This window comes from Streptococcus parasanguinis (assembly GCF_009717775.1).
Lineage (GTDB): Bacteria > Bacillota > Bacilli > Lactobacillales > Streptococcaceae > Streptococcus > Streptococcus parasanguinis_AG.
The window spans coordinates 230,686-344,072 of record NZ_WMZF01000001.1 but is presented as its reverse complement, the minus strand read 5'-3'; the positions used below and the strand labels follow the sequence as shown (position 1 = coordinate 344,072).

Genomic DNA, 113,387 nt, shown 5'->3' with positions numbered 1-113,387 from the left:
CCTCTTGGTAATCTCTCGAGCGCTTCATCATATCTTGAAACTGAGCTTGAATAGTCGCACGATACTGCTCATCCGTCACGAGAGAGCCGACTTTCTCAAGCACTTCTCTCTCCCTTCCTTGATCGAGCACTGGCAAGCCCTGCTGCTCCTTATATTCTACAATCTGACCGACACAGACCATCCGTCTTTCCAGCAAGGCTACAAGCTCTTGATCGATCTGGTCAATGTCCTTACGAATCTGATCTAAATCCATGTGTCTCCTCTTTATTTTGGATATAAATCGAGGCTGTAATCCATCGATCTAGCCTCTTTGTCATTAATTTGCTTTTGCTACAAGTTCTTCTGCAAAGGCTTCTAATTTTTCAATGTCTTCGTCTTCTGCAGACAAATCAACTTTGACACACTCAGAACCTTTTTCAGCACCAGTCGCAGCGAAGCAACGGTCGAAATCATCAACTGCTTTACAGAATTCATCGTAGAAGGTATCACCTGATCCTACAACACCGTAAAGTTTGCCTTTGAGATCAAGGCCAGCCAAATCTTCGTAGAAATCTTGGATCTCATCTGGAAGCTCTCCATCACCGTATGTATAAGTCGCTACCACTGCGATATCTGCTTCAAGAAAGTCCTCCGCATCCACAGTTGTACACTCATCCACATCTACTTCGACACCAAGATCACGGAATTTGTCCGCTACGATATCAGCGATTTCTTCAGTATTTCCAGTCATACTAGCAAAAACAATCTTCGCTACAGTCATAATTTCCTCCCAAAAGCTATTTCCCGTATTATACCACTTTTTCAAGCATTTTGCACGAAACCTTTCCCGATAAGGTGAAAGAAGGGATACGTTTCAAGAATTTGGACCGATTCAACCTAATCGCCCTCATTTTCCATTTGAATTTCTTTAATCGTTCAATTATTATCCGTTTTTCTTCTCCAACTCGTACTCCTCTTCAATATCTTTAATACGCTGGATTTCTTCATCTAGTTTTTTATTAAATTCAGATTCAGTCTTATATGGATATGAAAAACGGCTCCAGGTATACCACTTCACCCCATCTTTCCCTTTAAAATACCATTCAAGTTTGATCGGTAAATAATCTTGATTATAGGTGATCCGAACTTTGGAAAATTGGTCAGTTTTATCTAAAACTCTAGCCTCAAATGCAGGTGTCTTTTCCTCTTTTACTAGTGATTTAGTGATTAGTGATTTCGGATCTCGCTCAATGATATAGTTTGATTTCTCGATCTCATCTTTTGAAACCTTTAAATTCAGAATTGCGGAAGTAATATTTCGATATAAGTCTCTATGGTACCTATCGGATGGTTTTTCGTCCAAATAACTGCCATATTTTTTCCCATTTTTTACTACTACTTGAGTTATACTATAAGAATTATTGCTCCTCAAATCATAGCCATTCTCAAAATTAAATCGATAAGAATTTTCATATTCCGCACTATCCACAACAATAAACCGCTGTTGTTCTAATATCGATTTTGAATTATCTTGAATCTTGCCTCTGCGGAATGCTATGAAAACACCAGCAACAACTACTAGAGACAAAGCAACTAGAAAGACTTTCGAACTGAATCGTCTCTTTTTAATTTCTTTCATCATATTCATCCATTCTACCAAAATATTGAACTAATGTAAAACCGCTTCCATAGCTCCTAATTAGTGATAAATGCTTGCTGGATGGGCCTTTCTTATGTTAAAATTGACAGAGAAAATGAGGTAATGTATGAACGTAATGAATGAAATTCTTGAAAAGATTCAAGCTTATGACACGATTATTATCCACCGTCATCAAAATCCAGATCCGGATGCGATTGGTAGCCAGGTGGGCTTGCGGGATCTCCTGCGTGCGCACTTCCCTCAAAAGCGGGTCTTGGCAACTGGCTATGATGAACCGACCTTGACTTGGCTTGCTGAAATGGATGATGTTAAGGATGAAGATTTTGAGGGAGCTTTGGTGATTGTTTGTGATACGGCCAATACTCCCCGCATCGATGACAAGCGCTATACGTCTGGTGATTTCCTAATCAAGATCGACCACCATCCAAATGACGATGCATATGGCGATCTGCTCTGGGTTGATACAGACTCAAGCTCTACCAGTGAGCTGATTGCACTTTTTGCTAAGGAATTGGATCTCGAACTCCCGGTTAGTGCTGCGCGTCTCCTCTATGCAGGGATTGTCGGCGATACGGGTCGCTTCCTTTATCCTGCCACTTCGACTCGGACCTTTGAGATCGCTGCAACTCTTCGAAGCATTCCCTTTGATTTTACTGCCCTTGCTCGTCAGATGGATACGATCAATCTCAAGACGGCTAAGCTTCAAGGCTACGTCTATGACCATCTAGAGATCGATGAATATGGCGCTGCGCGTGTGACCTTGACACAAGAGCTCTTGAAAAAATTCGATCTACGTGATTCCGAGACTGCTGCCATTGTTGGGGCTCCTGGACGCATCGATACCGTGTCTGTTTGGGCTATTTTTGTCGAGCAGGTCGACGGTCACTTCCGTGTCCGGATGCGTAGCAAACGAAAAGTGATCAACGAAATTGCCAAACGACATAATGGTGGTGGCCATCCACTAGCTAGTGGAGCTAACTCCTACTCCCTCGAAGAAAATGACCAAATTTACCGAGAGCTACAAGAAGTGGCACGCACAAACGAAGGCTGAGAACGGTTTCTCAGCCTTTTTATCTTGGTCATGGGGTTTTCATTTGATATTTCTTATGGTAAAATAAAGCTAATAAATTTTAAGGAGACTTATTATGGAAAAAAATCGTTTGTTTATCATTATCTCTGCTGCGGTAGCGATTCTTAGCTCTTTCTTGCCATGGGCAAGCCTTAATGCTGGTGCCTTTGGTTCATACAGCTGGAATGGCCTTCGCGGAGATGGATGGTTCGTTATTATCTTCGCAGTCGTTGCGATTGTCCTTGCTTGCTTGAACGATGTGAAATCTTCACTACCAAAAGGTTTTGCAATTGGTGTTATCGTATCAGGGGCTCTCTCAACTATCGTAACATTGATCGATCTATTTGGTGTAAACAAATATGCTGTTGACTTCAATGGTTATGGCGTTTCAATTGGCTTTGGTTTGATCCTTGCTTTAATCGCATCAATCGCTATTGTTGTAACTGGTCTCTTGGCGATGTCAGGTGGTAAAATCACTAAAGGAACCTTCGAAGAACTTGCTGAATCTGGTAAAGGATTTGCCCAATCTGTTGGACGCGTGACAACTTCTACTGTAAAAACTGCTGTAAATGAAATCAAAAAAGAATCACACGAACACACTGAAGGAAAAGTTGATCAACCAGTAGAAGCACCAAAAGATCCTAATCAATCTGAACAATAATAAGATTAGAATCACCTTGGCTTAGCCAGGGTGATTTTTTTGATCATTAATTTAAATAAAATTAGTGAAAATACTTGTCAAGATCCTGGAAATTTGGTAAACTAGCTTAGTAACAATCTATGGCTCGGAAAGAGACCATGGCAGAAAGGAAATATTGCAAAATGAAAAAAGATATCCATCCAGAATATCGCCCTGTTGTCTTCATGGACACTACTACTGGTTACAAGTTCCTCAGCGGTTCAACTAAGTACTCTAGCGAAACAGTTGAATTCGAAGGTGAAACTTACCCATTGATCCGTGTTGAAATTTCATCAGACTCACACCCATTCTACACTGGACGTCAAAAGTTCACTCAAGCAGATGGACGTGTGGATCGTTTCAACAAAAAATACGGTCTCAAATAAGAACCAACACAGAACCACTTCCCTTTCGGGAGTGGTTTTTTTTGAGTTCTTCCCCTCATGTGTTACAATAGAAAAATGCAATACAAAACAGAAACATTGGGGACTTATCTCGATTTAAAACCCTACCACCATTATACCTCCATTCCTCTTATTCGTTTTGAGAGGGATTTATCAGATACGTTCATTCTCTGCTTTAAAAGGGAGATGCAGATCCATGTGATTGATCTAGAGCAGGATTCTGGTCAGAGTCTTTTTTTCACATGCCAGTCTCATAGAGCGTCAGGAGCTCTTTGATGGCATTGCTGCGGTTCCTCTAGAATCTCTGAGTACTCTCTATATTTTGGCTTTTCCTCGAGATCTTTACGAATTTTCTGCAGAAGCACGGTTAAAGAATATTGTTGCTCTCTATCAGGCGCACGAAGAAGTCCTCCATTTTTTAAAAAAAACACGAAATATTGGAGACCAAGTGACAGCTTATGAACTAGAGTAGAAAGCTACAGCCAAAAACATGGTAGACCTTGACCTGTTTCGTTATACGAGTCGTTCTGAGGTGGAAGACCCAAGTTCTTTAGCAGTTGTCTCCAGTAAAGACTATGACTTCATTCCAGATTTTCATCCCTTCTTATCTAGTAAGCGAGGCGGCAAGGTCTTAAGCATCCCAGCTGACTATCTGGACCCTAAAACTGGGCAAAGGGCTAGCCTTGAAATCATGGGCTGGTACTTGCGAGATCAACAGCTAAAACTTCGATGGAAACCTAAACACACGCGCAACAGACGCTGGCGTTCTTCGCAACTCTCTATCGACATTGTCAGCAAGCACTACTTCTTTCAGGGGGAAATTTACAAAGGGGCCAGTGCTCCTGTCTTTCTAGATCAGTTGGAATTTAAGGTCCCACAAGGATACCAATCTGACCTAGAAAAAGCCTACCAAGAGTTTCTAAGTATGGTAGAGGAACGAAAACGCAAAGCCCTTCTTCGAAAGGTGGCACTTGGAAAGTAAAAAGGCTACGGGTCCCCTAGCCTTTTTCTGCTATTCTTCATTTTCTCTGATTTTCTTGATGATGCTTCCCATTTGAACGCCACCATCTTTATAGTTTCTATAATAACGGCCAGCTCCATCTCCAACATAGCTGATCGGTGAGAAAGTATCACTCTTGAAGGTACCATCTTCGTCAATCAAGTCTTCTTCTACTTCACGACGTGTTACACGAGCAATAATATTGGTCAATGCTCCACATTCTACAAATTCAACAACTTGGCATTCAATGGAAACTGGACAAGCCGTTACCATTGGAGCGTCTACAGTTTCCCCAATTGTATAGTCTAGACCTGTAAGAGCAAACTTGTCCTTGCGGCTATTGAAACCAGCAATTTCAACTTCTGTTAAGAGCTCCTCTGTAGGGATATTCACGGTGAACGATCCGTGTTTTTTAATTTCTGTGACGGCATTCCCTTTGGTTCTCATAGCGACCACCATCATACTACCGAGAGTATAGGCTGAACTAGAGGTAGAAATATTATAGCCATGCGCATCATCCTTGTATCCTAAGAAAAATACAGGAAATCCAAAATATAATTTACGTGTTTCAAATGTTTGTTTCACACTTTTCTCCTTTTTATTGCTTCTTGTTCCGGAACATCAGTTAGCTTCCGCTACGTCCTGAATTTCACGGGTAAATTGGCCATTTTCTAAGATCAGGATGCGATCACAAATGGCCTGGCACAATTGCTCATCGTGGGCGATGAAGATAAAGGTATTCTGATACTTACCATGAATCTTATAAAGCAATTGTAAAATCTGAACCTGGTTTTTGGGATCCAAACCACTAAGAGATTCATCAAAAATAATGATATCTGGGTTTAGGAGCAAGGTTCTGGCAATGCAAACTCTTTGTAACTGGCCACCACTTAATTCTCTTGCTCTTTTTTCTAGTACTTCTAATGGTAGACCTACCTCTTTTAAAACAGTGTCGACCTGGTCCATCGGAAAATCTTTGGGAAGAGCTTCTAGTAAGATTTCTCTCACAGTAAATCGTGGATTGACTGCGTGAAAGGAATCTTGGAAAACGACCAAGATGCGGACGCCGTCCTCTTTGATGGAATAGGTCTTGCCATCTAAGAGAACTTGTCCTTGACTTGGCTTTTCAATTCCTAAGATAACACGTGCCAGGGTGGACTTGCCACTCCCACTTTCTCCCATAATTCCAACAATTTCACCTTTTTTGATGGATAGATTGCAATGGTCTAATACAGTTTTACCTTGATAGTTGACCGTAATATCTTTACATTCCAGCATTATTTCTGATCACCTGCTTCAAATCTTGTTCTAAGAATAATTCCTTGGTATAACTTTCTTTTGGAGCTGTCAATAGATCCTCGGTTTTTCCAAATTCAACGACTTTTCCCTTCTCCAAGACCAACATATTGCCCCCGAGTTCCCTCGCCAAATAATAGTCATGGGTAACGGTAATAACCGTCTTATGCTGAGCCAGTAAGTCTTTGATCAAGCTTAGGATCATCTCACGGTTCACACGATCGACCGCTGAGGTTGGTTCGTCCAGTATAATCGTTTCTGGATCTAGACATAAGATAATGCTTAACATAATCCGTTGGAGCATGCCTCCACTTAGTTCAAAGGAGTATTGCTGGAGAACCGATTCTGGATTTGCGATCCGAACCTTTTCTAGAACCTCAAGAGCTTTCTTGCGGCATTCACTTTTGGAAAAAGTTGAGTAACTTTTTATGGTCTCATAGAAATGCGTCCAAATCGTTTGAAAGGGATTAAACATGGACATAGGATTTTGAACCAAATAGGCGATCTTCTGCCCTCTAAAGGCGTTCCATTCTTTGTCTGAGAAAGAATCTAGATGGAGATCCCCATAATGAATCGATCCGGTCTGTTTCATGTTCCGAGGGATAATCCCTATTAAAGCCTTGGTCAGTAGCGTTTTTCCAGATCCACTTTCTCCCACCACTAGCAGGGATTGGCCTAAGGGATGGATGAAAGAAACTCGATCCAGACGAACCTCCTCCTGATCGACAAGAGAAAGATCTTTAATGATGAATGATTCCATTCTTCTCTCCTTTCTCTTCGATATATTCACCAAATAGGTTAAAGGAAATGACGGTTAAAAAGATAGCTAAGCCTGGTGCAATCATCATCCAAGGTGCCACTCGGAAGTAGGCCCGCGCATCATGCAACATTAAGCCCCACTCCGAAACATTTGGTTGGACTCCAATTCCTAAGAAAGAAAAACCAGAAATCATCAGAATGATATTCCCGATGTTCATCAGAAGAATCACCAGTACGGGTTTGTAGATAAAGGGCAAAATATGGCTTTTGAGGATATGAAACGACCCCATACCCATGATCTGGGAACTAATGACATAGGGCTCTTGTTTGGTAGAAATGACCAAATTTGTCACAATCCTTGCATAGTAGATCCATTCGATAATGACAATGGCAATGATCATATTGCTCATTCCTTGTCCCAAGATTCCAACGGTAGCTAGGGAGAGAAGAAAACTTGGAAAGGCCATCAAGACATTGGTCAGCCAAAGAAAGGCACCTTCTATTTTTCCTTGATACCAACCTACAACCAAACCTACGATAAAGCCGGTCACTACTTCTAAGACACTAATTGCGACAGCTAAGAATAAGGAATAGCGTGCACCATATAAGAGTCTCGAAAAAACATCTCTTCCCAATTGGTCTGTCCCTAAAAGATGTTGGGAACTTGGACTTAGGAGTTTATTAGAAACATCTACATACTGGGGATCATAAGGTGCTATAAAGGAGGCAAACAAAGCAAGGAAAACTAAGAGACCTAATATGAAAATGGAAAACATAACACTTTTTTTCATGATCTATTACCTCTCTTCCTTACTCGTGGGTCAATCCAGTTATTAACAGCTTGCGTCATGCCATTGTTTAATAAGAATAACAGGCCAAATAACATCATACATCCCTGAATTAAGGGAGTATCAATCGATCGAATAGCCTCAACAAACAAACTGCCTAATCCATTCCAAGAAAATACTTCCTCAACAATCAAGGAACCGGTCATTAAATAAACAAATGTCAGACTTAATCCAGTCGCAATAGCTGGTAAGGCATTTCTAAGAATATGGTTGGGTAATAGATAACGAAGTTTAACCCCTCTCATACGCGCATTTTCAACGTGTGGACTTTCTAACTGGCTAGATACAGCCTTGCGCACCAAGGCAATATATTGACCAATCAGTGAAAAGCTTAAGGTGATACTCGGTAAGACGATGCTGAGAGGTTCATTTTTCCCTGATACAGGTAACCAGCCTAATTTCACAGAAAAAATAAAAATCAACATGTAACCGAGCCAAAAGGCAGGCATGGATACCGAGCTAAAGCCAATGAAACGCATGCATTTGTCAAAGAAGGAATTGGTCTTCAAGCCACTGATAACCCCAATGGGAATAGAAACGACAATGATAAGAATAAAGGAAGTCAGTCCTAAATAAAAAGTGGATAGAAAACGACTAGTAATTAAGCTGACAACTGATTCCTTTAGTAAATATGACGTTCCAAAATCCAAGTGAAGGACCTTTACAAACCATGAGAGATATTGTTCGATCCAGGATTTATCCAATCCTAAATAGGTCCTAGCATTTTCAAGAGCTGCTGGTGTGATCGGCATATGCTGGATACGAAGATAATTCTCTGCTGGATCATGCGATGTAAATTTTGTGAGTATAAAGGTGATAATAGAGATAACAAGTAAACCACTTATAAAACTAATAATCTTTTTAACAATAGCTTTCATATCATATAAAACTTAGATTCTAAAACAATGTGATCCGCTTTAAAAGATACACATTCATCCTTTAAAGCGGAGTTCCATATCAAAATAAAAGGATTGTCACTTTGATAGAGGTCACATTGTCTACTTCATTCAAGACCTTGTCCTTATTTGTTCACTTTTTCAATATAGCGAAGTGGAAGAGCATTTTCTTCCGGAGCAAAACGAACGTTTTTCAACTCCCCTGTACGATAAACGGAGATCACTGATTGATAAGTCAATGGGATGTATACTGCTTCCTCATGAAGCAAGGTCAAGGCTTTCTTATAACCTGCATCCACTTTTTCTTCGTCAGCTTCTGTTAAGGTTTGTTTGATGGTTTCATCCAATTCTTTCTTGATTGGAAGTGCTTCAAGGGAAACATTTTCAGGATGACCATGTGCAGACTCGGCAGTCAATGCTGTCATCCATGCGTGAGGATCCCATGGGGCTCCCCAAGAGAAAGTGAGCATCATATCAAAGTTTCCTGTTTTCGCATTGGCCCAATAATCGTCTTCTTCCATGGCTGTCAATTTGACTTCGACACCAATTTTCTTCAATTCTCCTTGGAAATACTCTGCAAGATCTTTATCCGTTGCTTTTGTAGAGATGTAAGGCAAATTCAATTCCATCTTCTTACCATCCTTGGTACGGATTCCATCAGATCCCTTCTTCCAACCAGCAACATCCAACATTTTTTCTGCTTCTTTATCATCAAATTTATATGGTGTTAAGCCAGCATCTGAGTGAGGTGTCGATTTAGAGAAGATGGTATCGGCAGGAGTTTCTGCCCCCATGAACAATTTCTCTGCGATTTCTTTTTTGTTAATGGCGTGATTAATAGCTTTACGAACATTCTTATCTTTAAAGACATCTTGTTTAGCATTCAAGAGCAACAAACGAGTAGACATTGGTTGTGAAACATCCGTTGTATATTTCTTATCCTTTTTATACTGAGCGAAGGTATTTAAACCAATGACACCATTTCCATACAACAAATCTACTTTACCAGATTCAAATTCTAAAGCCCGTGTTTGAGGGTCCGGAATAATCTTGATGGTAACTTCTTTTAGTTTTGGTTTTTCCCCCCAGTAGTTTTCGTTACGCGCAAAGGTGATGTATTCGTTAGATTTCTTTTCTTTAACCACCCATTGACCGGTACCGATAGATGATTTGATTTTATTCTTAGTTGTATCATCACCATCTGGGAAGCTGGCATCTGCTAAGAAACGAATTGGACGAATCATAGAAAGATCGTAAAGAGTGGCACTGTATGGTTCTTTGAGGGTAATTTCAAAAGTGTGATCATCGACAACTTTGTAACTATCCAAAACATTGGTAAAGTTAAACCATTCATGGTTTCCTTTGTTTTCTTTTGAGAAGATCGTATCGAAATTCCGCTTCACATTAGCCGCATTAAAATCAGATCCATCTGAGAATTTGGCTTTTCTCAAGTTGAAGGTATAGGTTTTCCCATCTTCACTAACCTTCCAACTCTCTGCTAAGGCAGGCTCAATTTTCCCATTGTCTCCGTAACGGACGAGCCCTTCATAAACTAAATCTTGAATAATAAATTGATCTGGATTATATACGTGGGGATTGACATCTCCAAAGTCTTCTCCCCAGGCTAGGGTAATCTTATCTTTTTCAGCACTGTTATCTGAAGACTTACCGTTTTGCTGGCAGGCAGCTAAACACAAAACTGCTAAACTAGTAACAGCTAATTTCCAAAATTTTTTCATTATAAAAACCTCATGATTGATAATTTTGATTTACGCTAGTTTGTAATGCTTCTCCAAATTTTGTAAACAATAAAATGATCACAATTAAAAAGATGCAAGGAAAGGCAACAATCCAGGGAGCTTCCTGAATATAGATACGACCATCGTTCATCATGGCTCCCCACTCTGGAGACGGAGCTTGCGCACCTAGTCCAACAAAGCTGAGGCCAGCAATCTCCATGATGATCGTCGAAACATTAAAAGTCATGGTAGTGATAATTTGTGGAAATAAACTAGGAACATAGTAATTTTTGATGGTGTTCCAAAAGTTATTTCCGTACATTTTTGCTGACTGAACATAGAATTCATTTTTTAAACGCAAGGTCAGCGACCGCGTGATGTAGGCAAATTTGGTCCAAGCTGTTAAGCCAATGGCTATGATCGTTTGTTGCAAGCCCACACCTAAAAGGCTCACAATAGCAATTACTAAAACAATGGACGGCAAGGATTGAAAAACAGTCATGACCAAGAAAACAGCCCGATCGAACTTTCTCCCTATCAAAGCACTGGCCATTCCAATAAAGGAACCAACTAGTGTGACAAAGAGAAGAATCCCAACTGCAGGTACAATAGTTTGTACGCCACCACTTAGGGTTCGAGCGAATACTGACCGGCCCACGGCATCTGTACCAAACCATTCCTCACTATTAGGCGCTTGCAGAGCATTTCCTAAATGAACCTTGGTGATGTTATCTCCAAAAAATAAGGGAGAGAGACAAGAAATCATTAGGACCAAGAGAATACAGCCCGCGAAGAGATAGAGGTTTCGCTTTCTAACTTTTTCCATAGCTTACCCCCCATATCTTTTAGGGCTGGCCTGTCTTTTTAAAAAAAGGGATTGGTTTTGTTGCGAAAGACGAGCCTTAGGGTTTAGCAAAGTAATCAAGGCCTGGGTGGTGAAATTGACGATCACCACTCCAAGTGTAATCACTAACACAGCACCTTGTACCAGAGGATAATCCCGATTGACGACAACCGCAATCAGCATTTTTCCGATTCCTGGCCAAGAGAATAAATACTCTATAATAGCAACACCTCCTAACAGAGAACCAAGTGACAAACTCACCAAGGTCAATATAAACGGAAGCGTATTATACAAGACATCCTTCAAAAGAATGCGACCTTCTGATATGCCACGTCCTCTTGCCCCTTCTACTGCTGGCGACTGGAGCTCATCTATGATAGCTGTTCTTAATTGAGGAATATAGCGTGTAGACATGGTTAGCGCTATGGTACAAATCGGTAGAATTAAGCCAAATTCATTTGCGGTTGATTGAATAGGAAACCAGCGAAGCTTAACCGAAAAGACAAGCATCAATAGAATTCCAATGACAAAACTTGGAATGGCATTTAAAAATGCGCAAACACTCATTAGGAATTGATCCAGTCGAATACCGATGTGATAGGCTGAAAAAATCGAGAGAGGAAGTGAGATGGCAAGAGTCACCAGCAAAATATGAAGCGCGAGATAGAGTGTATTTGGGAAATAAAAGGCCAATTGATCCCAAACTGGACCTCCTGAACGATAGCTGATCCCAAAATTTCCGTGGAGAATATTTCCTAACCACCTTAGATATTGAAGAATAAAACTATCATGTAAGCCCATTTCAGCTCGTTTTAGCTCCAGTAGCTCTTTAGTATAGGGAACTCCTTGTGCATTCAGAATACTCTCTGCAGGATCCCCTTTCGCTAGATAGACGAGCAAAAAGGAAAGAAAACTGACACAGAGCACAATCAATATCATTTGAAACAGTAATTTAATGAAATATCTTGTCATGGCTCCCTTCCTTCTTCCTGATAAGGTTTCATCAACAGTTTGGTGTAGTCCGACTGAGGATTTCGCAAAACGTCTGACATCACCCCATTCTCTTGAATTTTTCCATCTTTTAGTACCATGATTTCATCACAAAATTGGCTGACCAGCGCAATATCGTGTGAAATAAAGAGAAAAGATGTTTGGGAGCTATTCTGAATCTCTTCTAAGAGTTCCATCACTCCCTCTTGGACGGTCACGTCTAAGGCACTGGTGATCTCATCACAAATTAATAAGTCAGGTTGGACCAAGAGAGCCCTGGCAATGGCCATCCGTTGACATTCTCCACCACTTAATTGGTGGGGAAATTGCTGGGCCAGGACAGGATCCAAGCCAACCCTTTCCAGGAGTTGGTGAATCTTCTCTTCCATCTCCTTCTTAGTCTTACAAATCTTAAAATTCTGGCAAACCTCTTCTAAACTTGCTTGTAAGGTCCTTTTGGGATGAAAGGCTTCTTGAGGCTGTTGAGAGATGTACTGGACCTTTTTGTAAAACTCAAGGTCAGTAAAACTTGTCAGCGATTGCCCCAGAAACTGAATCCTTCCCTCTTGCACATCCAGGAGTCGACTCAGAATTTTGGCAATGGTACTTTTACCCGAACCAGATTCTCCGACCAAACCAAGCCGATGACCCTTATTTAGAGTAAAGGACACATCAAAAACACCAGCCTGATGATGAAGTGGATCTTGATAATGATGAGTGAGATCTTTACATTCGAGTAAATAGGTCATTTGGTGGCTCCTGCTACAATTTTAATTTTGGAATAGCCCTTAATAGTTTTTGGGTGTAGGAATGTTGCGGATTTTGGAAAATGTGATCGCGACTGCCTTCTTCCACAATTTTTCCTTCCTTCATAACCAGGACTCTATCCGCTAATTCCTTAGCCACACTCATATCATGGGTGACAAATAAAAGGGTTAAGTGATCTGTTAGGCGCAACTTTTTCAGAGTTTCAATTAAAGATTCCTTAGAGAGTACATCTAGGGCACTGGTTGGTTCATCTGCCAAGAGAAATTTTGGATGACTCGCTAAGGCTAAAGCAATCGCTACTCGTTGCATCATTCCCCCACTGAGCTCAAGAGGATATTTTGATGGGATTTGTAGTTGATCTAAGCCAACCATCTGGAGACAATCTTCCAATGATCTCATCTCATCTACTCGTGATTGATGACTCTTGACGAGATCCTCGTAATGGTGCTTAATTTTACGGTTGTTGTTAAAGGCTAGACTAGACTGCTGGGAAATCCAGGCCACTTCCGTCCCCACAAAGGAATAAGAAACTCGTTTCTTTTGTGGGTTAATAGGCTGATCCCTATAAGAAATACTTCCTTCGGTAAAGACTAAGTCATTCAAGGGAAGCCCTAAAAGTAATTTTAAAATCGTTGTTTTGCCACTTCCACTTTCTCCGACGATTCCGACTGCTTCACCTGCCGAAACGGTTAGAGAAAGTTGATCTAAAATAACCTTTGACGGGGAAGTAACCGTAACATTCGTCAATTGCAACATGGTTTTAATCCTTCGATAATTTGTTGGTTACATGATAATAATCAGTTGGATGTGATTCTAAATGAGAAATGGATTTATTCATCACGATGGCAACTTTATAAAATCCAATGATCGTGTATCCATGATCCTTATCCATGAGAGCTTGAATATCTTTACTTAATTGGACCCGTTTTTTATGATCGGTTTCAGTCGCTAACGCTTCAATTTTCTTATCTGCTTCCGCGTTGCTATAATGACCAATATTTCCTACTCCATCTGTTTTGACAGCTGAGTTAAAGTAAGCATATGGATCGCCAATCGGAGCAGCCACTACGGCATATGGTGTGAAGGCATAATTTTTCTCCGTTGCGACGGCGTTTACTTCAACCTTACGAATCTTCGCTTCAATACCAACCTCTTTTAATTGTTGTTGAGAAGCTTCAATTGCTAACGGCATTTCTGGTAAACGAGTAAAGGAGAGCAATTCAATCGTGACTTTCTTCCCATCTTTTTCACGGTAGCCATCCCCATTAGTATCTTTATAGCCCGCTTCATCTAACAATTTCTTTGCTTTTTCTACATTGAACTCATGAACACTTTTGTCCAAAGCAAAATCAGAGCTAGAAGGGAGAGGTCCTGTGGCTGGAACAGCAGCTCCTTTAAAGAGGGATTCTGTATAAGTTTTCTTGTCGACCAAAGTATCCAAAGCTTGACGGAACTGATCATCAGCTATATAAGGATCTTCAAAGTTGTAGACATAGCTTAAGTAACGGCCACCTTCTTTTTCAGAAATTTTATAATGCCTGTCTTTTTTAAAGCTTGCTAAATTAGCATATGGGAGCCCATAAACAGCATCAACTTCTTTGGATTGTAGGGCAGCAGAAATCGCTGTTGGATCAGAGAAATATTTAATCTTGACCTGTGCAACCTTGGCTTTACCACCCCAATAATTTGAATAGGCCTCTAATGTAGCGCCTGTTTCTGGCGTATAGGTCTTGATTAAAAATGGTCCTGTTCCTACTGGAGCTTTATCTGATGCAGATTTTCCATCCACATCTACAATGACTGAGTATGGTTCAGCCAATAGATTTTTCATAATAGGCTGTTCTGATTTTGTTTTGATAGTTACGGTTTGACCTTTAGAATGGATACTCTCTATTCCAAGATCAGCAGCCGCACGCTTACTCTTTTCAATCAATCGTTTCAAAGAGGATTCAACCTTCGCACCCGTCATTTTTTCTCCATTTTGGAAAGTAACATCATTGCGAAGGGTAATTTTCCACTCCAATTGTGAGGTTTGTTCCATTTTTTCAGCTAGCCATGGTTCTGGTTCTAATTGATCATTCATTTTGAATAAAGTTTCTCCCACCCCATAACGAATGGTGAACCAACCATTATACTCGTCTGCCGGATCGATATTGATTGGAAATTGGGTATAACCAATCGTCACCGTTTGAGCATTCTTAGCTTCTTCTGGTGATGATGGTTGATTAGTTTTTGCACAACCTAAAAGGGCTAGACTTAATAAAGTAGCACCAAAAATTGATTTCCATTTTTTCATTTGTGTTTATATCCTGTTAATATATTTTAATTTTCAAAAAAGTAAACAGAAGTAATTTATTATACTACATTCTATACTAGGTTTTTATCTTAATCTGCTTTTGTTTGAAAGTCTTCTTTGATCAGCGTTTCTTCCCAAGAACCATTGTCATCTAGTAATAAAACAGTTCCTTGAGGGATATCAACCGACCAAAAATCAGCATCTTCATCCACTAAATATTGATAAATCAGACGTAAAACACCTAGATGCCCAACAATCGCAATTTCTGCATCCGCTGATTCACGAATCTCTTTGACGACTGAATGGACTCGATCTTTAAACTTTTGAAAAGGTTCTGCCTTAGATGGAGTAACATCAAAAGGGCTTTCCAGCCATTCCTCCCAAACTAAGGGAAAGGCTGCTTGTATTTCATTAGCTGTCCTACCCTCCCATAAGCCAAAATCTCTTTCATTCAAGGCTTTATAAGCTGTGGGAATCTGATCTGGAAAAATGATGGCAGCTGTTTCTTGGGTTCTTTTAAGCTGACTAGTATAGATCCGAGAAATGGCTCTTCCTTTCATCAGCTGATGAATCCTACTGGCTTGCTCTTTTCCTGTCTCATTGATAGAGACATCCGCTTTGCCATAGAAAAAACGTTTTTTATTAAAATCAGTTTCTCCATGGCGAATCAGGTACCACTTTCTTACTGTCATATAATCATTCCTATCAAAAACATTATCTGAGCTACTTCTACAGACGCACCTAAGGTATCTCCTGTCTCGCCATCAATCTTTTGATAAACGAACCAGCGAAAGGCAAGAGTCCCTAGAATGACCAAACTATAAGCAAGGAGCCCTTTTAACCAAAAACCTCCAATAAGGACAGCCAGTGGGACAATCTGAGCTAAAAGGATCGAACTAGTTTTTGTTCCAGAAAAGAAATTTCCAGAGCCACCTGATTCGCGTGCATAGCGCATCTTGTAAAGCTGCATGGTCAAACCAACCTTCCCAATCATCGATAAAGAAGCTACAATAAGCCACTTAGGTTGAGGAAGATAAGGTCCCATCGCGATCATAAGGCCGTAATAGAAAATCAAAGCCAAGACACCATTGCTTCCAATACGACTGTCTTTCATAATTTCCAACATTCGGTCCTTAGAACGTGAAGAGAACAATCCGTCTGCTGTATCAGCAAGGCCATCCAAATGAAAGCCTCCAGTGAGAAGCACATCAAAGAACAAGGTCAAAATCCAAGCAATGTTCTCAGGAAGCACCAAAGAAGTTAAAACAAAAAATAAGGAGGAAATGAGACCTAGTAGGAGACCAAAAAGCGTTAAAATTGGAACTCCTTTTCGAACATAGGAGAGATCAACCGCTTTGGGAATCACAATCCTACTAAAAAATTGTGTATAGATAATGAGTGCTGAAATCATTTTAACTGCTGTGCTAGCCCACAAATAACTAAGTAGACTTCACTTGCCTCCTTTGCAATTAATTGATTGACCCTACCTTGAAGATCTCTAAAGTATCGTCCAAGACGAGTGTCTGGAACGATGCCAAGACCCACTTCATTAGTGACAATCCAAAAAGTAGCTTCGCGCCCCTTCATGGCAGAAAGTATCTGAGACCACTCGGCTTCGATGGCTTCCAAAATACGAGCTTGTTCTGCTTTACTTAAAAACTGCTCGTCCGATAAGAAACCTTTCTCCGGATACCACTCGTTGACAAGATCAAATAGTCGATTGGTGGTTAACATGGTGGCACAATCTAATAAGTAGTCGCTATGGTTGTCTTGATCAATCCAGCTAGCTAAGTCTCGGTATTGCTCGAGCGTATCCCAGCTTTTTGGTCGTCTTTGTTGATGGAGCTTGACCCGTTCCTGCCACTCTGGATCTTCTTTCATGACGAGGCCTGTTGCAATGTAACAAACTCCCTCTTTCTGCAAGAGTGTTGATTCAGCAAAGGTGGATTTACCACTACGAGCACCACCCGTTACTAAAACAATCTTCCCCATATTTTTCCTCTCATTACAACTGGCTAAATGCTTTGTCAAAAGCAGCTAAAGTACGATCTAGATCTTCGTAAGAATGAGCACTCGATAAGAAGTTGCTTTCATACTGTGATGGGGCAATGTAAACCCCTTCTTGCAAAAGTAAACCATGTGCCTTAGCAAAAAGCTGATGATCTGCTTTTTTGGAATCCTCAAAATTCAGTACGGGTTTTTCTGAGAAGAAAAATCCAAACATGGTTCCAACAGAAACCACTTGAAGAGCTACCCCATGTTTTTCTGCTAAATTGCGGATACCCTGACAGAGATAAGCAGTCTTTTCGACCGTTTGATCAAAAACTTCCTTTGTCAATAGGTGTAAGTTTTCATAACCAGCTGCCATGGCGATCGGATTCCCTGATAAGGTTCCAGCTTGATAAATATCTCCTAAAGGAGCAATTTGGTTCATGTATTGTGCCTTACCACCAAAAGCGGCCACTGGGAAACCACCTCCGATGACTTTCCCCAGACAGATCAAATCAGGGTCAACTTTATACAAGCCTACTGCCCCTTGATAATGTGCACGAAAACCAGTCATGACTTCATCAATAATGAAGAGAGAACCAGCTTCTGTTGTTAGACGGCGAATCTCCTCGATGAATTCTTTATGTCCTGGAATCAAGCCCATGTTTCCTGCAATGGCTTCTACAATGACACAAGCGATTTCATGACCATGCTCTTCAAAACAAGTTCGCAATGTATCTAAATCATTATAAGGAAGGGCAATCGTCTCACGCGCCACCTCAGGTATGACACCCGCTGAATCTGCGATTCCAAAGCTTGCTACACCTGAGCCAGCTTGAACCAAGAAAGAATCACTATGACCATGGTAGCAACCAATAAATTTTACTACTTTTGATCGTTTAGTAATCCCACGTGCTAAACGAATTGCACTCATAGTTGCCTCTGTCCCAGAATTGACCATTCGAATTCTTTCTACAAAGGGTAGACGTTCTTTAATAAGTTTTCCTAGTTTGATTTCACGTGGGCTAGGTGCACCGTAACTGGTTCCTTCCCATAGAGCATCTTGTACTTTTTCAAGAACATCTTTAGGAGCATGTCCTAAAATCATTGGTCCCCACGAAAGAACATAGTCTATAAATTCATTGCCGTCTACATCATATAAATAAGGTCCCTGAGCATGGTCAATGAAGATTGGATTGCCACCAACTGCTTTAAAAGCTCGTACTGGGCTATTAACACCACCTGGAAAAATAGACTCTGCTTCTTTGAAGTAATCATTTGATTGTGTTCGTTTCATGTTTCATCCTAGCCTTTCAAATATCCTGCTACATCTTTTGCAAAATAGGTAATAATCAAATCCGCTCCTGCTCGCTTCATCCCTATGAGGCTTTCCATAACCACTGCACGCTCGTCAATCCAACCCTGAGCAGAAGCAGCTTTAATCATACTGTATTCACCACTAACATTATATGCTACTAGTGGGAGAGCGCTTTGATTTCGTAAATCTCTTAAGACATCTAAAAAGGCAAGAGCTGGTTTGACCATTAAGAAATCTGCTCCTTCTTCTTCATCGCTTTGAGCTTCCCGAAGAGCTTCTAAACGGTTTGCTGGATCCATTTGGTATGTCTTTCTGTCACCAAAGGCAGGAGCACTTTCGCCGGCATCACGAAATGGTCCATAAAAACTAGAGGCAAATTTAACCGAATAAGACATAATCGGTACCATACCAAAGCCAGACTTGTCTAAGCCTTCTCGAATCACTGCAACGAATCCATCCATTGCATTAGATGGTGCAATAATGTCTGCACCTGCTTCCGCTTGACTAATGGCTACTTGGACTAAACGTTCCAAAGAAAGGTCGTTCACCACTGTTTCACCATCTAGAATTCCACAATGTCCATGACTTGTAAATTCGCATAGACAGGTATCTGCTATGAGAATTAAATCTGGATAGTGTTGCTTGATCAAGCGAAGGGCTTTTTGAACAATTCCATCCGGATTAGAAGCTTCTGAACCAACTTCATCTTTAAGAGCTGGAATTCCAAAGATTATAAAAGATTTAATCCCGAGTTGTACACAGGATTCGACTTCTTCCAGAAGATCTGCTAAGGAAAATTGATAGACTCCTGGCATGGAAGCCACTTCTTCTTTTTGCTCTAGATTCTCCTTTACAAAGAGGGGTTGAATAAAGTCATTGACACTGAGAGTCGTTTCTCTTACTAAATCTCTCATTAGAGAATTCTTTCTTAATCTACGATGTCTTTTAAAATTCATTTTATTGCATCTCCTTTATGATCAGCTCAACCAATTTCACCATTGATGGACTTGAAGGAATATAGTTTACGGAAACACCACAATCTAAAACAGCTTTTGCTGTAGTCTCTCCAATAACACCAATTTGGTGATGTTTTGGCAAAGAAAGCCCTTCTTGATAAAAAACATCCCAGGCTGATGGACTAGCAAAGGTCCATACACATGGTTCTTTTAAGGATAGAAGCTCTCTTATTTTAGCGATTCCCTCTTGATTGGCAACAGTTTGATAGAGGGGCCAAGCATAAACATCATGCCCCAATTCTTGTAACATTTTTGGATAAATTGGATTAGCAAGATCACTGTGAGGGAACAAGATAGATTGATGCTCCCCATATTGACTACCCCACTCCTTGATAAAATCAATTCCATACTGGCTAGTCGACTCAAAGGTAACATCAATATGATGTTCTTTTAATAACTTACTTGTTTGACTTCCAATAGAAGCAATTTTAAAATCAGGTTTTAAATAGGGAAGAAATAATTGGACTGTATTGGCACTAGTGAAAAAGACCCAATCAGCTTTTTTCAGTTTCTCATTTAAAATTGGTGGAACAGGATTACCTTGCGTGCAAATCAGTGGCGCATGTAACCAGCCAACTTGTTTTTGTTCCAGTAAAGTTTGTAATTCGACAGAGGGTTTTTGTTCTCTTGTAAAAATAATTAAGCTTCCCACCATTTGTCTGTTAAGGCCCCTTTATCTATTAATTGCTCCAGAGCACGTTTGGGAAGATCGCTACCATCCTTAGACGTAAGAGCTACATAAAGGCAACGATCTTTGGCATCCGCTAACATAGTCTCTAAGCGATAGTGACCATCGATATATTGAGCATGAGCTCCTACTGGGAAGGTACAATCCGCATTCATCAAGCTTAAGAAACTTCTTTCCAATTGGATGCAGTTTTCTACTTCTTTATCATGGATAGAAGCCAATATTTCCAGGACTTCCTCATCATCTTCACGACATTCAACGGCTAATGCCCCTTGCGAAACTGCAGGAATGAATTCGTTTGGATCTAGAAATTCTATATTCAAAGATGGAGATTGGTCCAAATAACCAATCCGTTTCAAGCCAGCAACGGCTAGCACGATAGCATCGCATTCGCATTCTTGTAATTTCCGAATTCTAGAATCAATATTGCCACGTAAGGGTTTAAATTGAAGATCGCTTCTTAAACTTTGTAGTTGCACCTGGCGACGAATACTACTGGTCCCTACAACGGCTCCTTGAGGAAGAGTGGTCAAGGTCATCCCTTCTTCTCTAAAAATCAGACAGTCTCTGACATCTTCTCTCTCCGGTATGGCTCCAATGGTACAGCCATCCACAAGAATAGAAGGAACATCTTTTAAACTATGGATCGCTATATCAATGTCTTTATTCAAGAGAGCCTGTTCAATTTCCTTTACAAAAACGCCTTTTCCCCCAATGGTTTGAAGAGATACATGTACTAAACGATCTCCCTGAGTTTTATAAGGGACCAATTCAAAGTCAACCTCAGGATGGCATTCTTTTAAACGTTGTACCACCATTTTGGTTTGGGTCATGGCCAACTGGCTTTTTCTTGTTCCAACTTTAATGCTTCTCATGGTTTACTCCCTTTCCACTATGAAGATCGAAGATTTTTGCAATCAAGGCAATATCATATTCTGAATTTTCTCCAACAGACATTTCTTTTAATTGCAACAAAGGCTCCTTTAAGATCTGATTGATGATGCTCTTCATATGCTTGGAAATTTGTTTCTTTTCCCGTTCGGTGAGATCTGGAAGTTTGCGTAATAAACTTTCCATTGCCGATTGCTGAGCCTGGATAGCTTTTTCTCGAATTTCTTGAATCAAAGGGATTATGCCTAATTGCTGCTTCCACTCTTCAAAGCTCACTAGTTCACTGGAGATCTCTACTTCGATATTCTTTGCAATTTCATTTCTTTCTTCAAAGAAAGCTTGCAATTCACTGGTGATATTTTCAATATTGTGAATGGTAATAGACGAATTGGGATGACAAGTTCGTGGCAAACATAAGTCAAAAACGATAGCTCCTGCTTTTACCATATCAGGATAGAGGATATAGCCTTCTGACTTAATGGCTGTGAAAATAATATCCGCATCCTTTATAGCATCATCTAAATCATCCCAAGAATAAGCCTGAATACGATCTTCTGTTAAATAAGGATTGGCCTTTGATAGAGTACGGTTGACCAAGCGGATAGACTGAAAGGGACGTTGTAGAACATACTTGGTCACCAATTGGCCAATTTCCCCTAAGCCAATGATAGCGATCTTTGTGTTTTCATAATCAAGGTCTTCCCTATCCAACATTTGTAAAGAAGTCAACCCAATAGACATGGGACGGGCATTAATCCGATAGACATCATGCATTCTTTTTGCAAAGGTCACTGCTTGCCGAAAAGCTTGGTTCAGAACAATCCCAGTAGTTCCAGTTTCTTGCGCAGTCAAAAAAGCCTGCTTTAATTGCCCAAGAACTTGGGTTTCACCAACTATCTTGGAATCTAAACCAATAGATACCCGGAATAAATGTTCTAAGGCCTCATTGCCCTCTTTAAACGTAAGATAAGGCTCCAATTCTTCAATATCTATCTGAAACCAATCCGCTAGAAAGTGCTTGGAATAATACCAACCAGTATGTAACTGATCAACAACTAAGTACAACTCTGTCCGGTTACAGGTTGAAAGGATGACATCCTCCAGAATACTTTTTTCTGCTTTTAATTTTTTGAGCGCAGAAATTTTTTCCTCATCAGAAAAATGTACTCGCTCTAAAACTGATAAGGGTGCTACACGATGTGTGACACCAACATATAATAAATACATTCTATCCGCCTCGTTCTTATAATTGATCTAAAAGTTGTTCTATCTTTTTTCTAACTTCTTTTGAGCGCGATGGAGATAAACCATTGGTAGAAATCATGACGGATAATTCATTATTTGATGCAATTGCAACATTATAAAAGTCGGAATTTTTCTTATCCCCTGTATTATTCACGAACTGACTAGGGTGAGCCTCTTCCATCACTTTTTTATTGATATCCTGGTTATCAGTGCAGGCAAAAACTAGTTTAGCTCCCTCCAAATCACCTGTTTGATAGCTTCTTTGAACCCATTCAACCTGTGATTTAGGAATTTCTTCATTGAGTTCAGGACTAATGACTGTAACCTTCGCTCCTTCAGACAACAAGGTCTTAATTTTACGAGCTGCCACTTTTCCTCCACCAATCACCACTACTGGTTTATTTTGGATATTCATCATGACAGGATACATGGCTATTTCTCCTCTTTTCTTTCTCTAAAAATCTTAGCGCTTCGTTTATAGACTGTATCTTTGACATCTAAACGGTGGTTGACCAAACGGGCCGCCACAAAAAAGTAATCTGACAAGCGATTAATATAAATCAGTCCAACCTCGTTAACTGTTTCATCTGCTTCAATCACAGCGACCATTCTTCTCTCTAAGCGCCGTGTCATAGTACGAGCTACATGAAAGAGACTCGCAATTCGATGTCCACCAGGAATAATGAAACGATCAATTTTTTCAGGAATGTGCATATAAGCATCCATTTTTTCTTCTAGGAAGGTAATATCGGATTCTTTTTGCTTATATGGTCTTAATTCTCTAGGAGTGGCAAGGTCGCTTCCACAATCGAACAAGTGTTGTTGAATCTCTTCACATTCCTCTCTGATATCATCCAACTCCTTGTATTCCTTCATTTCAGATACTAGGTAGCCAACTTGAGAGCACAATTCATCCATGGTCCCGTATGCTTCCACACGAATATGTGTTTTGGACACACGATCACCGCCATATAGACGGGTAAACCCTTTATCCCCATACTTTGTGTAAATTCTCATTAAAGCTCTTCTCCGTTCATAATCTGGTAAATCTTCTTCATATCGACAGAATCACGAATGACTGCTGCGAGTTTATCATATTGTAGATCTTTAAATTCTTTCAGATCCATGACTTGATCCGTTACGGGTTCCAAGCCTTTTTCAATTCGAATTTGGTTCAAATAATCGCGAGTCCATTGAGAGTTATCAAAGACTCCATGGAGATAGGTCCCTTGAATTCGTTTGTCTGGTGAAACAGCTCCATCATATCTGCTTGTTTCCTCACCATTTTGAAGAATAATACGAGAAAATGGTGTCAAGCTATCTGATATCTCTGTTTCCCCCATATGGATTTCGTAACCTTCCAGAATTTGACCTTCGTGTTCTGCCTGGACCTGGGTTGTCCGTTTTGTTCCCTGCATCTGCGTTGCGATATCCAGAAGCCCTAGCCCTTCAATTTCATCCAATTCAGACTCGACATGATTAGGATCAGAAATCGTCTTGCCTAATAACTGGAACCCTCCACAAATGCCAAAAATGCGAATACCTCGATCAGCACACTGCTGAATTTTCTCGACAATCCCTGCATTTTGTAAGACTTGCATATCTTCAATCGTATTCTTACTTCCAGGCAAAATCAGGAGATCAGGATTCCCAATCTCATCACCTGGCATGACATAACGGACCGAAACGTCCGGTTGAATTTCCAAACTATGAAAATCGGTGAAGTTAGAGATCCGTTTCAAGGTAATAATAGCCACATCAAGATCTTTTTCCTGATTAAAGGTACGTCCCTTATTACCTAAAGCTACACTATCTTCGCTATCAATGTCAATGTCTGCATATGGGACAACTCCCAATACCGGTACTTGAGTGAGCTCTTCAATCATATCAATACCTGATTGAAGCAGGGCTACATCCCCCCTAAATTTGTTGATCAAAACCCCTTTGATGCGCTTACGATCTTCTTCTGGCATTAGTTCAATTGTCCCATAAATAGAGGCAAAAACTCCTCCTTTGTCAATATCCGCTACTAAAATGACAGGCGCATCGACCAAACGCGCCATTCCCATGTTGACGATATCCCGTTCGTTTAAGTTGATTTCTGCTGGACTACCCGCACCTTCTAGGATAATGGCATCGTATTCCTGGTCTAATTCTTGGTAAACTTCTTTGATTTTAGGCAGTAACTCCTGCTTAAATTCATGATAATCCACCGCATCCATATCTTTAAGGACTTTGCCCATAAAAACAACTTGGGATTTACGATCCGAAGTTGGTTTCAGTAGGACAGGATTCATGCGAACATCTGGATCGATCCCTGCGGCTTCTGCTTGCACGACCTGAGCTCTCCCCATCTCAAATCCTTTTTTGGTGATAAAAGAATTTAAAGCCATATTTTGGGATTTAAAGGGAACAACCGTGTAACCATCTTGTTTTAAAATACGACACAAACCTGCGGCAATTAAACTTTTACCTGCATCGGAAGCCGTCCCCTGAATCATTAACGATTTTGCCATAAATATCCTTCTTTCAACTGATCGAATAGAATCTCTTCATTTTCAACTAAAGGCGTTTGGATGGCCTGATGGAGTTTGACAATCCATGGGACCGAAAGACCAGCATCTAGTAGAATCTCTTCTTGTTGAAATACTTCGTATTTTGTCCCTTGGGTCATGATTTTTCCTTTTTTGATCAGGTAGGCATAGTCACAACAGTCATACATGAGATCCATGTCATGGCTTGTCACAATAATGCTCGTCCCATTGGAGACTAGTTTTTTCATAATCATCGCCATTTGATCTCGTCCTTTCGGATCAAGACCAGCTGTCGGCTCATCTAAGAGCAAAAAGCGCGGTTTGAGGGCCAACATTCCCGCAATAGCAACTTTCTTCTTTTGACCATAACTTAAGTATTGTACCGGACGGTCCTGCAACTCTTTGATATCCATTAACTCAATAGCTTCTTGCACTCGTTTATCGCATTCCTCTTTCGAATACCCTAAATTCTCCAAAGCCATTCCGATATCATCTTTTGCAATGGTATAAAATAGTTGTTGTTCCGGATTTTGAAACACCATATTGACTTCTTGTCGATAAGCAAATAAATCTTTCTTTTTGTCTTGAATGAGCTGCTGATCCAAATAAACACTCCCTTCTTGGGGTTTAAGCAGTTTGGTCATCACCTTCATCAACGTAGATTTCCCTGAACCATTGGTACCAATGATCCCGGTAATTTTACCTTCCATGAACTCCATATTCACATGGTCTAAGGCTTTTAAATCATCAAACAAAACCGTAATATTCTCTAATTTCAACATATTTTTATTCCTCCTCATCGAGTTCTTTAGCTTGCGCAAATTTCAAAGTTAAGACATCATTTAAGCGCTGGTTATCCGCTAATAATTTAACAAACAAGGTATTGGCTAATCTTCCCCAGCCAAGATAAGATTTTTTCTTATTAACAAATGAAAATTTCAAATCTAAGGTATCTCGAATGGTTAAAAATTCGATTAATACTAAAAAGATAAAACGATACATCAGTACGATTAATTCCATTAGGATATCCGGCAAATGAAGTCTTTTACAGAGTTTCATCATTTGGTTAAAAGGAATGGTTAAAGCCATAAAATAGGTTGAAATTAAAGAACAATAAATTCTCATAACAATTGGTCCAACTTGTTTGGCAGAAGAATGAAAAACTCCTAAATAGCCATGACTTCCAACTGGTATCGCCATTAAAAATTGATGACTATTTTCACCGTAACTAATAACAAAAGTAGCCATACTTAATAAAATGAAAATAGAAGGATAACGAAACCAACTCAAGTATTTTAAAACTGGAAGTTTAGCAATATAACAAGTTAAGGGAATCATAATAACAATTAACAGTATTTGTAAGGGAAGAAAACCAGAAAATGAAATTACCATTAATATAATAAATAGAATGAATTTATTTAATTCTGGAACATCAGTCCATCGATTATTATAAGCGTAGCGATCAATTACAAACATAGTTTCCTCCCATACAAATGCTAAATGAAATATTTATTTATCTTGATGCTTCTTCCCTCTTTGGTAGCCGATGACATAGAAGATGATCCCTGCACCGATGCTACCTTGTAGGGTAAAGAGTAAGCTCTCTACTTCTGATCCTGGTGGTTCAAACAATGGTGAAAACCAAGGTTTATAGTCCTTTTGAATAGTCGAAATAGCATTTTCTGCGGCATCATCCGTACCACTATATTCTACTCCTTTAGGAGCAAATAAGAAAGCACCGACAATAATCACAACAATAGCTGCTAACAACAAAAGATTCTTATGCTTTTTCATAGGAATAGACCCTCTCTTTCACTAGCATTTTCTGAAATCAAGTTATAGAAGATTACTGTAAGTAGTCCTTCTACAATCGCAATTGGAATTTGTGTAATGAGAAAGACTCCCAAGAACTTAAAGGTTGACCCTACAAATCCAGTGGTTGGATCTGGGAAAACCAAGCCAAGTTGAAGGGAAGTTGTTGCATAAGTTGCCAAGTCGGCAATCATCGCACACAAGAAGAGTGAAACTGGTTTAGATAGTTTCAAAGAACGGCTGAATTTGTAAACTGCAAATCCGACAAAAGGACCAACTACAGCCATTGAGAAGGCATTAGCCCCAAGTGTTGTCAAACCACCGTGGGCTAAAAGAAGAGCTTGGAACAACAAACAAATGGTTCCTAACACACTAATAACAGATGGCCCAAACATAGCAGTTCCCAAACCTACACCAGTTGGGTGAGAGCTTGATCCTGTTACAGAAGGAATTTTCAATGAAGATAAGATAAAGATGAAGGCACCTGACAAGGCCAACATAGTTTTTGAATTTGGATCTTTCGAAACAATCTTCTTAATCTTGATCAAACCGAAGATGAAGAATGGTAAAAATAGTAAGAACCAAACGATACACCATACCAATGGGAGATAGCCTTCCATAATGTGCATGGCTGAAACAGGTTGAGGTCTAAAGATGAATAGCAATACTAATAAAGCAATTGCTAGCATTTTTTTACTTTTTTTCATAATTGCACTCCTTTTTTATTATCCTAATGGATGTTTCTTAACCAATAGGGTTGTAAAATAAAATCTAGAACAGTAATAGAGAAATAGAGGAGGAAAACCAGACATCATATATTAAATAGGATTTCCTCCTACACCAGCTTTATTTATCTTGATGCTTCTTCCCTCTCTGGTAGCCGATGACATAGAAGATAATCCCTGCACCGATACTACCTTGTAGGGTAAAGAGTAAGCTCTCTACTTCTGATCCTGGTGGTTCAAACAATGGTGAAAACCAAGGTTTATAGTCCTTTTGAATAGTCGAAATAGCATTTTCTGCGGCATCATCCGTACCACTATATTCTACTCCTTTAGGAGCAAATAAGAAAGCACCGACAATAATCACAACAATAGCTGCTAACAACAAAAGATTCTTATGCTTTTTCATAGGAATAGACCCTCTCTTTCACTAGCATTTTCTGAAATCAAGTTATAGAAGATTACTGTAAGTAGTCCTTCTACAATCGCAATTGGAATTTGCGTAATGAGAAAGACTCCCAAGAATTTAAAGGTTGACCCTACAAATCCAGTGGTTGGATCTGGGAAAACCAAGCCAAGTTGAAGGGAAGTTGTTGCATAAGTTGCCAAGTCGGCAATCATCGCACACAAGAAGAGTGAAACTGGTTTAGATAGTTTCAAAGAACGGCTGAATTTGTAAACTGCAAATCCGACAAAAGGACCAACTACAGCCATTGAGAAGGCATTAGCCCCAAGTGTTGTCAAACCACCGTGGGCTAAAAGAAGAGCTTGGAACAACAAACAAATGGTTCCTAAGACACTAATAACAGATGGCCCAAACATAGCAGTTCCCAAACCTACACCAGTTGGGTGAGAGCTAGATCCAGTTACGGAAGGGATTTTCAATGAAGATAAGATAAAGATGAAGGCACCTGACAAGGCCAACATAGTTTTTGAATTTGGATCTTTTGAAACAATCTTCTTAATCTTGATCAAACCGAAGATGAAGAATGGTAAAAATAGTAAGAACCAAACGATACACCATACCAATGGGAGATAGCCTTCCATAATGTGCATAGCAGAAACAGGTTGAGGTCTAAAGATGAATAGCAATACTAATAAAGCAATTGCTAGCATTTTTTTACTTTTTTTCATAATTGCACTCCTTTTTCTTTACCCTAATGGATGTTTCTTAACCAATAGGGTTGTAAAATAATCTAATTTGTCATCAACAGTTAATTCTGATACTCCGTACAGAATCTTTTGCTTCTCAGTAGAAGCATGACTCACTAAAAATGTTTTTTCAATCAAGTTGTGTTTTTCCAATAAAGGAAGAACGACATCCAAGTGTCTAGCTACCTTCATAATGACGACAGTATCATGAATCGCCAAAGCTTGGTCAATCTTATCAGCATCTGCTGTAGCTGGTACCACTGCAAAGGACTCCTCATCCATGGTTAAAGGTTGGCCTAAGACAGAAGCCATACTACCAAATGAGGTAATTCCAGGAATTGTTTGGGTATCGATGCTATCTCCAATTAATCTCAAAAGGTAACTATAGGTACTATAGACCATCGGATCCCCTAAAGTGATAAAGCCAACATTCTTCCCAGCTTTTACATCTTCTACAATTTCAGCAGCAATTTGTTCCCATTGAGGTTCTTTCTTTTCTAATGAACGAACCATTGGAAAGTGGCGTTGTTTAATCTCTAGATGATCACTGACATAGGGACTCGCAATCGTCAATGCCACACTCTTGGAACCGCGTTTGGCTTCAGGAGTGTACAAAATATCCAATGTTTGCAGAATATTTTTGGCTTTAACGGTTACGAGTTCACTGTCTCCTGGACCAATACCAATACCGTAAAATGTTGCCATTTTAGACCTCCTATTGAATAATTTTTTCTAAGTGTTGAACATAGAGTTCTTGAACACTTGGGTATTCCCCAAGTCCAATCAAGTGTGTCTCTACTTGATAGCCTTTTTCTGTGAAAAAGTGTTTCCATGAACCTTCTTCATCCGAACACAAATCATTTGTTGCATGATCTCCTGCAACCAACATAAATGGAGCAAGATGTACTTTTTTAACGCCTTTAGCTTCCAGCCTTTTTTCAAGGTCCTCTACTGGTGGATAAGATTCCACACACCCGATATAAACAGGTGTTTTCATCAGCATGTGGTCTAATGCAGCATAAGCCGTAAAGGCATAGTGCTGACTACCATGTCCCATAAGGATGGTTGCTTCGTCTGCATCATTATTATTGTATTCTTTTACAAGGATATTTGCAACATTTTCATAATCTTTTTCACTAAAAAGAAGAGGTTTCCCAATTTTTAAAATGTCAAACTCATGTTTCAATTGGTTGGCTTGATGAAGGACTTTTTCATACTCACTTCCTAGAATAACATGAAGCGGTTGAATGTATACTTCCTTTACACCATCCTTTTTCAATTGTTCCAAAAGTTGATTAACTGTTGGAACTGTGATTCCTTCATTTTCCTTAATTCTCTTAATGACAACATTCGAAGTGAAGGCACGATGCACTTGAAAATCAGGGAATCGTTTTTGAATAGCCTCTTCACAGGCTTGAATGGTTTTCTTACGTGTTTCAGGATAGGTCGTCCCGAAACTAACAACTATAATCGCTTTACTCATTTTCACTTTCCCTTCTAAAAAAAGTTTGGCAAGCTTTACAAACAGATTTTAAGGTCTTCTCTTCTGATTCAATCAAGTGATGATAGCCTGCTTTTTCCAAGACAGATCTGGTATTGTCTCCCATAATGATAATAGGTTTCTCTCTCCAATTCTCTTGAGATTTTTCGGCCATCAAAACAAAGTGGTAGGCCGCAGCAGAATTTGGTAAACAAACAAGCTGAATATCCTCTGAATGATAGGCAAACGATTCACTTTCAAAATCTACTGAATGAGTTGAGTAGATCGGGAAGTCAAAAACTTCTACTACTGCTTTTTCCTTAATATCTGAAGTGAGGACGATCCAGTTTCCTTCTTGATCAGCCATTCGTTTCACAAAATATTCTTCTGCAAAATCGTTGATCTGATCATACAAACGAATACCTGATTCTTTGATGGCCTTAATCGTGTGATGACCACTAGCGACAATCTTTAAATGACTGAGACTACGAATATCTAACTCTTTATCTTGCAAATAAGCAACAAAGAATTTCCAAGAGCTAGGATCAGTGATCAATACCCCATCAATGCTAGAGAGTTCAGGTAGTGACAATTCTTTTGCAAGCAATTTACTTGGAGACTGAAAAGCGTAAACTGTCGCCCCAGCATCCTTCAACAGTTTTGGAAGTTTAGCATTTGGCGTTTCTTGAACTAAAACTGTTCGGCCGAACAAAGGAAGTTTTTCATAGTAGTTTAATTCTTCGCGGAAAGCAACGACGTCACCAATAACAATTAAACTCGGCGCTTTCATTTGATGTTGTTCAACCAGCCCAACAATGGTTTCTAACTTACCATCGATAGAACGTTGTTGGGGGTGGGTGGCCCATTCAATAATAGCGACAGGAGTATCCTTATCATAGCCACGTACCATCAATTCTTCACAGATAGTCTGTAAGTTTTTCATTCCCATTAGAAAGACTAGGGTACCCTTTAGATGGGAAATAGCGTCCCAGTTTAGTGCTTCACTGGCATCTTGTAAATGCCCAGTGAAGACATGAAAGCTAGTTGCGATATTTCTAAAAGTCATGGGAATGCCGGCATAAGCAAGGCCAGCAATCGCAGAGGTGATTCCAGGAACTACTTCAAATGGAACTCCTTCCTGGATGAGAGTTTGTGCTTCTTCTCCTCCCCTACCAAAGATATAGGGGTCGCCACTTTTTAGGCGAACAACTTTTTTCCCTGCTTTGGCTTTTTCAACTAGGACTTCCTCAATTTCTTCTTGTGAGACACAGGGTTGATTAGGAATCTTACCAACATAGATCTTTTCACAATTTGCATTTGTGTAAGTTAGAAGCATGGGATTCACTAAACGATCATAGATCAGAACATCTGCCTCCTCTAGTCTGCGAGCTCCTTTTACAGAAATTAATTCCTCATCACCTGGACCTGCACCAACTAGACTAACAAAGCCACTCATTCTGCCACCTCTTTCTTCAAATAGGCTTCCAATTCTTCAATAGTTGAAACCACTTTAGGATAATGAACGATTGGCCGTGAAATAATCACACAATCCATTCCTAGTTCTTGGCAACCTTCAATCTTTTCTCGAATACCACCAATATTTCCACTTTCTTTAGAAACAAATACTTCTGCTTTCGAGCGTGCTAATAATTCTTTATTGCATTCTTTAGAGAAAGGAGCTTTGATGGCATCAATTTGATCCGGAACAAGTCCTAACTCTTCACAGCCCTTAAGGACTTCTGAAGTCGGAAGAACTCGGACTACAATGCGAGAGTCAGGTAAACCATGTACGAATAAGGGCAAAGTTTTACTTCCTGTCCCTAAATAGACAGTTTTGTACTGCTTCTCTTTCATGTATTCAATGGCTTCTTCTGTCGAATGAACAACCGTTGCTCCAGATAAATCATTTGTAGCTTGTCTCTCGAAGCGTACATAAGGGATGCCAGCCAGATTTGCTGCTTTTATTGCTTCCTGAGAAACAATGTCAGCAAAAGGATGGGAAGCATCAATAATTTCGTCAACTTCATTTTTTTTGATGAAATCAACCATATCTTGAGCAGTCATTCTCCCTTGGACTACATCTTGTCCAAATTTAGATGCTAAATGACGTCCATAATCCGAAACAACAGAGGTCGTGACAGGAATATTCTTTTGTGAAAGAAATTCAAGGACTTCCGTACTTTCAGCAGTTCCACCGAAAAGCAGTTTCATCATAGTGTATATCCTCGAGGTGTGATCATGCGTCCATTTTTCACATAAGTTTCTTTGTTTCCGACAATGACAATCGTTGTCATATCTACAAGAGTTTCATCTAAGTCTTCAATCGTCGTCAAAATAATTTCTTCGTCCTTACGTCCAATATCTTTTCCGATTCCGACAATCGTATCTTTGGCTTTGTATTCAGACATAATTTCGAGTGCTCTTGACAAGTGCTCTGGACGACCTTTACTTCTTGGGTTGTAGAGACAAACTACAAAGTCCCCTTGTGCTGCTGCATGAAGACGTTTTTCAATCATTTCCCAAGGCGTCATCAAGTCACTTAGTGAAATATGGCAGAAATCATTCATCAAAGGTGCACCCATCACTGCAGCGGCTCCCAAGCTTGCTGTAATTCCAGGTACAACTTTTACTTCAAGAGTATCGTTTTCTTCTAACAATTCAAGAATCAAACCAGCCATTCCGTACACACCTGCGTCACCACTAGAAACAACACCGACATTTTTTCCAGTTTCATGAGCAAGGTCGATGGCTTTTTGACAACGTTCAATCTCATGACGCATACCAGTCGCAACCATTTCTTTATCTTTTACAAGATCTTTGATCAAACGCATGTAGGTAGAATAACCAACAATAATTTCACAATCTTTAATAGCTTCCAATGCTTCTTGAGACATCAATTCTTCTTTACCAGGGCCAAGTCCAATAACGTATAACATATTTATTTCTCCTTAAAATTAATATTTAATAATTGTTACCTAATTTACCAAGTGCAAATGTTGCACCGTTTTGTGCGAACCGTTGGGTCAGCACATTTCCTTTACTTGCAAGGTCCGCACTAGCAAGTGCGACACTTCCTACACCTACAGTCTTCTTCACAAATTCCGATTGAGGATACTTATCAGCTACTACTTGAAGTTCTTCCTTAGAATAAGTGACAAACGGACAATCTAGGTCTTGAGCTAATGCTAGTATAGCTTGTTCATTTTTTTTGACATCAATACTAGCTATCTTAGCGATTTCTGAACTGGAGATTCCCTCTTGTTCACAAAACGCTCGGAATGATTCCATAAAAGTTGAAGGTGGAAGATCCTTCTTTGCCCCAACTCCTAAGACATAGGGTTTTGGATGAATCAGGGCTACCACTTCTTCGTCAACCTCAACTGCTTGAGAGGTCAACCAAATAAATGGGCTCTTATTAGCAAGTACTTCCTGTATCTGACTTTCCTCAATAACTGTTAGCCCTCTCAGGTCAGAAACCCAAGGCCTTTCTTGATAAAAATAGACACAGTCCTTATTGGCTAAATAAGAATTAAATACTTTCACTAAGTGGCGCAATTCTTCCCGCCACCCATTTACTTCTTTGGCAATATTATCCAAGGCTACAACATTTTGTGTATCTGTCGCAGTCGTGATCACTGGATTTGAATCTAATAATTCAGCGATTTTAAGTGTAACTTGATTGGCCCCACCTAAGTGACCACTCAATAAACTAATCACATGATTGGCTTTCTCATCCATAACGATCACAGCAGGATCGGTTGTTTTGTCTTTAATAACAGGGGCAATGCCTCTGACAACGGCACCGATCGCCATAATACAGATTAAAACATCAACTTCTTGGAAAACTTTCCTGAGCCCTTCAATGACACGTCCTTCAATCGGTACCGTTCGAGAGTCAGCGATTTTCACAGTGGTATAGACTGGACAATCAATCCCTAGTTTTTCCTTGAGCACTAGTCCTAATTCTTTTGCATTGTTAGTAACCGCCACAATGGCGTAACGAGGGGAATCATTTAGCATGCGAACTCAATCCTTTACGGAATTCATGGTGGAAATCTTTGTGATAGAGCTTAGAGTAGTAAAACTCTTCACCCAAGAAATCTCCAACTAAAATCAAGGCAGTTTTTCTAATTTTAGCTTCCTTGACCTTCTCAGCAATGGTTTCCAATGTCCCAAAGACCTTGCGTTCATCTGGCCAAGTTGCCTTATAGATTACTGCGACAGGTGTTTCTATTGGATAACCACCCTCAACCAATTCAGCAACCACTTTTTCAATGCCTTGTACAGATAAGAAAATGGCCATAGAGGTTCTGTGCTGAGCATAGCTTCGGAGGGATTCTCGTTCAGGAACTGGGGTCCGTCCGGCCATGCGAGTGATAATCACACTTTGAGAGACTTCAGGGACCGTATATTCTGTTCCAATACTTGAAGCTGCACCTAAGAAAGAGCTCACTCCAGGAATACAGTCAAATTCAATGCCTCTCTTCTTCATCTCTTCTGTTTGCTCACGAATAGAACCGTAGATAGAGAAATCCCCTGTCTGCAAACGGACGACGTCTTTTCCAGCTTTAACAGCTTCTTCCATCACATCAATAATTTCCATCAAATGCATAGAAGCACTGTCATGAATCTCCGCACCTTCTTTACAGTATTGAAGGAGATCTGGATTTACAAGAGAACCTGCGTAGATAACTACATCTGCTTGGGATAATTTGCGGTAACCTTTTAGAGTAATGAGATCCACATCACCAGGTCCTGCACCGACAAAATGTACAATTGACATATATTTAATTCCTTTCTGGTTTTACAGCTGAGACAATGATCGTTGGGTTTTGCTGTTTAAAATAGTGGCCTTTGCCCAAAGCAGACCATCTACTAGCTTGAATAGATACAACATCTAAGTCTTGCCATTCCAATTTTTCAGCAAGTTGAATAGCTTCCATAGCATTTTCCAAGAGGATAAAGTTTAGAACAAATCGTCCTCCAGGAACTAACAGATGTTCACACCACTCAAATATTTCAGCCATGTTGCCACCGGTTCCACCGACAAATATAGCATCAAATTGTCCTTCTAGCTCAACAGGAGCTTTGCCTTTTATTAGAGTAATATTCTGACATCCAAAGTAATCAATATTTTCCTGTGTCAGTGCAACTGCTTCTTCATTTTGCTCAATTGCAACGACTTCCAAATTTGGAAAGGAAACAGCTGCTTGAATGGTTACACTACCCGTACCAGAGCCAACATCCAACATTCTCTTAGCTTTATGCAAGTCTAATTTATCAATACTGATAGCCCTGACTTCTTCTTTAGTCATTGGGACCTTTGCTCTAATAAATGCCGAATCCTTCATTTAGTATCACCACCACATTCATTTCATATTGTCGATCGATAACTTGATATTCTGCTAAAATTTCAATTTTTTCATCTTCATAGCTAAGATTTTCACCTATGACTAAGACTTTTTTCAAGCCCCGTTTTTTAATTTCTTGAGCAATTTCATATGGACCAATTTTTTTATCGGTTACCATAAATACTTTTGGTAAAGAAAGGATGAAATCAAAATTAGGAATCTTCGCATGACTACTCGTCAAGTAGGCTTCATTCATTGGCAAAGAAACCTTGCTTGCCAAATACTGAAAAGACGAAATACCTGGCTGAATGACCACGCGCCCCTTAAATTTTTCAGATAACCATTTTCCTAAACCATAAACCAAGGGATCACCTGAAGCCAGATAAAGAATAGTTGAGTCTTCTGGATAAGACTCTATTAATTGAGCCAACCCCGCAAGTTTCTTTGGAGGTACAACTCCTTTTTCTTGATAGGCAGCTGGAAGAATTTCTAAATGTCGCTCGCTTCCAAGAATATAGTCTGCCTTTTCATATATCTCTTCACTTCCCAAAAGTCCATAGGAAGGGGCTCCAGGCCCTATTCCAATTACATAGATCACATCCATTCCTCCGCTATTTCTTCCAATGTTTGTGTTGATGCTAGATACCCAGCTTCTGTCCCAAAAGTCACTACATCGATGCTGACTTCCGGCTTCCGATTTCGCAGCAAACGTTCCGAACGGAATTTCATCTTGTCCACCAGCACTTGATAAACTTCTTCGTAGTGATACTCCTCAATCAAAGTACCTGCTGCATCTGTTGTAATGCACTGATCAACTTTTTCAAGAAGTTCGACTGGAGCCCCCAGCAATGCTAGATTGGCCATGATGATTTCCATCCGTGCATCTGAGTCTTTACTATGGGTCGAAAAGATCCCACCAGCCACCTTGACAAATTTACCCATATGTCCAACCATAAGGACACGAGTAAATCCGATCCGCTGAACCTCTTTTAGGACATGACCAACAAAGTTACTCATATTCACAATCCGATGAGGTGGAATCCCAAGCACATTGGTCGCAAAGTCTTCGCCATAATTTCCAGGAGCTAAAACTACTGATCGATACCCTTGATTGTATAACATGGTTAATTCAATCGTAATAGAAGCTTTCCAACTCTCTTCCGACATAGGATTAACAATTCCTGTCGTCCCCAAAATAGAGATGCCTCCTACAATTCCTAAACGAGAATTATAGGTCAACTTGGCTGTTTCTTCTCCACCCGGTACCGAAATAATAATCTTCGCTCCGCAATTTGGACCAAGTAATTGTCGGGCTGTTTTTTCAATCATGGCCCGAGGAGTTGGATTGATCGCTGCCATTCCAACATCACATTTCAGTCCTTTTTGTGTAACTCGACCAACACCTTCTCCTCCATCAATCTCAATATCATTTGAATCCGGTAAGAGTGTCACTGTCGAATAAATCAGGAGTCCGTGCGTCGCATCTGCATCATCCCCGCCATCCTTTTCGACAGCAGCACTAGCAGTCAGTTCACCAAAAGAAGGATCTTTGATATCCATTGTTACTTCGACTCCATTCGCCGTAGAAACTGTAACTTTTTCTTCGATATCTTGATTCAATATCATGCTAATCGCTGCAGCTGTAGCAGCTGTCGCACAAGTTCCAGTAGTGAACCCTTTTCTTAGTTTTTTTCCATTGACATATGCGTAATCATCCATATAGTTCCATTTCCTTCACTACTTAATTATTTGGGACTACGAAGCGTTGGTAATCATACATTTCTTGTTTGTACTGGTACAGGATGGCATTGACCACTGCTGCTGCAATCGTACTTCCTCCCTTACTTCCCAATGCAACAATAGAAGGAATTGGGCTCTCATGCAGTTTCTGTTTTGATTCTGCCGCACCGACAAAGCCAACCGGAACACCAATAACAGCATCAGGGACTAGTGTTCCTTCTTCTACCATATCCAAGACTTTAAAGATAGAAGTTGGAGCGTTTCCAAATACAAACAATTTAGGACCCAATTCATTGGCTGCATGTTCTACTGCTGCCATAGAACGAGTGATCCCTTTTGCCTTAGCTTCTTCAAAGATTGCTGGTTCATTTACCAAACATCTGTAGGCCACCCCTAGTTCATCCAAGATTCTTTTATTAAATCCACCTAGAACCATGGTCGTATCGGTGAAAATAGTTCCTTTATTTTTGATAACATCTAGAATATGGTCGATGGCATCATTTGAAAATTTGATATTGTAGAGGTAATCGAAATCTGCACTCGCAAAAACAACTCGTTTCCAAACCGCTTCATGAAATGGATTATCAAAAACAATATCTGGGTGCTCCTGATCAATGATTTCTTGAATCTTTTTAAAGCTGGCTTCTTCAATTTGATTTGATACTTTTATATAACTCATAAATAACTTATCCTTTTTTATCATTTAAAGCTGTAGAATAACGAACATAGTCATCGGTCACAATCGTTTGCATTTGATAGATAATCGCATTAATAATCGCTACGACAAGGGTGCTTCCCCCCTTACGCCCTTCATTTACCATAACAGGCAAATCGGTTGCTAATAATGCTTCCTTAGATTCTAGGACATTGATAAACCCAACGGGAACACCGATAATCGCATCTACATCTACTTTTTTCTCTTTGATCAAATCAAGGAGATGGAACAAAGCAGTAGGAGCACCACCAAAAGCAAATACTTTAGGCCCTTCTATCTCTGTTGCTTTTTCAACAGCAGCCATAGCTCGAGTGATATTTTTTTCCTTAGCAAGTTGGATGACATCTTCATCATTAATCAAGCAACGGTAAGAAACGCCCATTTGGTCCAACACTCGTTTATTGATCCCATTTAAAGAAATGCTTGAATCAACTATGATGGTTCCTTTATCCTGAATCACATCAACAATACGTTCATTAACATGATTGATAAATTTCATGGTATAGAGATAGTCAAAATCACCCGTGGTATGAATTGCACGTTTAATAATGGCTTCTTCCATATCTTCATGAAATTCATAGCCAGGATGATCCCGGTCAATGACAGATTGAATGATCTGAAAACTTTTTTCCTCAATTGAGGAAGGGTTTTTGATATAGGACATACATACTCCTCTTTTAATAAATTACTAGAATAAAATAAATGATCGACAAAACGAAAACTGAAATCGTCGTTGTCATATAAAGCATAGAAATGGAGGATAAAATATCATCTGCTTCTACACTTCTTGTAGGATCACCAATAGTAGGTTTTGTAATCAACTCACCATGATAGACATGGGCTCCACCTAATTGGATCCCTAAGGCACCTGCCACGACCGACTCAGGGAAAGCACTATTTGGACTCGCATGTTGGTAGCGATCTCTCCAGCCAATTTTTATGGCATTTCTGAAATCCAATTGCAGGACTCTGGTACTTGCCATCATAAACAACCAAGTTAAACGGGCAGGAATGAGATTGACCAAATCATCTATTTTAGCCGAAACATATCCAATCTTTCGGTATTTGGCTGTTTTATAACCGACCATTGAATCTAGCGTATTAATAGCTTTGTATCCCATTGCGAATACTGGACCGCCAATAAATAAGCACAATAAGGGGCCGATCACTCCATCACTTGCATTTTCTGCGACGGTTTCAATTGTTGCATTACAAATTTCAGGTATGGTAAGCTGATCTGTTTCTCTCCCTACGATCATTCCCACTTGATACCTAGCCTTCTCAATGGAACCAGACTGAATTGCCTTATAAACTTTCAGAGCTTCAAAAGCCAGAGAGCGAGTTGCTAAACAGGTGTAGGCTAAATAAATCCACAAAATCCAATAAAGAATCGGGTGAAGCTGACTAGCCCCCCACAAGATTCCATACGTGATGGAAACTGTCAAGCTAACCGTAGAGAACCACAGAAGTATGCCAAACAGAAAAGGAAATTTTGTTTTTAGGTTCTCAAGTTTCAAACAAGCATAAATAAAATTTCCTATCAGCTTAACTGGGTGGGGCCAAGAATAAGGGTCTCCAATTAACCAATCAAGAAGAAGAGCGATAAAAATTGCAATAATTATCATTATTTTGACTCCAAGATATAATCAATCCAACTCATAAGAAGTTGTTCCTTTTGATAAAAATGAACATGAAGATAACTTGCAAAAGTTCTCCCTTTCTGGTAGCCCCCTGTCCAATTGGAAACCACTTCTCCATCTCTTTCTTTTCTGAGGTCTAAAACTGTTTTTTCAGAAGTATTGAAGATGGAATGATGGAACTCATGGCCTCGAACTTCCGTACCAGACGGACCAAATAAAGAATCTTCATTAGTGGTTGCAAAACAGTAACCAAAACGTTTTAGTCCGTTGGTCATCACACTAGTGCCATCAAATACCCCAACCATTTTAAAGAACTGATCTTCAATCTCAAGATTTTTTCCAAGATACATCAATCCTCCGCACTCAGCATAGATTGGGATTCCTTTTTGATGAGCTTCTAGAACTGATTTTCTAAACGAGAGATTGTTAGACAATTCTTTTGCAAACAGCTCTGGATACCCCCCACCAAAATAATAAGCATCAGCTTCTGGTAAGCGTTCATCATGCAAAGGACTAAATGGAATCAGATTCACATTAAAACTTCTCAATAAATCAAGATTATCTTCGTAATAAAAGTGAAAAGCATCATCAAGTGCATAAGCAATGGTTAATGGAGTGGTATTTTGAAGTTTGAATGGAGAAGAAAGTTTCACTGATTCCCTATCAACTTTTTCCAATAAACGATCAAACTGAATCGTTTTTTTAGCCTGCTCTCCAAGAATAGCAAATTTTTCTTCAAGATCATCCATCTCTATATCGGGAATCAAACCCAAATGTCTAGAAGGAAGTTCAACTTGAACATTTTTAGGGAAATAGCCCAAAACTTCAATATCAGTGTAGCGCTCAATCGCTCCCTTAATTAGTTGATAATGCGTTTCAGAAGCAACACGGTTGATAATAACACCAATGATATTTACATCAGAGTCAAATGAAGAAAAGCCATGTACAATTGCTGCCGCTGAAGTCGAAGTTGATTTCCCATCAATAATTAAAACGACAGGTAGATTGAGCTGTTTTGCAACAGAGGCAGAAGATGCACAATCTTTATCAGTCCCTAAACCATCATAAAGCCCCATCACCCCTTCTACCACTGCTACATCACAATTTTGATGCCATCGATAATAAGACCACTTCAGATAATCAGTATCTGGAATCAAAAAATTATCTAGGTTACGAGAAGTGTTCTTCGTTATGCGACTATGGTAAGAGGTATCAATGTAATCAGGACCTACTTTATACGGTTGAACTTTGTACCCCATGTCTGTTAAAGCTCTTAATACAGCTAGTGTTACTGTTGTTTTTCCAACACCACTAGATACACCAGCTAACATAAACTGCTTCATCCTAACACCTCAATCTCTTGAAAAAAATAGAGCTACAAAAAATACACTATTTTTTGTAGCTCCGTTGCTTTATTAAATTACTCAGCACCTCGTTGTGCTCCATTTGGTTCTTCACATTAAAGATGCTTTCATTCTAATATAAATTATAGGATTTGTCAATGAAAAATTGTAAACGCAATCAAAAAAAGAGCACGCATGTGGTGCTCCTTATAAAAAATTTATTATAACGTTGATTATCCTTGCCAATCTGCTGGATAAGTCACATAAATAAATCGTGCCTTATCTTTAACAGAAAATTGAATATCACTTCCCTTTGGAATAAAGATGATTTCACCCGGACCAGCACTCATGACTTCATCACCAGAAATAACATCCAAACGACCTTCAATGACATAATCTACTTCATCATAATCTAAATGCCAAGGGAAGGTTGTCTTGTCCATGGTCATCAAACCTAAGCCAAGTCGAGGACTTTCTTCCAGTGTTAAAAGATCTCGTGTATAGACTTGATGGTCTGGATTTCCTGTATCCAAACGATCTTCAGGACGAACATCTAAACTTGGTAATGAAATAGATGCTACACCAGCTTTACTAACACGCTTAGCCGAACCTTTCCCAGCCAATTCTTCTAAAAGAATTTTGCGAACCAAAGATTCAATATCTGTACGATTATAATCCATTTATTTTTACCCCCAATTAGGCTTCTTTCTTAGTCAAGAAGTAGGCAAGTAATACAGCAGTCACCCCACCAACAAACTTACCAATCATCATTGGAACAATCATTTTAGCATTTTGTCCAGCAGTAAATCCTAAGTGGTCCCCAATTACAAATGATGCAGATACAGCAAAGGCAATGTTCAAGATTTTACCACGTTTGTCCATATCTTTTAACATTTGGAACATGGCAATGTTATTTGCTAAAGAAGCAACTAAACCAGCGGCACCTACTTCATTCATTCCTAATGATTTACCAATAGCTGAAAGAGGTTTGTTGGCAACTTTTGTAAATACTGCAACTAAACCAAAAGCTCCCGCCAAGGTTACTGCAATCGAACCGACAACGACAAAGGCTTCTTGAAGCGTTTCTGCACCTTTTGGATATAGATTAATCAACCATTCATTTCCGGTTAAGAGTTGTGCAGCACCAAATGCTAAACCTAATGTTGCAATCACAACAATAATTTGACCAAAGATTTCAAATCCTTTAATCATTCCATTAGGAATAAGAAGTAAACCTAAGAAAATAAGTGCAGATACAATTACGATAGGGATCAAGTTGATTAACAAAGTACCAAATGATAAACCTGGAACTAGAAGTCCACCAACTAAACATCCGACAGGTACGGTTACCAAACCGTACAAAATACCACGAGCCAAGAAAGGACGATCTGATTTTTCGATAATTCCTAAAGCAACAGGTATTGTAAACACGATTGTTGGTCCCATCATAGAACCTAAAACGTAGGCCGCAAAATCACCAACAGCTTTATCTTGCGCTAAGCTTAAGGCTAAAGGTGCTCCACCCATATCATTTGCAATAAATGTTGTTGCAAAAATCGAAGGATCCGCACCTACCAAACCATAAAGAGGTACAATAACAGGTTTTAATAAGTCAGCCAACAAAGGAGCTACTACCATAATCCCTGCCATAGAAAGCGCTAACGCCCCCATAGCCATAATTCCCTCTTCAAACTTTTCACTAAGGCCCAATTTCCCGCCGATACATTTATCAACTGCACCGACAAGCATAAACAGAACCATAATGTAAATGATAATTTCATTTATACTCATAAATTAATCCCTACTTTCAATAATCATCCAGTTGATACTCAACTTTATCAATGATACCTACTATGACCATATCTACTGGGACATCCTGTCTATTCAAACTCACACGAGCTGAACTTCCTGTAGTGACCAACACTTGATCACCTTCACCAGCACCAATACAATCAGCAGCAATGACTAAGGCAGGATCTGTTTGATGGTCATCCAGTTGCCGCTCGACCACTAAAAACTTTAATCCATTAAGTTTTTCATCTTTTCTTGTAGCCCATAGACTTCCTTTCACTTTCCCAACAAACATCTCGCTACTCCTTATTCTTCTATTATAATATTGTGACGTTTCAAATAGTCTTTCGCAAGAGCGGTCACAATCATTCCTTTTTTAATTCGAATCCTATCATGATCAGATAGGTTCATTTCAATTAACTTTTTTTCAGTTAATAAGCCAACCTTTTCAACAGATTTCGGTTGTGTTTCATTCTTTGTCACATCATTTAAAGGTTTATTGTTTTCTCCACAAGTAGATTCTTCTAGCAATGATAGCAATTCTTCTTTTTTATAGAATTGAACACCATATCGAAGAAGCTTTTCGTACTGTTCTTGAAGATCTTGAAACAATAAGGCTTTTGAAGTTTGTTTAAACTGATGGAAGTCAAATGATTCTACTGGAACCAAAACTTTCTTTCCTTTCAACAAACTTTTAATGACAACAGCTTCATCAGCATTTAGCGGACACAAAGAAGCGATTCGCATCATTGCATCAAAACCAATTGATTCTACTAGAATGATATCAGCACTACTTGATTGTTTCACAACTTGATAACCTTCTTTCGATACGATTTCAGGAATATCAAATGCTCCGATAACAAATACTGAGGCCTTATGCGTTTCAACCTGTATTTTATCCATTAAACGGTCTGTAATCAAATCTACGATCTTATCTAGATTCTCCATTTTTGACCTACCTCCAACAACCAATACTAGTCTTTAATAATCCGACCACGGATTCCTTTGCTAAAACCACAAGCATTGGCTTCATCGTAATCGATATGCATATAAGTTGCAAATTTTGGACTCACACGAATCACAACGTCGTCAAAGACTAAAGGTCTTGCTCCTTCAACTTTTACTTTTACAATATCATGATTTTTTACGCCCAATTTTTCAGCATCTTCAGGTGTCATATGAACATGGCGTTTAGCAACAATTAAACCTTTATCCAAGGAAACCGACTTATCACCATTCACTAATACAATACCTGGAGTACCTTCAATATCACCACTTTCACGAATAGGAGCTTTGACTCCTAGTTGTAAGCAGTCTGTAAGTGATACCTCTACTTGAGACTCTTTTCTAACAGGTCCCAAAATAACGACATTATGAAAAGCTCCTTTAGGACCTACTACAGTCAACCGTTCTTTTGAAGCATATTGTCCAGGCTGAGATAAATCTTTAGCCTTTGTCAATTCATATCCAGTCCCAAACAGTGCATCTAATTCTTTACGACTTAAATGTACATGTCTCCCACTAGCTTCCACTTCAAATGAGCCATCTAATTCATTTTGAATCCTATCAATAACTTTATCAATTAAATTTTCAAATGACATTGTTATTCTCCACATTCTATTCTAAAATAAGCCACACTAAAACCTCAATTGATTTCAATAATGCAATCAGTTTCTCTGCATAAATATCTTGATTATCCGATGATACTAGCATCAATTCCTTACGGATATTTACAATTTCAATATATAATTCATAACAAGAAAGTTTCCAGCTTTCACATTTAAAATCAACTCTTATACTACCTTGATCCAACTGTTTAATGACTCGAATGGACTGTAAATCTTCATTTGTCCCAAAATTTGGATTATAAAATGAGATATCCTCTTCGATATAACAGCCGACAAGTTTTTCTACTATTTGAAGTAAAATCCCTAATTGATCAACTTTCTCATCTAAATATGAAAGATGAAGTTCCTTTTGGCATTTTAGAAAATACGTATATAGTTTCGTTAGCTTGAAAAGTAGTGGATACACAGCAGACTCTTCTAGAGACGAAACAGTCATATGAAATGGTTTACTAATCTCTGTTTGAGTTTTATTTGGCAAATCAGAATAAACTATCTGAATATGGCGATCATGCAAAAAACCTTTTGCAGCTGGAGTCAATTTATCATCATTCGAAAGTTTTAAGATATTTTGCTCACTGATCTTGCCATCTTTTATTAGCTTTCTAATTCGTGATTCAGTATAAACTGTCATGCATTCACATCCTTCTACCACAAATTAACCACAGGGATACAACGAGGTTGAGATTCAACTTCCCAACCTCGTACAGCTATTAACATGAATGAATATTCTTTACATCAAAATGCTTATTCCTATCAAAACATTAATTGCTGATTACCTGCATGAGAAATTATAAAAATCTACTCTTTATGAGGTAGGATAACTTCTACTTCAGAATGTGGACGTGGGATGACATGTACTGAAATTAATTCACCTACATTTTCAGCAGCTGCTGCTCCTGCATCTGTTGCTGCTTTAACTGCACCTACATCACCACGAACCATTACAGTTACCAATCCAGCACCAACTTGTTGTTTACCAATCAATGTAACATTTGCTGCTTTTACCATAGCATCTGCTGCTTCGATAGCACCTACTAAACCTTTTGTTTCAACCATTCCTAATGCGTTTGCGTTTGACATAATCTTTTCCTCCTATTATTAAACCTAATTATTCAGCTGATGGATGTGGTAGAATAACTTCTACTTCAGAGTGTGGACGTGGGATTACGTGAACTGAAATTAATTCACCCACAATTTCAGCAGCTGCTGCTCCTGCGTCTGTTGCTGCTTTAACCGCACCTACGTCACCACGAACCATTACAGTTACCAATCCAGCACCGACTTGTTGTTTACCAATCAATGTAACGTTTGCTGCTTTTACCATAGCATCTGCTGCTTCGATAGCACCTACTAAACCTTTTGTTTCAACCATTCCTAATGCGTTTGCGTTTGCCATTTTAATTTCCTCCAATTATGAAATGAATAAGTTATTTAGTTAATTTTGATAACACACGTTGAACAAGCAGATCGACTAATTGTTCTTCATCTACTTGCTTATCAACTTCACAGCGTTGACAGTCAAGATTTTCTTGATTTTCAGCCTTTCTCAGATCTGACAATTCTGCAGTACCATAAGCGACACGGCGAATATTAATCAAATTCAATGGGCTTACATTGTCAGATGTTGCGCTTCCACCTACAGCTCCACAACCCAAAGTAAAGGCTGGGAACAAACCTGTTGTAGCACCAACTCCTCCTAAAGCAGCAGGAGTATTGACCAAAAGTCTTGAAACAGGTTTTCTTAAAGCAAATTCTCGAACAATGCTTTCATCTTGGGTGTGGATAGCTAATGTGTGTCCAGCTCCTTCATGATGAAGAATCCGAATACTCAACTCACATGCTTCTTCCCAATTTTTAACAGTGTAGAAACCAAGAACAGGAGCTAGTTTTTCCATAGAATAAGGATATTGTTTTCCAACTCCTTCACCGTCAGCAATCAAGACACGGGCATCATCTGGAACAGAAATTCCTGCCAGTTTAGCGATCACTTGAGGTGTTTTACCTACCATTTTTGGATTCATTGCTCCACTAGGTAGAATGATGAAGGCCCCTAATTTCTTTGCATCTTCTTTTGGAACAAAGTAAGCACCTTGACGTTTAAACTCTTCAACAACCTTGTCTTTTGTTTCTTCTTCTACAATGATTGATTGTTCAGAAGCACAGATAACACCATTATCAAAAGTTTTTGAATCGAGAATTTGACGAACTGCTTTAGGGATATCTGCAGTTTTTTCGATAAAGGCTGGACCATTACCAGGACCTACCCCAATGGCAGGTGTTCCTGATGAATACGCAGCTTTTACCATTGCATTCCCACCAGTTGCCAAGATCAAGTTTGTATCTTTGTGTTTCATCAATTCATTGGTTGCTTCAATAGAAACTCGTTGAATAACACCGATTGCACCTTCGGGACACCCTGCTGAAACTGCAGCTTTTTTAATAATATCAACAGTTTCATTGATACATTTTGCAGCATGTGGGTGTGGAGAGAAAACAATACTGTTTCCACCTTTTAAAGCGATAAGCGCTTTATACATGACTGTTGAAGTTGGATTGGTTGAAGGGATTAATCCGGCAACCACACCAACTGGAACACCAACTTCAATAACTTTGTTTTCTTTATCTTCGTTCAAAATACCAACTGTACGCATATCCTTGATTTCTTCAAGAATACCTTTTGAGGCAAGGGCATTTTTTAAAACTTTATCTTGCCACTTCCCAAATCCAGTTTCTTCTGCGGCCATTTTGGCTAAACGTTCTCTTTGATCATAACAAGCTTTAGCTACAACTTTTACAATCGTATCGATTTGTTCCTGACTCATCAATGCTAGTTTTTGTTGTGCAACTTTAGCTCGTTGAATCAAATGGCGAACTTCTTGTATAGATAAAAGATCTTTATCTTCAATATACATTCAACTTTCTCCTATGATTTCAATTTCAGTAAAGCTTGAATTAGTAATTGTTTGTTCGCAAATTTAATTTCTTTCTTAGATAGATCGATTTTATCTTCCCGATAAGCAATACTTCTTAATTCAACAACTTTGAATTTATTTAATTCTTCCTCAGAATATTTCTGTTGTCCTTCTGTTAGAACCTCTTCTTCAACTATAATATCAGAAATGATATCTTCAACAAAAGCTGTTTCATTATCTGATATTAAAGGTTGTGGATTAACTTCAGGTACATCTATCAAATCAATCACTTCTAAAACACTCTCTTCTAAAGATGAAGAAGTTTCAGCTTTGGACACATCTTTATTCACTTCCTTTTGAATTGGAAGGAGGATCGAATCAGTTTGCGAGTCTAATCGTGCAATCACGTGACTATGAAGATAGTATGGTTGATCTTGTGCAATCTCAACTGCAGCTTCCACTGCTGATCTTACTGCACTAACATCTCCAACCAATTGAACCGTATTTAACCCTGACTTAACAGTTTCTACATTCAATAGTGAGACGTTGGCAGCTTTCAGTGCAGCATCGGCAACTACGACTGCCCCAAGAAAACCTCGTACTTCAATTAATCCAAGTGCTTTTTCTGCCATAAGCACACCTCATCTTAATAACTCTTTGGATTATCTGCAATACTTTGAACAGTTTGGGCAAATGCATCACATGCTGCACGACATGCAGATTGAGAGCCAATCAATAATCCACCTGCAAAGTTTGTTTCACTTGGTGGTCCATAAAATGCACCAACCGATACATCAGCAGCTTTTAAAGCTGCATCCAGAGCTACCATAGCTTCTGCAGGAGGAGCAATTAAATAAGCAATGGCTGTTCCTTCTTCTGCGTTTGCACCTTCTGAAAGATAACTACCTGCTCTTGAAATGCAATGAGCAAAATATGGGATGCTGTCGTCATCATTTGCACTATAGAAACTAGCTCCGTTTTCAATTTCATAAACTACAACATCTAAGCCACTACGAACTTCTTCCGGATTTGGACCCGCCAAAATACCGATAACTTCACCAGCTAACTTAGTAGAAGCATTCCCAGCTCCAGCATACATACTACGAGCATAAACAACTTCAACATCAGCTGCTTTTGTCGCTTCATCCAAAGCAACATAGGTTACATCATCACAGTCAGAGGTAACAATTCCCAAACTTCTATGATGTGGTTTCAGTTCCAATGATGCTGCTAACCCTGCATCTACATTAGGAATTAATAATGCACTTAATACGTTAGCGCCAAGTCTATCATTTTTCAAAATCTAAACCCCATTTCTATTTTAATTCTACCCCTGACTTCTTATTATCAAGAATCTTCTTAATAATTTCAGCCACGTAGGCTCCAGCTTCAACTGCAGGAGTTCCACCTTTATGAATGTTTGATACTACTGTACGACGTGATTCTGGCATCCCAACTGTTGGTTTATAAGCCATATATGCACTCATCGATTCAGCTGTCACCAAACCAGGACGTTCTCCAACTAGCATACAGATAACTTCAGCTCCTGTAAGTTCAGCGATTTGGTCCATTGCAGCTACCCGAGCATGTTTGATGAAAAGAACTTCATTAAAATCCAGACCAAACATTTTCAAACCTTGTTTTAAGGCTGGTAAGAAATCTCTTACGTTTGCTTCAATCGCTGATGAACTCAAACCATCACCAACAACGATTTGTACTTTTGGATTTGGTTTACAAGATTCTTTAATGATTTTCTGTTGATCTTCTGGGAATACACGACCATAGTCCGGACGAGTTAAGTATTCATCTTTCGTTGATGCTTTTGTTTGAACAGGAATGAATCCCATTTCTTTAACAAAATCATCTGAAACATTTGAGAACACCGCATCTTGAGCTGCAGCATGGTCTGCACGGAAACGAAGAACTGTCTCAGTCTTATAACGGTTTCCTGCTCTCCACAATCCCAAACGAGCTGGTGTGAATTTTTTAATTTTACGATAAGCTTCTTCGTTAATTGCATTTGGAACTAAAAACTGTTCCTGAATATCCACTTCTGTTATATCTGGAATAATTCCATCTTCAATAGTCGTTTCTTCTTTATCAGGTTGAACACCATTCTTTTCAAGAGACTTAAATTCGGAGTCTTGCTTTTGCTCTTCCTTTTTTAGCTCTGTAACAGTATCTGTATCCATTTCGCTTAACAAAGAACGAATCATTTCTTTTAAATCTTGTTCATTCACTGTCAATACCTCCTTACTAATTTTGTTTCATAAAGATAGATCCGTCTCCACCGATTTCAGTAAGATGTCCATCCTTCATCAATCCCATTTTTTCCATCCACTCTTCAAATTCTTTGATTGGACGTTTGTTCAAGAGATCACGCATCGTAGCAGTTTCATGATAACCAGTAGTTTGATAGTTCAACATGATATCATCACCATGAGGAATTGCCATGATGTAGTTAACATTAGCTGCTCCAAGAAGAACCAATAGATTTTCAGCGTCATTTTGATCGGCTTTCATATGGTTTGTGTAGCAAATGTCACAGCCCATAGAAATACCTGTTAGTTTACCCATGAAGTGATCTTCCAAACCGGCACGAATAACTTGTTTTGAATCATACAAATATTCCGGACCGATGAATCCAACTACTGTGTTAACCAAGAATGGATCAAAACGTTTCGCAAAACCATAACAACGTGCTTCCATCGTTACCTGGTCAGCACCATGGTGAGCATCTGATGACAACTCAGAACCTTGACCAGTTTCAAAGTACATCACGTTTGGACCAGCTGCAGTACCAACTTTATGAGCTGTATCTTTAGCTTCCTGAAGAACTTTTGCATCAAAACCGAATGCCGCATTCCCTTTTTCAGAACCTGCGATAGACTGGAATACCAATCCAGTTGGAGCTCCTTGGTTCATTGCTTCAATCTGAGTTGTAACGTGAGCTAGCACACAGTGTTGTGTTGGAATCTTATACTCTTCGATAAAATCATTAAACTTATGAAGAATTCGTTTTGTACTCTCTACAGAATCATCAACTGGGTTCAACCCTAACAGAGCATCCCCACATCCATAAGCAAAACCTTCCATTGTAGAGGCCATAATTCCATCAGGATCATCTGTAGTGTGGTTTGGTTGCAAACGAGAAGAGAATGTTCCCGGCATACCAATGGTTGTATTAGCGCGTTTTGTAATGACAATCTTATTTGCTGCAACAATCAAGTCTAAGTTTGTCATCAACTTAGCAACCGCTGCAACCATTTCTGAGGTTAATCCACGAGAAAGCCATTGAATATCAACATTTTGGTGGTTGTTATCTAAAATCCACTCACGAAGTTCAGAAACAGTCCAATTTTTAATCTTTTCATAAGTACGAAGGTTTACATCATCAATAATAATACGAGTTACTTCGTCCTCTTCGTATGGAACAACAGGATTGTTAAACAAATCTGATAGTTTTAATTGTGATAAAACCACCTTAGCTGCTACACGTTCTTCAGAAGATTCAGCCGCCACCCCAGCAAGTTGGTCACCCGACTTGTATTCATTGGCTTTAGCTAGAACTTCTTTTACTGATTTGAATTCATAGACTCTTCCAAATAATTTTGTCTTTAAAATCATTTAAAGTCTCCTCCTTTAATAATTTCTTAATTAAAAACTAACGTTTTAACAACGACCGGCAAGACCGATCCCTCTATCACTGGATTACCTATATCGATGTAGTCACCATTTTGGACATCAACTGAGTCAATACATACAAACGGATAATCTTTTGGTAATTCAGCAAACAAACATTGCCCTAAAACCTTTGCCATATCTTCTCTAACAACTACAAGTAATGGAATATTCTTTCGAATACTTTCTCCCATCCCTTTTGTGATAGCGCTTGCATATTCTTGTACTCTAACAAAACTTGGACTTTTTTCACCATTAATTGCCAAAGCAACCTGTTGGACTTCATTTTCTAAGGTAAACCATTCTAATTTATCATGAATGATTTCTGTTAATTTTTCACAACTCTCTAGCTCGTCGTCATTCGCTAATTTCAAAACAGGTATATTTCTAATCGGTAAAGTTTTAGAAATATAAGTGATGGTGCTTCCGCTTACCTCTGTTGTATGACTTCCAGCACCTACGACTGTTGCTCGAATTGTTTCGGCTGATTCAATCACTCTCTTTTGTTCAAAAATCTTTGATTGACGAATAGCACGTCCCAATATGATACCAATATCACCGTAGGCAAAATCATTAGTAGCAGAATCTTGATAAATAGCATCGGCTACTCCTCCGGAAAATGAAACACATTTCAATTCATAATCGAGTCGCAATCCATGGTTGGTTTGTAAAAACTCGTAATATGGAGCATCCACTTCAAGCCCAACTGCCTTTTCTAAAACTATCACTAAAATTTGGATTAATTTATTCAATTCATCCCTATTTACAATTTCATCCAAAAACAGTCTTAAATTTTCTTGTTTTATAATTTCTTGTAGTTTCGGTGAAATATAATGTATTTTAAGTGTATTAGGATCAATCTTGATCAAACGACCGCCAATATCAAAACAACCTGTATCAATTACATCTCCTTCGCGAAATGCAGCGAAGTTTGAAGTTCCACCTCCAATATCAATATTTACAACGGAAGTATGGTGTTCTTGAGAATATTGGTGTGCACACGCTCCCTTGCCTGCGATAATACTCTCTAGATCTGGCCCCGCAGTAGCAACTACAAAGTCCCCAGCGTAACCGCTCAACGCCTGCAAAACTTGGCTGGCATTTTCTTTTCTAGCTGTTTCACCGGTAATAATTACTGCCCCCATCTGAATATCTTGCTTTTCAATCCCGGCTTTTTGATATTCTTGGATAACAAAATCTTTTATCTTATCAACTTCTATCAAAGACTGATGTGAAATTGGTGTAAAAATAATTTTACTTTTATAAAGGACTTTTTTATCCGTTATATATACTCTTGGGATTGTAAATACAGAAGCAATATTTTCAATTGTAAGTTCAGATAGGACCAATTGAGTAGTTGCAGTTCCAAGATCTAACCCAACACTCAAAATTTTATCCGACATAGGAAACCTCCAAAAAAAGACGCTTAAAGAATGCACTGAAACATCGGTTTCTTGCATCCTTTAAGCGTCATTGCTTTTCGACTGACTTCATTGTTAGTCTAGAATTATTTACACTTTAAAAATTATCTTAACTTGCGTTCCCTCATTGTTTGAGGTCGTGACTAGTCTTCCGGATAATTTACTCTCTACAAATCTTTGAACAAGTATTAAGCCAAGATGCTCTTGACCCACGGTTTCGACATTGTAACCGCTACCATTATCAATTACTTGTATACGTATTATATCATCATTTTTCGTCATTTGCAAACGAATACATTGATTTTTTTTATTTTTTTGATATTTTTTATTGGAAAAAGCATGCTCATAAGCATTTTGTAATAATTCATTTATTACCAATGCCAGTGACGATGCTCTATTATGATCCAAGTAAATATCATCACATAATTTTAATTTTAATTGAATTTCTGATTTTTCTGCAAAACAGCGTTGAAGATTTGATGAAACAATTTCAACCAAAGACTTCAAATCTATTTTTTCATTTTCTTGATTAGAAAGAAGTTCATAGGTAGCAGCTATCGAGAAAATTCTGTTTATACAGTCTTCAAAAGCAACTTTTGTACCAAACTCTTTAACCTGTGCTCCTTGCAATCGCAATAAAGAAATAATGGTTTGAAGATGATTTTTAACTCGGTGATTAATTTCTCGAGAAGCAATCAAACTCTCTTGGATTTCTTTGTCTTTTTCCCGTAGTTCACTGGTATCTTTTATAGTAATAATCGTTTGATGATTGCGAGCATTGGGATAACACTTCACTTGAAAATAATGTTTTCCGTACTTAACTGTTTTATTACTATTTGAAAAATTATCCTCTACTAATTCAGAAAAAATTGTTCCATCTAAAGAGAGATTATCATAATGCATTCCTTGTATACTTTCTAAGTAACCCAACTTACTTCGATATAAGACAACCGCTGATTGATTGCAATGTAGTAAAAATCCTCCTCGATCAAATACTAATACTGCATCTTCTACATAATCTAATAATGATACCTCTTCTTCCCGGATTGATTCAGAAGGTGCTTGAAAAATATAAGAATGGTCACCTTTCGAATGCTGGAGAGAAAAACTTGATGAGAAACTATCTGAAAAATCACTTTCAACGATTAAAGTAGCAATTACTTTTTTTCCTCTGATAATTGGAAAAACAGTCTGTTCAATTGCAACTCCTTCTTGCGATTGTCCTCGAAGACCCACAGAAGGAACACCTGTTTGAAGTGTACGAAGAACCCCAGGTTCATTTTCTAAAAAGGCAGACTGCCCAACAACTGTTTTTTCATACAAGCTCTCCTTTGTATGAGGCTTTCTATGAAAAACGACAATTGCATGATCAGAATAAATATTTTTTACATCAATGAAGACGTCCTTATCCATAAACTCTTTGCTTGATAAAACTGCCTCTGATTGTCGAATCAAATAATCAATATCTGCTTCATTAAGATCTGTTTTATCCTCGCAAAATTTCTTTATCTGATTATTGTACTTCATTATTCAATAACAGCAACTTTGCAATTTCAATCATTGGAACACGCTTTTGCATACTGATTGTCCGAATCTGTTTAAAAGCCTCTGGTTCCGTAAGATTATCTCTCGTCATCAAAAGTCCTTTAGCCTTTTCTAAAACAATTCGATCATCGAGCTTCTTACTAATTTTAATTAATTCCTTCGAAAGTAATTGCTGTTGCCGTCCTTTCTCTATACAAACTGCTATTGTAGGAATTAAAGACTTTGCATCCAACGGTTTTACCAAGTAAGCACTAGCACCAGTTAAACTTGCTTTTTTGATATAATGGTCATCATTATAAGCAGAAAGAATTATCACACCGTATGCTAATTCATCATCTAATATTTTTTTACCTGCTGATAAACCATCTAATAACGGTAATTTAATATCCATTATTACTAGATCGAAAAAGTGTTTTTGACAAAGTTCAATAGCTTCAAAACCATCACTTGCTTCTGCAGCCACTTCATAATCTGACTGTTCTAAAATTTGTTTGATATCTAAGCGAATAATCGGATCATCATCACAAATTAGTATTCTGCCTTTCATAAACTCCATCCCTCATATGAAATTATGTTCTTGTTACAACTGTACTTGAAAAGCCTAGAATCTCTTCTAAACCATTTAATACTGCGTGGAGTGATGCATCTACTGACGCAACATCCCCTGTCATTACAACAGATCCGCTAAATCGATCCACAAAACCAATCTGTACCCCAGCTGCTTTAGTAGCTATATCCACAGCAATAATTGCAGCCTCACTTGGAGTGATGGTCAATATCCCAATAGCATCACGAAAATCTGTCTGTAACCCCAATTTTTCAAAAATAACAGGATCAGGACTAGCAATTAAATGTGCTAATGTGACTTGTTTACCAGGAACGTATTCCTGAATCATTCTTTGTTTTTCTGACATTTATTACCACCTCTGGATTGGTTTTACAATAAATATAATTCTAAATAATTTGATTATACTATATTTAGTATTCGCTTTCAATAAAATTTATTAATTAAATTATTACATAACAGTGTCAAATTAAAGATCCTAAATTTGAGGGGAATTTTTTTAATCCTTTAATTTTTTGTATGTTAATTTAACTATTTGAAATAATTGATTATAAAATATAGAACCACTAACATCCAATTATGTACTATGCAAAACCAATACAAGACAACTTATTAGTGCTTTTAAAAAATTATAAAAGTAAGCCTATATTAAACAAAATAAATTTAAAAATTCCAATTAATCATGTGAACTTTTATTATATATATATATTCATAAAAAAATCTGAACTCACATGTCTTTTTTAATTTTCACCAGCAGATTCATTTCTACTAAATGAATTAGACTTTATACTCTATTTTTGTTAATTTAAAATGACTCTTTTTAGAAAGCTTGTTCTAAAACCTTCAATAATTCTTCAACTGTAGGGACTCTCGGATTTGTAATCGTACACTTATCCAATAAAGCAGCTTCCGCAATCTCACGTTTATGAGCATTAAAATCATCCACTCCCACTCCATAAGATCTTAAAGAAGTCGGATGATCTAATTTTTTCTGAAGTTTTCGAACAGCATCCACTAATTGTCTTACACCTAGAATAGGTGTAGAAGCACTCAACCCTAATAAACGAGCAATCTGTTGATATCTTTCAGCAGTTTCTTTATTCAAATTACCAGCACGGGTACCTGTCGTTGCCACATTCGCATTATACTGGATAATATGTGGCATTAAGATGCTATTAAGTCGTCCATGAGGAATATGGAATTTAGCTCCAGCTGCATGGGCGATACTATGATTAATCCCCAATGAAGCTGAGTTGAAGGCCATTCCCGCCAAAGTAGAGGCTACATGCATTTTTTCACGTGCTTCTAAATCATGTCCATTTTTGTATGCACGAGGCAAGTATTCAAATACTAATTTGATAGCTTTTTCAGCCAAAGCATCAGAAAAATCAGTTGCTTTATTTGAAACATAGGCCTCAATCGCATGTGTTAATACATCCATACCAGTATCTGCTGTAATATTAGCTGGTAGTGTTTCCACCAAATTGGAATCTAATATAGCGATATCCGGTAGAATATCCCAATCTACGATCGGATACTTTTGTCCTTTCTCAGCATCAGTAATAACTGCGAAACTTGTCACTTCAGATCCTGTTCCACTAGTAGTTGGGATAGAGATCAATTCCACATCAGTAAAAATCCCTTGTTTCTTCGCAAAGTAATACATTGCTTTAGATGCATCAATTGCAGATCCCCCACCGACAGATAAGACAATATCGATTGATTTCCCTTCAGTCGCGTGAATCCCTGCCACAATAACATCAATAGGCGGATCTGGAACAATATCAGTAAAGGTTATGATATCGTTACTAGCGTCTAAATAATCAAGAATTTTATCTAACTGTCCAGATTCTTTTAAAAACGGATCAGCAACAACCAATATGGTTTTGTTATGATAGTTTTCTAATTGGGCCAAAGCACCTTTGCCGACAAAAATTTTAGTTTTGTAGTAAATATTATACATTCTTTCTCCTTTCTTTTCAGAGTTTCTTATTTTATTTTACCCCCTTTATCATTTGAAACTCTTAAAACAACATAAAAAGAAGCCACATGAAACACTACCAAATAGTATAAATTTTGGCATATTTCATATAGCTTCATTGCTTAAAATTGTACGTCCTTGTACTTTACAAAAAGTATAACATAAAAACGCTTACAACGCAAAAGAAAAAACATATATTTTATTTTTTTGATCATAATACTTGCAGATTCTTCTAGATCGTGCTATCATAAAGTTACTAGAAATGATTTTGGTACTTTTAAGAGTATGGAAGTTTGGTGAAAATCCAACACGGTCCCGCCACTGTGATAAGCTTAGCTTTAAGTCAGGTCTTTATTCTTAAATTTTAGTAGATTTCACGCCTCGATGTAAGGTGGTGATGTCAGTTAGGAAATACACCAAAATAGTGCTTTCCCCTATTGACTCTACGTATGAGTACGTATCATTTTCTAAGGATGGGGTTCCCATCATCTGCAAAGAAGCAGAGTCAATATTTGGAAAGCTACTGTTAACCAATGAAGCTTAGCACGAAATTTGTACACTGTTGTACATCTGGCTTTCGAATTCTAACCTTGTCCTTCCCTTTAGGAAAGACAAGGTTTTTTTCTTATCACCTTTAATCAAAAAATTATGACATAGATAAAAAAGCACTGCCCCTATTTTTTTATTAGAGGTAGTGCTTTTATTCTAGTTATTATTTTTCTTTGCCCACCGCTCCACATCTGCTTTTGTAATATTGTGAAACACTTTTGCTCCTCTTTCATAAGGAATATCCTCACAGTGTTTTCGATAATTAATCACTCTGGCAAGAGCAAAGAAATAGTCAGATAAACGATTCACAAAAATTAAGACTTGATTATTAATTTCATTTGTCCACATGGTCGCGACAATATGTCGTTCTGCACGACGCGCAATGGTTCTTGCTACATGAACCATTGAAGCAATTTCATCACCGCCAGGTAAAATGAATCTTTCCAGAGCTGGTGGAATATCCGCATACGTATCAATTCGTTCTTCAATCCATTTGATGAGGCTTTCATCCACTTTATATGGGTAAACACCATGTGGAGTAGATAAATCTGAACCGCAATCAAACAAATAATTTTGTAACTGATACAATTCGTCTCTCAATTCATCTTCAGGATCCATTTTACTAATCGTATAACCAACCCAAGTATTTAGTTCATCAATAGTCCCGTATGCATTGACTCGATCCGAATCCTTTGCAACACTTTGACCACCTACTAATTTTGTAAGACCTTTATCACCGGTCTTTGTATATAATTGCATATTTTCCTCCTTTATTCCTATTATCTAATATCGACATAGTCATCCCGGTCCAATTTTCCTTCTTCAAAAGTTGGCATATGTTCTATGGTATATACAGAACTTTCCATTAAAAAGAAAGCTAAAGGACAGCCAGAACCTTCTCCTAAACGCATATCCATTTGAAGCATAGGGGATAATCCTAAGTAGTCAGAAACGATTCGATATCCTGGTTCTGTTGAACAATGCGATGGGAAGCAATAATCTAAAACCTCTTTCTTTAATTGAGAAGCTATCAAGAGTCCCGTTAAAGAAATCAGTCCATCTATGACACAAGGCAGTTGATGTTGGGCACATGCTAGATAGGTGCCAACCATTCCCAACATATCCAGCCCACCAACTTTTGAAACCAGATCAATCATATCACTATAAGGTGCATGATTGGTTACTGCTTCTTGGATAACTGCTGTTTTATGAGCCTTCATCTTTTCCGTAACACCCGCTCCATATCCCGTCACCTCTTGTGCAGGGAGCCCCAAAGTTGCGGCAATAACTGCTGCGGATGTCGTGGTATTTCCAACCCCCATCTCACCAGTCCCAAATAAGGTATAGCCCTGATTAATCAATTCAACAGTTCTTCTATACCCAACCAAAATCGCTTCTAGGGCCTCCTGACGAGTCATGGCAGGTTCCTTTAGCATATTTCGTGTTCCATTTAGAATATGGTCTGGATTATCAGGATAGATTGGGCTTTTACAACCAATATCAATGACGCAAATATCTGAACCCGCATATTCAGCAATATTAGCCACCCCTGCTTTCCCATTTCTAATATTATTGGCTACAATAAATGTTGTTTCGATAGGGTTTGAGGAGATTCCTTCATCGCAAACTCCATTATCCGCTACATAAATCATGACCATTTTCTTCGTCAACTGGATATTGTCAGGGAACATCGCATGTAATCTAGCATACATTTTTTCCATTTTTCCTAATGCACCTAGAGGTTTCGCTAATCGATCACAATAGTTTTTTCCCTCTTCTAATGCTTTAGCATCAATCGGTACAATATTTTTTAGGATTTGATTTAATTCATCTTGCCTATCCACAGATTTCCTCCACCTTCTTCACTTTTAGCCCATCATATATAATTTTGCTTAGATTCCTTATAGAATAATAGCTTGCCAGAGGATGTTGGGAAAGTCGTTCTTCTAACTTATTCAAGTGAATCAGCTGATCTTGAGTCAACAGAATACCAACGATGCTACCACTATGAGCAACATTTACTCCTAGTAAACCTAATTCTGTTGTAATTTCTATAATTTCTTCTAAATAGGGTTTGGGCAACCGTTTGTTATTTAACAAGGCACTTGTAGTCGCCAACTTACCTAATAGCTTCACATTTTGTTTGTCACAGGCAGTTTTGAAATCAATCAGCAATTTCTTTGATTGCTTAGCAGGATACAAGGGACTATCTGTCATTCTTATGAAACTCGTTGTATCGACGATTTGATCTGGCTCTAGAATGTACACATAAAGATTCGGTTTCCATTTTGTCTGCCATTTGATCGCACCGTCAAGAGGATTCATCACAGTCCAGTCTGAAAAACCGACGGAATCACTTGGTTCAATCTTAGAACATAAGCTCGTTAACAGAGGGACTGACACTTCCTTTTGTTTGCAAGAAAAATAAGCACCTAAAATTGACAGCATATCCGCTGTACTACTAGAATATCCCTTTCCAACAGAGATATCTGTTTGAAAAGAGAAGTCGAAATCTATCTGATCTGTTAATTCATTTATAACTCGCAGCATTTTAGGACGCAACTCTTCTCCTACTACACCTGTTTGAGGGCCAATTAATACTTGGCTTTTCTTTTCAATGCCATAAGACATCAAAAATTCACGACCATCTACAACACATTGGAATAATTCTCCACAAGATCCTGGACAAGATGCTATCATTGTCCCTTCCACTACTCATGTCCTCCAAGAATCGCTTTCAAGGCGACTAATAAACAGGTATTCTCTTCTCTGCTACGAATTGCAACGCGGTAGTAATCACTACTTAAATTACGGTAGTTGGAACAGGAGCGGATAAAAATGTTATAGCGCCATAATTCTTCACGTAAATTCTTAGACCCCGTATACTTAAAAAAGATATAATTAACACTTGGTTTTAAAACAGTTAATGCAGAAAAAGTTTCCAAAGAACGATACAGGAAGTCTTTTTCCTCTTGTAACCATTTTAGAGTCTGAGCTTGATAATCCTGATCCTTTAAAATCACAGGCAAAGCTTGAAGAGCCAGTGCATTAATTGTCCACGGAGCCCTACGTTCATTAATCTTTGTTAAGCATGGATGTTTCCCAAGGGCGTATCCTAATCGTAATCCTGGAATCGCATAAAACTTGGTTAGAGATCGAACAACAATTGTATTTGTAAACTCACTCAAATATGGAACAAAACTATACTTTTCCTCGTCTTCTAAAAAGTCAATAAAAGCTTCATCTAGAATAAAATGAATATTCCGTTCCAGTAATTTTTTCGCAATTTCTAGCAATTGACTAACTGGAACAACAGATCCAGTTGGATTATTGGGATTACATAATAAGACAACATCTCCTGCTTTCAAATGATCCATGTCTGATAAAAGATCTTTCACTGTCCAAACAAAATTAGGAGATGTTAAATGATGATAAATAATTTCTGTCCCTTCTTGATAAAAAGCCTTTTCATATTCCATAAAGGTTGGACTTAAAATCAGTAATCTCTTGGGTTTTAAGATCTGAGCTAACTCATAAAATAAACCTACCGCACCATTTGACAAAAGAATTTCTAGATCATGATTACCGTGATGGTCTCTAAGTAAATCTTTTTCATATTGGTTTGTGATATCTGGGTACTCTGTAATTCTATCAATGCTCTCCACTAAGACTTGGCGGAGGTTTTCGGAAACTCCAAGAGGATTGATGTTGGCACTAAAATCAATCCACTTTTCAGAAGAGTTTCCATTTTTTTCAGCTAATAGACGTCCATTCCCTCCGTGTTCAACAATCATACACATCTCCTTCTTGAAAGATAAAGTAGTCCTTTTAGATTATATCATGTTTACTCACTCTCAAGAAAGTCTTTTAAAGCATCGATCCCAGTATTTTCAGTTGAAGAAATCTCAAAAATTTGTTTAACACCTGCATCTAACAATTGTTTACGCGCAAATTCCAATTGCTCCTCAGAGTCTACTAGGTCAATCTTACTAATGATTCCAATCACATCTTGGGTGAATAATGAAGAAAATCCTTGAGGAAAAGTTTGCATGGTTGAATTCCCTGCAATTAAGAGTCCAATGATTTCAGCTTCTGCTGCAGTCACTGTTAAAGCATTGTAATAGCGTCTGTGTTGTAAAAATTCCCCTGGCGTATCAATAATACTATCGTGAAATTGAACAGCCTGCGTTTTAAAATACTCAATATCTAATCCTTTTAATCGTTGGGTTAGCGTTGTTTTACCCACTCCCACTGAACCAACAAACATGATTTTCTTCATAAATCTCCCCTATTTTTTAATTAATTGTGCCTCATCAGTTCCCAACTTGATTGTTTCTCTACTCTTAACTAAAACACCTTTGTTTTCATCACGACCTTGTAAGAAGTATTTGGCATCTTTGCTATCATATGTATCTACTGCAGTCTGTGAAAGTAAGCCAATTCCTTTAGATGGATCCCGTAATAGGTTAAAGATGATTCCCATCTGTAATCCTTCAAAATCTTTCAACATTGCATAGTCTCCATTACTATCTCCAGCAATTAGAATAGGATCTTGGTTCCCATGTTTATCTGCAATGAACTTCTTGATTGTTTTTGTTTTTCCTTCACCTTGTGTTTGGAAGTAGTCGTTATTGTATTCTGATTGAATGACACCAGAATCATTTTTAACGAGTTCCATTCCATAGACATGGTCTTCAGTAATATTATATCCAAATTTTTCCTTAGTAGCAAAAGGAACAACAACATCTCGGAATGAAGCAGAAACAACATAAACATCTATGCCATTATCTTGTAGTGTCTTATAAAGATTTTGCATCTCTTTTACTGCGCGAACACCACGTTTAAATTTGATTTCTACTTGACCAGCTTCACCCTTCAAGCTTTCTGGGCTCACCCAAGTTTCATAAACTAAATCTTCTTTTAAGGCACGTTCAATTGATTTTTCAGATAAGGCTTGAACTTCTTCTGAAGTCATACCTGTAAATAAGTAGGTAACCCATGGATAAGAAATATCTGAACTGAAAGTTCCACCAATTGCTTCGTAAAGATAACGTAATTTAGCACTGAAATCTTTATATTCGTCTAATTGTTTCACTTCATCAAGACTCTTAGTCCCCTTAAAACCTTTGTATTCGTTATAAAGAACAGTATAATCAGAAACGATATCCTTAGCAATATTATCAATGTTGACAGGATTTCCTTCTTTATTGTTATGATCTTCTTTAAAGTTATCCTCTGGGATATTTGTACGAATAGCCTTATCTAACTCTTCCGGTGTCATCTTAAAATCTAAGTTTTCAATTTGATAAGTAAAAGTTGCTTCACCAATATCGTTGATTACTGTTGTGTTATCCCAGTCAAATACAGCATACGGCTTCGCTGATTCATTATATTTTGAACTAGATTTGCCATTATCTTTAATAACATTACTTAATTTCTTATATAACTTATCCTCCCACTGCCCACGATTAAGCACTTGATCTTCTTTTGATACACTTGTTTCTTGACTAGCTTTACTAGGCTCAGTTGTTTTAGATGACTGAGAAGCCTGACAACCAACCATAAATAAGGCAAGACCACAAACAAAAAAGAGACGATGTTTCTTCATGAGAAAACCTCCAAAATAAAATTTTATTAATTAGAAAAAAGGCAATAAGATACCTATGATTTGAAACGGTTGCGCCATTGCAATCATAGGCCTCATTGCCTTTTATATTATTCCAAACCCATTATACTAATTAGACAATTGAATGTCAACCGAAAACGGTTACATTTTTATCACAAATAAAATTCTACTATTCTACAAAACAATATAGTAAAATGATATTTACGAATAATTGGGTAATGAGTTCCTACTTCATGAAGCGAATTTTATTTTTCTGAAAATTCGTTTTCATTGTCTTCTCCTCTATCCTCTGCTATACTTGGATTATCAAAGAAAGGAGACAAGCCTATGACATTGTCCAATAAATTCACACTTTCTCTTGCCTCACTGGCAGTTCTTGGTCTTTTAGCAGCCTGCTCGAATCCGACAGCTCAAACACCTGCAAGCTCTGCTAGTTCACAACAGGTCGCGTCAAGTGCTTCAAGCTCTAAAACTTCTCAAACGGCTAGCCAACCTGAAAATCTAGATGGGACATACAAGGGGACTGATGAAACTGATCAGATCACTCTGACCCTTTCTGGTACGACGGGCACATGGGAAGAGCTTGAAAGCGATGGCGAGAAAGAAAGCAAACCTGTAACCATTCACGCTGACAATCATACTCTCACTGTAGGGGATGATCTCAAATATTACAAACTAGAAGGTAACCAACTCACTATTGAAGATGACGATCGCGATCCTTCTGATACCATTGTATTAACTAAATAGCATAAAAAATAAGAGGTTAGGATGTTGATCCCAACCTCTTTTTTCATCTTAATGGAACTGCATCCCACCATCTACGATAATGGTTTGACCTGTGATGTAGTTTGAATCAGGTCCAGCAAGGAAGCTGACTGCTGCTGCTACATCTTCTGGTTCTGAAAGACGTTTCAAAGTGATATCTTTAGCGAATGTTTGCATACCCCATTCGTCATCTTTACCTGCGTTCTTACCAACTTCATGGGCAATGTCAAACATCATTGGAGTCTTGACGATACCTGGTGCATACGCATTGACAGTGATGCCTGAATCCGCCAAGTCACGCGCCAAGGTTTGCGTAATTCCACGCACAGCGAATTTAGTACCACCATAGACAGTCAAATTAGGGTTACCAACGACACCTGCTTGTGAAGTTGCATTGATGATTTTTCCGCCATGGCCAAGCGCTTTGAATTGAGCTTGTGCAGCTTGAGCACCCCAAATCACGCCACCAACGTTAATAGCAAATGTACGTGTAAATTGTTCTTCTGTAATTGTATCAAGTGGTGTAGTTGGCGCAACACCTGCGTTGTTTACGACAACATTCAAATCTCCAAAATGGTCAACAACTTTTTGGAAAGCTGCAGCCACTTCTGCTTGTTTTGATACATCGACAACGACTGCAAAAGCATTTTCTGCGGACAACTCAGCAACTGCTTTTTCAGCTGTTTCAGCATTGTAGTCCAATACTCCGACCTTGAAGCCATCTTGCACCAAACGTTTTGCGATTGCAAAACCGATCCCTTGACCAGCACCTGTGACAATAGCTACTTTAGACATATGATTCCTCCTTGGTATCAACGATACCAGCAAACGTTCCTATCAGAACAGCAAGGGTTGACAACTAGTTTTGATGGGGTCTATTATAAATATCCGATAAAACTATGCTAACAGTATACTCTTTTGTGAAAAACATTTCAAACTCTAGCCTGTTTTTTTGAAAAAAATAGTTTATTTATATGATATCTTTATTTAGTGATAAATGAACGAAAGCGTGAAATAGAATATAGCTTTTAGCCAAAACGGATAATTGTTCTATACTGTAAAAGCTACATGAGGCTGGGACAAAAGTCCTAGCCTCTCAATTGTCTTTGAATTGTCGAGCAAGACGCAGTGGTTGAGTGGGCTCTACTACGCTGATTTCATCAGCTTTTACAGCCCTACTCAACTGTGCGGAGGTGGGACGACGAAATCGAATTCTAACGAATTACCGATTTCTGTCCCACTCTCATAAACTATTCATTTGATGGGTCCCTTTAGTCATCAGATTCCGCAAATACTTGAGTGGCTTTGACTGCTTTCTTCCAGCCCTTGTACAAGTCCTCTTTGCGAGCTTCATCCATTTTTGGTTCAAAGATTTGGGCTGCTCCATGAAGAGATTTTAATTCTTCCAAGTCCTTCCAATAACCTACGGTCAGACCTGCTAGGAAGGCTGCTCCTAAAGCCGTTGTTTCCAAGTTTTTCGCGCGGGCAATCGCAATTCCAAGAATATCTGCCTGAAACTGCATTAAATAATCATTTTTCGCTGCTCCTCCGTCTACTTTTAGGACAGGGATAGGAGTTTTGGCATCTACCTGCATGGTGTCGATGATATCGCGTACTTGATAAGCAATGGATTGAAGGGTTGCCTTGATAAAGTCTTCCTTGGTTGTTCCCCGGGTAAGTCCAAAGACAGAACCACGCGCCTCTTGATTCCAATATGGCGCTCCAAGACCCGTAAAGGCAGGAACCACATAGATTTCATCGTCATTCTGAGACTTCAAAGCATAGGCCTCGGATTCAGGTGAATGATCGATCATACGCAAGCCATCGCGGAGCCATTGAATGGCACTTCCAGCGATAAAGATCGATCCTTCAAGGGCATAGTAGACCTTGCCATTGATCCCATAACCAATCGTCGTCAGCAAGTTATTCTCTGATAACTGCATCTCTTCACCCGTATTCATAATGATGAAGGACCCAGTTCCATAAGTGTTTTTGACCATCCCAGGTTCAAAGGCCAATTGGCCAAAGAGAGCAGCCTGCTGGTCCCCCGCCATCCCTGCAATCGGCACTTGTCCACCGTAGAAATGGAAAGGCGCTGTCTTACCATAGATTTCAGAGTTTGACCGCACCTCAGGAAGCATGGCTTTAGGAATGTTGAGAATGTCTAAGATTTCATCGTCCCATTTCAGTTCCTTGATATTGTAAAGCATGGTACGGGCTGCATTGGAATAGTCTGTCACGTGGGCAGCTCCATCCGTCAGCTTCCAGACCAGCCAAGTATCAATGGTTCCAAAGAGCAATTCGCCTTTCTCCGCACGCTCTTGTGCCCCATCAACATGGTCCAAAATCCAACGGACTTTAGTTGCTGAAAAGTAGGCATCAATGACTAAACCTGTCTTTTGGTGGAAGGTTTCTACATAGCCTTTGTTTTTGAGCTCTTCAGCTAGTGGGGCAGTTTGACGAGATTGCCAGACAATAGCATTGTAAATAGGAAGCCCCGTGTTCTTATCCCAAACAACTGTCGTCTCCCGTTGATTGGTAATGCCGATCGCCTCTATTTGATTTGGCTTGATGCCACTTTCGATAAAGACCTCAGCGATCACCGACTGAACCGAGTTCCAAATCTCATTGGCATTGTGCTCCACCCAACCAGCCTGCGGGAAAATTTGAGTGAATTCCTTTTGACTAGAGCTAACTTGCTCGCCTTTTTTATTAAAAATGATAGCCCGCGAACTAGTGGTTCCCTGGTCAATCGCCATAATGAAAGTTTCTTGAGACATAAACTGCCCTCCTAAATTCGATACTTAAAAATCTTGTTCTTTCATCAACTAGTATACTCTATTTCATCATGGATTTGTATCCATTTTTTTAAGAAAATCCGGTCTAAAATTTTCCTACTACTTCTAACTCTATCAGAACAAGTTAAAAGAGCCCCGAGGCTCTTTTAACTTGTGGTTCAAATGCTTATCAAGATCTGTTCTGATCTAACCGATTTAAAAACTCCATGGTCGGACTGTCTTGGTAAAGTTCTTTGAGAGGAATCTTCTGATAGACAGCTATTTCGTCCGCAGTCACACCGTAACGAATTAATAGATCATAAATACGATTTAAATCATGACGTAATTCATCCGTTATGAGGACATTATCGCTGGTTTCTTTTGTTTTCCAATAATAAGATGGCAGCACTTCCTTGGTTTCAATTAAAATAGTTTGCAACAAAGTCCCACCATGGCTGTCCTTCTGAGAAATATCTGCCCCAAGTTCCAACATTTTCTCAAAAACTTTGAAAGACCGGTCAGCCTTTTCCTTAGACGAATACATCTCATATTGACCATTCCAGCGTTTGATCATGCGCCGGCAGTCAAATACAGCTCGTCCACCCGCTGTTTGGAGGACTGGTTGACAAAATGGATTCAGCTCTGTCGGCTCTTCGATAAAGTTAAGATCTGCTCCTCTATCAATAAGTAAGTCTGCAATATCTAAATGTCCCGATTTGATAGCGACTTGAAGGAGTGACTGTCCCTGATCTCTTTTAGGTTTGTCACCCGAAACAGCATTGACTTCTTCAGGCTTTTTATCCAATATCTGACGGACTCCCTCTATATCTCCTCTTCGCAACAACTGAAAGGTTTTTTGCATGGTCTTTCCCCCTCTCATTATAGATAAAAATAACACTATGTTGATACTTTGATCCTATCTCTAGATTCTTCGTTAAACTGATTATACCATTTTATGGACTCTACATTGAAGTCCTAAAGGCTAAAGATGACAGACTCCCACCGAAAGAGATACAACTCTATTTCTCTGATTTTCGTGCAGCCACCAGCCAAGAGGCTACTAGGATTTCGAAACTAACTAGAAGGATAATCTGAGGAAGCGAGCTCTGAACCAGCATGAGGACAGCCAGACTATCAATTAGCATATGAGCAAGGATACAAGGAACAGCTCCTTTCGAGTACTCCTTGAGCGCTCCAAATAGGAAGGCATTCCCTAAAATCATCAGGTAAAAGATAAGATAGTTGGACGAACCTGCTGTAATCCAAGGGAGTTGATAGATAGGAATATGCCAGAGGAACCAGACAATGGAAAGAACCATCATTTTAGGTATAAAGTGCTTACTAAAGGAAAGATGATCTTGTAAAAACCAACGCCAACCGACTTCTTCTAGGCCTCCATATAATAAGGTCCAGGGGAAATAAATGAAGAAGGCCAAGAGGGAGTTCCCAGTAAAGCGAACGTTCATAAGCAGGACGGAAATCCCATAATAGATGACGGGGATGAAGAAAGCTAGGATCCAAGATAGGGAACTTTCTTTTTGAAGAAAGACCTTTTTGAAAAATTCACCCAAGGAGTTGACTTCACTCAACACCAGAGAAAAGACAGCCGCCACAATCATAGGAATCAAGTTCATTAGGATAAACAGTAGCGAGGCCCCCATACTCCTCCCATCTGGAAAACACCAAAGGATCACTTGCCCGACTAGAAAGGTAGCTAGGAGGGCAGTCAATCCATACCAGATAGCGACTGATTGTTTTGAAATAAATTTTCTCATTTTTCCTCCTTTACTGTTACATACTTCTTTCTTGCAATCATGATTGCTAAACTAATAATAAGAATTTTACTGACGATAGATAGCCATACCTCTTCATTCACTAGAATCTGAGACAAGGCATTGATACAGGCATGAGTCATGACACAAATCCATAAATTTTGCGTTTTATGATACAAGGCCGATAAGATAAAGCAGTTAGTTAGCAGACCTACTAGAAACGGAAACAATTGAATGACACCTAAAGAACCATCAATATAAAAGTATAGTAGATGCCAACTAGACCAAGCTAGAAAGGTGATTAAAGTAGCTGAAAAATAAGCTATTTTTTCCTGCAAAGTTGGCTGAAAGAAATAACGCCAACCAATTTCTTCAATCCCACCAAAAAGAAGAGCCTTGAAAAAGAGCACCACTGGCAAGACCAACGATTGAGTGGTGATCTTACCACCAAAGATAAAGGGGAAAAAGTCGAGTAGCAAGAAAACAAGCACTAAACAATAATTTGCCAAACTGTCTTTGACTTGAAAAAAATCTTTTAGAACTTGTTTGAAACTAGATTGATGGTAGCCAATACTGGCAAGACTACCCCAAAAAGCAGATGATAAGCCACCTACAATAATAGCGATCATCCCCATTGGTGATGTAAAATCAACCTTGACTCCTCCTGCTCTTAAAAACCAAACCAGAAGGCTGACACCTAATACTTGTCCAAAGGTCCCTATCAAATACATGGATAGGGCTTGCTTTCTACTCATTCGTGATCCCTTTTCTATTCTTTCATCTAGTTCATGACTCTATTAGATTTGGAGCTTCCCACTAATCCGCATCAACCCAAAGATGGTATTGTTCACAATGGAGACATCGAAAGAGATAGCCACACATAGAACCATCCTTGACTAAGTATTCAGCCACATCCTGAAATTCATCACGTGCCTCATATTCTTCCAAAACTTGCTCTGCAATGCCCATTTCTTCCAGTTCACGAGTGCCAACTGTCCCCAGATAGGCACAGTAGTCTTGGCAACAAGAGAGCCAATATTCGCCTTGCCAGCTACTATAGCCTGGAGTTTGACAGAAGAGGATCTGGTCTTTTTCCTTATCCATGACCCCTTGCCAATCAGCATCTTGGATAAACTCTGCTTCAAACTTTTGGGCAGCACGACCAGTAGAAATACAAGTTGGACAGAGATGTCTTAGCTCTTCTACACAATAAGGTCTCAGAGCATAATAGATGGTGTGGTCTTCCCCACACGAAGGGCAGGTCTTAGGCTCCCCTTCCTTAAAGGAACCCGTCGCTAGTGGGTCCGGATGATAGCGGAAGGTTGGCAATTCACTGACTTTCTCCTTATGAGCCTCTTTTTCTTTTTCGGTCAAGGGGCGAGAGAGAGCAAAGCGATCTCCATGACTTAGACTCATCTTTTCTAAGGTGAAAAGTTTCTTAACTTGCTTCCGATCAGACTTGTCTACTAGCTTTGAGAAGAGAGCAAAAGCACTGGCATACAAGCCCAACTCCTGATACACCTCCACCAAGACCTGCTTAGCTTCTGGAGTTTCCAGTAAGGTCAGCCGATCCGCAAATTCATAGAAAGCCAGCACGCTGGATGAATCCTTATCTTGCGCTTGGAACTGCTTTTTTAAGTGGATATATTCTTTCATAGATTCGTTCATAGAATTGCTCACTTTCGTTTTTACAGAGAATCAAATTCTAGTTTTGTTTCCTTCAGGTGATTGTATTCTAGCGTTGAAAATGTACTTTAAACCCATACTTACCAGCATTTTGCTTGAGTTTTTCAACCAACAGTTCATTCTGTTTACTTTTTCCAAAAAAGAAGGGAATGGTCCTACCATTTCTGAGTTCAATATAGAAAGCATAGCGACTCCCACCACCAGCGCGACCACGAAAAATTGCGTACGTGATTTGCTTGATTTCTTTCAGTGGGATCCTGCGACGGCTGAAACACAGAGACACATGAATGTAGAAGAAGCCATAGCTAATATGAAAAGGGGCAAAGAAGGGACCGCCACTAGATCTCACGATTGCCCTTCTTCTCAGGAAAAGGAGAAGACTGAAAAAGAGCAAGAAAATGAGCGCATAAAGAATCGGAGCATACTCTATTATCTTTCTAAATGCTATCACAATGTCCTTCATTCTCTACTTCATCTCAATCCATTTTTCATTGTCCATGATAAAGGGCTTAGCTAGACCTTCACCGGTGTAATCTTGGTATTTGGTCTCCAAGTATTTGTAGACATCTTCCTTGGTCGCAAATTTGATGGCTTGGTAAGGCTCTTCAAAGGTCAGCTTTTCAACAAAGAGATAGCCGTCCTTTGCAGGAACCAAGACACCGACGTGCCCTACAAAAAGGGTATTTCCGTCTAGGTTATCATGAACGATAACGGAAAGCATGCGGGCATTTTCATTGAACTTGAAGTGAGAAAAATACTCTTCCATCTTCTTAGCATGGACCTTGACATCCGTTGTAGCTTCTGTCGGAACCCGTGAATACAGAATGTTAAAGGCTTCCTTGTCTGCCTCATCGAAGACCTTGCCTTTGTCAATGGCATCATTGTCCACGAACAAGAGTTCACTATCCGCTTTCATCTTAGGGATCTCGATGCGATTCTTCAGAAGAGTATAGCTATTGATCCGGCAGTTGGTCCCGACGAAATCGCCCTTTTTCTTGGTCCACAAGTCACTGATCTTCTCAACATTGTAGTCTGTTTTCTTGAAGGTGCTGAAGTCACCCGTTAAGCCGACCGAGCCGACAATGCTATCGTAATCTGTTACCAGACCCAAAAATTTATCTACACTGTCCTGATCCAAATAAGCAGACAAGAGAGTCCGCACTTCTTCGACACTTGCCTTGCTGTTGAGGTTGCTGTAGCTTCCCTTGTAGCGCTCCTTATCTGAACTAGATTTCTGCACAGTGGAACTTGCCTGCTTTTCCTTGGATTGCTTTTGGTTGCTACCACAAGCCGCTAAAGCAAAGAGCGCCAAGGCACAGCTAGTAAGGAGCATGATTTTTTTAGATGGTTTCATAAACTGGTTCCTTCTCTATTGATTAAAATGTTTGTTCTATAAATTTTTCATATCGATAATCCTTTTCCTCTATTATAGTTTAAAACTAGCTTTGCTCCAACTATTTTTTACGAAATGAGAAAAGTTTATAAGTAACAAAAAAGAGCTGGCAGACTGTCCAGCTCTTTAATATGTTACAAAAATCAAAATTAAAATTATCGTTTAATCAGACCAATCTATTTTGGCATGTTCTATTGCGTACTCCGCTTCCTCTTGAGTAAATTTTCTATTTTCAACAAGTATTTCTAATAACCGTTCTTTCGAAATCTTGCCACCGTTTGCAGAAGATTCCGCTTCTTTCACAGCTTCCTCTTTCCAATCGAAATGAACTTTTTCTATAGCATAATCAGCCTCTTCTGGAGTAAATAGATCAACATTTACAAGTTGCCCAACTAACTTTTCTTTTGAATAATGAAACTTTTGATATGATTTTGCTCTTAAAACAGCCTGCTCTTTCCAGTCTATATTAAGCTTATTGACAGCGGACTGGGAAATATACTCTGAATACATGCCATACTTAGTAAGATAAATTTTAATTTGTTGCTTCGATAAAGGAGATTTCTCTGACCAAGATTTAGCTTTTGCATATGCCCTTGTACTTACTGGTACTAGTAAATTTTCTTTCGGTTCTGGAAAGCTTGATCTATGATGAGCCGCTTCATAAGCTCGAATATATTCATTATACATCATAGCTAACATTCCTAACATCAATCCAAACATTGTAAAAATAAATATCAAAAATTTTTTCATAATGAATACCTTTACTTATTTTTCTCCAAAGGAATCCTTCATTCCTCTTGAACTACTTTCATGAGTATTATATCATGAAATATTCTTCATTTTTATTTTTTAGTGTAAACGTCTTTATATTAGTAAATAAAAAGCGACTGCAATATTTCAACTGCAATCACTCGTTCAATTGTGAGATAAAAAATAACAAAGTAATATAAAGGATTATTTAATCTTATGTTTGTTCATCTTCTCTTCAAAGATGGCTGTCATAATCTTGCGGAGCTCTTCTACTTCTTTTTCAGGAAGGTCTCCTTGACGCTTGGCCACAGTATAGAGTTCAGGGGATTGCTTTGCTACACGTTCGATGGTCTTGGTCGTCGCATGCCCTCTGACAAAGAAAGGAATACATTTGATCCATTCTTGCGGGACTAAAGCGAGCAACTTCTTCGCTGCTTCTTTATCAGAAATCTCAGCTGTACTCAATCCTTGCTTGATTTGTTCTTGTTCTTTTTCTGTAAAGTTCTAAAAGTTAAAAATGTTTTTATTGACAAATTTGTTTGTAATGGAAGAACATTTAGATAAAAACATATCACTATTATATTTTAGTCACCCTATTATATTTTAGTCATCCCAATCTATTTTGGCATGTTCTATTGCGTACTCCGCTTCCTCTTGAGTAAATTTTCTATTTTCAACAAGTATTTCTAATATCTTTTCTTTCGAAATTTTGCTACCGTTTGCATAAGATTCCGCTTCTTTCACAGCGTTCTCCTTCCAATCGAAATGAACTTGTTCTGCAGCATAGTCAGCCTCTTTTTGAGTAAATAAATCATCATTTACAAGTTGCCAAACTAACATTTCTTTTGAAAAATGAAACATTTGAAGTGATTTTGCTTTTAAAACAGCTTGCTCTTTCCAGTCTATATTAAGTTTATTCATAGCGTACTGGCAAGCATCCTCTGAATACCACCTTGTTAGATCTTGTTCAATTTTCTGTTTCGATAAATGAGAATTTTCTGACAAAAAGAGAGCTTTTACATATGCATCTGTAGATTTATTTGAATTTTTATAATCATAATACTTCGTACTAGAACTTGAAGTCTTACTAGAACTTGAAGAAGAGTATTTTTTATAATCATAATAATTCGTACTAGAATTTGAAGAAGAGTATTCTTGTACAGGATAAGTTATCTTTGATCCTGAACGTGAATTTTTCCATTCATTATAACTTCTTTGATAACTATATACCATAATAGCTATCCATCCTACGAACAATCCAAACACCGAAAAAATAAATATCAAAAATCTTTTCATAGTGAATACCTTTACTTGTTTTCTCCAATGGAATACTTGATTCCTCTTGAACTACATTCATTAGTATTATACCATGAAATATTGTTCATTTTTATTTACTAGTGTAAAAGTCTTCATACTAGTGAATAAAAAAAGCGACTGCAATATTTCAACTGCAATCACTCGTTCAATTATGTGATAAAAAAATAACAAAGTATTATATAAGATTATTTAATCTTGTGTTTGTTCATCTTTTCTTCAAAGATGGCTGTCATAATCTTGCGGAGCTCTTCTCCCTCTTTTTCAGGAAGGTCCCCTTGACGTTTAGCCACAGCATAGAGTTCAGGGTATTGCTTGGCTACACGCTCAACTGTCTTGGTCGTTGCATGCCCTCTGACAAAGAATGGAATACGTTTGATCCATTCTTGCGGGACTAAAGCGAGCAACTTCTTCGCCGCTTCTTTATCAGAAATCTCAGCTGTACTCAAACCTTGGTTGATTTGTTCTTGTTCTTTTTCTGTAAAATCTTTTAATTCCATAGTAAATTCCTCATTTGTTTATCTAAGGACACATTATACACCTATGTAGGATAAAGTACAACTAAAGGAACTGAAAAATAGAGCAAGGGCAAGTCATCCCTCACACTATCTTTTAGTCGTTAAATCTTATGAAGTATAGTTATCTTCCATTTATTGTGGAGCATCTCCTTTTTGTTTTAAGTAATAGTTACTTGCCTCCGTTAGTTTTTTATAATAATGATCGTAACTCTTACTAAATTGTCTAATCAGCGGAATAGCGAGTTCATAGTAGTGATGGTCAACCAAAAATGTTTTCAGTTGATCTTGAATGTGTTTCATTGGACTTGTTTTGTAATCATCACTGTTCAAATAACGATCATAGATAGAAATCATGTCCTTATGTTCATTATGCCACTTTTCATAATTTTCTACCGAAGCTATCTTAGCTTCATTAACTTCTTTTAAGGTCTTCATATTAAAACTAGAACTCAGTTCATCAACATAATCCTGTTCTTCTCTGCTTAACTCAAAGGTTGGAAGGCTATCTAAATACTGAATATACTTCTTAAATGCTTCTTCTCCACCTTTTGACAAGGGCTCCTGTAAAAAAGGTTGATAGGCAGCAAATAAGCATTGCCCCAAGTATCCTGGAAATGCTCTTTCGAGTCTCTTATAAATGGAGTCCTCAGCTTCGATGACCGCAAGTTTTTCATTGATCAGATCCGTGTCTGCACCTTTTATATAGAGATCAAACACTACTTTCCGTTTCTCATCACTTTCTAGTTCTTGCTCTTTTCTTCTGAGAATACTAGATGCAGTAGCCCCATCTGACTTCAGACAGTCCTTTATTTCTGTTATGCTTAGCCCTAATTTTTTAAACAAGGCAATCTTATTCAGAATCTCCACATCCTTTTCCGAATATTCCCTATACCCATTTTCTAGTCTTCGAGGATGAATAAAACCTTTTTCTTCATAGTATTCTAGTGCTTTTCGAGTTAAACCTGTTATTCTTTGAATATCATTTCTTAACATAATCTTGCACCCCCTTTACTATATGATACTCCTGTCCCCAAGGGGCATGTCAACCTTTACCTTATAAACAGAAGACGATCATTTTCCTATTACTTCCCTCCTTTATTATAACAAGGTTCCACGAATATATCAGTTTTTTATAAAAAGAAAAACAGCCAACCATTGGGTTAACTGCTAAAAAAAGTTATCAAGTTAATTATTAGAAGAATCAGTATCCAAATTCACTTTAAATCGTACTTCTAATCTTCTCCATCTTGGTAGTAGAAAAATTCAGACAGGTCTTCTTCAAGAAAGATACGAAGCATATCCTCCATATCTAGAGAGAGGTCTAGATTTGGCAATTCTTTCAGGTCCTCCCACCAGACTTCCCCCTCTTCAGAGGATATTAAGTCTCCGTCAAACTTTTCTGTCTTATAAAAGTGAACTACATAACGAATGCCGTCTTCTACCCAATCTTTCATTCCACAAATCTGGGGAGAAGCAATCCTTAAGCCAGTTTCTTCCTTCACTTCACGGATTACTGCTTCCGTAAATAATTCTCCCGCTTCGACATGACCACCAGGAAAGGTTATGCCTGGCCAATCTTCTTTTTTACGATCAATAACAAGAACTCTATCGCCGTCTCTTACCATACAAAGATTTGTAAACTCAACGATCTCATTCATACAAATACTTCCTAACTATGTTAGTCTTTTTCTTTAAGGATAGGATAAACAATCTCTACCCTATTCTTCTTTTAGTTGCACTTGCGTATGGGCTAGCAGGTCACCTAGATGCCTCTTATCTTTCCTAAACAGCGTCATTGCCAGTAAGGAAACTGCGAGTAGAGTCGCTGAAATAGAAAGGCTAATGGATAATCCATCAAAATTACTATAGAAGCCATGAATTGTGCCCATATGACCGAGTTGCCAAGGTAAAAATTTGATGATGTTTCTGATCAAACTAGCTAGCACTGTTTTTTTCTGGTAGACCAGCTCAAGTCCCGCTTTTGTCTTCCCCAAACTCCCATTTTTTGCATAATCCAAGAATGTGAACAGGAGCGTGATTGGCAAAATAGATGTTAAAAATACAAGCCACTGTGACTGAATTTCTGTAAACTCTGGGACACCATTAAAAAAAATGATGTAAATAAGCATAGAAATTATAAACAGAAGAACTAAATAAGCTAGAATGAAAAGATAATCGAATAGAAATTCTATCATTCTTTTTTTAACCGAAATAGGATTGATTGCTAACATCTTCATCACCGTCTCCCCCTTTCTCATCTCCTATTATAATATAAGGGTACGAATAAAGAAACTATTAATAAAAAAGAAAGACTGCAATCTTTTGATTCCAGTCTTCTTTCTTACTAATCTTCTCTATAAATAACAAAGCCATTTGGCTGAATGATCAATCGACCATCGGATATATTCCCAAGACTGATTAGATCTGCTTGTCCTCTTTCTAAGACAACGTCTTTCTTCGACTGGTTAAAGTAGGCTTTGAGCATGTTACCTTCATGCTGCCATTCAACTGCCACCACATCCGGCTCTACTTCTTCCAAGCTAACCTTGCCATACTGAATCATACTCGCTACTTCTTTTCGGAGCTGGATCAAGTCCTTCATAAAGTTGAGCATGTCATTGTCCGCTGACACGCGCTCCCATGGCATGACACGGCGGCAATCAGGGTCTGGACCACCGATGAGGGCTAGCTCCGTTCCATAATAAATACAGGGCGTACCCCGTTGCAGATAAAGGAAGGCTAGAGCAGACTTGACAGACTGAAGATCGCCTTTGGCCGTCGTCAAGATGCGCTCTGTATCATGCGAGTCTAAGAGGTTAAACATCACCTCAGAAATCTGCTGCCTGTAGTACATAGACTGGCTATTGATCTCCCAAATGAAGCGTTGGGTCTCCTTATGCCCCCGCAGGAAATAATCCTTGATACTTTCAGAGAGGGGATAGTTCATCACCGCATGGAACTCATCGCCCTTGAGCCAAGGTTGGGACGAATGCCAGATTTCCCCGAGGATATAGAGATCCGGCTTCTTGGCCAAGACCGCTTTACGGAAATCCCGCCAGAATTGATGGTCGATCTCATTGGCCACATCCAGTCGCCAAGCATCAATATCAAACTCTTCAATCCAGTAAGTCGCCACCTTCAAGAGATAGGCCTTCACCTCAGGATTAGCCGTATTGAGCTTAGGCATATAGCCTGCAAAGGCAAAAGTATGGTAAGACAAGTCGCGACTATTCCACAGATTTTCTGAGGAGACAGGGAACTCTTTGATATGGAACCAGTCCTTGTAAATCGAATCCTCCCCGTATTTGACCACATCCTGCCATTGGGGTGAATCATAGCCAATATGGTTAAAGACGGCATCCAGCATAATCTTCATCCCACGCGCATGGGCCTCTTTCACTAGCTGGCGGAAGGTCTCCTTATCTCCAAAATGTCGATCAATTTCAAAATAATCAATGGTATCGTACTTGTGGTTGCTCGGAGATTCAAAAATCGGGCAAAGATAGAGCCCTGTAATTCCTAACTCCTGCAAGTAGTCCAGATGATCGATGATCCCTTGCAAATCACCACCAAAGAAATCCAATACTTGAGGAGCAATAGAGGCATCCCAAGGGCGGACGCCTTCTGGGGAAATGGCTGGATTCCCATTGGCAAAGCGCTCAGGAAAAATCTGATACCAAATCGTCTGCGCCACCCAATCTGGAACAGCACACCCATCAATCTCATGGATAAAGGGAAGCTTAAAGCCGTTCATGACAAAGTCCAGGTTCTCCTCGGTGTAGGCTGCCACACCCCGATCCCCATACAAGACCTTTTCTCCCGCTGTGTCCTCTAATTCAAAGAGGTACTGGATCCGGGCATGGCGGACAGATACCGACACTTGCCAATAATCAAAGAGGTCGTCTGTCGTCACCTTGTCCATTTCCTTAGTTGCCTCATAAAGATCTTCTATAAAAATAAAGGGATCCCCATAGTGTAAGACAATCCGTTTGATATCTTCTTTCTTGGTCCGGATGCGAATGTGGAGCTGGCCGTCCTTATAAAGATAGGCGTACTCTGATTCAGGCCGGTGATAAATCGCTGTTAATTCCATCTGTCTCGTCTCCTACTATACTCTCTTTTCATCATTTACCGTTTTATGCAAACGATTCCATAAACTATTTCTAGTATACTACTTTATAAAAACGTTTGCAAGATTCTGAGAGATAATTTTAGATTCCTCACTTTTTATAATTATATTGCACACAAAAAGCCCAACAATTGGGCTTAAAGATCTTGGTGGAATTATTCTTAAATAGTTATTTCAATATTTTTATTTCTTTAGTACTTCTTTCCAATTATCAATAAAGCCAATATGATGGAGATGAATCGCTTCTTGATAGCGTTGAATAAGTTCTGATAATTCACGTAAAAATCCATCATTCCATTTTTTCTTATCAGGATAAAGGCATTTAATAGCATAAAGTTGAGCCATTAATCTATTTTTTAACTTACTATTTTCATGCATAAAAGAAGGGAGTTGACCAGGGATTTTTGTAAAACTTGTATAGTATAGTCGATTATAATGAGCACAGTAATTTCTTAAAACTACAGCAACTTCTAGATAGGTTCTGATTTGAGAAGATTTCAGATCAACATTGTTAGCAATAGACTGTTGAACATCTGTAGGCGAATCGGCAAAAAATTTTGATGTCATACCAAAGGTGAAAAACTCTACTAAAACCCAAATAGGGAACACTCCATCATATTTTATCTGATGATGTTTATAAATAAGACTTTTCTTCCTATGTTCTAATTCTTTGTCAATACCTTCCAAAAATTCATCATGTTTATGAAATTTATTAAAAGAAGTTTTATCTTTATAGGCTAAAGCTCCGTATAGTTTCCCATGATAGTAGGCAACTTGGGTTCTAAAGTATAATTCAATATCTTCAATATACTTAAAAATGAGCAAGCGTAACTCTGCATCAAAACAGTAAATTTCATAGATCTTTTCCAAAGAAACCTTATTAGAATCATATTTCTGCGTTTCCTTATCACGAAAAGGTAAAAAATAAGCAGTCAGCCTATAATAATTAACTTTCTTCAAAATATCAATCGCAAACTCATCCGATTTGATATCTATACAACCGTGCTCAATTAGTTTAGCTACTTGCTCTTTCCAAGTCTTAAATTCTTTAACATCCATAAAAACTTCCAGATAAAAAAATGTCCGCCTTGTCACATCAAAGAGAGGTGGGCGGTCCTATTAATTACATTATACAGTTTTTACTAGATAATTCAAGTGTTATTCGTATTTTTTAAAATTTACTTACACAATTATTCATACAATCAGAAAATTAAACCTACGAGTATAGTTCAAAAATAGATCATTCTAGTTTGCACTTTCCAGAACGGCCTCTTCTCTCAGTCGCTCCACGTCTTCTACCGTGGGATGCCATCCTTCAATCATATTGGTGCTCAGAGCAAACCAGACGCTCTTAAAAACCTTTTTGTTGTCAAAAATCACACCCATAATCATCATTTTTTCTATATCTACATCTACGGTCATATTCTACCTCCGTCCTATTATTATAGCATATTTTCAATCATTTTAGTTCTCCTATTTAGTACTTACCCTACACAAAAAGCCCAACAATTGGGCTTTCTCATTATCAAAATAACTTATACTCATTCCTTACTTGTATGCCGCTTTCCAAGACTTAGCGCTTGCTCTTCTGACATTTGAACAACCTTAGAAAAATTAGTATTGCGAGGCATACTGTCCAAAGAATACCAATAAACATCCGCACTCCCATTTCTGGCCACATAAACAACTGGAGCTAGTTGACGAGTTGGCTCTGTAGGCTGGACAGGTTGAACTGGCTGTGCAGGCACTGCTGGCTGACTCGGTTGAGGGGCTTGACTTGGTTTCGTCTCTACAGAAGGACTGGCTGGTTGTGGTTGACTACTTGGTTCCGTCGGCACTAAAGATGGCTTGGCTGTCCCCTTCAGATAGTCAATAGTCGCATTCTTAGAGTAGTTATCCAAGGTAACAGTGGTGATCCCATAAGCATCTACCGACTCTTTGGGACTACTTAGATGGATAGGCAGAAGGTTGCCATCTCGATCAATTCCTACATATTGCAAGGTCACCTGCCGAGGGATCAATTCATCCCCCGTATAGACAGGCGTTACCTTATAATCCAGCCAATAATTGGGGTGGGTGGCCAGCCAGCTATCGAGTCGTTTCTCGTAGTAGAGCATGCCCTCCACATTGCTATCCGCTGTCCCTTTATAATTCCCCGTATTGGTCCAGGCAGTTAGAGGAACCAGATTTTTCCCTTCATTGGTCAGACCACTAAACTGATAGCCGATCAAATGCCCTCTATGGAACAACCAGGCCTTCTTTCCTTTATTTCCATAAGCAATCTTATAATTGTGCCAACCAACCGGATTATAGCTGAGACGCGGTTCTCTTTTTTTCTTTGGCTCATCCTTGTCCTGCAGCTGAATATGAGCGGAGGTCGCACGACCTAAATGATCAAAATCCCCCAGTACTAGCTGCTTATTGCCATTAAAAGGCAGTAGATGAAGACTCTGGTAATCGAGTCCAGTTTGCTCAGCTTGAGCCCCTTGAACAACAACCAAGGACATAAAAACCGAGACTATCGCAACAATAACATTTTTCAAAAACCGTTTTGTAACCATGATTGAAACTCCCACATTTCTATCTAGTGATATTATAGCAGAAAAAACGGTTACAGACATAAAAGATAGATAATTTCTTCTCCTATTTCAATTAGATTTTATAATGAGTTTATTTTTACTTTAAATTTCTTTAGTGTACAAAATGCGGACTATTATTTAAATACATATAATGACAAACAACTATTCTAAATCAACTTATATTCATACCACTCTTCATCTACTTTCTGAAATCCCAAAGCCAAAAACATTCTTTGACTTTGAGTATTAAAAGGATAAATTTGAGCAGTTACCTTAACCATTTCTTTCTCTTTGGCCAGCTGTATCATTTCAGAAATACATCGTCTTCCGATCTGTAAATTCTGATACTCTTTGCTGATCACTATAGAAAGTTCCGAGTTATCTTGAAGTGTCACATCTCCAACTAACACTCCCTCATATTGGATATAATAGCAAGAACCATGTGAAGTTAGGTAATCATACATTTTATGAAGTTTTGTTAGATTGTAAATCTGATCAGCATTATCAACTTGTTTGCAAACCTCACTATCTTGATACCAAAGAAGGGAAATGTCATCATTCCTATAATAAGGAATAAGCACTATCTGATCATCTACTATTCTATTCATCATGACTTGTTCTTATTTCTATTTAGACGCTTCCTTCGAAACTTCAATATTCCCAATCAACCAATTGGACATCTTTTTGCCCTTGTCTTTATAAGGGTTGGGAGGAAACAAGGTGAAAGGTGGAATACTGGCATCTGGGAAGAATAGTTCTACGCTTATCGTTCGCTCACGATTATGATCGACGTAGGCTGTAAAATAGATATGGTAATTTCCACTCACATCACCACCATTATCATACTCACCTCTAGCAGTATTTGGTAAGAGCGTAACAGATTTTATGTCTTGCTTTTCCTGAGCTAAGTGTGCGATGATTTCACTCTTAATAGCAGCCTCATGATTTCTGACGAAATTCCCATCATCACTATATCCAGGATGTTCACTAAGAGAATAGAAAACAATGACCATCAGAAAAGGTAGAGAAATTAAAAAAATAATTAGCTTATTCGATTTTAACATGGGGGTCCTTACTAATCTGAATCAATATTAAGAAATCTCACCTTATAGCCATCTTTGGTATATAAAAATTCTAATTGAAGGGTCATATCCACTAATTCTGAATTAGAAGTCATCTCATAGTCAACGGCAAACCCAGAATGGTCATTATAATCATAAATCTCCAATTGAGAATACTCATAAGGTGGATGGAAATTACATGCCACTCCATATTCATCAATCGTGTCAAAATCATTTAATTCAAGTGTTTTTTCAACATATCCAAAGAATTCATTTAAATCGTCAATCTCAAATTCGTCAACATAATTCTTTATATCTTCATAATTTTTTAAGTGAATATCTTTTAAAATATTTGTGATAACCTCTATAACTTTTTCTCTTTTATAACTATCATCTCTCTTTTTAAATCTATCGAAAAATCCCATAGGGAAATCCTTTCTCACTGTACATATTAGTTTACTGAGATGTACTTATCCCATCGCTTTAAGGGCCTATCCAAATAAGAATAAGACTGATTTTTTATCTAATCTAGGAATTATGAATTAATTGCTCCAATTCTACTTCTGAAAGATATCCATGATTGTATAGTTTACTTAACAAGGCTTCATCTACGGTAATTTCATAATAGTCAGTCACAAACTCATGAAATCTCTCAAAGCTATCAAAGAGGTAAGATAGCAACCATTCTCCGCCATCCTGATCTTGGTAAGTCTGTTGATGCGCGTGACCGTCATACCAGATAAAGAAGGTTGTTTCATCTTTTTGTTCTTCTGAATAAAGTGAGACATACTTTTCATCCAGTCCTTTATAAAAACTATCGATGATATCTTGATTCCACTCGTCAGCACCAAACTGGCTTAAACTACTTTCATGATCAAAGCCTTTTATAAGGATCATTTTATCAGTCAAAATCACATCTAAAGAATCACCAGATCCATTATCAATAAGATAGCGGACTCCATAGTCTTCCTCAGTCTTAATCACGAGTCTGAGCCAATCCTCACTCGGATCTGTCAGATATTCGTCAATGACTAGCAAGGCATCTAAGCGAGTCTTTATCTTGTCCCAATTAATCTTTCTCATCTCTAAAAAACCTCCATCTTATTCTTGCTATTTATCAAGATCACAAGCCCTATAACGAGCTGTTAGATAGCCTGAAAAGCTAATCTGAGGGATATTCCACTCATTAGGCAAATAAATGGAACAATCTACCTGATCACCTAGAGGGGAACTTGCTGAGAAGACATATCTTCCCAAATCCTCATTATTAGGATTTCTTTCAACTTGACTCAATCTGCTAGTATTGAACCAGTCTTTAAACAGTAACCAGATTTGCTCGGCATCTTCGTTTAATAGGGAGACTTTCAAGTTGTAGCTAATTCCGACCCTACATCTTTTTTTGAATACTAACTCATCAGCTTTACAAACTTTTATCGATCCCTTATCATACTGCCAGCTATCACTATCTAATAGGGGAAATTGAATAGATAGATTGTCTTTAAATCCCTGCATAGTATCTACTAAATCTTTGGAGGCGGCTTCGAATAATTCTAGTTCTTCCATAGTCTTCTCTTTAATTTTCATAGCGAATCACATTCCGATTTAATCTGCATCAACCCAGATCTGGTATTTTTGACAATGGAGACATCTAAACAAATAACCACAGATAGGCCCGTCTTTAACCAAGTAATCTTCTACATCTTTATATTCTTCACGCCCTTCATAGTCTGCCAAGACTTGCTCAGCGATTCCCATATCCTTCAATTCTCGAGTTCCAACTGTACCCAGGTAAGCACAATAATCTTGGCAACAAGAAAGCCAATATTCTCCCTGCCAACTAGAGTAGCCTGGGGTCTGACAAAAAAGCAGCTGATTCTTTTCTGGATCCAATTCACCCTTCCACTCGGCATCTTGGATAAATTCTGCATCGAATTTTTTGGCTGCTTGACCGTTTGCAATGCAAGTTGGGCAGAGATGTTCTATCTCTTCGATACAATAAGGTATAAGGGTATAATAAACATTGCTTTCTTTCCCACAAGATGGACAAAGCTTGGCTTCTCCTTCAACAAATGAACCTGTAGCTAAGGGATCTGGATGATAGAGAAAATGAGGCAAGTTTTTTAACAAGTCCTGTCTTTGCTTCTTCTCTTCTTTTCTTAGAGGACGAGGAAGGGCAAAACGATCGCCATGACTCTGACTCATTTCTTGTAAACGGCTCAGTTTCTTTATCTGTTTTCGATCAGGTTTGTCTAAGATTTTGGTAAATAAGCTATAGGCACTAGTGTAGAGACCCAATTGTTCATAGAGGTCAACTAAGACTTTCTTTGCTTCTAAATCATCAGACTTAGCTAATTCATCAGCCAAATCATAGAGTTCCGCAACACTGGAAGAATTTCCATCTTGTTCCAGGTATTGCTTTTTTAAAGTAATATACTTTTCTAGAAATGGATTCATGGGACTACCTTTCTAATGGAATATAAAAACCTTAACAAATAGTCACTAAGACATTCCCCTTGTGGTTTAAGATTTCCTTGTAAAAGTCTTTCATTTTGACAAAGCAGGTTAAAATATCATCCTTGATTTCTTCCTCTTCCTCAAGATAATCCCAAATATCAGGATACAAGTCGGCTTTCTTGCATGCTTCCATACTAAAGTCTTTCAAAGCCTTGTCCATATCAAATTCTTCTAAAGCTTGACTGATAGCCGCAATTCTCGATTTTTCAGTATAGGCGATATATTCAGATACATCCTCTAGAGGAGTCACCCCTAAAACAGCTTCTCTCAAGGGATTGTCATCCAAAAATTCTGAACTACTAAATCCTGTCATGACAAAGAGAAGAGCATCCCACATTTTGTCGATATCTATTATGATATCATGAGTGTCAGCGGAGTCCTCAGCAAAGTCTAACAAGTCATCTTCTTGGTTAGAAAGAGCTTTTATTTGTTCTAATTCATTGTCTGGTAAATATTGATAATTGGCAATCATTCCCATGATTTTTCTCCTTTGAATCTTGTAGGATAATACTGATATTTCTAGCTCTATTTCTATAGAAAATGCTATAATGGAGCTAAGAAATTGTTTTAATGAATGTTAAATAAAGGGAAATAGTAATGTTCACTAGTATTGTTTTGGGTTTTTATGCTCTTTTCTTTCTATCCTTATCCTTTACTATCTACCTCTATATCAGACTTGTAGTTGCTGTTAGACAAGGGAAAGCTGTCCCAAAATGGATTTATAAACTTGGCCATGCCATTCAAGGTAGAATTCACGTTGACTATGAAGAAATCACTGATGCTAATGCCCTTAAAGAGATTCATTGGTTCTTGCTGATCTATTTAATCGTAAATCTACTCGTATTGGCTGTCCTCTACTATCATAGTAATAGCTTTCCTCAAGCCATTTATGAATGTTTGAAAAAACAATTTTTCATCGTACTTGTTAGTATGGTTTTAAAAAGTATTGGTAAATTTGTTGTACTGGCTATAAGCAAAAACTTTCATAACAGTCATGTCTATGCATCAACCAACGCTGTTATCGGGACAGCTTTTTTAACAAGTTATGTTTTTATGTTCTGCATGATGATGAGTGGTCTTCCAGCTCAACCAGTTCCAGTAACCATTCAAGATACCACTGTCATCATTGGTGAAACCAAGGCTTCCGAGCTTTTAGACCAAGGCTATACCTTTGGAGATAAAGGCGCAGAGAGTTCCATCACCAATCCCAAAAACGACCACTTCTACTACGGTCAGCTTCTTGAAGTCAAGCGGGATGATCAGTCCTGTGGCTTTATGAGCCTTACTCCTACGGGAAGAGATACTGATCAACTCAAAAACTGCGTCATCACCTATTACAGAACACCTAAGGATAGCAAGCAACTAGAAAAAATTTCCATCAATCATGTCAAGCTAGCAAATCTCAAGCTCCAAGATTTTCAAACACGAAAATTAATCGATATCTTTGAAGTCAATCCAGCTGATTATAATGTCTCTGATAAGGATACCAACTTCATTCTGACTATTCAAACAGCAGATTACGACCTCTGGAAAAGATACCGGATTGAATCCAAGTTCAATTCAGATGGTTCCCTAGATAGCTATGGAGTCAGAGCCCAGCATAGCATGTGGGAATGATTCACCATTTCCCACTTTATCACATAAGCATTAAACTGGAAAAATATCGTCAACAAGTTTATAGGTTTCGATGAATCGAAGGCCAGAGGAACCTTTATCTCTAGTGATTTCTTCATAAATATCTTCTAAATTTTGGGCAGGTGCTAACATCCAAAGACTAAAAGGTCTAAGTTTCACCTGTCCAATTTTTTCAATATTTTCTAATAATTGCCCTAAATCTTTGTGATTGAACCAGCAATCTGTAACGAGAGCAAACTTTGTATTGTCCATCTTACAGGAGATTTGACTGGTCAAAAAATCATCGATGGAGGGCTTTTTTGTTTGTAAGAGGCGTGTGCAAGCCAAATGATACTCAAGCTTTCTAGGACTCTGCTCAACCATAGATACAAAGACAAGACCATACTCATCTTGGAACTTAACAGTAAGGAGATCTCCTTCTTCAAAATAAGGTTTACGTTTAGTTTTGGCTTTAGTGACCTTTAGAGGTCTAGGATTTTCAGTTTGCAACTGGATAGCAAGTTTATCCAAGACCTTTTGCCTTTGCTTCAAAGCCTTTGAATCTATTTCCAACCAAAATGGATCAGCCCCTTTTTTGATAAGCTCCAAGGTTTTATCTCTAATATCGTCTGTCAGGTGACCAATCTTCCACAGTGAGTAGGCAAGAGCAGTCCAATAAATTTCTGTAAAAAAGTCTGTTTGACAGTAATCTTTCTCTGCATCGAGGATATACTTGATGATATTCGTCACATGTTCACCATCTCTATAGCGACCAACTACCTCATTGTAAATATCATAACCTTGATCACTGTCAATGATATTAACGCCATCAATAGCCATTCTCAACTCCTAATGCTCAATCGACACCTTATTGATAAATCTCAAAACTTATTTAATCTTATGCTTGTTCATTTTCTCTTGGAAAATATCTGTAAGAATTTGTTGCAATTCTTGAGCTTCCTTTTCAGGAAGTTGGCCTTCTTGTTCAGCTACTGCATACAACTCCGGATACTCGAGCGAAACTCTCTTAACAGTACATGTAATGGCATGTTTTCTAACAAAAAATGGAATCCGTTTAATCATATCTTGAGGAATTAATGCGATAATCTTATTTTACAAGATAGGTTTTCCTGATTTCCATTTTCATGATAGATATTTCTCCTTAAGAAGCTAGATAGTGCTAGATGTTTCTCTTTACTGCTCAATCCGTCTACTCAAGCAGTGGCATACACTCACAAAGAACTTTGTTTGACTATTGAATATCTTCCATCGCTTCTTTCACATATTCTTCGACATCTTCAATCTCTACAAACAGCGGGTCTAAGTGGCATAAGAAGTGCCAATCTTCGGTGCCGCGTTTTCTGTAGAGAATCGCTTCGCCGTCTTCACTTCCGAAAAAGCTTCTGTCAACTTCATACCCTTTGTTTTCTAGGAATACTTTTGCCTTGCGGAAGTTTGCTTCTCGTGCTTCGACATAAGCTTTCACTTCATCGTTATTCACGACATATGCATCTACTTTTGTAGCTCCTTCGATCATTTTATCGTTTTTAACGGATAGATTCGAAATTTCTTTCCAAATAATGTCCACATTTTCCTCAGAATTAAACGAAAATCTAGATAAAGGGACAATATTTCCATTGAAGACAATCTCCATATAATCCGGTAGATTTTTTGGATTAAAATACTCCACATCAAAACTATCTTCTTTTTCTAAAGTATATCCCGGGATTTGCGCTACAAAGGCTCTTCCCTCTTCTAAAGAATCAAACACGACTAAATCTTTTGAATAATTGTTTTGGTAAAATTCTAATAGATACATCCTTAATCCTTTCAATATTTAGATAGAAGATAGTTTTTTAGCAAACTAATATACTCAACACGTGAGGATAGAGATTCAAGCATTATTTTTACTAAATAGGATTGATTGCTAAAAATTTCACCAGCTTACCTCCTCTTGTCTCATCCTCAATTATAACACGTTTCCACTCACATATCAGATATTTATTATTGGACCAAATAACCTTTTGAAATAGAAAACAAGCTCACCAATTCATCAAGTCTATATTTTTTATGAGATTCTTCATTAATGCTAAAAGATTTACAGTTTAAATTTTATTAAAAATCCTTGTTCATGACCTTACGTAACGATGTATAATAGGTATGAGGAGGTGGGTAATGATGGCTAAATATAGAGCAATTCCGGAAGGATTTATGACAGTGGGGGAACTTGCTAAGAAAATGGGCATTACCATCCGTACTCTACAATATTACGATAAAGAGGGGCTACTTTCCCCATCGGCAGAAAGTGAGGGAGGTCGCAGGCTTTATACCGATAAAGATATAGTGCTACTCCATCAGATTCTATCATTAAAATCATTAGGCTTTTCTCTCAAGGATATAAAGGGGCGTTTGATCTCTTTGAAAACACCTGATGATGTTGCTAAGGCTCTTACAGAGCAAGCAGATATTCTTCGTAAAAATATTGAACAACTTAAGGATTCTTTAGTCGCAATAGAGCAGTTAAAGGCAGAAGTTTTACAAATACAGACGGTCAATTTTAAGAAGTATGCAGACATTATTGTCAATCTACAGATGAAGAATGACTCCTACTCTCTCATTAAGCGCTTTGATGATGATACGCTCGACCAGATACGCAGTCGATTTGACAAAAAAAGCGGGCAAGATTTTATGGATAGGTTGAACCGCCTAAGTGATCAAATCGTAGAGCTTCAGAAAGAAAATGTACCAGCTGAAAGCGAACAATGCCAACAGGTTGTGCAAGAATACTGGAGTTTGATTATGGAGTTTACAAATGGTGATATGAGCATGCTTCCGAAGTTGATGGAAATAGGGAATATTGATACCGCCTCAAACGCTTGGGAAGAAAAGCAAAAAATCGTTAATGATTATTTAGGGCCTGCTTTACAAGTCTATTTTTCAAGGCTTGGAACCAATCCCCTTGAGGAGGTAGAACCATGAAAGACGCAATAGAGGTTTCTGGATTAAAGAAAAGTTATGGTAGCAATATGGTTCTTAGAGGTCTCGATTTTCAAATCAAACAAGGAGAAATCTTTGCTCTGCTCGGAGTGAATGGAGCTGGAAAAACAACAACGCTTGAATGTATCGAAGGTCTGAGAAAATATGACGAAGGCACTATCGTTGTAAACGGGAAAACCGGAATTCAACTACAGTCCTCCTCTCTACCCGCTCACATCAAACCGATAGAAGCCATAAAGCTCTTTGCAAAATGGAATCATACATACATTGATAATGCTATGCTAAAGGCCCTTGGCATAAAAGAAATGAAGGAGTCGCAATACATAGAATTATCCACCGGTCAAAAAAGAAGATTACATCTTGCTCTTGCACTTATCAGTAATCCGGATATTATTTTTCTCGATGAACCGACAGCGGGACTTGATGTTGAAGGAAGACTATCCCTCCATGAAGAAATCCGAAAGCTCAAATCACAGGGCAAGACAATTGTTTTGGCAAGCCACGATATGGCCGAAGTTGAAACCTTATGTGACCGCATTGCTATTTTGAATAGTGGAAAGATCGTCTTTTGTGGTACTCCTTCAGAACTAACAGACAGGTTGGGAAGAAAATATTTCATCCATTTAAAGACCCGGGACGGAGAGGAATCTTTTGAAACAGATACGATCGAGGACACTTTGATTTCATTATTGGAAGAATGCAAACACAAAAATATCCAGATATTGGATATCAAGGTGGATCGTGGCACACTGGAGCAGCATTTCATCGAAATGGCAAGGAGGGGATCGGAATGAAAGGATTCTTATATAGCCTAGCATTACAGTGGAAATTGGACATACGAAGTAAGTCTCTCTTGGTTACTTACTATATTGTACCGCTTATTTTCTTTCTTCTCATGGGTAGTATTTTTACTTCCGTTATGCCTGAAATGGGTAGTACACTCATACAGTCAATGATTGTCATGAGTGTTTCCATGGGGGCCTTTCTCGGCTTACCGCCTTCCTTGATTGAAACATACGGAAGCGACATAAAAAAGATTTATAAAGCAAATGGTGTGCCTATTCACTTAGGACTGGTGACCATGGTTCTCTCTGCCTTTGTTCATTTGATAATGACCTGCATGGCGATCGTACTACTTGCTCCAATTTTATTTAAGGCAAGTCTACCGAGTCAACTTCCCCTATTCTTTCTCGCACTGTCAATCTACATTTTCGTATCGTTAAGTATCGGAAGCATACTGGGCCTTACTGTAAAAAATCAAGCAAAGCTTACCATGATAGCGCAACTTGTCTTTTTACCCTCAATTATGCTCTCAGGAATCATGTTTCCTAGCAACTTACTACCTGATTTTCTTAAACGAATAGGGCGTCTTTTCCCCGCTTCTTGGGGATACTGCTTGATGCTAGATCATGGCTTGGGTCTTGAAAATCTTTGGTATCTGATTCTTGTATCCTGTATCTCAGTAATGACTTGTATCCTCCTCTTGAATCAGCAAAAATCTAACTAGGTGCCTGAATAAATCCATAGCAACATTAACTATTAAGCAAAAAGCGACGAGATTATTACTTATCTCGTCGCTTTAGTGTTTTTGGTTGTCTTTATCTAATCTCTGTTATGTTATTGAAACTTCTTGCTCCCATCGCCTAAGCACATCTTTTAAAGGCTCATCAAGATAGGTATAGGCCTTATCTTTAATCCAATCAGGTATGCCATAAGCTGCTTCTGCTATACTTCCTGTGATAGCAGCAAGAGTATCACTATCCCCACCAAGAGAGATGGCATTTCGAATTGCATCTTCAAAATCTGTACTTTCAAGAAAGGCAATGATAGCCTGAGGTACTGTATCCTGACAAGTTTCATTGAAACGATAGCTAGGACGAATTTCATTCAGAGATTGAGAAAGATTATAGCCATACTCCTTCTCTATTTTTTCCTTGATACGTTTCTTACACTCTATAGGGTTATCATTGATTGGTTGCCCGTAGTCACTACAGTAGCCCCCAAAGTAATACCGACACATAAAGATAGCATCAGACGTCGCCATAGCTCCTTTGACGCCTTCTGGATGATTATGAGTCACCTCTGCGGAAAGTCGAGCAAGAGCTCTGCTAGTTGGCCAGGTACCTGTTCGTGCACAATAGCAACAAGCCATGACCCGAGCACAGGGAGAAACACGCATGGCAGAGCCATTGCCAAAGCTATTATAAGGGGCGCGGTCATTGCTATGAATCCATGCGTCAAACCTAGCACCATAACCAGCATCAGGATACATCCTACCATACTTCTTCATGGCATCAATAAAGTCATCCTTCTGACCGCCATTCATGATGGCTTCAGCAACAGCACAGGTCATAACCGTATCATCAGTAAAAAAACAATCCTCACGAAATAATGGAAAGTCTTTCGTTTTAATATTGTCCCATTCGTAAACAGAACCAACAATGTCTCCAACTATTGCTCCTAGCATCAGATTCCTCCCTATTACATATCAGATTCATTAAACATTTCCAATGAATCGCTCTTTAAAAATGGCTCAACCAAATCAACCCACTCTTGAGGTAGATAAGCTGATAAATAGCCGTGGTTATAGCCTTTAGCTTCATACAGGATCGTATTGGGATGGAGCTGCTGAAATAATTTCGCTGATGCTTTCACACAGTTTAATTCTTTTTCACCGTAGATATACAGAACCTGCGCCTTGCTAGCAGAAATCGTATCCTTGAGCTTGTAACGCCCCATATAGGTTTTGTAAATAGTCACTAATGTTTTGATAGGCGTCCTTGGCAGATCCTCCAAATAATATGCTTTTATCTCCTCTGGATAGGCCAGTTTAGGATAGAGTTTGTTCATCATGCTTAATTGAAGTTTACAAGAGAATTTACTGAACATCAGTTTACCAAATAGTGATACTAGAAAGATGCTGAGTTTAGCTAACCCTGGTTGAGGAATACAGAGGCTTCCGTCTATGATGGCCTTCTCGGCAATTTCGCTGTCTAAGGACAAAAGCTCCATAGCAATTTGACCACCAAGTGAAACACCACCAATCGCAAACAACTTCCCGCCACAGTGTTCTTTGATATAGTCTAGGATCTCCAAAGCAGAATCTTCCGTAGAAACATAATCGAGTTGGTACTCTTCACCGTGACCATTCAAAGTAGGTAAAATAACACGGTATTCTTCTGATAAGATCCGTGCTTGGCGAAGATAATTCCACCAAGAACTGCCACCGCCATGTATCAGCAAGATAGGAGGCAAATTCTTATCACCAAATTCATGGAATTTCATATTTAAACTCCTTACTGTAAGACTTTCACTAGATACATCCCTCGTTTAACGTTATTGTACTGATATATTTAGACAGAGTTTTTATTATCTATCTCACAAAAAAGAATGAACCTGCCACTCCTTTCTGAAATCTATACCTCCACCTATTTCTCCAGTTTTATCACCTTATCATAGCGCTTCAAGTCCTCTTCACTATAGTGATGAATCACTTCTACAAGTGTTTGAGGGAGGGAGAAGAGAAGTTGACTGATTTTCTCTTGATTTTTAAAGTCCAGATTGGCTTTGACCTCATCAGCTAGGATAAATTGGCGATTGTGATAGAGAGCACGGGCAATTTCCAAGCGCTGCTTCTCACCGCCTGACAGAGTCTGGTTGCTAAGATTTTTGTTTTGAAGAGTTTTCAAACCAGTTTGCCGAAGGATTTCATCCATCCTTACAGTATCAAGTTCTTGTCCCAAAGCAATATTTTCCTCAAGGCTTAAACCATCAAAGATATGACTAGACTGGAGAATGTAGGCTCCTGCTTGATAGAGTTCATCCGAGGTTAGCTCTTGCCCATGGTAACGAATCTGACCATGACTAGGCTCAATTTCACCATAGATTAGGTTCAGTAAGGTTGTTTTTCCAGAACCACTTTCTCCGATAATGGCAATCTTTTCACCTTCCTCAATAGTAAGATCACAAGGGGCTAGGATTTTTTGACCATCACGCTCTACACTGACTTTCTCTAACTGGATAGGAAAGACGGAACCTTCGAGAACAGAAGGCATATCCAAGTCTACTCCCAACAATTTTTGATATTTATCACAGAGAGACTTGGCTGATTTTCTAGTATTGATAAAATAAGATAACTCCTGAAATTGATAGCCAATATTATACGATACGAGGTAAATTCCTACAAAGCTGGCTGCAGATAGGTAGTTATAATAGGTCATGAAACCACCAATGACAATGGGCGCAACAGAGCAAAAAGCATCAATTCCATTGATAAAGAGACTATTTATGGTCCGTTGCTTTTCATAGGCGATTTCTTCCTTTAGAGCCTTGTGCAAATCTTTAGAAAACAGTTTGTAAAACAAGCTTTGTCCCCGATAATACCGTATGGAACGAGCACCTGCGATCATATTGGTTGCTTGAGAGACATAGGCTTGATTAGCTAAGGACTTCTCCTTCGTAATTTTATCCAAACGTTTAGAGCCAATTCCACTACAAAGAACAGGTATCGAATAAAAAATGATAAAGAGCAAGCCAAGATAAAAATTAGTCCAAAGAGCATAACAGATAGAGACGGTTGTAAATCCCAAAGAAGAAATGATAATAACAGTCGGCTCAATAAAATTATCTTCTAGCTGTTTTACATCATTTTCCAAGTCTGACAAAACTTCTTCATCCGCTATCCGACGGCTATATAGAAAAGTCTGAAAGATAGCCTTCTTAATACCCGACTTGAAGTCTGTCAGCACTCGTGCATAGTAATAACGTTTCCCCGCCAAACCCAGCAAGAGAATCAAATTTCCAACAATCCCCCAAAACAAGACCTGCCATAGCAAATGCAACTGGTGATTGGTAAAACTAGAGACAATATACTGAATCAAAGCTGGTGTAATGATAGCCTCCAGCCAAGTAATCATAATCGCCACAAAATAGAAGAATAAGTGCTTCTTGGTTACATAAGATCTAAGCATAACGTATAAACCTCCTAAAGTTATTTACCAACTTAGATAGGCGTTTTTTATCTCTTTGCTGGGATACAAACACTTTAAAAATATTTCATTCAAAGATTTCTATGCTTTACCAGCAGAACTACAGATTCAACGTGGTGCTAGAAAGCATCTATATTATAGAACAAAAAGTGACTAGTTTAGCTTTGTTATTAGATTATTGAACGAATTCATCACTCTAAGAGAAGAGTTAAAAGCTGATTACGTCTACTCTAAAATATTATAACATAGAAAAATAAAAGGGTAAATGGAAATTAAACCCTAACAATTCCATCTATCAAACCAAGATACTAAACTTATACTCTTGCTCTAATATTTCCTATGTACACGAGAAAAGCCTTGACCTCAAGGCTTTTTACAATCCCTTTTATTACAAGTTTTTTACGCTTTTACCTACCGTTTCGTCGTACACTCCTTACTCTACGACAGCTATACCCCAGGGCACCTTCTCGCATGGGCGGACTCAAAAGGTTCAATGAACCTTTTGAGGATTAGCTACGTTTCACTAACAAACTCACACACTCTACGTGTGGTGCTAGTAAACTTCTATATTATAGAACGAAAATGATTAAGTTGTTGTTTAAAATTAAACTTTAGAATGAAACTATTTTATAGTTAGCATTTTTCAAACTTTATAGCTGATAATTGTCACTTAATAAATTTACTTGCTAACTTGTAAACTTTTTGAATCTCTTTACTCTTAACGTCCCAACTATCAAGTTCTTCTTTGATCAACTCTGGAAATTTTTTGCTAATATCCCTCAAAGCATTACCAACTGATTTTCTAACATATTCACTAGAATCTTCTTTTAATGTTGCGATTCGTTTAATAGCTTCATCTGGATTATCCTTGAAATATGGTCTACTCGTCCATATTCTCAAACCTTCTGTAACAGCTCTTCTAACATTTGGATTACTGTTTTGTAACCATTCGTCAATAACCGGAAGAGATTTTTCATAACCTGTTTGCTTACAAAATTCATCAAATGCTTTTGCTAATACTTCTTGAACTCTCCAATTTTCATCTTTTGAAACCCCATCCCTCATGAAGATCAAAATTTCTTCATACGATGACAAATGGCCAAAGAGAAATACACTATACATTCTAACTTGATATACATTGGATTTAAAAGCTAAAAATGCTAATTCTTTGGTATATGCATTATCGTTTGATTGATAGTCAGCAAGAGCTCTTTTCTCTTCTTCTTTAAAACCATTTTCTATTAAAGAGAATTCTTTTTCTAAATTTAAAATATATTCTTTCATGTAACTTGACCCCAAAACAACATTTCAAGTTTAAAGATAATTCTCGATAGGTATTAATAAAGAATTGAATTCGCTATAATATAAGCAAATAATCTTGACATTTTTTCAAATTGATATTTAAACTCTTTTATTATTAAGCCTTTTTCTCAATCAAGTACCAACTAGGAATGATTTGATTCAAATCATCATACCATTCTAAAATTTCCTTAGCTTGATGTTGCATTACTGATATTTCTTCAGCTCCGTATGGTACAGCCCATGGCAGAGAACCAACTAGGTTATTTAGAATATAGATAGCGAGAAGCTTCCAAAATAAATCCGGAACCTTATGATCAAAATATCCATCTATCATACCAGACGCAAAAGAGGGAGAGACTTGAGCAGACCATACAATACGATTGAATTCCTCCCAAGGATCTCCAATATCAAATCGATCAAAGTCAATGACATAAATTTTACGATCTTCACCAATCATGAAATTTCCGATATGAAAATCTCCATGTTGGAAAACCTGAGGTCTATCTTTTAACAATTCTCGATTTGCATTTAAAAAATCAATAAAGATCTGACCATTTTCATATTGAACGGGACATTCTTTGTATTTGGAGATTTTATCATCAATTTTTCGATTAAAAAAGACCTCCCAATCTTCACGAACTTCTGTAATAGGGAGTGAATGAATTTTTTGGAGGATTCTTCCTGCTTCTACTCCGTAAGTATATTGTTGTTCTTTCGAAACAGTTAAAATGGTTTCTCTTGCATCTTTCCCGTCTATCCATTCGTGTAAAGAGTGTACCTCGTCATCGTAGAGTTCTATGCTAATCGGTTTACACATCGGAATTCCAAGAGAAGCCACTTTCTCCATCATATCAAATTCAAATTTTTTAGAATCTAACTTCTCCTTATCAGAAACACGCAAGAAATATTTTTGCTGATTTTGATCTGTCACACAATATTTTTTATCATCTGACCAGCCTTTATTTATGGCTATCTTACTACTAAAATCCATCAAGCACTCTCCGATACATTTCACAACACTTTTTGCAGTTTTCACTAGTAACCTATCCAGTTCGAAAACACTTTAGTTACCTAGATCCAGATTTACATAATGAAAATTAGTCAATTTTCTCTATGATGTTTCCAAGTTTATCCAATACAAGACAGGAATGGTCATTTAGTGGAATTATGGGAACATCAACAAGTTCTTCAGCTCTATCCTTATTAGCTTTATCATTCCATGAATCATAATGGACACTAATTAAAAACTGACTAAAGACTCCTAATCCATTTTTTATCTTTATCTGATGATCTGAATGATCATTAGGTGAGACATAGACTTTTTCTCCTAATAATAGGGCTCCTGCAGAAAATCCCATAACTTTCGCACCTTTATTCAGCATACGATCGATATAATTTTTGAACTGCTGATTGACGTAAGTAGCTAAATACTTTTCCGTATTTCCACCACCGATGATGATGACATCAGCATCTAGATAGCTATCAAAATCAATCTGCTCAGTGTCCAAGAGTAAGTAATTAGTGGTTAGGTTAGGAAAATGGCTTTGGAAAACTTCCGTGTACTTTTTCATATACGGTTCCCAATTTTCTCGATAAACTGTAAAAATGACAATTCTTTCGATCTTCCTTGATGACACAATTTTATTAACAATCGTATGGTTCTTTATCGGCGGATTTCCACCCATCAAAAAAATTTGTGTTTCCATTTTTTCTTTGTCCTTTCTCAAAAACGAGGCAAAGATGGTACTCCAACTTTTAATCTGTCCATACAAGTTTTGCCGATAGCTCTCAGAAACTCTTCACATCTACCGAATTTCAGAACAAAAGCAGCTCCTTCTGATTTCATATCAGCCTCTCGTAATAGCCTGTCTTATATTTGCTTTTACCTATCTTTTTCCTTTCCTAGATTCTCTAGTTCCTCGATAGAATGACGATGCCTGTGCTTCTCTTCTGTTAGATAATGCTTGTGGACATGCGAATGCCTTACCGTATGCGTGTGGGTACTTCCGCCATGGCTATGCGTGAATGTATGCTGGTGTTCATGGTCATGTTGGCGAATAAACGTATCGACTACCACTAAAGCAGAACCAATGACCATCACGATCAAGGCGATCACATACATCCAGGATAAGGATTCACTTAAAAATACAAAAGCAAGGAGAGCTCCGATCAACGGATTGACAGCATAATAGGCACTAGTTTTAGCTGCTCCGAGAACATTCTGGGCTCTCACATACATGAAAATGCTGAGTCCGTAAGCCACAAAACCTAAAGCCAAGGCAATGGCGATATAGCCAAATCCTGGAAAGGACTCTTTTTTTATAAGGGAAATGACCAGAGCGCCAAGACCTGAGCATAGGCCTTTTAGCATGACAATTTGATAGGTGCTCTTTGATGATAGTTCTCTAGTGCAGTTATTTTCAAGTCCCCAGCAAACGGTAGCCATGATCACCAGCAAAGAACCATAAGAGAAATGAAAGCTGTCTGTTCCTTCAAACGACAGCAAGATGCTTGACAGGGTGATTAGCCCAATAGCTACCCATAATCTTTTGGTTACAGCTTCTTTGAAGAGAATCAAGGCAATGACTGTCGTCGCCACAATTTCAAAATTCCCGAGAAGCGATGCATTGGCAGAGGAACCATAGCTGATTCCAAGCATCAGAAAAATCGGTGCAGCAATATCGAGAACAATCATTCCGACAATATAGGGAAGTTCCGCTTTTGTCAGGCTCTCAGCTTTCTCCCTGTCCTTCTTATTAAAGAGTGACATCATCCCAATACCAATCCCAGCACCAAGATACAACAATGCTGCCATTGTAGTCGGGCCCACATGCTGCAAAAGAACCTTTGATATCGGTACATTTATGGCATAAAAAACAGCTGCCAGAAAGGCAAACATAATTGCTTTGAGCTTATTTTTCTCCATCAATTTTACTCCTCTATTTCATTATTTCTGGTCATGACCTCTATATCACAGCCCAGATCCAAACCAAAGTATCACTCCATCCAAACAGGAATTCGCCTAGAACTCAAAAGGTTTGGGGAGTTCAAATCTCCAGTGGAGCTTTGAAGCATCTCGCCTTGAAATGTCAAAGCGAGAGGTTTAGCTACGTTTTACCAACAAGCTCATACACTCGACATGCGCAGTCACCGAGAACATATTCACATGCTTTTTAACGATCGCATAAGGTTATCGTTAAATGGTATTACCTAGATAAACTGAGATTTTATTATTTCTTTTTCTTTGGTTTTGGTGCAGGTAACTCATCATACATTGAATTAAATAAGCCGGTTAAATATTCTTTGTTGTCAACATCATCTACCAATAGCATTTCCTTTGCACCTTCATACGGCAATTCGTATTCTACATTCGGCATATACGCAATTGCAGATTTGACAGGCTTCACTAAAAATCTATCATCATAAATTCCACCTATGATTTTCCCTCGATAATAAATTATATACTCACCCATCATTGCTCTATATGATATTTCTTCTAACTCGGACAATTGTTCTAAAATGAAATCTAAATATTCTTTACTTGAAGCCATTTTTGCTATCTCCCTTAATTACTAAAATTTCAATAGTCCATTTTCATCAAATTGAAAATTGGGTCCCCAAGAAACTTCCCAATAATATCCATCTAAATCCGAAAAATATGCGTGATATTCACCCCAGAAAAGTACCTGTGGCTCTTTTACAGTTTTTCCACCTGCTTTTCATTACTAATTCTATTACTAGCCAATATAGTATAAATTAAATGACCAATAAAATTGAAGATAAAATAACATAGCAGCCATTCCTACAACTTACTACTTTTCATATGATAATTTACAAATGTCTTTCCAGCCACTCGATCTTTTTAAAATCCTTATTGTTATTGTGATCATTTCGATAGGAGTCTTGAGAAGAAGCTTTGTAAATACTTAGATACTGCTCCAGACTTGGAAGACGAAAAGTGATGCCTTCAATGTGAATAAGCTCTATATCCGATTCCGAAACTCCTGCAAAATCAAGTAAGGAATCGATACTTCCAAATTCAACACTCACTCTATCCTTTTGGAATTCATGCTCATGAATATCTATTAAGACGTAGCCTAAGTCTTTCATCACTTTCATTATCTTGAACCAGTCATAAATTCTGAGATGATCAGGTGCTTCCCAACCTCTAGGGTCACCAGGTACATGAATGTCAATGTCAGACGGCCCCCAATTTTCTTTCGTTCTAAACTCCAATCCCAAAGAACCCATCAGTGTCGGTGTAATTCCGACTCGATTTAAATGGAAACAAATGGTTTTAAATTCTTCAAATAAGAGACTCATATTTACTCTAAACCTTTCATCTAAATGTTCGTTATTTCTACTTTATTACCTTGAACAAAATCATTTTCATTTTCTAGAGTATATCCAGTTATTTTAGATACAAAGTCTTTTCCTTCTTTTAAGGACCCAAATGCGACTAGATCTTTATAAGAAGGATTTTGATACAATTCCAACATATACATCTCTAGTCCTTCTGATTTTTGAACGATTATCCACATTTCACAAACAAGCTTACACATTCAGCTGTTCGGACTTACCGTATCGTTTCGTCGTATACTCCTTACTCTACGACAGTTATCCCATGGGCTGAACATCTACTTCTACTTCGCTGATGACTCAGCTCGTACAAGCAGTGATACCGCATCAACGTGATGCGTCTGTGGACTCAAAAGGTTCGGGGAACCTTTTGAGGATTAGTTGCGTTTCACTAACAAGCTTACACACTCGACGTGATGCGTCTGAGGAAAAAGATCCACCGGCTGGACTTTCTTCAATTCGTAGCCCAACTCTTGGTAGAGTTTGATATCACGCGCCATGGTTGCGACATTACAGGAGATATAGGCGATACGGTCAGCTCCTGTTTGGGCGCTTGCTTTGATAAAGCTTTCGGTCAAGCCCTTGCGTGGTGGGTCAACTAGGATGGCGGTTGGTTGGATGCCTTCCTTGAGCCAATTCTTCATAGCATTTTCAGCTGTGTCACAGACATAGTGGGCATTGGTGATACCGTTTAAGCTAGCATTCTTCTGGCTATTTTCTACTGCTTCTGGGATAACTTCCACTCCGTAGACTTCCTTGACATGTTTAGCGACTGATAAGCCAATAGTTCCGATTCCTGAATAGGCATCGATCACCACATCATCTTCTTTTAAGTCCGCAAAGTCAATGGCTGTTTGATAGAGCTTCTCTGCCATTTCGGTATTGACCTGGTAAAAGGCTGGTCCAGAGATTTGGAAATCATTGCCCAACATTTGGTCGGTAATATAGTCTTGACCGTAGAGAGTACGCCATTCTTTCCCGAAAATCGCATTGGTATTTTGGTCATTGATATTTTGCATTACTGATATGATTTTTGGGAACTGCTTGATGACTTGTTCAATCAACTGTTCAACTCGGAAAATTTTAGGACGAGTTGTCACCAAAATAACCATAATCTGACCTGAATGATGGCCACGACGTACAACAAGGTTACGAATCAGACCAGACTGTTCCTTCTCATCATAGGGTTTTAAGTCATAACGATGAAGTAAATCTCGTAAAGCAAGAATAACTTGGTCTATCACTGGATCTTGAATATAAAAATCTTCAAGCGGCATAAGATCATGAGAATTCTTACGGAAGAAACCAGTCTCTAGAACACCATTAACACGACGAACAGGAACTTGGGCTTTGTTGCGGTATTGGACAGGATGGTCCATCCCCAAGGTCAGGGGGACTCCGAAATCAGAGATTCCCGCCATCTTGTAGAGGCTATCCTTGACCTGTTTGGCCTTGAATTTCAGCTGCTCCGGATAAGCCAGGTGCCCCAAGTCGGCAATGCCACTTCGCAAGTATGCCAGGTCTAGCTCTTCATTGCGGTGAGGGGATTTCTCTATATACTCTTCAACTTTTCCGTAGCCGATCTTCTTATTGACCTTGAGCACGCGCATGCGGATGACTTCTCCTGGCAGGGCATTCTCCACAAAAAAGACCAGGCCATCGACCTTAGCCACTCCTGCTCCTTCGTGGGTCAAATCGACAATCTCAACGGTTACAATTTCATTTTTCTTTAACATCGTTTTCTATCTTTCTACAAATTAAAAGGGGTGGAGTTCAAAACTCCTATCCCCTTATTATATCATCTCAGTCCCATTTGGTACAATTTCTTTTTGTAAGCATCGAAATCGACCAGCAAGCCTTGGCCACCGTACATATCGTAGGCATCGACCCAATCCCCATTTTCTGGGATGGTCACTCGTTCAATTCCTTTTCCAGCACTTCCGACTAGTCCAAGTCCATTGGTCAATAGGAAGGAGAAAGGAACATTGGTAGACGTCATGGCAAAGACTTTCCCAAGGGCTTCAGATCCCGTAAAGAGTTTGGTTGGATCCTTGATCTGATGCATGATAGCGGACATGACCTCTTGTTGGCGACGGGTCCGACCAAAGTCTCCTTCATCATCCTTGCGGAAACGTGAGTAATTGAGAAGGGTCCGGCCATCCATCCGTTGTTTTCCAACCTTGATGGTTTGCTGCGGAACGACACCGTCTTTCATGTTCAAATCATCTGGTACTTCTACTTCACTGACCTTTTCGCCATCAACCGTTGAAAATTGCGCATTCATCTCGACCCCGTTTGGGAAGAGCGTATCGATCGCTGTCGCAAAGGTCTTGAAATCGACCATGGCATAATATTGGATGTCAATGTCAAAGTTGTCTTTGAGCATCTGACGCACCAATTCAGCCCCTTGGTTGTTATTTTGCTCCCCGATGGTGAAGGCCGTATTGAGCTTCTGGTCGTAGTAGCCATCATATTCAGGAATATTTTGCTGGCTGACACCATCGATATGGACCAGTGTATCCCGCATGAAGCTGACCATCTTGATCTTACCTTCTTTGTTATTGACATTAACTACCATGATGGAGTCTGTCCGTGTCTCATCCGATTTCTCACCGATCCGACCATCTGTCCCCAAGATCAGGATATTGACTCCATCTCGCGACTTCTTGCCGTTAAATTTCTCAACGACAGCTGGTTTGGCATCTGGACCTGTCGGCTTACTGTTGAGGCCTTTCACAAACATGAAGACCATGCCACCGATAATGAGCAAGAAAAAGAGAGCAATCCACTTGAGGATCCGCTTGACGCGGATCTTTTTCCGTGGTTTCTTAGGTATATCGCTCGTCGCAGCAACTGCTTTCTTCTTAGACTTTTTGCTACGTGATTGGTAAACAGGGAGATCCCCAATTGGTTCAGCAATCTCACCTTGCACTTCTTCTGTAGCATCTACCTCAGGTTGAAGGGCTTCTGCTTCCTCATAAGCTCCTTGGCTCTTCTTGAGCAGGTAATTGTATTCTAGTTGTTCTCGTTCATTCAAATAATGAAAATTTGAGTATAAGTACTCTAATCGCTTTCGCTCATGGTGAGATAGAAAGTTGGATTCGTTACTCATCTTTTCTCCATTCCGTTATCTTTTAAGGTATAGACCTGATACTGACCTAAAACTTTTGTCTGAATGCCCAAACTGTCTAATTCTTGATAGGCAAATTGCAGAAGGTCAGGCGCTTCATTTAGGAGGTCAATAATGAAAAAGTATTCTCCTAAAGCTGTTTTTAAGGGACGACTTTCAATCTTGGTTAAATTGATCCCCCGCCAAGCAAAGGTGGACAAGCCTTTATAGAGGGCTCCTGCCAAGTTACTTGGTAAGGTCAAGGCCAAGCTAACTTTTTGAAGGGAGGAACTTAAAGTTTCTGAGATCGCTGGCTCTGTTGCCCCTAAAATCCAAAAACGTGTATAATTGTCCTCGATTTCTTGAATATCTTTGGCCTGGACTTCCAAGCCATACTCACTGGCTGCTGCCAGAGGGGCAATCGCTGCAATTTCCAAGTCTGGATGCTCTGCCACATAGCGAGCCGCATAGGCTGTTGAAGCCGTCATTTCCATAGCCGCATCTGGATAATGGGCCCTTAGAAAAGCCTTCCCTTGGGCCAAGGCCTGTGGATGCGAATAGACCGTTCGAATGGGGCGGTCTTTTTTAGCCACCAAGAGCTGTTGCTTGATGGGATAGACCACTTCTGCAACGGCCTGGATGGTCCCTTGATGAAAGAGGTAATCAATGGTCTCATGGACACTGCCTTCAATCGAGTTCTCAACTGGGACGACTGCAAAATCGATCTCTTGATTCTCATAAGCTTTGATGACATCTGTGATCGTCCGATAGGCAATGCGTTCAGAAGTTGGAAAGCTATGAGTGGCCACATCATGGGTAAAAGATCCCTTGGGACCAAGATAGCCTACAAGCATCGAATGATCTCCGCAATTTCTTCAGGTGTTTTGTCCTCAACATCCACAATATGGGTAGCAATATCCTCATACAAAGGCAAACGTCCATCAAAAATCTTCTTAAATTCTTCTTTGGTGTTGTTTAAAAAGAGGGGACGTTGCATGGCTTTGTCATTTTGAATCCGGCTGTACAAGGTTTCAAAATCTACCCGCAGATAAATGTTGTGAGGATTTTTTTCCAAGAGTGCACGGTTATGAGGATTGACCACAATCCCGCCTCCAGGAGAAATAATAGCCGCTTCATTTTCCAATAAACGCTCCAGCATTTCAGCCTCGCGACGACGAAAGGCTGCTTCTCCTTCCACTGCGAAATAGTCATTGATCGACATACCGATCTCTTCAACAATTAATTCATCCATATCATGGAACTTTGGATCAAGAATGCGACCAACGGTCGTTTTACCTGTTCCCATAAAACCAAGTAAAATTTTAGCCATGCAGTAAGGTCTCCAAATCTTCAAAAAAACTAGGGTAACTGGTGTTAATGGCCTCTGCCCGATCCAGCATCACATTTCCTTCACTCACTAATAAGGCAGCAATGGCAGCCATCATCCCAATCCGGTGATCTCCAAAGGTCTCTATGTCTGCTCCATGTAGGGGAGTCGGTCCAGTGATGATCATGCCGTCTTCCGTCGGCACGACAGTGGCTCCCATAGCATTGAGGCTATCTGCCACGACCTGGATGCGGTCCGTTTCTTTCACACGAAGCTCCTCAGCATCCGCAATCACGGTTTGACCATTTGCTTGTGTCGCTAGTAAGGCAATAATCGGCAATTCATCAATCAAGCGTGGAATCAACTCCCCATCAATCCGAATCCCTTTTAAGGACGAAGTCTTAACAGTGAGACTTGCAGAGACCGCTTTTTCATCGCGATCCTCCATGGTGAGATCTCCCCCCATTTCTTGAATCACTTCGAGAATCCCTGTCCGCGTTTGGTTGATGCCAACATTTTCAATCTTGATCACACTCTCTGGCAAAATGAGGCCAGCCACTAACCAAAAGGCTGCACTGGAAATATCTCCAGGAACGATGACTTCTTGACCTTGGAACTCTTGTCCACCTTGGATGCGGATGATTTTTCCATCCACTTGGATCTCTCCACCAAATTGGCGAATCATATCCTCCGTATGGTCACGCGTCTTTTCCTTCTCGATAATCGTCGATTCACCCTCAGCCTGTAAAGCCGCAAAAATGAGGGCAGACTTGACTTGGGCCGATGCCACTGGCAAACGGTAATGAATCGGTTGGAGCTGATGGGTTCCTTTTTCATGTAAAGGTGGGCAATTGCGCTCTCCCTGACCAGCAATCTCTACTCCCATCTGACGCAGTGGGATTGCGACACGATCCATGGGCCGTTTGGAAAGACTGTCGTCTCCGACCATGGTCACTGCAAAATCCTGACCTGCTAGTACACCTGAGATCAAACGAATAGAAGTTCCTGAATTGCCCATATCAAGGGGAGATGTCGGGGCTTGCAGACCTTGAAAGCCTACTCCTTGAATCCGAATCACATCCCCATCATCTTGGATAGAAACTCCCAAGTCTCGAAACACCTGGATGGTAGAAAGCACATCTTCGCCTCGCAAGATATCATAGACCTTTGTTTCGCCCTTTGCAAGACTTCCAAAAATAATGGATCGGTGACTGATGGATTTGTCACCAGGGACACGAATGGTTCCCTTTAGACCCTTGCTATTGGTTCTTAATTTCATTGCCATCTCCAGAGTGCTTTTCCACATATTCTATCATAAATAGGACATGAATTCAATTTTTGATCAAAAATTTGGAACAAAAAACGAATGTTTCTAAGCATTTTTTGAGCTTGTTTTCCTCTAGTGGCGAACGAAAATACCAGAGTCGAAATGACAACTCTGGTAGAAATTTCTACTTGTATAAATCTTGAATCGGCTCAAAGATGATCTTTTCAAGATCTGCAAGATAAATAGACAATTGCTGTTGTTTAGTGAAAAATTCATTCACAATCGGACTTGCTTGGATTTTTTCCATATAGTCCTTCATTTCTTGTTGCACAGCTTCTGTTGGAAGTTGACCGGATTGCATCAAGCCTTGCAGTTGATTTTGGAAAGCGACGTATTCGTCAAACAGCGTTTTCGCTTCTGGATTTGCTTCGATTGCTTGCTTGCTTTCTACGACAGCCTTATATTCAGGAAGGTCTCGTAGGGTCCGTGAGAGTTCGTTTGCTACATCATAAATATTTGCCATTTTCTAGGCTCCTTTACTGATAAGATACTTCTATTATACTGCTTTTCCTTCAATATTCCTAAAATGAAGCAGGCCTTTTGATGCAAATCCTTCTGTAGAACTAGCGAGCAAGGACGGTATAAGACGTCGCCTGGCTGATCAATTTTTGAGCCCGCTCCTGATCCTCTGCATTTTTAAAGGTCAGCTGCAAAATCCCGTGGATATCTTCCCGATTCTCTTCATTGATGTGAATATTAACCAAGGAAATCCCTTGTAGGAGTTGTAAGATTTCGAGGATCACACCTTCCTGATCGGGGACATCGATAAAGAGATCATAGGCACTATCACGTCCAGCACGCTGATGGATCTGCATTTCTTTTCGGTGCTTGCGCCCTTCTTGGAAAAAGGACCAAATAGCCTCTTCGTTATCTGTTTGAATGGTCTCAGCCACTTGATCCAAACGCTCTTTGAAATCTGCAATCCGCTCTAATATAGCTTGAGGGTTGGACAAGAGAATAGAAGTCCACATGCCTGGCTCACTTTCCGCAATCCGTGTCATATCCCGAAAGCCACCAGCCGCAAAACGGCGAGTCATTTCATGCTCTTCCCCATAAGCTACGGCCTGCTCGACTAGAGTCGAGGCTAAAATATGAGGAAAATGACTGATCTGGGAAGTCACCCGATCATGTTCCTCGGCATTGATTTCAATAAAGCGGGATCCCAATCTACTCAGAAGCTCTTTCAACTCTTCCATGGCACCTCCTGTCGTCAAGCTGGAAGGAGTGAAAATATAATAGGCATTTTCAAATAAGGTTGCATCTGCTGCTGCAGCACCTGTCTTATGACTACCAGCCATGGGGTGTCCTCCCACAAAGCGTACATCCTTATCTGTAAACACTTTTTCAGCTTGTGCGACAATTTCTGCCTTGGTAGAGCCTGCATCAGTCACCAGTACCTGGTCTTTCAAATTCAGGCCAGCTAAGGTTTCTAAGTAAGACTTGGTTTGCTTGATGGGAAGGGCCAAAATAATGATATCCGCTAAAGGGGCAAAGGATGCGAAATCATCCGTCACTTGATCCACCATTCCTCTTTCAAGGGCGATGGTTCTAGAGGCTTCACTCCGATTGTAGCCAAGAATGGTCACATTTGGGTGGGCCCTTTTAATCCCTAGCGCGAGGGATGCGCCAATCAAGCCCAAGCCTGCAATATATACAACTTTCTTCTCCAAAGGAAAACTCTTTCTCTTAAAAATTCTTAGTAAATTCCCGGTGCTTGGCAACGGCTTCTTTCAATTCTTCCAAGTTATCGGATGAGAATTTTTCAAGCACTTCTTTAGCAAGGACTGTTGCGACCACTGCTTCCATTACCACACCTGCAGCTGGTAGAGCCGTTGGATCGCTGCGCTCAACTGTTGCCTTATAAGGCTCATGGGTTTCAATATCCACACTCATCAAAGGTTTGTAGAGGGTCGGAATAGGCTTCATGACGCCACGAACCAGAATGGGCTCACCGTTGGTCATGCCCCCTTCAAAACCACCAAGATTATTGGTGCGACGGGTATAGCCAGTGTCCTGAGACCAGATGATTTCATCCATGACTTGACTCCCTTTTAGGCGACCTGCTTCAAAACCAAGACCAAACTCCACTCCCTTAAAGGCATTGATAGAGACCACCCCTTGAGCGATTTTAGCGTCCAATTTCTTGTCCCATTGCACATAGGATCCTAGTCCAACAGGCACACCACCAACCAAGGTTTCCATAATTCCCCCGATGGTATCACCATCTTTTTTCACTTGGTCAATGTAAGCCTTAACGGCTTCTTCTTGTTCTGGCACAACAATCGAAACTTCCGACTTCGCTGCCTTTTCCTTGATTTCTGAAACGGTTAGATTCTCGGGAATTGCAATCTCGATTCCCCCAAAATTCACAATGTGGCTGGCCACTTCAACGCCAATCTCTTCTAAAATCCGTTTAGCAACCGCACCAACGGCTACACGCATGGTCGTCTCACGGGCAGAAGAACGCTCTAAGGAATTACGAAGATCGTCAAAACGGTATTTCATCCCTCCGACTAGATCGGCATGACCAGGACGTGGCTTGGTGATCTTACGCAGATTTTTCTTTTTCTCTTCGACCGGTGCTACATTCATGATCTCCAGCCATTTTTGGTGATCCAGATTGGTCACGTTCAGCGTAATCGGACCTCCCATGGTCAAGCCATGACGGACCCCTGAAGTGATCTCGACACGGTCACTCTCGATTTTCATCCGAGCACCACGACCATAGCCACCTTGTCGACGTTTGAGCTCTTTATTAATATCCTCTTCAGATAAAGGAAGGCCTGCCGGAACCCCCTCGATGATGGCTGTCAGTCGAGGCCCATGGGACTCTCCTGCTGTTAAATATCTCATACGACCTTATTCCTTTCTTTCTAAAAAGTCCTTCATTTCTTGAAGAGGGATTTGATGAATCGCTGCTTGCCCCAACTCTGGAACAATGACTAATTTCAAGTTCGTCCCACGCGCCTTTTTGTCATGGGTCAAGACTTGATAAAGGGCTTCTTTATCCCAGTTCTCATAGGTCACAGGAAGGCCAAATTTCCGGCACATTTCTTCGATTTTTTGAGTAATTCCCTTTGGCATCAAGCCCTTTTCTTCTGCAACTCGGGACAGCTGCACCATACCCATACTGACAGCTTCTCCATGCATAACCTGCCCATAACCAGCTGTCGCTTCAATGGCATGCCCAATGGTATGACCAAAATTAAGATACAGTCGAATGCCATTGTCCAGCTCATCTGCCACAACATGGTCTCGCTTGACCAGGCAAGAATGAGAAATGATGCTCTCTGCATGCTCTAAAATACTCTGGACAGAACCCTCCATGGCTTCCAATTCTTCCCAAAGTTCAGTATCTTGGATGAGACCGTACTTGATGACTTCGCCCATCCCCTCGATCAATTCACGTTGCCCCAAGGTGCTCAACACTTCAGGATCAATAAACACACCATCTGGTTGGGCAAAAGTTCCTACCATGTTTTTAGCAAGTGCTGTGTTGACTCCCGTCTTTCCCCCGATAGAAGAATCCACCTGTGCGGTCAAGCTAGTCGGGATCTGAACAAAGGAAATTCCCCGCATATAGGTCGAGGCAGCAAAACCAGCCAAATCACCAACTACGCCACCCCCAAGAGCAACGATTCCATCACTGCGCGTCATGCCCTGGGTAGCTAGAAAGTCATAGACTTTTGAAACAGTGGTTAGATTCTTACTGGCTTCCCCTTGAAGAAACTCAAAGCGCACCACTTGAAAACCAGCTTTCTCAAGGCTCTTCTCTACGATAGAGGCATATAGCTTAGCCACGCGGTTATCGGAAATGATAGCGACTTTTTTATCGCCCCAAAGAGTGCGCAACCAATCTCCAACCTGGTTGAGACCACCTCTTTCAATCACAATATCATAGGAATGTCCTGGAATAGGTACCGATACGTTCATAGGAATCTCCTTCACGTTTTTCTTTGATTCTATCTTATCATGAAATAGGGCACATGTCTCAATCAAAATGAAAAAGAGACTAGAGCAAGACTGTTTTTTTAAAAATCAGGTCTTGTTCTAATCTCATAAAGCTTTTTCAATAGGAAAAGGTAAACCCCTCTCTTAGTCACATACAAATTGGCGATATTCTGTTGTCAATGCTTCCCATACAGACTCTGTAGGAAATACTTTCCCAGTCATTAATTCAAAGGCAGCTTCAGCTTGATAAAAGAGCATTCCCAGCCCATTTACCCTCTGGTTTCCTTGATTCACTGCTAATTGCAGAAAGGGGGTCACTGCCGGATAGTAGGCCATCTCTACGATTAAGGCCTGTGGGGGAAAGGTCAAGTGACTCGGTATCGGAAGAGACTCACTATCCATGCCTACACCAGTCGCATTTAAGATGAGATCGGCTTGATTAAAGGAGCTTTGAACATCTTCATCTTTCTCAATCGCATACAATTCTATCAAGAAATCAAAGCCATCTTCAATCAACTGAACTATTGAACGATAATGAACCAATCTTTCCTCTCTCACAAAGACAAGGATACGTTTTACTCCTAGATGAATGGCCTGTGTAATAATCGCTAAAGCTGCACCACCTGCACCTAAGAGAACCATTGTTTTTCCCTTAATAGAGAAAGCAGGAGGTAAACTACGAAAGAAACCAATCCCATCCGTATTATAGCCTTTAAGCTTACCATTGCGGTGAATGATAGTATTGACAGAGCCGATCTTTCGAGCCATCTCATCCACTTCATCTAAATAAGGAAAGACCTTCTGCTTGTAGGGCATGGAGATATTGGCCCCAATCATATCCAACTTACGAATTTGGCTGATGGTGCTTTCTAAGTCTTCTTCAGCAATATCCCAAGCTAGATAAGCAGCATTGGTCGCTGTTAATTCATAGGCTAGATTATGGATGAAAGGAGAGATACTATGACGAATGGGATGGGCAATGACCGCTGCCATCCGAGTATATCCGTCAATCTTCATTCAATAACTCCCGAATTCTTCTCATATTTTCAAGAGGAATTTGACCTGGGGCGCTTTCCTCTCCAACTCTAGCATAAGACCAGGAAGAACCTGTCAAATCAGCTGTCAAGCGCGAAATCTTCCCGACCTTACCCATGGAAATCGTTACATACTCTTGCTCAGGATTCAGCGTCTTGAAACCACGCGTATAATTCATCAAATCAAGGACATCTTGTTCATTGTGGGCCATAACGGATACCTTGACTAATTTTGGAGAAAAGCTGGTCAATTCCGATAAGATCTCCATCATATTTTCCGGAGTCTCTTGGAAATTGTGGTAGCTGAGCACAAGATTTGAAAACTCCAACATTTCTTCAAAGACTTCACGGTGACTATAAAACTCGAAATCGATATAATCTGGATGATAGATGGATTGAATATCTTTCAGGATTCCAACATATTCCTCGTTGGTCAGCTCCATCTCTCCACCTTCAGCTCGAGTCCGCAAGGTGAATAAAATCTCGCGTCCAGCAAATTTTTCAAATACTGCTGGAGCAACGGTTAAGATCTCGCTTTTTTCTAAAAAGTCCGCACGCCACTCAATGACATCTGCATCCTCGTAACGCGAACTATCTAGTTGTTGCGCCTCTTCTAAGGAGCGAGGCATAATCGAAACAACTAACTTCATACATCCACCCTAATCGTAAATACTTTTAAGTAATTACTACTTTCTTCTTTCTTGTTCCATCGAAAATCACCCGGAAGTCCGTATTCCGCTACATAGCGATGCTTACGGCCTTGAAATCCCTTTTCGATTTGTTTTTTAAATTTTTCTTTTGTCACATTTGCCGCATTGGTACTGAGAATCAAGGTCCCACCTGGATTTAAAATCTCAAGAGCCTCGCTGACCAATCGATGGTAATCTTTAGCGACTGAAAATGTCCGTTTTTTATTCCGCGCAAAGCTAGGTGGATCGAGCACAATCACATCATAGCTTAGGTCATGGCGTTTGGCATATTTGTAATAGTCAAAGACATCCATCACGACAAAACGATGGGCATCGAGCGCCAAGCCATTTGCCACAAAATGCGCTTCTGATAATTCTCTACTTCTCTTAGCCAGATCGACCGAAGTTGTCTCAATTGCTCCACCCATTGCCGCAGCAACAGAAAAGGCCGCCGTATAGGAGAACATATTGAGCAAGGACTTGCCAGCTGCTAAGCCCTCTACTAAGCTACCTCGAACTTCATGCTGATCCAAAAAGATTCCCGTCATCAAGCCATCATTGAGAAAGACTTGGTAAGAGACCCCATTTTCAAGAATCAAAAATTCTTGCGGAGCTTCTTCTCCATAGACATGAGCCGATTCATAGTCCAAGCCTTTAAAGCGAATCTTTTCATAGCCGCCTCGAACTTCTGGAAAAGCCTCTTGAAAGGCCGCTAGAATGGTTTCCTTGATCTGAAATACGAAGGGATTGTACCAAGAAAAGACAACAAACTCACCATACAAGTCAACCGTAAAGCCACCAAAACCATCTCCCTCTTGGTTAAAAAGACGAAAGGCGGTCGTCGTTTCATCCGCATAATAAGAACGACGGTATTGTATGGCCTTACTGAAAAGCTTTTTAAAAAAGTCTTGATCAAAAGCGACCAACTCTTGTGAAACAAACCATCCAATCCCTTTATTTTGTTCAGATAAGTATCCGACTCCTAGGGATTGTCCATCTCCTGAAAGCAATTGAACCGCTTGATCCAAAGCAGGAAGTGAGTCAAAATCTTGCTTTTCAAGAAGGGATTGTCCTTGTTTGATTTTTGTTGCGACTTGGCGACTGACTGTGAGTTTTTTCATACCCTCTATTATAGCAAAAGTCTGCAGTTTTCACAAAGAGAGGCTTTATTTACTGGAACTTTTTTTACCGTTTTATCCTAGCTTTCATCATTTAGCTTCAAATGATATAAAATGCCGGATCTTTCCTATTTCTTTCCTCTCCTTTACAGTCATTTTTTTCTTTCTCCATAAAATTGTGGTATACTTGTATATGAAAATTTTTAGGAAATAAGACAAGGAAGTAACATTTTGTGAAAAAAATTACGAATTCGATACTCAATTTCATGAGTACCAGACTAGGATTTGTCTTGACCCTTCTGTTGCTCTACTGGTTCAAAACCATGTGGGCTTATTCAGTTGATTTTAACTTAGACATTCAAGGACCCTATCAGATTTTTCTAGCAGTGATCAACCCATTGCCGATCAGTCTGCTCTTCATCGGTCTAGCACTCTATATCAAGCGAACCAAGCTCTTTTATAGTTTGGCCTTTGGGATCTACCTTCTCTTATTTATTTGGTTGATTTCCAATTCCATCTATTATCGAGAGTTTACAGACTTCGTAACGGTCAATACCATGTTGGCTTCCAGCAAGGTTTCTGCCGGCCTCGGAGCTGCTGCTTTAGAATTGTTCCGCCCTTGGGATGTGATCTACATTCTAGATTTCCCTATTCTCGCTTTCTTCTTCTTTAAGAAATGGATTCGAATGGACAATCGTCCCTTCAATAAACGAGCTAGTTTTGCGGTTACCTCTTTATCGGCCATGCTCTTTTCGGCCAACCTTTTCCTCGCAGAAATTGATCGACCTGAGCTCTTGACTCGTGGGTTCTCAAACTACTATGTCGTTCGTGCCCTAGGCTTACCAGCCTTTCTGGGGTATAGCGCTAATCAGACCTATGTTGCCAACAAAGAACGTTCCAAAGCTTCCGAAGCAGATCTAAAACCGGTAGAAGAATATATCCAACAGCATTACGCCAAGCCTAATCCTGAGTACTTTGGAATGGCCAAAGGCCGTAATGTCATCTACATTCACTTGGAAAGTTTCCAACAATTCTTGATCGATTACAAGTTAAAAGTAGATGATAAAGAATATGAAGTAACACCTTTCTTAAATTCACTTTACCACTCGAAAGAAACCTTTGCCTTTTCAAACGTCTTTAACCAAGTCAAGGCAGGGAAAACGTCTGATGCTGAGACCATGATTGAAACAGGCCTCTTCGGACTCAACCAAGGTTCCTTTATGGTGAACTATGGTGGAACCAATACCCAACAGGCTGCACCATTTATTCTTTCAAAAAATGGTTACAACTCGAGCGCTGTTTTCCATGGGAATGCTGGAAGTTTCTGGAATCGAAATACCGCCTATAAACAATGGGGCTACAATTACTTCTTTGATGCCAGCTACTTCACCAAACAAAACAGCAGCAATTCCTTCCAGTATGGTCTTAATGACAAATACATGCTCAAGGATTCCATCAAATACCTAGAAAGATTGCAACAACCTTTCTATACGAAGTTCATTACGGTTTCCAACCACTATCCTTATACGACCAGCTTGTCAGGAGATGATCTTGGCTTCCCTCTAGCTAAGACACAGGACGAAACCATCAATGGCTACTTTGCGACCGCTAACTACCTAGATTCTTCGATCAAAGCCTTCTTTGATTACCTGAAAGAATCTGGTCTTTACAAAAATTCCATCATCGTTCTTTATGGGGACCACTACGGAATTTCAAACTCTCGTAACCCAGCTCTTGCTCCTCTACTTGGTA

At 39.1% G+C, this 113,387-nt stretch carries 130 protein-coding genes, 1 pseudogene and 1 riboswitch (2 of these 132 only partly in view); of the genes and pseudogenes, 10 read left to right on the top strand and 121 right to left on the bottom strand.

Annotation, left to right across the window (positions count from 1 at the left end):
• The 3 genes from GMC92_RS01745 to GMC92_RS01735 form a co-directional block, all read right to left on the bottom strand.
• Nucleotides 1–253: the 5' portion of a chorismate mutase gene (locus GMC92_RS01745; protein WP_049523030.1), read on the bottom strand. The gene continues 20 nt to the left of window position 1, outside the view; the window shows 253 of its 273 coding nt (coding positions 1–253); its start codon is at nt 251–253; its stop codon lies off the left edge, out of view.
• A 63-nt stretch (nt 254–316) separates the two neighbouring features.
• Nucleotides 317–760: a flavodoxin gene (locus GMC92_RS01740; protein ID WP_009730912.1), complete on the bottom strand. Its 444-nt coding sequence runs from the start codon at nt 758–760 to the stop codon at nt 317–319.
• 162 nt (nt 761–922) lie between these two features.
• Complete coding sequence (locus tag GMC92_RS01735; RefSeq protein WP_241672870.1) at nt 923–1,618, bottom strand: hypothetical protein; 696 nt, start codon at nt 1,616–1,618, stop codon at nt 923–925.
• A 127-nt stretch (nt 1,619–1,745) separates the two neighbouring features.
• Here GMC92_RS01735 and GMC92_RS01730 point away from each other — a divergent pair, with 127 nt between their 5' ends.
• The 4 genes from GMC92_RS01730 to GMC92_RS10790 all read left to right on the top strand — a co-directional run bounded on the left by GMC92_RS01730 (nt 1,746) and on the right by GMC92_RS10790 (nt 4,773).
• A complete protein-coding gene (locus GMC92_RS01730; protein ID WP_155199538.1) occupies nt 1,746–2,690 on the top strand; it encodes a DHH family phosphoesterase in 945 nt (314 codons plus the stop codon).
• 94 nt (nt 2,691–2,784) lie between these two features.
• Nucleotides 2,785–3,369 carry a lantibiotic ABC transporter permease gene (locus GMC92_RS01725; protein WP_155199537.1) on the top strand — a complete coding sequence of 195 codons (585 nt, stop codon included), beginning with the start codon at nt 2,785–2,787 and terminating at the stop codon, nt 3,367–3,369.
• A gap of 161 nt (nt 3,370–3,530) precedes the next feature.
• Entirely contained in the window at nt 3,531–3,773 is a 243-nt protein-coding gene (locus tag GMC92_RS01720; protein WP_003016441.1) for a type B 50S ribosomal protein L31, read from the top strand.
• 508 nt (nt 3,774–4,281) lie between these two features.
• Nucleotides 4,282–4,773 carry a hypothetical protein gene (locus GMC92_RS10790; protein WP_241672869.1) on the top strand — a complete coding sequence of 164 codons (492 nt, stop codon included), beginning with the start codon at nt 4,282–4,284 and terminating at the stop codon, nt 4,771–4,773.
• 30 nt (nt 4,774–4,803) lie between these two features.
• Here GMC92_RS10790 and GMC92_RS01710 read toward each other — a convergent pair whose 3' ends face one another.
• From GMC92_RS01710 to GMC92_RS01385, 66 genes are all read right to left on the bottom strand, one after another.
• Nucleotides 4,804–5,376, bottom strand: coding sequence for a flavin reductase family protein (locus GMC92_RS01710; RefSeq protein ID WP_287294049.1), 573 nt, complete (start codon nt 5,374–5,376; stop codon nt 4,804–4,806).
• A 36-nt stretch (nt 5,377–5,412) separates the two neighbouring features.
• Entirely contained in the window at nt 5,413–6,069 is a 657-nt protein-coding gene (locus tag GMC92_RS01705; protein WP_155199536.1) for an ABC transporter ATP-binding protein, read from the bottom strand.
• The gene (locus tag GMC92_RS01700) at nt 6,056–6,847 is read right to left on the bottom strand and encodes an ATP-binding cassette domain-containing protein (protein ID WP_155199535.1); all 792 of its coding nucleotides are present in this window, start codon (nt 6,845–6,847) and stop codon (nt 6,056–6,058) included. Before GMC92_RS01700 ends, GMC92_RS01705 begins: the two co-directional genes overlap by 14 nt.
• Nucleotides 6,828–7,637 (bottom strand): ABC transporter permease, encoded by an 810-nt coding sequence (locus tag GMC92_RS01695; protein WP_155199534.1) that lies wholly within the window; start codon nt 7,635–7,637, stop codon nt 6,828–6,830. Before GMC92_RS01695 ends, GMC92_RS01700 begins: the two co-directional genes overlap by 20 nt.
• Complete coding sequence (locus GMC92_RS01690; protein WP_155199533.1) at nt 7,634–8,572, bottom strand: ABC transporter permease; 939 nt, start codon at nt 8,570–8,572, stop codon at nt 7,634–7,636. Before GMC92_RS01690 ends, GMC92_RS01695 begins: the two co-directional genes overlap by 4 nt.
• A gap of 143 nt (nt 8,573–8,715) precedes the next feature.
• A complete protein-coding gene (nikA, locus tag GMC92_RS01685; RefSeq protein ID WP_155199532.1) occupies nt 8,716–10,329 on the bottom strand; it encodes a nickel ABC transporter substrate-binding protein in 1,614 nt (537 codons plus the stop codon).
• 10 nt (nt 10,330–10,339) lie between these two features.
• Nucleotides 10,340–11,155: an ABC transporter permease gene (locus tag GMC92_RS01680; RefSeq protein ID WP_155199531.1), complete on the bottom strand. Its 816-nt coding sequence runs from the start codon at nt 11,153–11,155 to the stop codon at nt 10,340–10,342.
• A 3-nt stretch (nt 11,156–11,158) separates the two neighbouring features.
• Nucleotides 11,159–12,145, bottom strand: coding sequence for an ABC transporter permease (locus tag GMC92_RS01675; protein WP_155199530.1), 987 nt, complete (start codon nt 12,143–12,145; stop codon nt 11,159–11,161).
• Nucleotides 12,142–12,912: an ABC transporter ATP-binding protein gene (locus tag GMC92_RS01670; RefSeq protein ID WP_003006989.1), complete on the bottom strand. Its 771-nt coding sequence runs from the start codon at nt 12,910–12,912 to the stop codon at nt 12,142–12,144. The genes GMC92_RS01675 and GMC92_RS01670 overlap by 4 nt, the downstream gene beginning before the upstream one ends.
• A gap of 13 nt (nt 12,913–12,925) precedes the next feature.
• Nucleotides 12,926–13,687: an ATP-binding cassette domain-containing protein gene (locus GMC92_RS01665; protein ID WP_155199529.1), complete on the bottom strand. Its 762-nt coding sequence runs from the start codon at nt 13,685–13,687 to the stop codon at nt 12,926–12,928.
• A 4-nt stretch (nt 13,688–13,691) separates the two neighbouring features.
• Complete coding sequence (locus GMC92_RS01660; RefSeq protein WP_155199528.1) at nt 13,692–15,227, bottom strand: ABC transporter substrate-binding protein; 1,536 nt, start codon at nt 15,225–15,227, stop codon at nt 13,692–13,694.
• An 89-nt stretch (nt 15,228–15,316) separates the two neighbouring features.
• On the bottom strand, nt 15,317–15,919 hold the full coding sequence (locus GMC92_RS01655; RefSeq protein WP_155199527.1) for a histidine phosphatase family protein: 603 nt from the start codon (nt 15,917–15,919) through the stop codon (nt 15,317–15,319).
• Nucleotides 15,916–16,638, bottom strand: a complete 723-nt coding sequence (gene cobS / locus GMC92_RS01650) for an adenosylcobinamide-GDP ribazoletransferase (RefSeq protein WP_155199526.1) — start codon at nt 16,636–16,638, stop codon at nt 15,916–15,918. The genes GMC92_RS01655 and cobS overlap by 4 nt, the downstream gene beginning before the upstream one ends.
• Nucleotides 16,635–17,219: a bifunctional adenosylcobinamide kinase/adenosylcobinamide-phosphate guanylyltransferase gene (cobU, locus tag GMC92_RS01645; protein ID WP_155199525.1), complete on the bottom strand. Its 585-nt coding sequence runs from the start codon at nt 17,217–17,219 to the stop codon at nt 16,635–16,637. Before cobU ends, cobS begins: the two co-directional genes overlap by 4 nt.
• A gap of 13 nt (nt 17,220–17,232) precedes the next feature.
• Nucleotides 17,233–18,513 (bottom strand): glutamate-1-semialdehyde 2,1-aminomutase, encoded by a 1,281-nt coding sequence (hemL, locus tag GMC92_RS01640; RefSeq protein ID WP_155199524.1) that lies wholly within the window; start codon nt 18,511–18,513, stop codon nt 17,233–17,235.
• A gap of 8 nt (nt 18,514–18,521) precedes the next feature.
• Entirely contained in the window at nt 18,522–19,490 is a 969-nt protein-coding gene (gene hemB, locus GMC92_RS01635) for a porphobilinogen synthase (protein WP_155199523.1), read from the bottom strand.
• A gap of 1 nt (nt 19,491) precedes the next feature.
• Nucleotides 19,492–20,205 (bottom strand): uroporphyrinogen-III synthase, encoded by a 714-nt coding sequence (locus tag GMC92_RS01630; protein WP_118095007.1) that lies wholly within the window; start codon nt 20,203–20,205, stop codon nt 19,492–19,494.
• Complete coding sequence (gene hemC / locus GMC92_RS01625; protein WP_155199522.1) at nt 20,190–21,113, bottom strand: hydroxymethylbilane synthase; 924 nt, start codon at nt 21,111–21,113, stop codon at nt 20,190–20,192. Before hemC ends, GMC92_RS01630 begins: the two co-directional genes overlap by 16 nt.
• Nucleotides 21,100–22,356: a glutamyl-tRNA reductase gene (gene hemA, locus GMC92_RS01620; RefSeq protein ID WP_155199521.1), complete on the bottom strand. Its 1,257-nt coding sequence runs from the start codon at nt 22,354–22,356 to the stop codon at nt 21,100–21,102. Before hemA ends, hemC begins: the two co-directional genes overlap by 14 nt.
• A gap of 16 nt (nt 22,357–22,372) precedes the next feature.
• Nucleotides 22,373–22,804, bottom strand: a complete 432-nt coding sequence (locus GMC92_RS01615) for a precorrin-2 dehydrogenase/sirohydrochlorin ferrochelatase family protein (RefSeq protein WP_155169109.1) — start codon at nt 22,802–22,804, stop codon at nt 22,373–22,375.
• 2 nt (nt 22,805–22,806) lie between these two features.
• On the bottom strand, nt 22,807–23,391 hold the full coding sequence (locus GMC92_RS01610; protein ID WP_049474854.1) for a cob(I)yrinic acid a,c-diamide adenosyltransferase: 585 nt from the start codon (nt 23,389–23,391) through the stop codon (nt 22,807–22,809).
• The gene (locus tag GMC92_RS01605) at nt 23,391–24,890 is read right to left on the bottom strand and encodes a cobyric acid synthase (RefSeq protein WP_049474853.1); all 1,500 of its coding nucleotides are present in this window, start codon (nt 24,888–24,890) and stop codon (nt 23,391–23,393) included. Before GMC92_RS01605 ends, GMC92_RS01610 begins: the two co-directional genes overlap by 1 nt.
• Nucleotides 24,875–25,690, bottom strand: coding sequence for an energy-coupling factor ABC transporter ATP-binding protein (locus GMC92_RS01600; protein WP_155169105.1), 816 nt, complete (start codon nt 25,688–25,690; stop codon nt 24,875–24,877). Before GMC92_RS01600 ends, GMC92_RS01605 begins: the two co-directional genes overlap by 16 nt.
• A 4-nt stretch (nt 25,691–25,694) precedes the next feature.
• Nucleotides 25,695–26,384, bottom strand: coding sequence for a CbiQ family ECF transporter T component (locus GMC92_RS01595; RefSeq protein WP_049472703.1), 690 nt, complete (start codon nt 26,382–26,384; stop codon nt 25,695–25,697).
• Nucleotides 26,385–26,417: 33 nt separating this feature from the next.
• A complete protein-coding gene (locus GMC92_RS01590) occupies nt 26,418–26,702 on the bottom strand; it encodes an energy-coupling factor ABC transporter substrate-binding protein (protein WP_049472704.1) in 285 nt (94 codons plus the stop codon).
• Complete coding sequence (locus GMC92_RS01585) at nt 26,699–27,427, bottom strand: energy-coupling factor ABC transporter permease (RefSeq protein WP_155199520.1); 729 nt, start codon at nt 27,425–27,427, stop codon at nt 26,699–26,701. The genes GMC92_RS01590 and GMC92_RS01585 overlap by 4 nt, the downstream gene beginning before the upstream one ends.
• A gap of 139 nt (nt 27,428–27,566) precedes the next feature.
• On the bottom strand, nt 27,567–27,851 hold the full coding sequence (locus GMC92_RS01580) for an energy-coupling factor ABC transporter substrate-binding protein (protein ID WP_049472704.1): 285 nt from the start codon (nt 27,849–27,851) through the stop codon (nt 27,567–27,569).
• Nucleotides 27,848–28,576 (bottom strand): energy-coupling factor ABC transporter permease, encoded by a 729-nt coding sequence (locus GMC92_RS01575; protein WP_155199520.1) that lies wholly within the window; start codon nt 28,574–28,576, stop codon nt 27,848–27,850. Before GMC92_RS01575 ends, GMC92_RS01580 begins: the two co-directional genes overlap by 4 nt.
• Before the next feature lie 18 nt (nt 28,577–28,594).
• The gene (locus tag GMC92_RS01570; protein ID WP_155199519.1) at nt 28,595–29,299 is read right to left on the bottom strand and encodes a cobalt-factor II C(20)-methyltransferase; all 705 of its coding nucleotides are present in this window, start codon (nt 29,297–29,299) and stop codon (nt 28,595–28,597) included.
• Nucleotides 29,300–29,309: 10 nt separating this feature from the next.
• Nucleotides 29,310–30,077: a sirohydrochlorin cobaltochelatase gene (locus GMC92_RS01565; RefSeq protein ID WP_155199518.1), complete on the bottom strand. Its 768-nt coding sequence runs from the start codon at nt 30,075–30,077 to the stop codon at nt 29,310–29,312.
• A complete protein-coding gene (cobA, locus tag GMC92_RS01560; RefSeq protein WP_155199517.1) occupies nt 30,070–31,530 on the bottom strand; it encodes a uroporphyrinogen-III C-methyltransferase in 1,461 nt (486 codons plus the stop codon). The genes GMC92_RS01565 and cobA overlap by 8 nt, the downstream gene beginning before the upstream one ends.
• Nucleotides 31,527–32,288, bottom strand: a complete 762-nt coding sequence (gene cobK, locus GMC92_RS01555) for a precorrin-6A reductase (protein WP_118094985.1) — start codon at nt 32,286–32,288, stop codon at nt 31,527–31,529. Before cobK ends, cobA begins: the two co-directional genes overlap by 4 nt.
• The gene (gene cobJ, locus GMC92_RS01550) at nt 32,285–33,010 is read right to left on the bottom strand and encodes a precorrin-3B C(17)-methyltransferase (protein ID WP_118094983.1); all 726 of its coding nucleotides are present in this window, start codon (nt 33,008–33,010) and stop codon (nt 32,285–32,287) included. The genes cobK and cobJ overlap by 4 nt, the downstream gene beginning before the upstream one ends.
• A gap of 25 nt (nt 33,011–33,035) precedes the next feature.
• On the bottom strand, nt 33,036–34,094 hold the full coding sequence (locus tag GMC92_RS01545; protein ID WP_155199516.1) for a cobalt-precorrin 5A hydrolase: 1,059 nt from the start codon (nt 34,092–34,094) through the stop codon (nt 33,036–33,038).
• On the bottom strand, nt 34,084–34,857 hold the full coding sequence (locus tag GMC92_RS01540) for a cobalt-precorrin-4 methyltransferase (protein WP_049472811.1): 774 nt from the start codon (nt 34,855–34,857) through the stop codon (nt 34,084–34,086). Before GMC92_RS01540 ends, GMC92_RS01545 begins: the two co-directional genes overlap by 11 nt.
• 4 nt (nt 34,858–34,861) lie before the next feature.
• On the bottom strand, nt 34,862–35,425 hold the full coding sequence (locus GMC92_RS01535; protein WP_118094979.1) for a decarboxylating cobalt-precorrin-6B (C(15))-methyltransferase: 564 nt from the start codon (nt 35,423–35,425) through the stop codon (nt 34,862–34,864).
• Nucleotides 35,403–36,029: a cobalt-precorrin-7 (C(5))-methyltransferase gene (locus GMC92_RS01530; protein WP_118094977.1), complete on the bottom strand. Its 627-nt coding sequence runs from the start codon at nt 36,027–36,029 to the stop codon at nt 35,403–35,405. The genes GMC92_RS01535 and GMC92_RS01530 overlap by 23 nt, the downstream gene beginning before the upstream one ends.
• Entirely contained in the window at nt 36,020–37,144 is a 1,125-nt protein-coding gene (gene cbiD / locus GMC92_RS01525; protein ID WP_155199515.1) for a cobalt-precorrin-5B (C(1))-methyltransferase CbiD, read from the bottom strand. Before cbiD ends, GMC92_RS01530 begins: the two co-directional genes overlap by 10 nt.
• Before the next feature lie 22 nt (nt 37,145–37,166).
• Nucleotides 37,167–37,844, bottom strand: a complete 678-nt coding sequence (locus tag GMC92_RS01520) for a cobalt-precorrin-8 methylmutase (protein ID WP_118094975.1) — start codon at nt 37,842–37,844, stop codon at nt 37,167–37,169.
• Nucleotides 37,845–37,851: 7 nt separating this feature from the next.
• Nucleotides 37,852–38,544: a cobalt-precorrin-8 methylmutase gene (locus GMC92_RS01515; RefSeq protein WP_155199514.1), complete on the bottom strand. Its 693-nt coding sequence runs from the start codon at nt 38,542–38,544 to the stop codon at nt 37,852–37,854.
• Nucleotides 38,545–38,557: 13 nt separating this feature from the next.
• Nucleotides 38,558–39,505: an adenosylcobinamide-phosphate synthase CbiB gene (gene cbiB / locus GMC92_RS01510; RefSeq protein ID WP_155199513.1), complete on the bottom strand. Its 948-nt coding sequence runs from the start codon at nt 39,503–39,505 to the stop codon at nt 38,558–38,560.
• Nucleotides 39,505–40,863 carry a cobyrinic acid a,c-diamide synthase CobB gene (locus tag GMC92_RS01505; RefSeq protein WP_118094969.1) on the bottom strand — a complete coding sequence of 453 codons (1,359 nt, stop codon included), beginning with the start codon at nt 40,861–40,863 and terminating at the stop codon, nt 39,505–39,507. The genes cbiB and GMC92_RS01505 overlap by 1 nt, the downstream gene beginning before the upstream one ends.
• A 233-nt stretch (nt 40,864–41,096) precedes the next feature.
• Nucleotides 41,097–41,543 (bottom strand): cupin domain-containing protein, encoded by a 447-nt coding sequence (locus tag GMC92_RS01500; protein ID WP_049472800.1) that lies wholly within the window; start codon nt 41,541–41,543, stop codon nt 41,097–41,099.
• A gap of 16 nt (nt 41,544–41,559) precedes the next feature.
• Nucleotides 41,560–42,654 carry an ethanolamine utilization protein EutH gene (locus GMC92_RS01495; protein ID WP_049472799.1) on the bottom strand — a complete coding sequence of 365 codons (1,095 nt, stop codon included), beginning with the start codon at nt 42,652–42,654 and terminating at the stop codon, nt 41,560–41,562.
• Between the two features lie 16 nt (nt 42,655–42,670).
• Nucleotides 42,671–42,949: a EutN/CcmL family microcompartment protein gene (locus GMC92_RS01490; protein WP_003006905.1), complete on the bottom strand. Its 279-nt coding sequence runs from the start codon at nt 42,947–42,949 to the stop codon at nt 42,671–42,673.
• A gap of 11 nt (nt 42,950–42,960) precedes the next feature.
• Nucleotides 42,961–43,602, bottom strand: coding sequence for an ethanolamine utilization protein (locus tag GMC92_RS01485; protein WP_118094967.1), 642 nt, complete (start codon nt 43,600–43,602; stop codon nt 42,961–42,963).
• Between the two features lie 26 nt (nt 43,603–43,628).
• Complete coding sequence (gene eutD, locus GMC92_RS01480; protein ID WP_118094965.1) at nt 43,629–44,255, bottom strand: ethanolamine utilization phosphate acetyltransferase EutD; 627 nt, start codon at nt 44,253–44,255, stop codon at nt 43,629–43,631.
• A 16-nt stretch (nt 44,256–44,271) separates the two neighbouring features.
• Nucleotides 44,272–44,913, bottom strand: coding sequence for a hypothetical protein (locus GMC92_RS01475; RefSeq protein WP_118094963.1), 642 nt, complete (start codon nt 44,911–44,913; stop codon nt 44,272–44,274).
• A gap of 167 nt (nt 44,914–45,080) precedes the next feature.
• Nucleotides 45,081–45,362 carry a BMC domain-containing protein gene (locus GMC92_RS01470; protein ID WP_006596190.1) on the bottom strand — a complete coding sequence of 94 codons (282 nt, stop codon included), beginning with the start codon at nt 45,360–45,362 and terminating at the stop codon, nt 45,081–45,083.
• Nucleotides 45,363–45,390: 28 nt separating this feature from the next.
• Nucleotides 45,391–45,678 (bottom strand): BMC domain-containing protein, encoded by a 288-nt coding sequence (locus tag GMC92_RS01465; protein ID WP_049472794.1) that lies wholly within the window; start codon nt 45,676–45,678, stop codon nt 45,391–45,393.
• A gap of 31 nt (nt 45,679–45,709) precedes the next feature.
• Nucleotides 45,710–47,194, bottom strand: coding sequence for an acetaldehyde dehydrogenase (acetylating) (locus tag GMC92_RS01460; RefSeq protein ID WP_155199512.1), 1,485 nt, complete (start codon nt 47,192–47,194; stop codon nt 45,710–45,712).
• Nucleotides 47,195–47,205: 11 nt separating this feature from the next.
• Nucleotides 47,206–47,826, bottom strand: a complete 621-nt coding sequence (locus tag GMC92_RS01455) for a BMC domain-containing protein (RefSeq protein WP_155199511.1) — start codon at nt 47,824–47,826, stop codon at nt 47,206–47,208.
• 14 nt (nt 47,827–47,840) lie between these two features.
• Complete coding sequence (gene eutL, locus GMC92_RS01450) at nt 47,841–48,494, bottom strand: ethanolamine utilization microcompartment protein EutL (RefSeq protein ID WP_003006890.1); 654 nt, start codon at nt 48,492–48,494, stop codon at nt 47,841–47,843.
• A 16-nt stretch (nt 48,495–48,510) separates the two neighbouring features.
• Nucleotides 48,511–49,434 (bottom strand): ethanolamine ammonia-lyase subunit EutC, encoded by a 924-nt coding sequence (gene eutC / locus GMC92_RS01445; protein WP_118094957.1) that lies wholly within the window; start codon nt 49,432–49,434, stop codon nt 48,511–48,513.
• A 16-nt stretch (nt 49,435–49,450) separates the two neighbouring features.
• Nucleotides 49,451–50,821: an ethanolamine ammonia-lyase subunit EutB gene (locus GMC92_RS01440; RefSeq protein WP_049472791.1), complete on the bottom strand. Its 1,371-nt coding sequence runs from the start codon at nt 50,819–50,821 to the stop codon at nt 49,451–49,453.
• A 26-nt stretch (nt 50,822–50,847) separates the two neighbouring features.
• Nucleotides 50,848–52,278, bottom strand: a complete 1,431-nt coding sequence (gene eutA, locus GMC92_RS01435) for an ethanolamine ammonia-lyase reactivating factor EutA (RefSeq protein WP_155199510.1) — start codon at nt 52,276–52,278, stop codon at nt 50,848–50,850.
• A 108-nt stretch (nt 52,279–52,386) separates the two neighbouring features.
• Nucleotides 52,387–53,823, bottom strand: coding sequence for a sensor histidine kinase (locus GMC92_RS01430; protein ID WP_049472789.1), 1,437 nt, complete (start codon nt 53,821–53,823; stop codon nt 52,387–52,389).
• Nucleotides 53,810–54,388: an ANTAR domain-containing response regulator gene (locus GMC92_RS01425; RefSeq protein ID WP_037607841.1), complete on the bottom strand. Its 579-nt coding sequence runs from the start codon at nt 54,386–54,388 to the stop codon at nt 53,810–53,812. Before GMC92_RS01425 ends, GMC92_RS01430 begins: the two co-directional genes overlap by 14 nt.
• 22 nt (nt 54,389–54,410) lie before the next feature.
• The gene (locus tag GMC92_RS01420; protein ID WP_003006878.1) at nt 54,411–54,755 is read right to left on the bottom strand and encodes a BMC domain-containing protein; all 345 of its coding nucleotides are present in this window, start codon (nt 54,753–54,755) and stop codon (nt 54,411–54,413) included.
• A 471-nt stretch (nt 54,756–55,226) separates the two neighbouring features.
• A complete protein-coding gene (locus tag GMC92_RS01415) occupies nt 55,227–56,369 on the bottom strand; it encodes a 1-propanol dehydrogenase PduQ (RefSeq protein ID WP_003006876.1) in 1,143 nt (380 codons plus the stop codon).
• Nucleotides 56,370–56,647: 278 nt separating this feature from the next.
• Nucleotides 56,648–56,793, top strand: a riboswitch (adenosylcobalamin (AdoCbl) riboswitch).
• Nucleotides 56,794–57,092: 299 nt separating this feature from the next.
• Nucleotides 57,093–57,695 (bottom strand): cob(I)yrinic acid a,c-diamide adenosyltransferase, encoded by a 603-nt coding sequence (locus GMC92_RS01410; RefSeq protein WP_003006874.1) that lies wholly within the window; start codon nt 57,693–57,695, stop codon nt 57,093–57,095.
• 20 nt (nt 57,696–57,715) lie between these two features.
• Complete coding sequence (cobT, locus tag GMC92_RS01405; protein ID WP_049474834.1) at nt 57,716–58,780, bottom strand: nicotinate-nucleotide--dimethylbenzimidazole phosphoribosyltransferase; 1,065 nt, start codon at nt 58,778–58,780, stop codon at nt 57,716–57,718.
• On the bottom strand, nt 58,773–59,648 hold the full coding sequence (locus GMC92_RS01400) for a GHMP family kinase ATP-binding protein (protein WP_023023532.1): 876 nt from the start codon (nt 59,646–59,648) through the stop codon (nt 58,773–58,775). Before GMC92_RS01400 ends, cobT begins: the two co-directional genes overlap by 8 nt.
• Entirely contained in the window at nt 59,648–60,730 is a 1,083-nt protein-coding gene (cobD, locus tag GMC92_RS01395) for a threonine-phosphate decarboxylase CobD (RefSeq protein WP_049472786.1), read from the bottom strand. The genes GMC92_RS01400 and cobD overlap by 1 nt, the downstream gene beginning before the upstream one ends.
• Nucleotides 60,731–60,780: 50 nt before the next feature.
• Nucleotides 60,781–61,215, bottom strand: coding sequence for a EutP/PduV family microcompartment system protein (locus tag GMC92_RS01390; RefSeq protein ID WP_049472785.1), 435 nt, complete (start codon nt 61,213–61,215; stop codon nt 60,781–60,783).
• Between the two features lie 9 nt (nt 61,216–61,224).
• The gene (locus GMC92_RS01385) at nt 61,225–62,544 is read right to left on the bottom strand and encodes a haloacid dehalogenase-like hydrolase (protein ID WP_049472784.1); all 1,320 of its coding nucleotides are present in this window, start codon (nt 62,542–62,544) and stop codon (nt 61,225–61,227) included.
• Nucleotides 62,545–62,889: 345 nt separating this feature from the next.
• Between GMC92_RS01385 and GMC92_RS01380 the strand changes: the two genes are divergently transcribed.
• Nucleotides 62,890–63,309, top strand: coding sequence for an SP_0198 family lipoprotein (locus GMC92_RS01380; protein ID WP_003006862.1), 420 nt, complete (start codon nt 62,890–62,892; stop codon nt 63,307–63,309).
• Between the two features lie 48 nt (nt 63,310–63,357).
• Here GMC92_RS01380 and GMC92_RS01375 read toward each other — a convergent pair whose 3' ends face one another.
• The 26 genes from GMC92_RS01375 to GMC92_RS01250 form a co-directional block, all read right to left on the bottom strand.
• Entirely contained in the window at nt 63,358–64,122 is a 765-nt protein-coding gene (locus GMC92_RS01375) for a (S)-acetoin forming diacetyl reductase (protein WP_155199509.1), read from the bottom strand.
• A gap of 476 nt (nt 64,123–64,598) precedes the next feature.
• Nucleotides 64,599–66,107 (bottom strand): glycerol kinase GlpK, encoded by a 1,509-nt coding sequence (glpK, locus tag GMC92_RS01365; protein WP_070674225.1) that lies wholly within the window; start codon nt 66,105–66,107, stop codon nt 64,599–64,601.
• Between the two features lie 187 nt (nt 66,108–66,294).
• A complete protein-coding gene (locus tag GMC92_RS01360; protein ID WP_070674222.1) occupies nt 66,295–66,966 on the bottom strand; it encodes an ankyrin repeat domain-containing protein in 672 nt (223 codons plus the stop codon).
• 157 nt (nt 66,967–67,123) lie between these two features.
• Nucleotides 67,124–67,879, bottom strand: a complete 756-nt coding sequence (locus tag GMC92_RS01355) for a CPBP family intramembrane glutamic endopeptidase (protein WP_155199508.1) — start codon at nt 67,877–67,879, stop codon at nt 67,124–67,126.
• Complete coding sequence (locus tag GMC92_RS01350) at nt 67,876–68,631, bottom strand: CPBP family intramembrane glutamic endopeptidase (RefSeq protein ID WP_155199507.1); 756 nt, start codon at nt 68,629–68,631, stop codon at nt 67,876–67,878. Before GMC92_RS01350 ends, GMC92_RS01355 begins: the two co-directional genes overlap by 4 nt.
• Nucleotides 68,632–68,692: 61 nt before the next feature.
• On the bottom strand, nt 68,693–69,544 hold the full coding sequence (locus tag GMC92_RS01345; protein WP_155199506.1) for a CbrC family protein: 852 nt from the start codon (nt 69,542–69,544) through the stop codon (nt 68,693–68,695).
• Nucleotides 69,545–69,611: 67 nt separating this feature from the next.
• A complete protein-coding gene (locus tag GMC92_RS01340) occupies nt 69,612–70,025 on the bottom strand; it encodes a hypothetical protein (RefSeq protein WP_155199505.1) in 414 nt (137 codons plus the stop codon).
• A gap of 3 nt (nt 70,026–70,028) precedes the next feature.
• Nucleotides 70,029–70,916, bottom strand: a complete 888-nt coding sequence (locus GMC92_RS01335) for a DUF4300 family protein (RefSeq protein ID WP_155199504.1) — start codon at nt 70,914–70,916, stop codon at nt 70,029–70,031.
• Between the two features lie 201 nt (nt 70,917–71,117).
• Complete coding sequence (locus GMC92_RS01330) at nt 71,118–71,705, bottom strand: Ltp family lipoprotein (RefSeq protein WP_118094927.1); 588 nt, start codon at nt 71,703–71,705, stop codon at nt 71,118–71,120.
• 204 nt (nt 71,706–71,909) lie between these two features.
• The gene (locus tag GMC92_RS01325; protein ID WP_315377343.1) at nt 71,910–72,182 is read right to left on the bottom strand and encodes a hypothetical protein; all 273 of its coding nucleotides are present in this window, start codon (nt 72,180–72,182) and stop codon (nt 71,910–71,912) included.
• A gap of 126 nt (nt 72,183–72,308) precedes the next feature.
• Complete coding sequence (locus GMC92_RS01320; RefSeq protein ID WP_241672868.1) at nt 72,309–72,938, bottom strand: Ltp family lipoprotein; 630 nt, start codon at nt 72,936–72,938, stop codon at nt 72,309–72,311.
• Between the two features lie 269 nt (nt 72,939–73,207).
• Complete coding sequence (locus GMC92_RS01315; RefSeq protein ID WP_049506087.1) at nt 73,208–73,519, bottom strand: hypothetical protein; 312 nt, start codon at nt 73,517–73,519, stop codon at nt 73,208–73,210.
• 150 nt (nt 73,520–73,669) lie between these two features.
• Nucleotides 73,670–74,530 carry a MerR family transcriptional regulator gene (locus GMC92_RS01310; RefSeq protein WP_155199502.1) on the bottom strand — a complete coding sequence of 287 codons (861 nt, stop codon included), beginning with the start codon at nt 74,528–74,530 and terminating at the stop codon, nt 73,670–73,672.
• A 239-nt stretch (nt 74,531–74,769) separates the two neighbouring features.
• Nucleotides 74,770–75,195: an 8-oxo-dGTP diphosphatase gene (locus GMC92_RS01305; protein ID WP_155199501.1), complete on the bottom strand. Its 426-nt coding sequence runs from the start codon at nt 75,193–75,195 to the stop codon at nt 74,770–74,772.
• A gap of 60 nt (nt 75,196–75,255) precedes the next feature.
• On the bottom strand, nt 75,256–75,795 hold the full coding sequence (locus tag GMC92_RS01300; RefSeq protein WP_155199500.1) for an RDD family protein: 540 nt from the start codon (nt 75,793–75,795) through the stop codon (nt 75,256–75,258).
• An 86-nt stretch (nt 75,796–75,881) separates the two neighbouring features.
• Complete coding sequence (locus GMC92_RS01295) at nt 75,882–77,630, bottom strand: glycoside hydrolase family 13 protein (protein WP_155199499.1); 1,749 nt, start codon at nt 77,628–77,630, stop codon at nt 75,882–75,884.
• Between the two features lie 219 nt (nt 77,631–77,849).
• Nucleotides 77,850–78,725, bottom strand: coding sequence for an Abi family protein (locus tag GMC92_RS01290; protein ID WP_155199498.1), 876 nt, complete (start codon nt 78,723–78,725; stop codon nt 77,850–77,852).
• Nucleotides 78,726–78,911: 186 nt separating this feature from the next.
• On the bottom strand, nt 78,912–79,088 hold the full coding sequence (locus GMC92_RS10720; protein WP_173019392.1) for a hypothetical protein: 177 nt from the start codon (nt 79,086–79,088) through the stop codon (nt 78,912–78,914).
• Nucleotides 79,089–79,207: 119 nt separating this feature from the next.
• The gene (locus tag GMC92_RS01285) at nt 79,208–80,227 is read right to left on the bottom strand and encodes a DNA/RNA non-specific endonuclease (RefSeq protein ID WP_155199497.1); all 1,020 of its coding nucleotides are present in this window, start codon (nt 80,225–80,227) and stop codon (nt 79,208–79,210) included.
• 185 nt (nt 80,228–80,412) lie between these two features.
• Nucleotides 80,413–80,856: a GNAT family N-acetyltransferase gene (locus tag GMC92_RS01280; RefSeq protein ID WP_155199496.1), complete on the bottom strand. Its 444-nt coding sequence runs from the start codon at nt 80,854–80,856 to the stop codon at nt 80,413–80,415.
• A gap of 15 nt (nt 80,857–80,871) precedes the next feature.
• Nucleotides 80,872–81,309: a hypothetical protein gene (locus tag GMC92_RS01275; protein ID WP_155199495.1), complete on the bottom strand. Its 438-nt coding sequence runs from the start codon at nt 81,307–81,309 to the stop codon at nt 80,872–80,874.
• 11 nt (nt 81,310–81,320) lie between these two features.
• The gene (locus GMC92_RS01270) at nt 81,321–81,731 is read right to left on the bottom strand and encodes a DUF7668 domain-containing protein (protein WP_061455498.1); all 411 of its coding nucleotides are present in this window, start codon (nt 81,729–81,731) and stop codon (nt 81,321–81,323) included.
• 103 nt (nt 81,732–81,834) lie between these two features.
• Nucleotides 81,835–82,389 carry a hypothetical protein gene (locus tag GMC92_RS01265; protein WP_070674179.1) on the bottom strand — a complete coding sequence of 185 codons (555 nt, stop codon included), beginning with the start codon at nt 82,387–82,389 and terminating at the stop codon, nt 81,835–81,837.
• Between the two features lie 27 nt (nt 82,390–82,416).
• Nucleotides 82,417–82,890 (bottom strand): hypothetical protein, encoded by a 474-nt coding sequence (locus GMC92_RS01260; RefSeq protein ID WP_173019391.1) that lies wholly within the window; start codon nt 82,888–82,890, stop codon nt 82,417–82,419.
• Nucleotides 82,891–82,908: 18 nt separating this feature from the next.
• Nucleotides 82,909–83,760, bottom strand: coding sequence for a CbrC family protein (locus GMC92_RS01255; RefSeq protein ID WP_155199493.1), 852 nt, complete (start codon nt 83,758–83,760; stop codon nt 82,909–82,911).
• A gap of 31 nt (nt 83,761–83,791) precedes the next feature.
• Nucleotides 83,792–84,298: a YfbM family protein gene (locus tag GMC92_RS01250; RefSeq protein WP_118094899.1), complete on the bottom strand. Its 507-nt coding sequence runs from the start codon at nt 84,296–84,298 to the stop codon at nt 83,792–83,794.
• Between the two features lie 119 nt (nt 84,299–84,417).
• On the opposite strand from GMC92_RS01250, the gene GMC92_RS01245 reads away from it, so the two are divergent.
• Entirely contained in the window at nt 84,418–85,437 is a 1,020-nt protein-coding gene (locus GMC92_RS01245; protein WP_155199492.1) for a hypothetical protein, read from the top strand.
• 30 nt (nt 85,438–85,467) lie between these two features.
• Here GMC92_RS01245 and GMC92_RS01240 read toward each other — a convergent pair whose 3' ends face one another.
• The 3 genes from GMC92_RS01240 to GMC92_RS01230 form a co-directional block, all read right to left on the bottom strand.
• The gene (locus tag GMC92_RS01240; RefSeq protein ID WP_155199491.1) at nt 85,468–86,274 is read right to left on the bottom strand and encodes a hypothetical protein; all 807 of its coding nucleotides are present in this window, start codon (nt 86,272–86,274) and stop codon (nt 85,468–85,470) included.
• A 48-nt stretch (nt 86,275–86,322) separates the two neighbouring features.
• The gene (locus GMC92_RS01235; RefSeq protein ID WP_155199490.1) at nt 86,323–86,517 is read right to left on the bottom strand and encodes a hypothetical protein; all 195 of its coding nucleotides are present in this window, start codon (nt 86,515–86,517) and stop codon (nt 86,323–86,325) included.
• A 169-nt stretch (nt 86,518–86,686) separates the two neighbouring features.
• The gene (locus GMC92_RS01230; RefSeq protein WP_049472763.1) at nt 86,687–87,253 is read right to left on the bottom strand and encodes a hypothetical protein; all 567 of its coding nucleotides are present in this window, start codon (nt 87,251–87,253) and stop codon (nt 86,687–86,689) included.
• 356 nt (nt 87,254–87,609) lie between these two features.
• On the opposite strand from GMC92_RS01230, the gene GMC92_RS01225 reads away from it, so the two are divergent.
• From GMC92_RS01225 to GMC92_RS01215, 3 genes are read left to right on the top strand one after another with little or no spacing between them, the layout of a single operon-like run.
• The gene (locus GMC92_RS01225; RefSeq protein ID WP_173019380.1) at nt 87,610–88,413 is read left to right on the top strand and encodes a MerR family transcriptional regulator; all 804 of its coding nucleotides are present in this window, start codon (nt 87,610–87,612) and stop codon (nt 88,411–88,413) included.
• Complete coding sequence (locus GMC92_RS01220) at nt 88,410–89,225, top strand: ABC transporter ATP-binding protein (protein ID WP_049472761.1); 816 nt, start codon at nt 88,410–88,412, stop codon at nt 89,223–89,225. The genes GMC92_RS01225 and GMC92_RS01220 overlap by 4 nt, the downstream gene beginning before the upstream one ends.
• Nucleotides 89,222–89,938 carry an ABC transporter permease gene (locus tag GMC92_RS01215; protein WP_155199489.1) on the top strand — a complete coding sequence of 239 codons (717 nt, stop codon included), beginning with the start codon at nt 89,222–89,224 and terminating at the stop codon, nt 89,936–89,938. The genes GMC92_RS01220 and GMC92_RS01215 overlap by 4 nt, the downstream gene beginning before the upstream one ends.
• Before the next feature lie 105 nt (nt 89,939–90,043).
• On the opposite strand, the gene GMC92_RS01210 is transcribed toward GMC92_RS01215, so the two are convergent.
• The 23 genes and pseudogenes from GMC92_RS01210 to GMC92_RS01105 form a co-directional block, all read right to left on the bottom strand.
• The gene (locus tag GMC92_RS01210; protein WP_155199488.1) at nt 90,044–90,898 is read right to left on the bottom strand and encodes an ADP-ribosylglycohydrolase family protein; all 855 of its coding nucleotides are present in this window, start codon (nt 90,896–90,898) and stop codon (nt 90,044–90,046) included.
• Between the two features lie 14 nt (nt 90,899–90,912).
• Nucleotides 90,913–91,716, bottom strand: coding sequence for an alpha/beta fold hydrolase (locus tag GMC92_RS01205; RefSeq protein ID WP_070589193.1), 804 nt, complete (start codon nt 91,714–91,716; stop codon nt 90,913–90,915).
• A gap of 143 nt (nt 91,717–91,859) precedes the next feature.
• Nucleotides 91,860–93,401 carry a streptosactin export ABC transporter GggC gene (gene gggC, locus GMC92_RS01200; protein ID WP_070589195.1) on the bottom strand — a complete coding sequence of 514 codons (1,542 nt, stop codon included), beginning with the start codon at nt 93,399–93,401 and terminating at the stop codon, nt 91,860–91,862.
• A gap of 684 nt (nt 93,402–94,085) precedes the next feature.
• Nucleotides 94,086–94,703 (bottom strand): HEAT repeat domain-containing protein, encoded by a 618-nt coding sequence (locus tag GMC92_RS01195; RefSeq protein ID WP_155199487.1) that lies wholly within the window; start codon nt 94,701–94,703, stop codon nt 94,086–94,088.
• Nucleotides 94,704–94,836: 133 nt separating this feature from the next.
• Nucleotides 94,837–95,712 (bottom strand): aminoglycoside phosphotransferase family protein, encoded by an 876-nt coding sequence (locus tag GMC92_RS01190; RefSeq protein WP_155199817.1) that lies wholly within the window; start codon nt 95,710–95,712, stop codon nt 94,837–94,839.
• Nucleotides 95,713–95,818: 106 nt separating this feature from the next.
• Nucleotides 95,819–96,427 carry a Type 1 glutamine amidotransferase-like domain-containing protein gene (locus tag GMC92_RS01185; protein ID WP_155199486.1) on the bottom strand — a complete coding sequence of 203 codons (609 nt, stop codon included), beginning with the start codon at nt 96,425–96,427 and terminating at the stop codon, nt 95,819–95,821.
• A gap of 176 nt (nt 96,428–96,603) precedes the next feature.
• The gene (locus tag GMC92_RS01180) at nt 96,604–97,647 is read right to left on the bottom strand and encodes a DMT family transporter (protein ID WP_021153052.1); all 1,044 of its coding nucleotides are present in this window, start codon (nt 97,645–97,647) and stop codon (nt 96,604–96,606) included.
• A 304-nt stretch (nt 97,648–97,951) separates the two neighbouring features.
• Nucleotides 97,952–98,272 (bottom strand): TfoX/Sxy family protein, encoded by a 321-nt coding sequence (locus GMC92_RS01175; protein WP_003003487.1) that lies wholly within the window; start codon nt 98,270–98,272, stop codon nt 97,952–97,954.
• 21 nt (nt 98,273–98,293) lie between these two features.
• Nucleotides 98,294–98,434, bottom strand: a pseudogene (locus tag GMC92_RS10950) (VOC family protein); the annotation flags it as partial.
• Between the two features lie 118 nt (nt 98,435–98,552).
• Nucleotides 98,553–99,044: a phosphoribosylanthranilate isomerase gene (locus GMC92_RS01165; protein WP_042766118.1), complete on the bottom strand. Its 492-nt coding sequence runs from the start codon at nt 99,042–99,044 to the stop codon at nt 98,553–98,555.
• 20 nt (nt 99,045–99,064) lie between these two features.
• Entirely contained in the window at nt 99,065–99,220 is a 156-nt protein-coding gene (locus GMC92_RS10715) for a hypothetical protein (RefSeq protein WP_173019390.1), read from the bottom strand.
• Nucleotides 99,221–99,457: 237 nt separating this feature from the next.
• Nucleotides 99,458–100,816, bottom strand: coding sequence for a 23S rRNA (uracil(1939)-C(5))-methyltransferase RlmD (rlmD, locus tag GMC92_RS01160; RefSeq protein ID WP_155199485.1), 1,359 nt, complete (start codon nt 100,814–100,816; stop codon nt 99,458–99,460).
• 62 nt (nt 100,817–100,878) lie between these two features.
• Entirely contained in the window at nt 100,879–102,192 is a 1,314-nt protein-coding gene (locus GMC92_RS01155) for an LCP family protein (RefSeq protein ID WP_155199484.1), read from the bottom strand.
• Entirely contained in the window at nt 102,189–103,043 is an 855-nt protein-coding gene (gene pheA / locus GMC92_RS01150; protein ID WP_155199483.1) for a prephenate dehydratase, read from the bottom strand. Before pheA ends, GMC92_RS01155 begins: the two co-directional genes overlap by 4 nt.
• Entirely contained in the window at nt 103,034–103,519 is a 486-nt protein-coding gene (locus GMC92_RS01145) for a shikimate kinase (RefSeq protein WP_070673935.1), read from the bottom strand. Before GMC92_RS01145 ends, pheA begins: the two co-directional genes overlap by 10 nt.
• Nucleotides 103,512–104,795, bottom strand: coding sequence for a 3-phosphoshikimate 1-carboxyvinyltransferase (aroA, locus tag GMC92_RS01140; RefSeq protein ID WP_155199482.1), 1,284 nt, complete (start codon nt 104,793–104,795; stop codon nt 103,512–103,514). Before aroA ends, GMC92_RS01145 begins: the two co-directional genes overlap by 8 nt.
• Before the next feature lie 172 nt (nt 104,796–104,967).
• Nucleotides 104,968–105,306 carry a YlbF/YmcA family competence regulator gene (locus GMC92_RS01135; protein ID WP_003014453.1) on the bottom strand — a complete coding sequence of 113 codons (339 nt, stop codon included), beginning with the start codon at nt 105,304–105,306 and terminating at the stop codon, nt 104,968–104,970.
• 100 nt (nt 105,307–105,406) lie between these two features.
• Complete coding sequence (locus GMC92_RS01130; RefSeq protein ID WP_155199481.1) at nt 105,407–106,513, bottom strand: prephenate dehydrogenase; 1,107 nt, start codon at nt 106,511–106,513, stop codon at nt 105,407–105,409.
• 16 nt (nt 106,514–106,529) lie between these two features.
• The gene (aroC, locus tag GMC92_RS01125; RefSeq protein WP_155199480.1) at nt 106,530–107,696 is read right to left on the bottom strand and encodes a chorismate synthase; all 1,167 of its coding nucleotides are present in this window, start codon (nt 107,694–107,696) and stop codon (nt 106,530–106,532) included.
• Nucleotides 107,697–107,702: 6 nt separating this feature from the next.
• The gene (gene aroB, locus GMC92_RS01120; protein ID WP_155199479.1) at nt 107,703–108,776 is read right to left on the bottom strand and encodes a 3-dehydroquinate synthase; all 1,074 of its coding nucleotides are present in this window, start codon (nt 108,774–108,776) and stop codon (nt 107,703–107,705) included.
• A gap of 162 nt (nt 108,777–108,938) precedes the next feature.
• Entirely contained in the window at nt 108,939–109,811 is an 873-nt protein-coding gene (aroE, locus tag GMC92_RS01115; RefSeq protein ID WP_155199478.1) for a shikimate dehydrogenase, read from the bottom strand.
• Nucleotides 109,801–110,478 carry a type I 3-dehydroquinate dehydratase gene (aroD, locus tag GMC92_RS01110; RefSeq protein WP_155199477.1) on the bottom strand — a complete coding sequence of 226 codons (678 nt, stop codon included), beginning with the start codon at nt 110,476–110,478 and terminating at the stop codon, nt 109,801–109,803. The genes aroE and aroD overlap by 11 nt, the downstream gene beginning before the upstream one ends.
• Nucleotides 110,475–111,638 (bottom strand): class I SAM-dependent rRNA methyltransferase, encoded by a 1,164-nt coding sequence (locus GMC92_RS01105; protein ID WP_155199476.1) that lies wholly within the window; start codon nt 111,636–111,638, stop codon nt 110,475–110,477. Before GMC92_RS01105 ends, aroD begins: the two co-directional genes overlap by 4 nt.
• A gap of 230 nt (nt 111,639–111,868) precedes the next feature.
• Between GMC92_RS01105 and GMC92_RS01100 the strand changes: the two genes are divergently transcribed.
• Nucleotides 111,869–113,387 carry the 5' portion of an LTA synthase family protein gene (locus GMC92_RS01100; protein WP_338324022.1) on the top strand. The gene runs 641 nt beyond the window's last position, so 1,519 of the gene's 2,160 nt are visible here — the first part of the coding sequence; it begins with the start codon at nt 111,869–111,871; its stop codon lies beyond the right edge, outside the window.

What these genes read in the sequence shown, in the direction of transcription:
- GMC92_RS01105 (WP_155199476.1), bottom strand. Translation starts at nt 111,638, where the DNA reads ATGAAAAAACTCACAGTCAGTCGCCAAGTCGCAACAAAAATCAAACAA.
- cobD (WP_049472786.1), bottom strand. Translation starts at nt 60,730, where the DNA reads ATGATTGTTGAACACGGAGGGAATGGACGTCTATTAGCTGAAAAAAAT.
- GMC92_RS01570 (WP_155199519.1), bottom strand. Translation starts at nt 29,299, where the DNA reads ATGGCAACATTTTACGGTATTGGTATTGGTCCAGGAGACAGTGAACTC.
- GMC92_RS01315 (WP_049506087.1), bottom strand. Translation starts at nt 73,519, where the DNA reads ATGGAATTAAAAGATTTTACAGAAAAAGAACAAGAACAAATCAACCAA.
- GMC92_RS01500 (WP_049472800.1), bottom strand. Translation starts at nt 41,543, where the DNA reads ATGGATTATAATCGTACAGATATTGAATCTTTGGTTCGCAAAATTCTT.
- GMC92_RS01430 (WP_049472789.1), bottom strand. Translation starts at nt 53,823, where the DNA reads ATGAAGTACAATAATCAGATAAAGAAATTTTGCGAGGATAAAACAGAT.
- GMC92_RS01580 (WP_049472704.1), bottom strand. Translation starts at nt 27,851, where the DNA reads ATGAAAAAGCATAAGAATCTTTTGTTGTTAGCAGCTATTGTTGTGATT.
- cobK (WP_118094985.1), bottom strand. Translation starts at nt 32,288, where the DNA reads ATGATGAAACTGCTTTTCGGTGGAACTGCTGAAAGTACGGAAGTCCTT.
- hemB (WP_155199523.1), bottom strand. Translation starts at nt 19,490, where the DNA reads ATGAATTTTAAAAGACATCGTAGATTAAGAAAGAATTCTCTAATGAGA.
- GMC92_RS01310 (WP_155199502.1), bottom strand. Translation starts at nt 74,530, where the DNA reads ATGTTAAGAAATGATATTCAAAGAATAACAGGTTTAACTCGAAAAGCA.
- GMC92_RS01240 (WP_155199491.1), bottom strand. Translation starts at nt 86,274, where the DNA reads ATGGCTATTGATGGCGTTAATATCATTGACAGTGATCAAGGTTATGAT.
- GMC92_RS01285 (WP_155199497.1), bottom strand. Translation starts at nt 80,227, where the DNA reads ATGGTTACAAAACGGTTTTTGAAAAATGTTATTGTTGCGATAGTCTCG.
- GMC92_RS01600 (WP_155169105.1), bottom strand. Translation starts at nt 25,690, where the DNA reads ATGTTGAAATTAGAGAATATTACGGTTTTGTTTGATGATTTAAAAGCC.
- GMC92_RS01565 (WP_155199518.1), bottom strand. Translation starts at nt 30,077, where the DNA reads ATGAGTAAAGCGATTATAGTTGTTAGTTTCGGGACGACCTATCCTGAA.
- GMC92_RS01485 (WP_118094967.1), bottom strand. Translation starts at nt 43,602, where the DNA reads ATGGAGAATCTAGATAAGATCGTAGATTTGATTACAGACCGTTTAATG.
- GMC92_RS01335 (WP_155199504.1), bottom strand. Translation starts at nt 70,916, where the DNA reads ATGAAACCATCTAAAAAAATCATGCTCCTTACTAGCTGTGCCTTGGCG.
- GMC92_RS01700 (WP_155199535.1), bottom strand. Translation starts at nt 6,847, where the DNA reads ATGGAATCATTCATCATTAAAGATCTTTCTCTTGTCGATCAGGAGGAG.
- GMC92_RS01540 (WP_049472811.1), bottom strand. Translation starts at nt 34,857, where the DNA reads ATGTCAATTGTACATTTTGTCGGTGCAGGACCTGGTGATGTGGATCTC.
- GMC92_RS01605 (WP_049474853.1), bottom strand. Translation starts at nt 24,890, where the DNA reads ATGGCAAAATCGTTAATGATTCAGGGGACGGCTTCCGATGCAGGTAAA.
- GMC92_RS01535 (WP_118094979.1), bottom strand. Translation starts at nt 35,425, where the DNA reads ATGAAGGATTCGGCATTTATTAGAGCAAAGGTCCCAATGACTAAAGAA.
- GMC92_RS01380 (WP_003006862.1), top strand. Translation starts at nt 62,890, where the DNA reads ATGACATTGTCCAATAAATTCACACTTTCTCTTGCCTCACTGGCAGTT.
- GMC92_RS01355 (WP_155199508.1), bottom strand. Translation starts at nt 67,879, where the DNA reads ATGAGAAAATTTATTTCAAAACAATCAGTCGCTATCTGGTATGGATTG.
- GMC92_RS01250 (WP_118094899.1), bottom strand. Translation starts at nt 84,298, where the DNA reads ATGGGAATGATTGCCAATTATCAATATTTACCAGACAATGAATTAGAA.
- GMC92_RS01275 (WP_155199495.1), bottom strand. Translation starts at nt 81,309, where the DNA reads ATGTTAAAATCGAATAAGCTAATTATTTTTTTAATTTCTCTACCTTTT.
- GMC92_RS01665 (WP_155199529.1), bottom strand. Translation starts at nt 13,687, where the DNA reads ATGTTGCAATTGACGAATGTTACGGTTACTTCCCCGTCAAAGGTTATT.
- gggC (WP_070589195.1), bottom strand. Translation starts at nt 93,401, where the DNA reads ATGCTTAGATCTTATGTAACCAAGAAGCACTTATTCTTCTATTTTGTG.
- GMC92_RS01265 (WP_070674179.1), bottom strand. Translation starts at nt 82,389, where the DNA reads ATGAGAAAGATTAATTGGGACAAGATAAAGACTCGCTTAGATGCCTTG.
- nikA (WP_155199532.1), bottom strand. Translation starts at nt 10,329, where the DNA reads ATGAAAAAATTTTGGAAATTAGCTGTTACTAGTTTAGCAGTTTTGTGT.
- GMC92_RS01375 (WP_155199509.1), bottom strand. Translation starts at nt 64,122, where the DNA reads ATGTCTAAAGTAGCTATTGTCACAGGTGCTGGTCAAGGGATCGGTTTT.
- GMC92_RS01475 (WP_118094963.1), bottom strand. Translation starts at nt 44,913, where the DNA reads ATGACAGTTTATACTGAATCACGAATTAGAAAGCTAATAAAAGATGGC.
- GMC92_RS01345 (WP_155199506.1), bottom strand. Translation starts at nt 69,544, where the DNA reads ATGAACGAATCTATGAAAGAATATATCCACTTAAAAAAGCAGTTCCAA.
- GMC92_RS10720 (WP_173019392.1), bottom strand. Translation starts at nt 79,088, where the DNA reads ATGACCGTAGATGTAGATATAGAAAAAATGATGATTATGGGTGTGATT.
- eutA (WP_155199510.1), bottom strand. Translation starts at nt 52,278, where the DNA reads ATGTCGGATAAAATTTTGAGTGTTGGGTTAGATCTTGGAACTGCAACT.
- hemL (WP_155199524.1), bottom strand. Translation starts at nt 18,513, where the DNA reads ATGAAACGAACACAATCAAATGATTACTTCAAAGAAGCAGAGTCTATT.
- GMC92_RS01695 (WP_155199534.1), bottom strand. Translation starts at nt 7,637, where the DNA reads ATGAAAAAAAGTGTTATGTTTTCCATTTTCATATTAGGTCTCTTAGTT.
- GMC92_RS01410 (WP_003006874.1), bottom strand. Translation starts at nt 57,695, where the DNA reads ATGCAATTATATACAAAGACCGGTGATAAAGGTCTTACAAAATTAGTA.
- rlmD (WP_155199485.1), bottom strand. Translation starts at nt 100,816, where the DNA reads ATGTTAAAGAAAAATGAAATTGTAACCGTTGAGATTGTCGATTTGACC.
- GMC92_RS01190 (WP_155199817.1), bottom strand. Translation starts at nt 95,712, where the DNA reads ATGGATTTTAGTAGTAAGATAGCCATAAATAAAGGCTGGTCAGATGAT.
- GMC92_RS01390 (WP_049472785.1), bottom strand. Translation starts at nt 61,215, where the DNA reads ATGAAGAAAATCATGTTTGTTGGTTCAGTGGGAGTGGGTAAAACAACG.
- GMC92_RS01595 (WP_049472703.1), bottom strand. Translation starts at nt 26,384, where the DNA reads ATGTTTGTAATTGATCGCTACGCTTATAATAATCGATGGACTGATGTT.
- GMC92_RS01180 (WP_021153052.1), bottom strand. Translation starts at nt 97,647, where the DNA reads ATGGAGAAAAATAAGCTCAAAGCAATTATGTTTGCCTTTCTGGCAGCT.
- GMC92_RS01225 (WP_173019380.1), top strand. Translation starts at nt 87,610, where the DNA reads ATGATGGCTAAATATAGAGCAATTCCGGAAGGATTTATGACAGTGGGG.
- hemC (WP_155199522.1), bottom strand. Translation starts at nt 21,113, where the DNA reads ATGAGAAGCATTAAAGTTGGAACAAGAAAAAGCCAGTTGGCCATGACC.
- eutD (WP_118094965.1), bottom strand. Translation starts at nt 44,255, where the DNA reads ATGTCATTTGAAAATTTAATTGATAAAGTTATTGATAGGATTCAAAAT.
- cobS (WP_155199526.1), bottom strand. Translation starts at nt 16,638, where the DNA reads ATGATTTCAGCACTCATTATCTATACACAATTTTTTAGTAGGATTGTG.
- GMC92_RS01495 (WP_049472799.1), bottom strand. Translation starts at nt 42,654, where the DNA reads ATGAGTATAAATGAAATTATCATTTACATTATGGTTCTGTTTATGCTT.
- GMC92_RS01320 (WP_241672868.1), bottom strand. Translation starts at nt 72,938, where the DNA reads ATGGTATATAGTTATCAAAGAAGTTATAATGAATGGAAAAATTCACGT.
- GMC92_RS01300 (WP_155199500.1), bottom strand. Translation starts at nt 75,795, where the DNA reads ATGAGAAAGGGGGAGACGGTGATGAAGATGTTAGCAATCAATCCTATT.
- GMC92_RS01155 (WP_155199484.1), bottom strand. Translation starts at nt 102,192, where the DNA reads ATGAGTAACGAATCCAACTTTCTATCTCACCATGAGCGAAAGCGATTA.
- GMC92_RS01590 (WP_049472704.1), bottom strand. Translation starts at nt 26,702, where the DNA reads ATGAAAAAGCATAAGAATCTTTTGTTGTTAGCAGCTATTGTTGTGATT.
- GMC92_RS01725 (WP_155199537.1), top strand. Translation starts at nt 2,785, where the DNA reads ATGGAAAAAAATCGTTTGTTTATCATTATCTCTGCTGCGGTAGCGATT.
- GMC92_RS01135 (WP_003014453.1), bottom strand. Translation starts at nt 105,306, where the DNA reads ATGGCAAATATTTATGATGTAGCAAACGAACTCTCACGGACCCTACGA.
- GMC92_RS01575 (WP_155199520.1), bottom strand. Translation starts at nt 28,576, where the DNA reads ATGAAAAAAAGTAAAAAAATGCTAGCAATTGCTTTATTAGTATTGCTA.
- GMC92_RS01145 (WP_070673935.1), bottom strand. Translation starts at nt 103,519, where the DNA reads ATGGCTAAAATTTTACTTGGTTTTATGGGAACAGGTAAAACGACCGTT.
- GMC92_RS01675 (WP_155199530.1), bottom strand. Translation starts at nt 12,145, where the DNA reads ATGACAAGATATTTCATTAAATTACTGTTTCAAATGATATTGATTGTG.
- GMC92_RS01215 (WP_155199489.1), top strand. Translation starts at nt 89,222, where the DNA reads ATGAAAGGATTCTTATATAGCCTAGCATTACAGTGGAAATTGGACATA.
- cbiB (WP_155199513.1), bottom strand. Translation starts at nt 39,505, where the DNA reads ATGATAATTATTGCAATTTTTATCGCTCTTCTTCTTGATTGGTTAATT.
- GMC92_RS01420 (WP_003006878.1), bottom strand. Translation starts at nt 54,755, where the DNA reads ATGTCAGAAAAACAAAGAATGATTCAGGAATACGTTCCTGGTAAACAA.
- GMC92_RS01465 (WP_049472794.1), bottom strand. Translation starts at nt 45,678, where the DNA reads ATGGCAAACGCAAACGCATTAGGAATGGTTGAAACAAAAGGTTTAGTA.
- GMC92_RS01195 (WP_155199487.1), bottom strand. Translation starts at nt 94,703, where the DNA reads ATGAAAGAATATATTTTAAATTTAGAAAAAGAATTCTCTTTAATAGAA.
- GMC92_RS01610 (WP_049474854.1), bottom strand. Translation starts at nt 23,391, where the DNA reads ATGAGAATTTACACAAAGTATGGGGATAAAGGGTTTACCCGTCTATAT.
- GMC92_RS01705 (WP_155199536.1), bottom strand. Translation starts at nt 6,069, where the DNA reads ATGCTGGAATGTAAAGATATTACGGTCAACTATCAAGGTAAAACTGTA.
- GMC92_RS01185 (WP_155199486.1), bottom strand. Translation starts at nt 96,427, where the DNA reads ATGGAAACACAAATTTTTTTGATGGGTGGAAATCCGCCGATAAAGAAC.
- GMC92_RS10790 (WP_241672869.1), top strand. Translation starts at nt 4,282, where the DNA reads ATGGTAGACCTTGACCTGTTTCGTTATACGAGTCGTTCTGAGGTGGAA.
- cobJ (WP_118094983.1), bottom strand. Translation starts at nt 33,010, where the DNA reads ATGTTATACGTTATTGGACTTGGCCCTGGTAAAGAAGAATTGATGTCT.
- GMC92_RS01585 (WP_155199520.1), bottom strand. Translation starts at nt 27,427, where the DNA reads ATGAAAAAAAGTAAAAAAATGCTAGCAATTGCTTTATTAGTATTGCTA.
- aroB (WP_155199479.1), bottom strand. Translation starts at nt 108,776, where the DNA reads ATGAACGTATCGGTACCTATTCCAGGACATTCCTATGATATTGTGATT.
- GMC92_RS01255 (WP_155199493.1), bottom strand. Translation starts at nt 83,760, where the DNA reads ATGAATCCATTTCTAGAAAAGTATATTACTTTAAAAAAGCAATACCTG.
- cbiD (WP_155199515.1), bottom strand. Translation starts at nt 37,144, where the DNA reads ATGGATGATTACGCATATGTCAATGGAAAAAAACTAAGAAAAGGGTTC.
- GMC92_RS01220 (WP_049472761.1), top strand. Translation starts at nt 88,410, where the DNA reads ATGAAAGACGCAATAGAGGTTTCTGGATTAAAGAAAAGTTATGGTAGC.
- GMC92_RS01470 (WP_006596190.1), bottom strand. Translation starts at nt 45,362, where the DNA reads ATGTCAAACGCAAACGCATTAGGAATGGTTGAAACAAAAGGTTTAGTA.
- aroA (WP_155199482.1), bottom strand. Translation starts at nt 104,795, where the DNA reads ATGAAATTAAGAACCAATAGCAAGGGTCTAAAGGGAACCATTCGTGTC.
- GMC92_RS01305 (WP_155199501.1), bottom strand. Translation starts at nt 75,195, where the DNA reads ATGAATGAGATCGTTGAGTTTACAAATCTTTGTATGGTAAGAGACGGC.
- GMC92_RS01615 (WP_155169109.1), bottom strand. Translation starts at nt 22,804, where the DNA reads ATGTATCCTGTCATGATGAATATCCAAAATAAACCAGTAGTGGTGATT.
- aroC (WP_155199480.1), bottom strand. Translation starts at nt 107,696, where the DNA reads ATGAGATATTTAACAGCAGGAGAGTCCCATGGGCCTCGACTGACAGCC.
- cobA (WP_155199517.1), bottom strand. Translation starts at nt 31,530, where the DNA reads ATGAGTGGCTTTGTTAGTCTAGTTGGTGCAGGTCCAGGTGATGAGGAA.
- GMC92_RS01515 (WP_155199514.1), bottom strand. Translation starts at nt 38,544, where the DNA reads ATGTCCTATATCAAAAACCCTTCCTCAATTGAGGAAAAAAGTTTTCAG.
- GMC92_RS01350 (WP_155199507.1), bottom strand. Translation starts at nt 68,631, where the DNA reads ATGAGTAGAAAGCAAGCCCTATCCATGTATTTGATAGGGACCTTTGGA.
- GMC92_RS01230 (WP_049472763.1), bottom strand. Translation starts at nt 87,253, where the DNA reads ATGTATCTATTAGAATTTTACCAAAACAATTATTCAAAAGATTTAGTC.
- aroD (WP_155199477.1), bottom strand. Translation starts at nt 110,478, where the DNA reads ATGAAGTTAGTTGTTTCGATTATGCCTCGCTCCTTAGAAGAGGCGCAA.
- GMC92_RS01720 (WP_003016441.1), top strand. Translation starts at nt 3,531, where the DNA reads ATGAAAAAAGATATCCATCCAGAATATCGCCCTGTTGTCTTCATGGAC.
- GMC92_RS01680 (WP_155199531.1), bottom strand. Translation starts at nt 11,155, where the DNA reads ATGGAAAAAGTTAGAAAGCGAAACCTCTATCTCTTCGCGGGCTGTATT.
- GMC92_RS01280 (WP_155199496.1), bottom strand. Translation starts at nt 80,856, where the DNA reads ATGATGAATAGAATAGTAGATGATCAGATAGTGCTTATTCCTTATTAT.
- GMC92_RS01545 (WP_155199516.1), bottom strand. Translation starts at nt 34,094, where the DNA reads ATGCTAAATGATTCCCCTCGTTACGCCATTGTGGCGGTTACTAACAAT.
- GMC92_RS01455 (WP_155199511.1), bottom strand. Translation starts at nt 47,826, where the DNA reads ATGGCAGAAAAAGCACTTGGATTAATTGAAGTACGAGGTTTTCTTGGG.
- glpK (WP_070674225.1), bottom strand. Translation starts at nt 66,107, where the DNA reads ATGTCTCAAGAAACTTTCATTATGGCGATTGACCAGGGAACCACTAGT.
- GMC92_RS01330 (WP_118094927.1), bottom strand. Translation starts at nt 71,705, where the DNA reads ATGAAAAAATTTTTGATATTTATTTTTACAATGTTTGGATTGATGTTA.
- aroE (WP_155199478.1), bottom strand. Translation starts at nt 109,811, where the DNA reads ATGAAGATTGACGGATATACTCGGATGGCAGCGGTCATTGCCCATCCC.
- GMC92_RS01165 (WP_042766118.1), bottom strand. Translation starts at nt 99,044, where the DNA reads ATGAGTCTCTTATTTGAAGAATTTAAAACCATTTGTTTCCATTTAAAT.
- GMC92_RS01690 (WP_155199533.1), bottom strand. Translation starts at nt 8,572, where the DNA reads ATGAAAGCTATTGTTAAAAAGATTATTAGTTTTATAAGTGGTTTACTT.
- GMC92_RS01245 (WP_155199492.1), top strand. Translation starts at nt 84,418, where the DNA reads ATGTTCACTAGTATTGTTTTGGGTTTTTATGCTCTTTTCTTTCTATCC.
- GMC92_RS01425 (WP_037607841.1), bottom strand. Translation starts at nt 54,388, where the DNA reads ATGAAAGGCAGAATACTAATTTGTGATGATGATCCGATTATTCGCTTA.
- GMC92_RS01740 (WP_009730912.1), bottom strand. Translation starts at nt 760, where the DNA reads ATGACTGTAGCGAAGATTGTTTTTGCTAGTATGACTGGAAATACTGAA.
- GMC92_RS01735 (WP_241672870.1), bottom strand. Translation starts at nt 1,618, where the DNA reads ATGAAAGAAATTAAAAAGAGACGATTCAGTTCGAAAGTCTTTCTAGTT.
- GMC92_RS01415 (WP_003006876.1), bottom strand. Translation starts at nt 56,369, where the DNA reads ATGTATAATATTTACTACAAAACTAAAATTTTTGTCGGCAAAGGTGCT.
- pheA (WP_155199483.1), bottom strand. Translation starts at nt 103,043, where the DNA reads ATGCTTGTAGGCTATCTTGGTCCCAAGGGATCTTTTACCCATGATGTG.
- GMC92_RS01490 (WP_003006905.1), bottom strand. Translation starts at nt 42,949, where the DNA reads ATGTTTGTTGGGAAAGTGAAAGGAAGTCTATGGGCTACAAGAAAAGAT.
- hemA (WP_155199521.1), bottom strand. Translation starts at nt 22,356, where the DNA reads ATGTATTTATTATATGTTGGTGTCACACATCGTGTAGCACCCTTATCA.
- GMC92_RS01260 (WP_173019391.1), bottom strand. Translation starts at nt 82,890, where the DNA reads ATGAAAATTAAAGAGAAGACTATGGAAGAACTAGAATTATTCGAAGCC.
- GMC92_RS01290 (WP_155199498.1), bottom strand. Translation starts at nt 78,725, where the DNA reads ATGGATGTTAAAGAATTTAAGACTTGGAAAGAGCAAGTAGCTAAACTA.
- GMC92_RS01505 (WP_118094969.1), bottom strand. Translation starts at nt 40,863, where the DNA reads ATGAAGCAGTTTATGTTAGCTGGTGTATCTAGTGGTGTTGGAAAAACA.
- GMC92_RS01295 (WP_155199499.1), bottom strand. Translation starts at nt 77,630, where the DNA reads ATGGAATTAACAGCGATTTATCACCGGCCTGAATCAGAGTACGCCTAT.
- GMC92_RS01520 (WP_118094975.1), bottom strand. Translation starts at nt 37,844, where the DNA reads ATGAGTTATATAAAAGTATCAAATCAAATTGAAGAAGCCAGCTTTAAA.
- GMC92_RS10715 (WP_173019390.1), bottom strand. Translation starts at nt 99,220, where the DNA reads ATGTTGGAATTGTATCAAAATCCTTCTTATAAAGATCTAGTCGCATTT.
- GMC92_RS01630 (WP_118095007.1), bottom strand. Translation starts at nt 20,205, where the DNA reads ATGGTGGGAAGCTTAATTATTTTTACAAGAGAACAAAAACCCTCTGTC.
- GMC92_RS01460 (WP_155199512.1), bottom strand. Translation starts at nt 47,194, where the DNA reads ATGTATATTGAAGATAAAGATCTTTTATCTATACAAGAAGTTCGCCAT.
- GMC92_RS01340 (WP_155199505.1), bottom strand. Translation starts at nt 70,025, where the DNA reads ATGAAGGACATTGTGATAGCATTTAGAAAGATAATAGAGTATGCTCCG.
- GMC92_RS01235 (WP_155199490.1), bottom strand. Translation starts at nt 86,517, where the DNA reads ATGATTAAACGGATTCCATTTTTTGTTAGAAAACATGCCATTACATGT.
- GMC92_RS01210 (WP_155199488.1), bottom strand. Translation starts at nt 90,898, where the DNA reads ATGCTAGGAGCAATAGTTGGAGACATTGTTGGTTCTGTTTACGAATGG.
- GMC92_RS01440 (WP_049472791.1), bottom strand. Translation starts at nt 50,821, where the DNA reads ATGATTTTAAAGACAAAATTATTTGGAAGAGTCTATGAATTCAAATCA.
- GMC92_RS01660 (WP_155199528.1), bottom strand. Translation starts at nt 15,227, where the DNA reads ATGAAAAAATGGAAATCAATTTTTGGTGCTACTTTATTAAGTCTAGCC.
- GMC92_RS01730 (WP_155199538.1), top strand. Translation starts at nt 1,746, where the DNA reads ATGAACGTAATGAATGAAATTCTTGAAAAGATTCAAGCTTATGACACG.
- cobU (WP_155199525.1), bottom strand. Translation starts at nt 17,219, where the DNA reads ATGGGGAAGATTGTTTTAGTAACGGGTGGTGCTCGTAGTGGTAAATCC.
- GMC92_RS01530 (WP_118094977.1), bottom strand. Translation starts at nt 36,029, where the DNA reads ATGGATGTGATCTATGTAATTGGAATAGGGCCTGGAGCCCCTTCCTAT.
- GMC92_RS01175 (WP_003003487.1), bottom strand. Translation starts at nt 98,272, where the DNA reads ATGGCTTCAAGTAAAGAATATTTAGATTTCATTTTAGAACAATTGTCC.
- GMC92_RS01205 (WP_070589193.1), bottom strand. Translation starts at nt 91,716, where the DNA reads ATGAAATTCCATGAATTTGGTGATAAGAATTTGCCTCCTATCTTGCTG.
- GMC92_RS01270 (WP_061455498.1), bottom strand. Translation starts at nt 81,731, where the DNA reads ATGGGATTTTTCGATAGATTTAAAAAGAGAGATGATAGTTATAAAAGA.
- GMC92_RS01655 (WP_155199527.1), bottom strand. Translation starts at nt 15,919, where the DNA reads ATGACAGTAAGAAAGTGGTACCTGATTCGCCATGGAGAAACTGATTTT.
- GMC92_RS01360 (WP_070674222.1), bottom strand. Translation starts at nt 66,966, where the DNA reads ATGCAAAAAACCTTTCAGTTGTTGCGAAGAGGAGATATAGAGGGAGTC.
- GMC92_RS01385 (WP_049472784.1), bottom strand. Translation starts at nt 62,544, where the DNA reads ATGAAGAAACATCGTCTCTTTTTTGTTTGTGGTCTTGCCTTATTTATG.
- GMC92_RS01670 (WP_003006989.1), bottom strand. Translation starts at nt 12,912, where the DNA reads ATGACCTATTTACTCGAATGTAAAGATCTCACTCATCATTATCAAGAT.